Annotated in this window: 103 protein-coding genes, 25 tRNA genes, 2 rRNA genes and 2 other annotated features (1 of these 132 only partly in view); of the genes, 102 read left to right on the forward strand and 28 right to left on the reverse strand. The window is 38.0% G+C overall.

Going from position 1 to position 115,343, the window contains the following annotated elements:
- The 34 genes from IGK03_RS01020 to IGK03_RS01185 form a co-directional block, all read left to right on the forward strand.
- A 23S ribosomal RNA gene (locus IGK03_RS01020) occupies nt 1-80 on the forward strand (it extends 2,833 nt beyond the left edge of the window).
- A 96-nt stretch (nt 81-176) separates the two neighbouring features.
- A 5S ribosomal RNA gene (gene rrf / locus IGK03_RS01025) occupies nt 177-292 on the forward strand.
- Between the two features lie 14 nt (nt 293-306).
- A tRNA-Val gene (locus tag IGK03_RS01030) sits at nt 307-379 on the forward strand.
- A 6-nt stretch (nt 380-385) separates the two neighbouring features.
- Nucleotides 386-458, forward strand: a tRNA-Lys gene (locus tag IGK03_RS01035).
- A gap of 16 nt (nt 459-474) precedes the next feature.
- Nucleotides 475-556 (forward strand) — tRNA-Leu (locus IGK03_RS01040).
- A 6-nt stretch (nt 557-562) separates the two neighbouring features.
- Nucleotides 563-638 (forward strand) — tRNA-Thr (locus tag IGK03_RS01045).
- 4 nt (nt 639-642) lie between these two features.
- A tRNA-Gly gene (locus IGK03_RS01050) sits at nt 643-714 on the forward strand.
- A 15-nt stretch (nt 715-729) separates the two neighbouring features.
- Nucleotides 730-815, forward strand: a tRNA-Leu gene (locus IGK03_RS01055).
- A gap of 14 nt (nt 816-829) precedes the next feature.
- Nucleotides 830-903: transfer RNA gene (locus IGK03_RS01060), tRNA-Arg, on the forward strand.
- Nucleotides 904-914: 11 nt separating this feature from the next.
- Nucleotides 915-988, forward strand: a tRNA-Pro gene (locus IGK03_RS01065).
- 13 nt (nt 989-1,001) lie between these two features.
- Nucleotides 1,002-1,074 (forward strand) — tRNA-Ala (locus IGK03_RS01070).
- 23 nt (nt 1,075-1,097) lie between these two features.
- A tRNA-Met gene (locus IGK03_RS01075) sits at nt 1,098-1,171 on the forward strand.
- Between the two features lie 20 nt (nt 1,172-1,191).
- Nucleotides 1,192-1,265: transfer RNA gene (locus IGK03_RS01080), tRNA-Ile, on the forward strand.
- Between the two features lie 33 nt (nt 1,266-1,298).
- Nucleotides 1,299-1,388, forward strand: a tRNA-Ser gene (locus IGK03_RS01085).
- 33 nt (nt 1,389-1,421) lie between these two features.
- Nucleotides 1,422-1,495, forward strand: a tRNA-Met gene (locus IGK03_RS01090).
- 38 nt (nt 1,496-1,533) lie between these two features.
- Nucleotides 1,534-1,610, forward strand: a tRNA-Asp gene (locus IGK03_RS01095).
- Nucleotide 1,611: 1 nt separating this feature from the next.
- A tRNA-Gly gene (locus IGK03_RS01100) sits at nt 1,612-1,682 on the forward strand.
- A gap of 9 nt (nt 1,683-1,691) precedes the next feature.
- Nucleotides 1,692-1,765: transfer RNA gene (locus tag IGK03_RS01105), tRNA-Ile, on the forward strand.
- Between the two features lie 14 nt (nt 1,766-1,779).
- Nucleotides 1,780-1,851: transfer RNA gene (locus IGK03_RS01110), tRNA-Glu, on the forward strand.
- A gap of 12 nt (nt 1,852-1,863) precedes the next feature.
- Nucleotides 1,864-1,953: transfer RNA gene (locus IGK03_RS01115), tRNA-Ser, on the forward strand.
- 33 nt (nt 1,954-1,986) lie between these two features.
- A tRNA-Met gene (locus IGK03_RS01120) sits at nt 1,987-2,060 on the forward strand.
- Nucleotides 2,061-2,108: 48 nt separating this feature from the next.
- Nucleotides 2,109-2,182, forward strand: a tRNA-Asp gene (locus IGK03_RS01125).
- Between the two features lie 5 nt (nt 2,183-2,187).
- Nucleotides 2,188-2,260: transfer RNA gene (locus IGK03_RS01130), tRNA-Phe, on the forward strand.
- A gap of 14 nt (nt 2,261-2,274) precedes the next feature.
- A tRNA-Gly gene (locus IGK03_RS01135) sits at nt 2,275-2,345 on the forward strand.
- A 13-nt stretch (nt 2,346-2,358) separates the two neighbouring features.
- A tRNA-Ile gene (locus IGK03_RS01140) sits at nt 2,359-2,432 on the forward strand.
- Nucleotides 2,433-2,442: 10 nt separating this feature from the next.
- Nucleotides 2,443-2,530: transfer RNA gene (locus IGK03_RS01145), tRNA-Ser, on the forward strand.
- Nucleotides 2,531-2,545: 15 nt separating this feature from the next.
- Nucleotides 2,546-2,617 (forward strand) — tRNA-Glu (locus tag IGK03_RS01150).
- Nucleotides 2,618-2,859: 242 nt separating this feature from the next.
- A complete protein-coding gene (gene licT, locus IGK03_RS01155; RefSeq protein ID WP_002355181.1) occupies nt 2,860-3,702 on the forward strand; it encodes a BglG family transcription antiterminator LicT in 843 nt (280 codons plus the stop codon).
- Nucleotides 3,703-3,775: 73 nt separating this feature from the next.
- The gene (locus IGK03_RS01160; RefSeq protein WP_002358327.1) at nt 3,776-5,674 is read left to right on the forward strand and encodes a beta-glucoside-specific PTS transporter subunit IIABC; all 1,899 of its coding nucleotides are present in this window, start codon (nt 3,776-3,778) and stop codon (nt 5,672-5,674) included.
- A gap of 23 nt (nt 5,675-5,697) precedes the next feature.
- A complete protein-coding gene (locus tag IGK03_RS01165; RefSeq protein ID WP_002355183.1) occupies nt 5,698-7,128 on the forward strand; it encodes a 6-phospho-beta-glucosidase in 1,431 nt (476 codons plus the stop codon).
- Nucleotides 7,129-7,250: 122 nt separating this feature from the next.
- Nucleotides 7,251-8,717, forward strand: coding sequence for a glycoside hydrolase family 1 protein (locus tag IGK03_RS01170; RefSeq protein WP_202334736.1), 1,467 nt, complete (start codon nt 7,251-7,253; stop codon nt 8,715-8,717).
- A 20-nt stretch (nt 8,718-8,737) separates the two neighbouring features.
- The gene (locus tag IGK03_RS01175; RefSeq protein ID WP_049095574.1) at nt 8,738-9,556 is read left to right on the forward strand and encodes a histidine phosphatase family protein; all 819 of its coding nucleotides are present in this window, start codon (nt 8,738-8,740) and stop codon (nt 9,554-9,556) included.
- A 618-nt stretch (nt 9,557-10,174) separates the two neighbouring features.
- The gene (locus tag IGK03_RS01180) at nt 10,175-10,789 is read left to right on the forward strand and encodes a hypothetical protein (protein ID WP_002377892.1); all 615 of its coding nucleotides are present in this window, start codon (nt 10,175-10,177) and stop codon (nt 10,787-10,789) included.
- A 478-nt stretch (nt 10,790-11,267) separates the two neighbouring features.
- A complete protein-coding gene (locus IGK03_RS01185) occupies nt 11,268-12,011 on the forward strand; it encodes an alpha/beta hydrolase (RefSeq protein ID WP_033625559.1) in 744 nt (247 codons plus the stop codon).
- 17 nt (nt 12,012-12,028) lie between these two features.
- On the opposite strand, the gene IGK03_RS01190 is transcribed toward IGK03_RS01185, so the two are convergent.
- On the reverse strand, nt 12,029-12,622 hold the full coding sequence (locus IGK03_RS01190) for a bifunctional transcriptional activator/DNA repair enzyme AdaA (RefSeq protein ID WP_016617431.1): 594 nt from the start codon (nt 12,620-12,622) through the stop codon (nt 12,029-12,031).
- Nucleotides 12,623-12,733: 111 nt separating this feature from the next.
- On the opposite strand from IGK03_RS01190, the gene IGK03_RS01195 reads away from it, so the two are divergent.
- From IGK03_RS01195 to IGK03_RS01215, 5 genes are all read left to right on the forward strand, one after another.
- A complete protein-coding gene (locus tag IGK03_RS01195) occupies nt 12,734-13,225 on the forward strand; it encodes a methylated-DNA--[protein]-cysteine S-methyltransferase (RefSeq protein WP_002355188.1) in 492 nt (163 codons plus the stop codon).
- A 12-nt stretch (nt 13,226-13,237) separates the two neighbouring features.
- Entirely contained in the window at nt 13,238-13,750 is a 513-nt protein-coding gene (locus tag IGK03_RS01200) for a DNA-3-methyladenine glycosylase I (protein ID WP_002408650.1), read from the forward strand.
- 12 nt (nt 13,751-13,762) lie between these two features.
- Nucleotides 13,763-14,437: an HD domain-containing protein gene (locus IGK03_RS01205; RefSeq protein ID WP_010823391.1), complete on the forward strand. Its 675-nt coding sequence runs from the start codon at nt 13,763-13,765 to the stop codon at nt 14,435-14,437.
- 142 nt (nt 14,438-14,579) lie between these two features.
- Nucleotides 14,580-15,515 carry a cation diffusion facilitator family transporter gene (locus tag IGK03_RS01210; RefSeq protein WP_002358335.1) on the forward strand — a complete coding sequence of 312 codons (936 nt, stop codon included), beginning with the start codon at nt 14,580-14,582 and terminating at the stop codon, nt 15,513-15,515.
- A 29-nt stretch (nt 15,516-15,544) separates the two neighbouring features.
- Nucleotides 15,545-15,958 carry a DUF4809 family protein gene (locus IGK03_RS01215; RefSeq protein WP_002377895.1) on the forward strand — a complete coding sequence of 138 codons (414 nt, stop codon included), beginning with the start codon at nt 15,545-15,547 and terminating at the stop codon, nt 15,956-15,958.
- Between the two features lie 98 nt (nt 15,959-16,056).
- On the opposite strand, the gene fabI is transcribed toward IGK03_RS01215, so the two are convergent.
- Nucleotides 16,057-16,809: an enoyl-ACP reductase FabI gene (gene fabI / locus IGK03_RS01220; protein ID WP_002358338.1), complete on the reverse strand. Its 753-nt coding sequence runs from the start codon at nt 16,807-16,809 to the stop codon at nt 16,057-16,059.
- A gap of 297 nt (nt 16,810-17,106) precedes the next feature.
- Here fabI and fabF point away from each other — a divergent pair, with 297 nt between their 5' ends.
- From fabF to IGK03_RS01240, 4 genes are all read left to right on the forward strand, one after another.
- On the forward strand, nt 17,107-18,345 hold the full coding sequence (gene fabF / locus IGK03_RS01225) for a beta-ketoacyl-ACP synthase II (RefSeq protein WP_002358339.1): 1,239 nt from the start codon (nt 17,107-17,109) through the stop codon (nt 18,343-18,345).
- Nucleotide 18,346: 1 nt separating this feature from the next.
- Nucleotides 18,347-18,781: a 3-hydroxyacyl-ACP dehydratase FabZ gene (fabZ, locus tag IGK03_RS01230; RefSeq protein WP_002355197.1), complete on the forward strand. Its 435-nt coding sequence runs from the start codon at nt 18,347-18,349 to the stop codon at nt 18,779-18,781.
- 102 nt (nt 18,782-18,883) lie between these two features.
- A complete protein-coding gene (locus tag IGK03_RS01235) occupies nt 18,884-19,417 on the forward strand; it encodes a DUF6287 domain-containing protein (RefSeq protein ID WP_010713607.1) in 534 nt (177 codons plus the stop codon).
- A gap of 88 nt (nt 19,418-19,505) precedes the next feature.
- Complete coding sequence (locus tag IGK03_RS01240; RefSeq protein ID WP_002386045.1) at nt 19,506-20,474, forward strand: dihydroorotate oxidase; 969 nt, start codon at nt 19,506-19,508, stop codon at nt 20,472-20,474.
- A 184-nt stretch (nt 20,475-20,658) separates the two neighbouring features.
- Here IGK03_RS01240 and IGK03_RS01245 read toward each other — a convergent pair whose 3' ends face one another.
- Nucleotides 20,659-21,306 carry a FusB/FusC family EF-G-binding protein gene (locus IGK03_RS01245; RefSeq protein WP_002361142.1) on the reverse strand — a complete coding sequence of 216 codons (648 nt, stop codon included), beginning with the start codon at nt 21,304-21,306 and terminating at the stop codon, nt 20,659-20,661.
- Nucleotides 21,307-21,660: 354 nt separating this feature from the next.
- Between IGK03_RS01245 and efp the strand changes: the two genes are divergently transcribed.
- The 4 genes from efp to IGK03_RS01265 all read left to right on the forward strand — a co-directional run bounded on the left by efp (nt 21,661) and on the right by IGK03_RS01265 (nt 24,684).
- The gene (gene efp, locus IGK03_RS01250; RefSeq protein WP_002355202.1) at nt 21,661-22,221 is read left to right on the forward strand and encodes an elongation factor P; all 561 of its coding nucleotides are present in this window, start codon (nt 21,661-21,663) and stop codon (nt 22,219-22,221) included.
- Between the two features lie 168 nt (nt 22,222-22,389).
- A complete protein-coding gene (locus IGK03_RS01255; protein WP_002366057.1) occupies nt 22,390-22,527 on the forward strand; it encodes a hypothetical protein in 138 nt (45 codons plus the stop codon).
- An 89-nt stretch (nt 22,528-22,616) separates the two neighbouring features.
- A complete protein-coding gene (locus IGK03_RS01260; RefSeq protein ID WP_002361143.1) occupies nt 22,617-23,534 on the forward strand; it encodes a PLP-dependent cysteine synthase family protein in 918 nt (305 codons plus the stop codon).
- Between the two features lie 13 nt (nt 23,535-23,547).
- Nucleotides 23,548-24,684, forward strand: coding sequence for a cystathionine gamma-synthase (locus IGK03_RS01265; protein ID WP_049095507.1), 1,137 nt, complete (start codon nt 23,548-23,550; stop codon nt 24,682-24,684).
- A gap of 35 nt (nt 24,685-24,719) precedes the next feature.
- On the opposite strand, the gene genA is transcribed toward IGK03_RS01265, so the two are convergent.
- A complete protein-coding gene (gene genA, locus IGK03_RS01270; RefSeq protein ID WP_049095509.1) occupies nt 24,720-26,150 on the reverse strand; it encodes a 6-phospho-beta-glucosidase GenA in 1,431 nt (476 codons plus the stop codon).
- A 26-nt stretch (nt 26,151-26,176) separates the two neighbouring features.
- Nucleotides 26,177-27,511 carry a PTS sugar transporter subunit IIC gene (gene genB, locus IGK03_RS01275; RefSeq protein ID WP_202334738.1) on the reverse strand — a complete coding sequence of 445 codons (1,335 nt, stop codon included), beginning with the start codon at nt 27,509-27,511 and terminating at the stop codon, nt 26,177-26,179.
- A gap of 720 nt (nt 27,512-28,231) precedes the next feature.
- On the opposite strand from genB, the gene IGK03_RS01280 reads away from it, so the two are divergent.
- From IGK03_RS01280 to IGK03_RS01290, 3 genes are read left to right on the forward strand one after another with little or no spacing between them, the layout of a single operon-like run.
- Nucleotides 28,232-29,635 carry an ABC-three component system protein gene (locus tag IGK03_RS01280; protein ID WP_430602417.1) on the forward strand — a complete coding sequence of 468 codons (1,404 nt, stop codon included), beginning with the start codon at nt 28,232-28,234 and terminating at the stop codon, nt 29,633-29,635.
- Nucleotides 29,632-30,339, forward strand: coding sequence for an ABC-three component system middle component 1 (locus tag IGK03_RS01285; protein WP_002358350.1), 708 nt, complete (start codon nt 29,632-29,634; stop codon nt 30,337-30,339). Before IGK03_RS01280 ends, IGK03_RS01285 begins: the two co-directional genes overlap by 4 nt.
- The gene (locus IGK03_RS01290) at nt 30,332-32,686 is read left to right on the forward strand and encodes an AAA family ATPase (protein WP_430602419.1); all 2,355 of its coding nucleotides are present in this window, start codon (nt 30,332-30,334) and stop codon (nt 32,684-32,686) included. Before IGK03_RS01285 ends, IGK03_RS01290 begins: the two co-directional genes overlap by 8 nt.
- 174 nt (nt 32,687-32,860) lie before the next feature.
- On the opposite strand, the gene genR is transcribed toward IGK03_RS01290, so the two are convergent.
- Complete coding sequence (gene genR, locus IGK03_RS01295) at nt 32,861-33,622, reverse strand: MurR/RpiR family transcriptional regulator (protein WP_002355208.1); 762 nt, start codon at nt 33,620-33,622, stop codon at nt 32,861-32,863.
- A 246-nt stretch (nt 33,623-33,868) separates the two neighbouring features.
- Between genR and IGK03_RS01300 the strand changes: the two genes are divergently transcribed.
- The 6 genes from IGK03_RS01300 (at nt 33,869) to IGK03_RS01325 (ending at nt 40,393) form a co-directional block, all read left to right on the forward strand.
- Nucleotides 33,869-34,411: a dihydrofolate reductase family protein gene (locus IGK03_RS01300; protein WP_010713603.1), complete on the forward strand. Its 543-nt coding sequence runs from the start codon at nt 33,869-33,871 to the stop codon at nt 34,409-34,411.
- Between the two features lie 131 nt (nt 34,412-34,542).
- Nucleotides 34,543-35,910, forward strand: coding sequence for a TrkH family potassium uptake protein (locus IGK03_RS01305; RefSeq protein ID WP_010775517.1), 1,368 nt, complete (start codon nt 34,543-34,545; stop codon nt 35,908-35,910).
- Nucleotides 35,911-35,930: 20 nt separating this feature from the next.
- A complete protein-coding gene (locus tag IGK03_RS01310; RefSeq protein ID WP_002355211.1) occupies nt 35,931-37,094 on the forward strand; it encodes a cation:proton antiporter in 1,164 nt (387 codons plus the stop codon).
- Between the two features lie 128 nt (nt 37,095-37,222).
- Nucleotides 37,223-37,663, forward strand: coding sequence for a CopY/TcrY family copper transport repressor (locus IGK03_RS01315; RefSeq protein ID WP_002358353.1), 441 nt, complete (start codon nt 37,223-37,225; stop codon nt 37,661-37,663).
- Between the two features lie 15 nt (nt 37,664-37,678).
- Nucleotides 37,679-40,165, forward strand: a complete 2,487-nt coding sequence (locus IGK03_RS01320; RefSeq protein ID WP_071646532.1) for a heavy metal translocating P-type ATPase — start codon at nt 37,679-37,681, stop codon at nt 40,163-40,165.
- 21 nt (nt 40,166-40,186) lie between these two features.
- On the forward strand, nt 40,187-40,393 hold the full coding sequence (locus tag IGK03_RS01325; protein WP_002355215.1) for a heavy-metal-associated domain-containing protein: 207 nt from the start codon (nt 40,187-40,189) through the stop codon (nt 40,391-40,393).
- Nucleotides 40,394-40,436: 43 nt separating this feature from the next.
- Here IGK03_RS01325 and IGK03_RS01330 read toward each other — a convergent pair whose 3' ends face one another.
- Entirely contained in the window at nt 40,437-41,807 is a 1,371-nt protein-coding gene (locus tag IGK03_RS01330; protein ID WP_071646533.1) for a DUF5808 domain-containing protein, read from the reverse strand.
- Nucleotides 41,807-42,196, reverse strand: a complete 390-nt coding sequence (locus IGK03_RS01335; RefSeq protein ID WP_002358356.1) for a GntR family transcriptional regulator — start codon at nt 42,194-42,196, stop codon at nt 41,807-41,809. The genes IGK03_RS01330 and IGK03_RS01335 overlap by 1 nt, the downstream gene beginning before the upstream one ends.
- A gap of 149 nt (nt 42,197-42,345) precedes the next feature.
- Between IGK03_RS01335 and IGK03_RS01340 the strand changes: the two genes are divergently transcribed.
- The gene (locus tag IGK03_RS01340) at nt 42,346-43,674 is read left to right on the forward strand and encodes an aminopeptidase C (RefSeq protein WP_002358357.1); all 1,329 of its coding nucleotides are present in this window, start codon (nt 42,346-42,348) and stop codon (nt 43,672-43,674) included.
- Nucleotides 43,675-43,718: 44 nt separating this feature from the next.
- On the opposite strand, the gene IGK03_RS01345 is transcribed toward IGK03_RS01340, so the two are convergent.
- A complete protein-coding gene (locus IGK03_RS01345; protein WP_002361147.1) occupies nt 43,719-44,339 on the reverse strand; it encodes a flavin reductase family protein in 621 nt (206 codons plus the stop codon).
- A gap of 21 nt (nt 44,340-44,360) precedes the next feature.
- Nucleotides 44,361-45,335 carry a ring-cleaving dioxygenase gene (locus IGK03_RS01350; protein WP_002355221.1) on the reverse strand — a complete coding sequence of 325 codons (975 nt, stop codon included), beginning with the start codon at nt 45,333-45,335 and terminating at the stop codon, nt 44,361-44,363.
- A gap of 265 nt (nt 45,336-45,600) precedes the next feature.
- Between IGK03_RS01350 and IGK03_RS01355 the strand changes: the two genes are divergently transcribed.
- Together IGK03_RS01355 and IGK03_RS01360 are read left to right on the forward strand one after the other, a co-directional pair.
- Nucleotides 45,601-45,957, forward strand: a complete 357-nt coding sequence (locus IGK03_RS01355; protein WP_002386054.1) for a DMT family transporter — start codon at nt 45,601-45,603, stop codon at nt 45,955-45,957.
- Nucleotides 45,954-46,265 carry a DMT family transporter gene (locus tag IGK03_RS01360; protein WP_002355223.1) on the forward strand — a complete coding sequence of 104 codons (312 nt, stop codon included), beginning with the start codon at nt 45,954-45,956 and terminating at the stop codon, nt 46,263-46,265. Before IGK03_RS01355 ends, IGK03_RS01360 begins: the two co-directional genes overlap by 4 nt.
- Nucleotides 46,266-46,360: 95 nt before the next feature.
- On the opposite strand, the gene IGK03_RS01365 is transcribed toward IGK03_RS01360, so the two are convergent.
- The gene (locus tag IGK03_RS01365) at nt 46,361-47,407 is read right to left on the reverse strand and encodes a chitinase (protein WP_002364979.1); all 1,047 of its coding nucleotides are present in this window, start codon (nt 47,405-47,407) and stop codon (nt 46,361-46,363) included.
- A 42-nt stretch (nt 47,408-47,449) separates the two neighbouring features.
- A complete protein-coding gene (locus IGK03_RS01370; protein WP_002355225.1) occupies nt 47,450-48,034 on the reverse strand; it encodes a lytic polysaccharide monooxygenase in 585 nt (194 codons plus the stop codon).
- Nucleotides 48,035-48,308: 274 nt separating this feature from the next.
- Between IGK03_RS01370 and IGK03_RS01375 the strand changes: the two genes are divergently transcribed.
- The 3 genes from IGK03_RS01375 to IGK03_RS01385 are packed head-to-tail and all read left to right on the forward strand — an operon-like array spanning nt 48,309 to nt 50,479.
- The gene (locus IGK03_RS01375) at nt 48,309-49,043 is read left to right on the forward strand and encodes an acyl-ACP thioesterase domain-containing protein (RefSeq protein WP_002355227.1); all 735 of its coding nucleotides are present in this window, start codon (nt 48,309-48,311) and stop codon (nt 49,041-49,043) included.
- Between the two features lie 49 nt (nt 49,044-49,092).
- Nucleotides 49,093-49,926 (forward strand): DUF72 domain-containing protein, encoded by an 834-nt coding sequence (locus IGK03_RS01380; RefSeq protein ID WP_010775521.1) that lies wholly within the window; start codon nt 49,093-49,095, stop codon nt 49,924-49,926.
- A gap of 16 nt (nt 49,927-49,942) precedes the next feature.
- Entirely contained in the window at nt 49,943-50,479 is a 537-nt protein-coding gene (locus tag IGK03_RS01385; protein WP_002355230.1) for a haloacid dehalogenase, read from the forward strand.
- A gap of 22 nt (nt 50,480-50,501) precedes the next feature.
- On the opposite strand, the gene IGK03_RS01390 is transcribed toward IGK03_RS01385, so the two are convergent.
- Nucleotides 50,502-51,854 carry an aspartate kinase gene (locus IGK03_RS01390; RefSeq protein ID WP_002385384.1) on the reverse strand — a complete coding sequence of 451 codons (1,353 nt, stop codon included), beginning with the start codon at nt 51,852-51,854 and terminating at the stop codon, nt 50,502-50,504.
- Between the two features lie 186 nt (nt 51,855-52,040).
- Here IGK03_RS01390 and IGK03_RS01395 point away from each other — a divergent pair, with 186 nt between their 5' ends.
- The 3 genes from IGK03_RS01395 to IGK03_RS01405 all read left to right on the forward strand — a co-directional run bounded on the left by IGK03_RS01395 (nt 52,041) and on the right by IGK03_RS01405 (nt 55,920).
- A complete protein-coding gene (locus tag IGK03_RS01395) occupies nt 52,041-52,727 on the forward strand; it encodes an HAD family hydrolase (RefSeq protein WP_002355232.1) in 687 nt (228 codons plus the stop codon).
- A gap of 185 nt (nt 52,728-52,912) precedes the next feature.
- Complete coding sequence (gene ezrA, locus IGK03_RS01400; protein WP_002355233.1) at nt 52,913-54,649, forward strand: septation ring formation regulator EzrA; 1,737 nt, start codon at nt 52,913-52,915, stop codon at nt 54,647-54,649.
- Nucleotides 54,650-54,774: 125 nt separating this feature from the next.
- A complete protein-coding gene (locus IGK03_RS01405; RefSeq protein ID WP_002355234.1) occupies nt 54,775-55,920 on the forward strand; it encodes a cysteine desulfurase family protein in 1,146 nt (381 codons plus the stop codon).
- 51 nt (nt 55,921-55,971) lie between these two features.
- On the opposite strand, the gene IGK03_RS01410 is transcribed toward IGK03_RS01405, so the two are convergent.
- Nucleotides 55,972-56,664 carry a response regulator transcription factor gene (locus IGK03_RS01410; protein WP_002355236.1) on the reverse strand — a complete coding sequence of 231 codons (693 nt, stop codon included), beginning with the start codon at nt 56,662-56,664 and terminating at the stop codon, nt 55,972-55,974.
- Nucleotides 56,661-58,004: a sensor histidine kinase gene (locus IGK03_RS01415; protein WP_002385380.1), complete on the reverse strand. Its 1,344-nt coding sequence runs from the start codon at nt 58,002-58,004 to the stop codon at nt 56,661-56,663. Before IGK03_RS01415 ends, IGK03_RS01410 begins: the two co-directional genes overlap by 4 nt.
- 324 nt (nt 58,005-58,328) lie before the next feature.
- Between IGK03_RS01415 and IGK03_RS01420 the strand changes: the two genes are divergently transcribed.
- From IGK03_RS01420 to IGK03_RS01440, 5 genes are all read left to right on the forward strand, one after another.
- Nucleotides 58,329-59,306 carry a DUF4822 domain-containing protein gene (locus IGK03_RS01420; protein WP_202334740.1) on the forward strand — a complete coding sequence of 326 codons (978 nt, stop codon included), beginning with the start codon at nt 58,329-58,331 and terminating at the stop codon, nt 59,304-59,306.
- Nucleotides 59,307-59,490: 184 nt separating this feature from the next.
- Nucleotides 59,491-60,456 (forward strand): DUF4822 domain-containing protein, encoded by a 966-nt coding sequence (locus IGK03_RS01425; RefSeq protein WP_202334741.1) that lies wholly within the window; start codon nt 59,491-59,493, stop codon nt 60,454-60,456.
- A gap of 219 nt (nt 60,457-60,675) precedes the next feature.
- On the forward strand, nt 60,676-61,722 hold the full coding sequence (locus tag IGK03_RS01430; protein ID WP_202334742.1) for a DUF4822 domain-containing protein: 1,047 nt from the start codon (nt 60,676-60,678) through the stop codon (nt 61,720-61,722).
- A 173-nt stretch (nt 61,723-61,895) separates the two neighbouring features.
- On the forward strand, nt 61,896-62,699 hold the full coding sequence (locus tag IGK03_RS01435; RefSeq protein ID WP_002373191.1) for an ankyrin repeat domain-containing protein: 804 nt from the start codon (nt 61,896-61,898) through the stop codon (nt 62,697-62,699).
- A 51-nt stretch (nt 62,700-62,750) separates the two neighbouring features.
- Nucleotides 62,751-63,962 (forward strand): amidohydrolase family protein, encoded by a 1,212-nt coding sequence (locus IGK03_RS01440; RefSeq protein ID WP_202334743.1) that lies wholly within the window; start codon nt 62,751-62,753, stop codon nt 63,960-63,962.
- Between the two features lie 38 nt (nt 63,963-64,000).
- On the opposite strand, the gene IGK03_RS01445 is transcribed toward IGK03_RS01440, so the two are convergent.
- Both IGK03_RS01445 and IGK03_RS01450 read right to left on the reverse strand, forming a co-directional pair.
- Nucleotides 64,001-64,813 (reverse strand): alpha/beta hydrolase, encoded by an 813-nt coding sequence (locus tag IGK03_RS01445; RefSeq protein ID WP_202334744.1) that lies wholly within the window; start codon nt 64,811-64,813, stop codon nt 64,001-64,003.
- The gene (locus tag IGK03_RS01450; RefSeq protein WP_002355248.1) at nt 64,788-66,380 is read right to left on the reverse strand and encodes a PucR family transcriptional regulator; all 1,593 of its coding nucleotides are present in this window, start codon (nt 66,378-66,380) and stop codon (nt 64,788-64,790) included. The genes IGK03_RS01445 and IGK03_RS01450 overlap by 26 nt, the downstream gene beginning before the upstream one ends.
- 122 nt (nt 66,381-66,502) lie before the next feature.
- Here IGK03_RS01450 and fdrA point away from each other — a divergent pair, with 122 nt between their 5' ends.
- The 9 genes from fdrA (at nt 66,503) to IGK03_RS01495 (ending at nt 80,465) form a co-directional block, all read left to right on the forward strand.
- Nucleotides 66,503-69,514, forward strand: coding sequence for a DUF1116 domain-containing protein (gene fdrA / locus IGK03_RS01455; RefSeq protein ID WP_002355249.1), 3,012 nt, complete (start codon nt 66,503-66,505; stop codon nt 69,512-69,514).
- Nucleotides 69,507-70,340 carry a DUF2877 domain-containing protein gene (locus tag IGK03_RS01460; protein WP_002355250.1) on the forward strand — a complete coding sequence of 278 codons (834 nt, stop codon included), beginning with the start codon at nt 69,507-69,509 and terminating at the stop codon, nt 70,338-70,340. The genes fdrA and IGK03_RS01460 overlap by 8 nt, the downstream gene beginning before the upstream one ends.
- Nucleotides 70,341-70,349: 9 nt before the next feature.
- Entirely contained in the window at nt 70,350-71,603 is a 1,254-nt protein-coding gene (locus IGK03_RS01465) for an MFS transporter (protein ID WP_002355251.1), read from the forward strand.
- A 134-nt stretch (nt 71,604-71,737) separates the two neighbouring features.
- Nucleotides 71,738-72,676, forward strand: coding sequence for a carbamate kinase (arcC, locus tag IGK03_RS01470; protein WP_002355252.1), 939 nt, complete (start codon nt 71,738-71,740; stop codon nt 72,674-72,676).
- A 6-nt stretch (nt 72,677-72,682) separates the two neighbouring features.
- Nucleotides 72,683-73,903 carry a dicarboxylate/amino acid:cation symporter gene (locus IGK03_RS01475; protein WP_002361159.1) on the forward strand — a complete coding sequence of 407 codons (1,221 nt, stop codon included), beginning with the start codon at nt 72,683-72,685 and terminating at the stop codon, nt 73,901-73,903.
- 89 nt (nt 73,904-73,992) lie between these two features.
- A complete protein-coding gene (gene allD / locus IGK03_RS01480) occupies nt 73,993-75,054 on the forward strand; it encodes an ureidoglycolate dehydrogenase (protein ID WP_002413499.1) in 1,062 nt (353 codons plus the stop codon).
- Nucleotides 75,054-76,475, forward strand: coding sequence for a hypothetical protein (locus tag IGK03_RS01485; protein WP_002383665.1), 1,422 nt, complete (start codon nt 75,054-75,056; stop codon nt 76,473-76,475). Before allD ends, IGK03_RS01485 begins: the two co-directional genes overlap by 1 nt.
- A gap of 24 nt (nt 76,476-76,499) precedes the next feature.
- The gene (locus IGK03_RS01490; protein ID WP_002389547.1) at nt 76,500-77,723 is read left to right on the forward strand and encodes an amidohydrolase family protein; all 1,224 of its coding nucleotides are present in this window, start codon (nt 76,500-76,502) and stop codon (nt 77,721-77,723) included.
- Between the two features lie 447 nt (nt 77,724-78,170).
- Nucleotides 78,171-80,465, forward strand: a complete 2,295-nt coding sequence (locus IGK03_RS01495; protein ID WP_154052260.1) for a WxL domain-containing protein — start codon at nt 78,171-78,173, stop codon at nt 80,463-80,465.
- 91 nt (nt 80,466-80,556) lie between these two features.
- Here the strand turns inward: IGK03_RS01495 and IGK03_RS01500 are convergent, their stop codons facing one another.
- Nucleotides 80,557-80,736, reverse strand: coding sequence for a hypothetical protein (locus IGK03_RS01500; RefSeq protein WP_002367870.1), 180 nt, complete (start codon nt 80,734-80,736; stop codon nt 80,557-80,559).
- A gap of 185 nt (nt 80,737-80,921) precedes the next feature.
- Between IGK03_RS01500 and IGK03_RS01505 the strand changes: the two genes are divergently transcribed.
- Both IGK03_RS01505 and IGK03_RS01510 read left to right on the forward strand, forming a co-directional pair.
- Nucleotides 80,922-82,295 (forward strand): PcsB-like coiled-coil domain-containing protein, encoded by a 1,374-nt coding sequence (locus IGK03_RS01505; RefSeq protein WP_010713588.1) that lies wholly within the window; start codon nt 80,922-80,924, stop codon nt 82,293-82,295.
- Between the two features lie 117 nt (nt 82,296-82,412).
- Nucleotides 82,413-82,642: a binding site (T-box leader), on the forward strand.
- A gap of 60 nt (nt 82,643-82,702) precedes the next feature.
- Complete coding sequence (locus IGK03_RS01510) at nt 82,703-83,830, forward strand: 5-methyltetrahydropteroyltriglutamate--homocysteine S-methyltransferase (RefSeq protein WP_202334746.1); 1,128 nt, start codon at nt 82,703-82,705, stop codon at nt 83,828-83,830.
- 186 nt (nt 83,831-84,016) lie between these two features.
- On the opposite strand, the gene IGK03_RS01515 is transcribed toward IGK03_RS01510, so the two are convergent.
- Both IGK03_RS01515 and IGK03_RS01520 read right to left on the reverse strand, forming a co-directional pair.
- Entirely contained in the window at nt 84,017-85,201 is a 1,185-nt protein-coding gene (locus IGK03_RS01515) for an AI-2E family transporter (RefSeq protein ID WP_010713586.1), read from the reverse strand.
- A gap of 15 nt (nt 85,202-85,216) precedes the next feature.
- Complete coding sequence (locus IGK03_RS01520) at nt 85,217-85,732, reverse strand: HdeD family acid-resistance protein (RefSeq protein ID WP_002381189.1); 516 nt, start codon at nt 85,730-85,732, stop codon at nt 85,217-85,219.
- 192 nt (nt 85,733-85,924) lie between these two features.
- Here IGK03_RS01520 and IGK03_RS01525 point away from each other — a divergent pair, with 192 nt between their 5' ends.
- From IGK03_RS01525 to IGK03_RS01550, 6 genes are all read left to right on the forward strand, one after another.
- Nucleotides 85,925-86,611 (forward strand): DUF969 domain-containing protein, encoded by a 687-nt coding sequence (locus IGK03_RS01525; protein ID WP_002355265.1) that lies wholly within the window; start codon nt 85,925-85,927, stop codon nt 86,609-86,611.
- The gene (locus IGK03_RS01530; RefSeq protein WP_002355267.1) at nt 86,608-87,552 is read left to right on the forward strand and encodes a DUF979 domain-containing protein; all 945 of its coding nucleotides are present in this window, start codon (nt 86,608-86,610) and stop codon (nt 87,550-87,552) included. Before IGK03_RS01525 ends, IGK03_RS01530 begins: the two co-directional genes overlap by 4 nt.
- 15 nt (nt 87,553-87,567) lie before the next feature.
- Complete coding sequence (gene pcp, locus IGK03_RS01535) at nt 87,568-88,209, forward strand: pyroglutamyl-peptidase I (protein WP_002355269.1); 642 nt, start codon at nt 87,568-87,570, stop codon at nt 88,207-88,209.
- Between the two features lie 135 nt (nt 88,210-88,344).
- Nucleotides 88,345-88,520, forward strand: a binding site (T-box leader).
- Nucleotides 88,521-88,609: 89 nt separating this feature from the next.
- Nucleotides 88,610-90,055, forward strand: a complete 1,446-nt coding sequence (nhaC, locus tag IGK03_RS01540) for a Na+/H+ antiporter NhaC (protein ID WP_002383673.1) — start codon at nt 88,610-88,612, stop codon at nt 90,053-90,055.
- 151 nt (nt 90,056-90,206) lie between these two features.
- On the forward strand, nt 90,207-90,641 hold the full coding sequence (locus tag IGK03_RS01545; RefSeq protein ID WP_002362972.1) for a MarR family winged helix-turn-helix transcriptional regulator: 435 nt from the start codon (nt 90,207-90,209) through the stop codon (nt 90,639-90,641).
- A 4-nt stretch (nt 90,642-90,645) separates the two neighbouring features.
- On the forward strand, nt 90,646-91,281 hold the full coding sequence (locus IGK03_RS01550) for a nitroreductase family protein (RefSeq protein WP_010713585.1): 636 nt from the start codon (nt 90,646-90,648) through the stop codon (nt 91,279-91,281).
- 42 nt (nt 91,282-91,323) lie between these two features.
- Here IGK03_RS01550 and IGK03_RS01555 read toward each other — a convergent pair whose 3' ends face one another.
- On the reverse strand, nt 91,324-92,157 hold the full coding sequence (locus tag IGK03_RS01555; protein WP_202334747.1) for a Cof-type HAD-IIB family hydrolase: 834 nt from the start codon (nt 92,155-92,157) through the stop codon (nt 91,324-91,326).
- A 183-nt stretch (nt 92,158-92,340) separates the two neighbouring features.
- Here IGK03_RS01555 and IGK03_RS01560 point away from each other — a divergent pair, with 183 nt between their 5' ends.
- The 3 genes from IGK03_RS01560 to IGK03_RS01570 are packed head-to-tail and all read left to right on the forward strand — an operon-like array spanning nt 92,341 to nt 96,558.
- A complete protein-coding gene (locus IGK03_RS01560) occupies nt 92,341-94,089 on the forward strand; it encodes a PTS transporter subunit EIIC (RefSeq protein WP_202334748.1) in 1,749 nt (582 codons plus the stop codon).
- Nucleotides 94,080-96,113: a BglG family transcription antiterminator gene (locus tag IGK03_RS01565; protein WP_430602424.1), complete on the forward strand. Its 2,034-nt coding sequence runs from the start codon at nt 94,080-94,082 to the stop codon at nt 96,111-96,113. The genes IGK03_RS01560 and IGK03_RS01565 overlap by 10 nt, the downstream gene beginning before the upstream one ends.
- A gap of 10 nt (nt 96,114-96,123) precedes the next feature.
- Nucleotides 96,124-96,558, forward strand: coding sequence for a PTS sugar transporter subunit IIA (locus tag IGK03_RS01570; protein WP_002355276.1), 435 nt, complete (start codon nt 96,124-96,126; stop codon nt 96,556-96,558).
- 256 nt (nt 96,559-96,814) lie between these two features.
- On the opposite strand, the gene IGK03_RS01575 is transcribed toward IGK03_RS01570, so the two are convergent.
- Nucleotides 96,815-96,910, reverse strand: a complete 96-nt coding sequence (locus IGK03_RS01575) for a type I toxin-antitoxin system Fst family toxin (RefSeq protein ID WP_015543884.1) — start codon at nt 96,908-96,910, stop codon at nt 96,815-96,817.
- 245 nt (nt 96,911-97,155) lie between these two features.
- On the opposite strand from IGK03_RS01575, the gene IGK03_RS01580 reads away from it, so the two are divergent.
- The 3 genes from IGK03_RS01580 to IGK03_RS01590 are packed head-to-tail and all read left to right on the forward strand — an operon-like array spanning nt 97,156 to nt 100,549.
- A complete protein-coding gene (locus IGK03_RS01580) occupies nt 97,156-98,928 on the forward strand; it encodes a PTS mannitol-specific transporter subunit IIBC (RefSeq protein WP_002405272.1) in 1,773 nt (590 codons plus the stop codon).
- Nucleotides 98,929-98,942: 14 nt separating this feature from the next.
- Nucleotides 98,943-99,380 (forward strand): PTS sugar transporter subunit IIA, encoded by a 438-nt coding sequence (locus IGK03_RS01585; protein WP_002355279.1) that lies wholly within the window; start codon nt 98,943-98,945, stop codon nt 99,378-99,380.
- Between the two features lie 14 nt (nt 99,381-99,394).
- Nucleotides 99,395-100,549, forward strand: coding sequence for a mannitol-1-phosphate 5-dehydrogenase (locus tag IGK03_RS01590; RefSeq protein ID WP_002355280.1), 1,155 nt, complete (start codon nt 99,395-99,397; stop codon nt 100,547-100,549).
- Between the two features lie 66 nt (nt 100,550-100,615).
- On the opposite strand, the gene IGK03_RS01595 is transcribed toward IGK03_RS01590, so the two are convergent.
- Together IGK03_RS01595 and IGK03_RS01600 are read right to left on the reverse strand one after the other, a co-directional pair.
- Nucleotides 100,616-101,731, reverse strand: coding sequence for an NAD(P)/FAD-dependent oxidoreductase (locus IGK03_RS01595; RefSeq protein WP_010713581.1), 1,116 nt, complete (start codon nt 101,729-101,731; stop codon nt 100,616-100,618).
- A gap of 78 nt (nt 101,732-101,809) precedes the next feature.
- Nucleotides 101,810-102,448, reverse strand: coding sequence for an NAD(P)H-binding protein (locus tag IGK03_RS01600; protein ID WP_002373205.1), 639 nt, complete (start codon nt 102,446-102,448; stop codon nt 101,810-101,812).
- A gap of 320 nt (nt 102,449-102,768) precedes the next feature.
- Between IGK03_RS01600 and IGK03_RS01605 the strand changes: the two genes are divergently transcribed.
- The 3 genes from IGK03_RS01605 to IGK03_RS01615 are packed head-to-tail and all read left to right on the forward strand — an operon-like array spanning nt 102,769 to nt 105,893.
- Nucleotides 102,769-103,947, forward strand: coding sequence for an efflux RND transporter periplasmic adaptor subunit (locus tag IGK03_RS01605; RefSeq protein WP_002355284.1), 1,179 nt, complete (start codon nt 102,769-102,771; stop codon nt 103,945-103,947).
- A 9-nt stretch (nt 103,948-103,956) separates the two neighbouring features.
- Nucleotides 103,957-104,667 (forward strand): ABC transporter ATP-binding protein, encoded by a 711-nt coding sequence (locus tag IGK03_RS01610; RefSeq protein ID WP_002383683.1) that lies wholly within the window; start codon nt 103,957-103,959, stop codon nt 104,665-104,667.
- A complete protein-coding gene (locus IGK03_RS01615; RefSeq protein WP_202334750.1) occupies nt 104,664-105,893 on the forward strand; it encodes an ABC transporter permease in 1,230 nt (409 codons plus the stop codon). Before IGK03_RS01610 ends, IGK03_RS01615 begins: the two co-directional genes overlap by 4 nt.
- A 54-nt stretch (nt 105,894-105,947) precedes the next feature.
- Here the strand turns inward: IGK03_RS01615 and IGK03_RS01620 are convergent, their stop codons facing one another.
- Nucleotides 105,948-106,652, reverse strand: a complete 705-nt coding sequence (locus tag IGK03_RS01620) for a DUF4811 domain-containing protein (RefSeq protein ID WP_002364955.1) — start codon at nt 106,650-106,652, stop codon at nt 105,948-105,950.
- Nucleotides 106,652-108,169 (reverse strand): MDR family MFS transporter, encoded by a 1,518-nt coding sequence (locus tag IGK03_RS01625; protein ID WP_002389910.1) that lies wholly within the window; start codon nt 108,167-108,169, stop codon nt 106,652-106,654. The genes IGK03_RS01620 and IGK03_RS01625 overlap by 1 nt, the downstream gene beginning before the upstream one ends.
- A gap of 100 nt (nt 108,170-108,269) precedes the next feature.
- Here IGK03_RS01625 and IGK03_RS01630 point away from each other — a divergent pair, with 100 nt between their 5' ends.
- From IGK03_RS01630 to IGK03_RS01655, 6 genes are all read left to right on the forward strand, one after another.
- Nucleotides 108,270-108,737, forward strand: coding sequence for a MerR family transcriptional regulator (locus IGK03_RS01630; protein WP_002383688.1), 468 nt, complete (start codon nt 108,270-108,272; stop codon nt 108,735-108,737).
- A 130-nt stretch (nt 108,738-108,867) separates the two neighbouring features.
- Entirely contained in the window at nt 108,868-109,620 is a 753-nt protein-coding gene (locus IGK03_RS01635) for an IclR family transcriptional regulator (protein WP_002355294.1), read from the forward strand.
- A 160-nt stretch (nt 109,621-109,780) separates the two neighbouring features.
- Nucleotides 109,781-110,428, forward strand: coding sequence for a bifunctional 4-hydroxy-2-oxoglutarate aldolase/2-dehydro-3-deoxy-phosphogluconate aldolase (locus tag IGK03_RS01640; protein ID WP_002367887.1), 648 nt, complete (start codon nt 109,781-109,783; stop codon nt 110,426-110,428).
- Between the two features lie 4 nt (nt 110,429-110,432).
- The gene (locus IGK03_RS01645; protein WP_202334751.1) at nt 110,433-111,440 is read left to right on the forward strand and encodes a sugar kinase; all 1,008 of its coding nucleotides are present in this window, start codon (nt 110,433-110,435) and stop codon (nt 111,438-111,440) included.
- A gap of 12 nt (nt 111,441-111,452) precedes the next feature.
- The gene (gene kduI, locus IGK03_RS01650) at nt 111,453-112,292 is read left to right on the forward strand and encodes a 5-dehydro-4-deoxy-D-glucuronate isomerase (RefSeq protein ID WP_002355301.1); all 840 of its coding nucleotides are present in this window, start codon (nt 111,453-111,455) and stop codon (nt 112,290-112,292) included.
- Between the two features lie 21 nt (nt 112,293-112,313).
- Nucleotides 112,314-113,102 (forward strand): gluconate 5-dehydrogenase, encoded by a 789-nt coding sequence (locus IGK03_RS01655; RefSeq protein ID WP_430602426.1) that lies wholly within the window; start codon nt 112,314-112,316, stop codon nt 113,100-113,102.
- A 59-nt stretch (nt 113,103-113,161) separates the two neighbouring features.
- On the opposite strand, the gene IGK03_RS01660 is transcribed toward IGK03_RS01655, so the two are convergent.
- Nucleotides 113,162-113,362 (reverse strand): hypothetical protein, encoded by a 201-nt coding sequence (locus IGK03_RS01660; RefSeq protein WP_002355314.1) that lies wholly within the window; start codon nt 113,360-113,362, stop codon nt 113,162-113,164.
- Nucleotides 113,363-113,468: 106 nt separating this feature from the next.
- A complete protein-coding gene (locus IGK03_RS01665) occupies nt 113,469-114,950 on the reverse strand; it encodes a peptide MFS transporter (RefSeq protein ID WP_002355315.1) in 1,482 nt (493 codons plus the stop codon).
- Nucleotides 114,951-115,343 lie beyond the last annotated feature (393 nt).

Genomic DNA, 115,343 nt, shown 5'->3' on the forward strand with positions numbered 1-115,343 from the left:
TGATCAGGTAGATAGGTTGGAAGTGGAAGGCTAGTGATAGTTGGAGCGGACCAATACTAATCGGTCGAGGACTTAACCAAAGAATGGATAAGTAAAAGCAACTTGGTTATTTTGATTCAAACTTCAATCCAGTTTTGAGTGAATGACTATTCAACTCAATAAGAAACAACACCCAGTGTGGTGGCGATAGCGAGAAGGATACACCTGTTCCCATGCCGAACACAGAAGTTAAGCTTCTTAGCGCCGATTGTAGTGAAGGGTTTCCCTTTGTGAGAGTAGGACGTCGCCACGCGAATTGTTGTTTTTGGAGGTTTAGCTCAGCTGGGAGAGCACCTGCCTTACAAGCAGGGGGTCAGCGGTTCGATCCCGTTAACCTCCATTTTTTGAGCCGTTAGCTCAGTTGGTAGAGCATCTGACTTTTAATCAGAGGGTCACAGGTTCGAGCCCTGTACGGCTCATATTCATATTTCATTTGCGGGTGTGGCGGAATTGGCAGACGCACTAGATTTAGGATCTAGCGCCGCAAGGCGTGGGGGTTCAAGTCCCTTCACCCGCATATTTAGCCGGCTTAGCTCAGTTGGTAGAGCATCTGATTTGTAATCAGAGGGTCGAGGGTTCAAGTCCTTTAGCCGGCACCATTTTGCGGAAATAGCTCAGTGGTAGAGCACCACCTTGCCAAGGTGGGGGTCGCGGGTTCGAACCCCGTTTTCCGCTTAGCCAATTCATTACGCCGGGGTGGCGGAACTGGCAGACGCACAGGACTTAAAATCCTGCGGTGAGTGATCACCGTACCGGTTCGATTCCGGTCCTCGGCATTGTTTTATATTTAGCACCCATAGCTCAACTGGATAGAGTGTTTGACTACGAATCAAAAGGTTAGGGGTTCGACTCCCTTTGGGTGCATTAGTTATATACGGGAAGTAGCTCAGCTTGGTAGAGCACTTGGTTTGGGACCAAGGGGTCGCAGGTTCGAATCCTGTCTTCCCGATAATAATTTTCATGGGGCCTTAGCTCAGCTGGGAGAGCGCCTGCTTTGCACGCAGGAGGTCAGCGGTTCGATCCCGCTAGGCTCCATTCTTATTTTAATATAAGAGTTTCGCGGTGTAGCTCAGCTGGCTAGAGCGTCCGGTTCATACCCGGGAGGTCGGGGGTTCGATCCCCTCCGCCGCGATTATACATTTGGAAGAGCCTGGACCTTTAGCTCAGTTGGTTAGAGCAGACGGCTCATAACCGTCCGGTCGTAGGTTCGAGTCCTACAAGGTCCATTGTGACGTTGTTTATAGTTTTATTTTTATCATGGAGGATTACCCAAGTCCGGCTGAAGGGAACGGTCTTGAAAACCGTCAGGCGGGTAAAACCGTGCAAGGGTTCGAATCCCTTATCCTCCTTTCTTAGGAATTAAATTTCCTTAGTCTAATTATCGCGGGGTGGAGCAGTCAGGTAGCTCGTCGGGCTCATAACCCGAAGGTCGTAGGTTCAAATCCTGCCCCCGCAATTGCTTTTGATTTCAAAAGCACATAAAAAGAAAAGTATGGTTTGGTAGTTCAGCTGGTTAGAATGCCTGCCTGTCACGCAGGAGGTCGCGGGTTCGAGTCCCGTCCAGACCGCCATGCGGGTGTAGTTTAGTGGTAAAACCACAGCCTTCCAAGCTGTTGTCGCGAGTTCGATTCTCGTCACCCGCTTTTCTTTTTGGGCCTATAGCTCAGCTGGTTAGAGCGCACGCCTGATAAGCGTGAGGTCGATGGTTCGAGTCCATTTAGGCCCATAATTTTATAAAATGGCCCGTTGGTCAAGCGGTTAAGACACCGCCCTTTCACGGCGGTAACACGGGTTCGAGTCCCGTACGGGTCATAGTTTTGTTACGGAGGATTACCCAAGTCCGGCTGAAGGGAACGGTCTTGAAAACCGTCAGGCGGGTAAAACCGTGCAAGGGTTCGAATCCCTTATCCTCCTTTCTTAGGAATTAAGTTTCCTTAGTCTAATTATCGCGGGGTGGAGCAGTCAGGTAGCTCGTCGGGCTCATAACCCGAAGGTCGTAGGTTCAAATCCTGCCCCCGCAATTGCTTTTATTTTTTAAAGCATACATTTGCATAAAGCAAAAACGAATTGGTTTGGTAGTTCAGCTGGTTAGAATGCCTGCCTGTCACGCAGGAGGTCGCGGGTTCGAGTCCCGTCCAGACCGTTTTTGGCTCGGTAGCTCAGTTGGTAGAGCAATGGATTGAAGCTCCATGTGTCGGCAGTTCGATTCTGTCCCGCGCCATCCAAGAAAAATTTGCGGGTGTAGTTTAGTGGTAAAACCACAGCCTTCCAAGCTGTTGTCGCGAGTTCGATTCTCGTCACCCGCTTTTTTCTTATTTGGGGCCTATAGCTCAGCTGGTTAGAGCGCACGCCTGATAAGCGTGAGGTCGATGGTTCGAGTCCATTTAGGCCCATTTATTTCTTGGGGAAGTACTCAAGTGGCTGAAGAGGCGCCCCTGCTAAGGGTGTAGGTCGGGAAACCGGCGCGAGGGTTCAAATCCCTCCTTCTCCGTTTTTTCTTTTTAATGGCCCGTTGGTCAAGCGGTTAAGACACCGCCCTTTCACGGCGGTAACACGGGTTCGAGTCCCGTACGGGTCATAGTGAAGCATACAAACATTGTTTGTATGCTTTTTTTATTTTTATTACAAAAAAATGTCGTTGAAAGCGTTGACATTTGTTGTAAATATGTTATTCTTTGGATGTAGGGATAAGTAAATAGATGGATAGTGATTGTTTAAAGACAAGCTAAACCTAATTTTTTCATGAAGCGACATATGTGTCGTTCTTTTTGAAGAAATTGGGTTTTTCTTTTTTCAACGAAACACAAAGGAGGTGGGGCATTGATTATTCACAAAATTTTAAACAATAATGTGGTTATTACATTAGATGATGATAAACGAGAGCAAATTGTTATGGGCAAAGGAATTGCTTTTAAGAAACGCATTGGGGATTGGGTTCCTGATGAAAGTATTGATCAAGTTTTTTATTTAGCCAATCAAGAAACATCACTTAAGTTTCAAGAATTGTTAGGAAATATTCCTTTAGAGATGATGAAACTCTCGGATGACATTATTGTTTATGCAAAATCAACGTTGAAAAAGAGTTTGAATGATACCATTTATATTTCTCTGACGGATCATTTGTACACAGCTTTAGAAAGAAAAAAACAAGGAATTGCAATTAAGAATTTATTATTATGGGATATTAAACGTTTTTTTCCTGAAGAGTACGAAGTAGGAGTAAATGCTTTAAAAATGGTACAAAAGCGCGTAGGAATGGAATTGTCAACGGATGAGGCAGGTTTTATCGCATTGCACTTGGTGAATGCGGAGATGGAGGAAGAAGTCGGTAATATTTACGAATTGACAAAGTTGATGCAAGAGATTACAAATATCGTCAAATACTATTTTAAGGTAAGTTTTGATGAAGACTCTGTCTACTTTTATCGATTTAGCACACATTTAAAATTTTTCTGTTATCGCTTATTACACCAACGTGAAGTTGTCGAAAATGATGATGAAGAACTGTATGCGGTAATTAAAAAGAAATATCTCAACGCCTATCGTTGCGTGGAAAAGATCAGCTTGTATTTAAATGAGAACTATGACTATCAAGTTTCAAATGAAGAACGCTTGTACCTAACGATTCACATTGCACGAATTGTACAAACAACGGAACAATAAACGCACCACTTTGGATAGTGACATTCAGTTGGCTAAACCTTCAAATGAAAATAAATTTTTGGAGGAAAAAAAGATGGGAAAATATCATGAACTAGCAGAAAAAATTGTAAAAAATGTCGGTGGGCAAGAGAATATTAATAGTTTGACACATTGTATCACACGTCTTCGCTTCAAATTAAAAGATGAGAGTCAAGCGAATGATGATGTCTTAAAAAATATGGACGGTGTGGTAACTGTTATGAAAAGCGGTGGACAATACCAAGTCGTTATTGGGAACCATGTTCCAGCCGTTTACGAAGAAGTAGTTAGTATTGCAGGCTTGTCAGGAGAACGTGAAGAAGAAGCTTCCAGTGGGAATTTATTTGATCGCTTAATAGATATTTTAAGTGGTTGTTTCCAACCCTTTTTAGGGGCGTTAGCAGCGGCTGGGATGGTCAAAGGGTTAAATGCCTTATTGGTTTTCTTAAAGCTCTATACGGCTACGTCAGGGACTTATACCATGTTAAATGGGATTGGCGATGCAATTTTCTACTTTATGCCAGTTATTTTAGGTTATACAGCAGCTAAAAAATTCCGGTTGCATCCGATGGTAGGGATCGTGATTGGCGCAGCTTTATGTTACCCAACGATTCAAGGAAGTGCATTACAAACGGCCTTTGAAACAACAGCGGGAGCCGGAGCCGCAGCACCGTATAATTTATTCGGCTTACCTGCCTATAATACATTTATGGGGATTCCTTGGGTCGGTGCGAACTATACAAGTAGTGTCGTACCAATCATCTTCATTATTGCTTTTGCGGCACAAGTTCAAAAAGTGTTTAAACGGATTATTCCAGAAGTTGTTCAAACGTTCTTAGTACCGTTTTTCGTCTTGTTGATTGCCTTACCAATTGGTTTCTTAGTAATTGGGCCAATCGTTAGCATGCTAACAGATTTATTAAGCGCTGGCTTTACAGCATTAATGAGTTTCTCACCAGCTTTGTATGGTTTGATTCTTGGCTTCTTCTGGCAAGTCTTAGTTATTTTTGGTTTACATTGGAGCGTTGTGCCATTAGCCATTATGCAAGTGACACAAGAAGGTTCAAGCCAAGTATTAACGGGATCATTTGCAGCTAGTTTTGCGCAAACAGCGGTTGTTTTAGCGATGTTCTTCAAATTGAAAGATAAAAAGTTAAAAGCTTTGTGTCCGCCAGCAATTATCTCTGGTATTTTTGGTGTAACAGAGCCAGCAATTTATGGAATCACTTTACCGAAAAAATGGCCATTTATTTATTCAATGATTGGTGGCGCTGTCGGTGGTTTATATTTGATGATCAATAATGTGACAGCATATACAATGGGTGGTTTAGGAATTTTCGGTGTGCTAAACTTTATCAATGGTGATGATGCAAGTGGGATGATCCAGTCCTTTATTGCAATTGCCATTGCAGCGGTCGTTGGTTTTGGTCTAACATTCTTCTTCTGGAAAGACAATACAGTTGAGGAAGAAGAAGTGATTATTGATAAAACAACGATTAAAAAAGAAAATATTACAAGTCCAGTCAAAGGACGAGTGTTATCTTTAAAAAATGCAGAGGATCCTGCTTTTGCAAATGGAGCTTTAGGAAATGGGGTCGTGATTGAACCAACGGAAGGTAAAGTGGTTGCACCCTTTGATGGAACGATTGTCACACTATTCCCAACAAAACATGCATTAGGTTTGATTTCAGATAACGGCACAGAATTATTGATTCATATTGGGATTGATACAGTTCAATTAGAAGGCGAAGGCTTTGAAGCTTTTGTAAAACAAGGTGACCGCGTGAAAAAAGGTCAAACATTAGTAACCTTTGATTTAGAAGGAATAAAAAAAGCTGGGTTTAGTACACAAATTCCAATCGTTGTGACGAATACAGCGGATTATTTAGATATTTTGGAAGTCGGCAGTAATGAAGTTTCAACAAGTGATGATTTGCTGACCGCTTTAATATAAAAAGATGTGGAGGAAGAGAATTTATGGCATTTAGAAAAGACTTTTTATGGGGTGGCGCAACAGCAGCCAATCAATGTGAAGGTGGCTATAACGAAGGTGGACGCGGTTTGGCAAACGTCGATTTAGCGCCAACTGGTCCAGATCGTTTTCCAGTAATCACTGGTGAAAAGAAAATGTTTAACTTTGATGAAGAACATTTCTATCCTGCACAAGAGGCGATTGATATGTATCATCGCTATAAAGAAGACATCGCCTTGTTTGGTGAAATGGGTTTTAAAACATACCGTTTATCCATTGCTTGGAGTCGAATTTTTCCAATGGGAGATGAAACAGAGCCAAATGAAGAAGGCTTGAAGTTCTATGAAGACTTATTCAAAGAATGTCATAAATATGGGATTGAGCCACTAGTAACGATTACACACTTTGACTGCCCAATGCACTTAGTGGAAGAATATGGCGCTTGGCGTAGTCGTAAGTTAGTAGGTTTCTATGAAAATCTTTGCCGTGTAATTTTCAACCGATATAAAGGATTAGTCAAATATTGGTTAACATTTAACGAAATTAATATGATTTTACATGCACCATTTATGGGAGCAGGTCTATACTTTGAAGAAGGCGAAAACAAAGAACAAGTGAAATACCAAGCGGCTCATCATGAACTACTAGCAAGTGCAATTGCGACAAAAATTGCTCATGAGGTAGATCCTGAAAACCAAGTAGGTTGTATGTTAGCGGCTGGTTCCAACTACGCTTATACTTGTAAACCAGAAGATGTTTTCGCTGCTCGACAAGCAGATCGTGAAAATTATTTCTTTATTGATGTCCAATCACGTGGGGAATACCCTGCGTATGCTTTAAAAGAAATGGCCCGTAAAGGTATTCAAATTGAAATGGAAGAAGGCGACGAAGAACTTTTAAAAGAACATACGGTGGACTTCATTTCGTTCTCTTATTATTCTTCTCGTGTCACATCAACAGATCCAGAAATTAATGAACAAACAGCTGGTAACATCTTTGCCTCTGTGAAAAATCCTTATTTAAAAGCCAGTGAATGGGGTTGGCAAATTGATCCGCTTGGTTTGAGAATTACGATGAATGACTTATATGATCGTTATCAAAAACCACTATTTATTGTTGAAAATGGCTTAGGAGCGGTAGACACACCAGACGAAAATGGTTATGTAGTCGATGATTATCGTATCGATTATTTGGCGGCGCATATTCAAGCGATGAAAGATGCCGTTGAACAAGATGGTGTCGACTTGTTAGGCTATACGACTTGGGGCTGTATTGATTTAGTATCAGCTGGAACTGGTGAAATGAAAAAACGCTATGGCTTTATCTATGTGGATCGCGATAACGAAGGAAATGGTACGTTAAAACGAAGCAAGAAAAAATCGTTTGATTGGTACAAAAAAGTAATCGCAACAAATGGTGAAGATTTAAGTAATTAATAAAATTAGCAACTATTAAAGGGCGTTTGACGTTGGCAGAAAAAACAAGGACTCTTCTGCCAGCCTCAATTCCCTTGATGGTTTCTTTGTTATGCCTAAAAACAGAGGGAAAGAGGGATTTTATGGGATTTCCAGAAAATTTTTTATGGGGCGGCGCAACAGCTGCTAACCAATATGAAGGTGGCTACCTTTCAGGAGGCAAAGGTCTGAGTACATTAGATGCAATTACTGGTGGTAGTCAAACAGAACCGCGACGGATTACGTATTTAACTAAAGAGGGCCAAAAAGCTTCGTGTACGCGCGATCAAGCATTACCCGAAGGAGCGATTGGCTATATCGATGAAGAGTTATACTATCCTAGTCATGTAGCGACGGACTTTTACCATCATTACGAAGAAGATATCGCCTTATTTGCAGAAATGGGTTTCAAATGTTTTCGGCTGTCTATCGCCTGGAGCCGGATTTGCCCAAATGGAACAAAAGAGATTAATGAAGAAGGCTTAGCCTTTTATGATAAAGTTTTTGATACTTTGCTGCGCCATGGAATTGAGCCTGTTGTGACGATTAACCATTTTGATATTCCGATGTATTTGGCCGATGAATATGATGGTTGGAAAAATCGTGAAGTGATTGATTTCTTTGTTTTCTTTTGCGAAACCATTTTTACACGTTATCAGAATAAAGTGAAGTATTGGATGACTTTTAATGAAATTAATTTTTTAAGAAGTTGGACGCAAATTGGGATTCACAATAATGATAAACAAAGTAAATATCAAGCAGCGCATCATCTATTTGTAGCAAGTGCGAAAGCCGTTGAATTAGGACATTCCATCAATCCAGATTTCCAAATTGGTATGATGGTGGCTTATATTCCAAGTTATCCTTTGTCCTGCAAACCTGAGGACGTGATGGCAACTGTTCAATTTAACCGAGAGCAAGAATTTTATATGGATGTCCAGGCTAAGGGCTATTATCCAGCGCATAAGCTCAAAGAATTTGAGCGTGAAGGAATGACAATTCAAATGGAGTCAGAGGATTTAGCGATTATTCAAAAAGGAACAGTTGATTATATCGGGTTTAGTTATTATATGTCGACCGTTTCGACTGCTTATCCCGAAGAAGTAAAATATGTCGGAGGCAACCAAATGCCTGCGGTTAAAAATCCTTATTTGCAAGAATCTGAATGGGGCTGGGCTGTCGATCCTTTAGGGTTAAGAATTTCATTGTGTCAGTTGTCAGATCGTTACAATATGCCATTGTTTGTGGTTGAAAACGGGTTTGGCGCGGTAGACACATTGCAAGAGGATGGCTCGATTGTCGACGATTACCGCATTGATTATTTTAAACAACATATTGACGCCATGAGAACCGCAATAGAAGAAGACGGGGTTAACTTAATTGGTTATACGCCATGGGGTTGTATTGACTTAGTTTCAGCAGGGACTGGCGAAATGAAAAAACGTTACGGCTTTATCTATGTAGACATGGATGACGAAGGTCAGGGAACCTTGAAACGAACTAAGAAAAAATCATTTAATTGGTACAAACAAGTTATCGCTAGTAATGGTGAAAACTTAACAACTGAGTAGAAAATGAGGGGAAATAAAAAATGAAAAAACGATTGACGATTGTGGGGATGCTTTTTCTGGCCATTTTAGTAATGGTTGGTTGTGGTAAAAATCAGCAAGCAACGACAAAAGAAAAAGAGACAAAACCTGAAGAACTAACTCTTTACATTGTGCGCCATGGAAAAACCATGTTAAATACGACGGACCGCGTACAAGGATGGTCAGATGCGGTCTTAACACCAGAAGGTGAAAAAGTTGTGACAGCAACTGGGATTGGTTTGAAAGATGTTGCTTTTCAAAATGCATATAGTAGTGATAGTGGCCGCGCCTTGCAAACTGCTCAACTTATTTTAGATCAAAATAAAGCAGGCAAAGATCTTGAAGTCGTGCGTGACCCAGATTTACGTGAATTTAATTTTGGTAGCTATGAAGGGGATTTAAATAAGACAATGTGGCAGGATATTGCTGATGATCAAGGTGTTCCCTTAGAAGAATTTATGAAAAACATGACCCCTGAATCCTTTGCCAACAGTGTAGCTAAACTGGATCAACAGCGCGAGGAAAGCAAGAATAACTGGCCTGCAGAAGACTATGCTACAATTACCAAACGTTTGAAAAAAGGCTTAGATAAAATTGTTGCCACAGAATCAGCCAATCCTGGGAATGGCAATGTTTTAGTGGTCTCTCATGGCTTGAGTATTTCAGCGTTGTTAGCAACTTTATTTGATGATTTTAAAGTCCCAGAAGGCGGTTTGAAGAATGCTAGTGTTACAACGATTCATTACAAAAATGGCGAGTATACTTTGGATAAAGTCAATGATGTCAGCTACTTAGAAGCAGGCAAAAAAGAATCAAAATAATCTAAGGCGTCGAGAAACAGTTTATTTAGGAGTTGGTGGAGCAAGAAAAGGGTTGCTCCACCAACTCCTATTGTTTTTTTATTAAAAGTGAAGGCTTACCTCATCACATTTTTAAATAGAAGTGGTTCGAGCTCAAAAATGATTTATCGCATAACTATGCTGACTAGATTTTGGACCGTTTTTATACTAACTGAATAAAAGCATGTTCTGATGGGGTATTTTTACATTTATATTAAGTAAAAATTAGAAATTATTTTTTTAATTAGTGAATCAACTATTAAATAAATAGCATGAAAACATTGTGACATGTATCTGTTAAAAACCAGTCCTTTTTATGACTATTGTTGTTTTAGTTAATGAAATAGGTTGTTATTTATTATCTAAATTGTATAAGGCTGTTACTATGCTTGCTTATATTAGTAATGTGTTCCTATAAAATAGAATAATAGCTATGTCTATTTAAAATAGTGTATGCTACTATTTTTTACAACAGACAAATTTATGAAAGGGAGGGAATTGATGAAGAAAGTACCATAGTATGTTTGTTGATCAGCAAAAATTAACAGTTGTTAGGTATTAAAAAATCGGATATCAAAGTAAAAGGAGGAGCTTTAAATTATGAAAAATAAATTTTTAATTTCTGTAGCTGTCTTAGGCATTTTAGGAATGACTATAATTCCTATGAGAGCTTTAGCAACCGACTCAACAAGTATTTTGGATTTTGGAGTTGTTTCAGTAGATAAAATTAATGAAACAATTACGGATATTGAAAATGAATATGGAACTTTAGATAAGGAAATGTTGCAGGCTAGTGAAAAATTAGAAGGCTATTTCGATACTGTTAATGGTGTTCTTGTAATTAACACAGATGTTGAGACTTTAGCTTCGGATTTAAATATTTCAGTTTCGGATGCGCAATTGATGATTGATGCTACAAATGAAATTGATTTAAATACACCACAATTATCCAGATTTGTAGGTGTATATATTAATTTAGGACCAAAAGTAAGAAAAATGAATGCATGGGCAGCTGGCGCATTTGTAGGTGGATATGTGGGCTGGTATGCCAAGCAATTTGCAGCAGCAGGACCAGTCGGTGCAGGTGTAGCAGCAGTTATAACAGCTGGAGCAGCTGCAACAGCAAAATGGGCAGTAGAAAACGGAATTAGAAGAATAAGTTTAGGGAAATATATCGGTGGCTGGAATTGGAACTATACAATTAATATTCCTTAGAGAGAAGTGTTAGAATGGCGAGGAAGCAATGGTTTATTGTTAAGTCAATGTTACTATCATTCCTTATTTTAGGAGTCCTTTCCTTCATTTTCAAAGAATATATTTTTGAAAATGTTGGTTTATTGAGGGCTTCGTTAGCTCTGATAGTATTTTTCATTGGCGAGTATATCTATTTAGACTATACTTTATCAAATAACAGGGCTTTATTGATCTGTTCGGTGTTGATATTTCTGCTTTCAGCTTCATTGTTATTTTAATAAGGGAAGTGTAGGAAAAATAAATGATGATTTGAAACGGTTATTATCAGCTACTTAGAAGCAGGCGAAAAAGAGACAAAATAATCCCTGGATTAGAGAAACAGTCTATTTAGGAGTTGGTGAAGCAACAGAAGTATTGCTTCACCAACTCCTATTGTTGTGTTCTTTTTTTATTAAGGGTAGAATCAGAAAGAAGAATTTTTTCATTGGGAGGAAATGAGATGAAAAATAGAACAAAATCACGTTGGAAAAAAATTGTCCTAGGAATCGGGCTTTTTTTAGCGGTATTAGTCATCGGTTTGACTATTTTTATTAAAAATAGTACGTATCAAGCAACCGATTCGGCCTTAAAAATAAGTCAAAGTGCCACGCAAGAAAAAAATTATGATTATTACACAAACGGGCAAAAAAATGATACAGCACTGATTTTTTATCCAGGTGCATTGGTTGCGCCCGCTAGTTATAGTGAATGGGCGCAAGAAGTTGCTACGAAAGGTTATGATGTCTATATTGTTCATTTTCCTTTGAATTTAGCGGTGCTTGCACCAAATGCTGCAGAACAAATTATAAAGGATCATCCACAACAAAACTTCGTTTTGGCTGGGCATTCTCTGGGTGGTGTGATGGCTAGTCGTTTTGTAGCGGAAAATGAGCAACGAATCAAAGGCGTGATTTATTTAGCCAGCTATCCTGACGAAAAAGGTGCACTAAACAAGCAAGATCTGCCGGTTCTGTCAATAACAGCCACAAACGATGGTGTTTTAAATTGGACTAGCTACCAAAAAGCCAAACAGTTTTTGCCAAAAGATACGCAGTATGCATCTATCAAAGGTGGTAACCATGCAGGGTTTGGTAATTACGGTGTCCAAAAAGGAGACAACAAAGCGACAATTTCTAACGAGCAACAGCAAACAGAAATCAGTCAATTGATTGTAGCATGGCTACAATCACGCTCCAATAAATAATCCGATGAGCCGAAATGTTATTTTTTCGGCTCATTTTTACTGCGATAAACAGAGGGGGTTACGCCTGTTTCTTTTTTAAAAGTGGTGGCAAAATATGCTGCGGTTTGGAAGCCAACTTTTTTCGCGATTTGTTGAATCGTAAGGGGTGAATGGAGAAGCAATTCTTGGGCTTGCCTAATTCGGACGCTTGTTAAATAAGCTGACGGGGTTTGTTTTGTCTGTTCCTTAAAGGTTCGCTGCAAATGAAAGGGACTACCGTGGCAGGCTTGCGCTAAATAGTCTAAACTTAATGGTTCCGCTGAATGCCGATCAATAAATTGCTTAATTTGAGCAACCCATTCCTCGTTAGGAACGACTTGCCCGGTTGGTTGACATCTTTTACATGGACGAAAACCAAGTGTTAAAGCTTCCTGAGCCGTTTTGAAGATCAGAACGTGGTTCTTGTTGGGCACACGGGAAGGGCACGAAGGACGACAAAAAATTTTCGTTGTGGTCACACCATAAAAAAAATCACCATCAAATTGCGTATTATTATTTTGAATGGCTTCCCAACGTTTCTGAGTAAGTCGATACGTTGTTTTCATTGTAAACACACCTCCCGTTTTCTTCATTGTAAAAGAATCCCTAATAAAAACAAGTAAAAAGTGATAGGAGCGCAAGATTTTGAAAGCCAAAAGAATTATAATGAAGATAAGAAAAACACGAGAAAGAAGTGTAGAAATATGGCAAAAAAAATTTATTATGCGCAACAAGAATGGCAGAACGATCACTATTATCTTGGTGTGACAGACGCTGGACTAGCTTTTGTAGGTTCAGCCAATCAATCGATAGAAGAGCTGAAAAACTGGTACCCTCAAGCACAATTAGAAGCTTCTGAAAAGAAAACTGCGCCTTATAAAGAAGCATTAATAAGTTATCTTAACCAACATTCGACAACGTTTGCTTGCCCCATAGACATCGAAGGAACGCCCTTTCAAAAAGAAGTTTGGCAGGCGTTGCAAGAAATACCTTATGGTGAGACAATGACCTATCAAGAAATTTCAGAAAAAATTGGGCGTCCACGTGCGGTTCGAGCAGTTGGCACAGCGATTGGGAAAAATCCTTTATTAATGGTCATTCCTTGCCATCGAGTCATCGGCAGCAAGGGACAATTAACCGGTTACCGTGGTGGTTTAGCAATGAAACAAGCATTATTAACATTTGAACAGTCTTAAAAGGAGGCGGCGATGAACAACTATCAATGGTATACAGAACAATGGGGAAAACCTACAAGAGAGGATGATTTGCTGTTTTTATTGTTGACGGTGGGTGTTTTTCAAGTTGGTTTAAGTTGGAAAGCAGCAGCAGGGAAAAAAGTAGCATTCATGAAAAATTTTTGCCAAATGAAGCCGGAAAAAGTTGCCGCGCTGTTGCCTGACGAAGTCGATCAAATAGTAGCTGATCCAGATATGATTCGCAATCGGCGCAAAATTGAAGCAACCATTAAAAATGCGCAAGCAATTTTAAAAGTACAAGAAGAATTTGGCAGTTTTGCCAATTATCTATGGCAATTTGTAAAAAACGTCCCCGTTTTATCTATTTATGAAGAAGCATACCAAGTCCCACGCACACAGCTTTTGTCAGATAACGTAGCAAAAGACTTAAAAAAAAGAGGATTTTCTTTTGTAGGTCCGATTGTCACCAATATGTTTCTGAAAGCTAGCGGGATTATCCAGGTGGAAATTTTAAATCCAGAATAAAGGAGTGTTAGGATGTTTGAAAATGAATCTCTTAGTTTTGAAGAAAAAATAATTATTCAAGCAGCAGAGCGTTATGTTCAACAAGAATTAGCCAACGAAGCAAGTGGCCATGACTGGTGGCATATTTATCGAGTGACACAATTAGCAAAAACAATTGCAGAGAAAGAACAAGCAAATTTATTTTTATGTATATTAACAGCATTGTTACATGATATTGGCGATGAAAAATTTAACGAAAGTGAAGAGGCTGGCTTGCTAAAGGTGCAACAATGGTTGGAAGCAAATAACGTATCAACAGGGCAAACGAATCACATCCTTTCTATTATTGCTAATATGTCCTTTAAAGGAGGAAATACTGGGAAAACAGTTACTACATTAGAAGGAAAAGTGGTCCAGGATGCGGATCGATTAGATGCCATCGGTGCGATTGGAATTGCACGGGTGATGGCTTATTCGGGAAATAAAGGCCGTTTAATTCACGATCCTCACAAACAACCTCGTGAACAGTTAACCCAAGAAGAATACCGGAATGGGGAAGATACTGCTATTATGCATTTTTACGAGAAACTTTTAAAGTTAAAGGAACAAATGAATACAAATTATGGTCGCTTATTGGCGGAAAAGCGTCATCAATTTATGGAACTTTATCTGGAGGAATTTTATCAAGAGTGGGATGGACACCGATAAATGAGGGCCAACTAAAACAGTCAGTACATTTCTTTTTGAATTTTAAGAGAACTCTTTTTTACAAATACCTCAGAAGTGGTAAAATGATGGATGAATAAACGGGTGGTTTATCTTAGTTTTACGTTACATATAGGAGGTAATTATGGAGACAAAAAAATCGAGTGGCATGTTTGCAGTTATTGCCGCACTGATTGCGAATATTTTAGTAGCGATTAGTAAATTTGTTGGTTTTGCTTTAAGTGGTAGTACCGCTATGATGAATGAAAGTATCCACAGTGTCGTGGACTGTAGTAATCAGGTGTTATTACTTTTTGGGAATAAGCGCGCTTCTCGTGGACAAAGTGCGTTACATCAATTTGGAGAAGGCCGTGCAAAATACTTTTTTAGTACAATTGTTGCAACGATGCTCTTTTTTGGTGGGGGCGCGTTAGGCGTAATGGAGGCTATTCAGAAGTTACTGCATCCCTCTCATGAAGTAGAAAATGTGGCTATTGTCATTGGTATTTTAATTTTTGGTTTGCTTGTGGAAGGTAGCTCTTTGCGTGTAGCGATGAAAGAAATCAAAGAATTGAATACAGAGAAGTTATCGCTCTTAAAATTTTTGCGAGAAAGTCGTCACAGTGAAATTTTAATTATTTTTACGGAAGACTTTTGTGCGGTTATTGGTTTGTGTTTAGCTTTGGTGGGAACCCTTTTAACAATGGTAACTGGGATTGCTGCATTTGATGCTATCAGTGGTTTACTGATTGGTTTACTATTAATGTGTGCAGCCATTTTCTTAGCGAAAGAATTTTATAGTTTGATTATTGGCGAAAGTGTGACCGCTAAAGATTTAGCAAAAATTAAAACCGCATTTGATCGGGCGGATGTTGAAAAACTAATTGATGTAAAGACCGTTCATTTAGGCCCAACTGAAATTTTAGTAGCGGCAAAAATTGATGTGGTAGAACCAATGGAAGAAGATGCACCTGATGTTGTGAATGCGATTGAACGAGACATTCGCAGTAAAATGCCTGATAAAAAAATCTATATCTATATTGAAGTTGACGATTATGATGTGAATTACGTTCGTAAATAACAAATGAAAGAATAACTTTAAAAAACAATATGGGGGAAGAAACGATGCAAGAGGCAATTATAACAAGTACAGTAGATTTAACCAGTGGTGGTTGCAACGCCTGTGGTTTAGTGGAAGATACCGTCTACACATTAGCAATGAATGGAGTGGACATTCCGTTAGATGGCTTGACTGTTGCTCATCTAGTTTCTGCTGTTGTTGCCAGAAATGGATTTAAACAGGAGCTACAAATGGATATGCTAGATGACGAATATATCCTTTATCGAAAAGAAGACACAGCAGTAACCTTTAAAGAAACGTACAATCATTTAAGCTACGATAACGGTTCTGAAAAAATCCAATCTAAAAATAAACTGGAAGATTTACCAAAACTTTTTGAACAAGTCAATCAAATCCTAACAACTGTTTTTGGAATTGGAACTGTCAATTTTATTATAGAATAAAGTACAAAATAGAACAGAAATTGGACAATCAATGAGTGAAAGAGATTGTCCAATCTCTGTTTTTTAATGTATAAATAGAAAATAAAGACAAAAAATGATTAAGTTAAGTGAACGCCTTTATCGACATAAATGATGTCACCGACCACACCACTAGCTAGTTCACTGACTAAAAAGGCACAAGTGTTTCCGACTTCTTCAATGGTTACGCCTGTTTTATCTGGTGTCCGCTCATTAGAAATACTAATCAATTGATCGTAGTCTTTTACACCAGTCACAGCCAATGTTTTAATCGCTCCTGCGGAGATTCCGTTGACACGAATTTTATCTGCAGCTAATTCAAAAGCTAAATATTTCACGGCAGTTTCTAAAGATGCTTTAGCAATCCCCATCATATTGTAGTTAGGAATCGCACGTTCGGAACCTAAATACGTCAATGTGACAATTCCTGAACCAGGATTTAACAAAGGTTTCGCATAATGAGTGACTGCTAAAAGAGAGTAGCTACTAATATCTTGTGCTAATAGGAAACCATCACGAGTGATGTCACTAACGTTTCCAGACAATTCTTCTTTTTTGGCAAAAGCAATCGCATGGACTAGTCCATCGATCGTGCCCACTTCATTTTTAATTGTTTCAAAGGCTGCTTGAATGGACGCATCAGAAGCAACATCGCACTCCACCAACAAATCATTTTCATCTGCTAATTTAACCACTTGCTTTTTCATGCGTTCGTTTTGATACGTATAAATAACATTGGCCCCTTGATCTTTTAATGCTTTTGCACAGCCCCAAGCAATACTTTTTTTGTTGGCAACACCCATTACGACGACATTCTTATTTTGTAAAAACATATAAAATCTCCTTTAATAAAAAATTTTTGTTGATAGAATAGGCTTTTCTTCATCAAAATGTAAAAGTTACATTTATTGAGTTGACGAATAAAATTTCAACTGGTATTATCTGTGTGAGAATGATAACAAAATCTTCTCAATTTTCTAATCTTGAAAAAAACAGACATTTTTCCTGATGTCTGAATTATTAACCAAAATACTTTGAAAGTCAAACTATTTTTCTTATTTTTTAAGAAAAAGTGCTGGAAACCGTATGAAATAATAGTTTGATAATCAAAATAAACTCGGAGGTACAGTATGAAAAGAGTGGTCATAACCGGCATGGGAGCCGTAACACCATTAGGCAATACCGTAAAAGAATTTTGGCATAATCTAGTGGATGGCAAGCTAGGAATTGGCAAAATTACTAAATTTGATTCTGAAGATACTGGGGTAGCTTTGGCTGGCGAAGTGAAAGAGTTTGACCCAAGTGCTGTTTTAGAACGCAAAGAGCAAAAAAGAATGGACTTATTTTCTCAATATGGCTTGGTGGCTGCTTTAGAAGCGTGGGAAATGAGTGGTTTAACAGAAGCAACGATTGACCCGACTCGTTTAGGTGTGATTGTCGGTAGTGGAATCGGCGGGATGACTACCTTACAAGACCAAGTACGGGTAATGGATAAAAAAGGCGCAAAACGCGTAACACCATTTTTCGTGCCTATGGTAATTGCTAATATGGCAGCGGGAAATATTTCGATTCGTCTAGGTGCAAAAGGACCTTCTCAAACTATCGTGACTGCTTGTGCTTCTGCGACGAATGCGATTGGTGAAGCTTTTCGCACGATTAAATATGGTTTAGCGGACATGATGGTAACTGGGGGGACAGAAGCCACAGTATGTGAAATTGGGATTGCAGGCTTTGCAGCATTGAATGCTTTAAATACAACAGAAGATGCGACTCGGGCTTCGATTCCTTTTGATAAAGAACGAAAAGGTTTTGTGATGGGTGAAGGCGCAGGAATGCTGGTTTTAGAAGAACTCGAGCATGCACAGAAACGTGGCGCAACTATCTACGGCGAAATTGTTGGTTATGGCAGCAACTGTGATGCTAGCCACATGACCGCTCCTTTAAAAGACGGTAGTGGCGCGGCTGCTGCGATGGAAATGGCGATTGCGGAAGCAGGGATTACGCCGGAACAAATTGGGTATATCAATGCTCATGGTACGTCAACCCCAGCGAATGATGCTGCGGAAACAACGGCCATCAAGCGTGTCTTTGGTGAGCGAGCATCGCAAATTCCAATTTCAAGTACAAAGAGTATGACTGGACATTTATTGGGCGCGGCTGGCGGTATCGAAGCGATCGCTTGTGTGCAAACATTGCAAGAAGGAAAAGCTCATCCGACAGTAGGCTACCAAGTAGCTGATCCAGATTGTGATTTAGATTATGTCACAGAAGGTGCACGTGACATTACAGCGGACTATACAATTAGTAATTCGTTTGGCTTTGGAGGCCATAATGGTGTAATTTGCTTGAAGAAATGGGAGGAAAACTAGTATGAAAAAAGTAATGACTGCAACAGAAATTATGGAAATGATTCCTAATCGCTATCCGATTTGTTATATTGATTATGTGGATGAAATTATTCCAAATGAAAAGATTATTGCAACAAAAAATGTGACAATTAACGAAGAGTTTTTCCAAGGACATTTCCCTGGAAATCCAACAATGCCAGGCGTTTTGATTATTGAAGCATTGGCACAAGTAGGTTCGATTTTAATCTTAAAAATGGATCAATTTGAAGGTGAAACAGCCTATATTGGCGGTATCAACAAAGCCAAATTCCGTCAAAAAGTGGTCCCTGGTGATGTCTTGAAATTACATTTTGAAATCGTCAAATTACGTGACTTTGTCGGCATCGGCAAAGCGACTGCTTACGTGGAAGATAAAAAGGTCTGCGAATGTGAATTGACGTTTATTGTGGGACGATAAAAAGATAATTAGAAAGAGCAAGCGGTGAAGGCTTGCTCTTTTTTTGTTCTGGTATGATAAAATAAATTTATGGTAGAAAAAAATTCAAGACGGAGGCGTAAGATGAAAAAGAAGTTATTTTTTAATGGAATACTTATCATTTTTTTAACAGGTTGTGCACCGAAAGTAGAAGATGCGGGAATAACTCATACACAGATAACATCAACTATTTCTAGTGTATCTAGTAATATAAATAGTACAGAATCAAGTGATAACTTAACTGACAATGGGCAAGATATTTCTTCAGATGAAGTGAATTCAGCAAATGAAGACTTAAATATCGAAGCAATCAACAATGGTGATTTTACAACTTTGGCGGGGATTTGGCAAAATGGAAATGGTCAAGTATTAGTGATTAACCAAGATGGCACGACAGAAGATGGTCAAATAATTACAGGTGTTCCTCAATCTGATGTAACTAGCAAGATCCCCTATGCAAATATTAGAAGTGGACAGACTGGAGCGGCACTTGGACTTTATAAAATTGGATTTAGCAATCCTGATGGTGATCAGTCAGATACTACTAAACCACGGATATTGATAGCTCAAAATGCTGGAAATTACTCTGCCGAATTCTATTATTATCGTCAGCAATAGTGTATAAATAACACTAACACAAAAAAACATGCTGAAAGTCAAAGAACATGCTATAATCATAAAAAGCTTATGTGAAGGTGGTAAGCTTATGAGTAAAACAATTTACAGGAGGGTTTTTCTTTTGGATATTTCAGTAGAGTTTTCGGGACATAAATTGGCGAATGTGTTAATGAACGCATCAGGCATTCATTGTATGACAATTAAGGAAATGGACGAGTTAGCGGCTTCTCAAGCAGGTGCTTTTGTCGCTAAGACGGCAACACCTAATCCTCGTCAGGGCAATGAGGAACCACGGTATTTTGATACACCATTAGGAAGTATTAACTCAATGGGCTTACCTAATTTAGGGATTGATTATTATTTAGATTATCAGATTGCACGTCAAAAGGAATTTCCTGAGGAGTTACGCTTTTTATCTGTATCTGGTATGAATTATGAGGAAAATATCGCTATTTTAAAAAAAGTGCAAGAAAGTGAATACACAGGAGTGACAGAATTTAATTTGTCTTGTCCCAATTTGCCTGGTAAACCGCAAATTGCTTATGATTTTGAATTAACAGAAAAGCTTTTAACAGAAGTTTTCCAATTTTTTACTAAACCATTAGGTGTAAAATTACCCCCATTTTTTGATATTGCACATTTTGACGCAATGGCTGAAATTTTAAATAAATTCCCTTTAGTTTACGTGAATAGTATTAATAGCATCGGTAATGGTTTATATATTGACAGTGACAAGGAAGAAGTGGTCATTAAACCAAAAGGAGGCTTCGGTGGACTGGGCGGCGAATATGTCAAACCAACAGCGTTAGCCAATGTTCGTGCGTTTGCGCAACGTTTGAAACCAGAAATCAAAATTATTGGAACGGGCGGTATTACATGCGGAAAAGATGTTTTTGAGCATCTTTTATGTGGTGCGACATTAGTACAAGTCGGCACACAATTGCATCAAGAAGGTCCACAAGTTTTTGAGCGTCTAGCCAAAGAATTACAAGAAATCATGGCAGCAAAAGGTTATGAAAGTATTGAAGAATTTCGTGGGAAATTGAAAGAGATGTAACAAAAAAGAGGTCGGGACAGAACCGTTTAGCTCCGAGAAATAAGAAGAAATTTCCGAAAATTGCTCTTTAATTTTTGGAGAATTTCGGCTTATTTCCGAAGGAGTTGGTTCTGTTCCCGCCGTTTATCAGTTTTTGAGCGTGGAGCAAAAATCCAAAGTGATTTTTGTCCCACGCTCTTTTTTGTTATTTCACAGCCTTAACATTTTCCATAAAGGCTTCCAAATATTCAGGTTGTGTTAATTGTTGGTTACAGGTGTCGCTATCATGGCAAATGTAATTGCCTTTTTTCGTGTAGGTTCCGTCGCCGCCTGATTTGGTGGTAGCTAGGAACATAGACACATTCGTGATTGTTTGACAGATGGAGCAAACACCTTTAACAATGGTGGGTGAAAGGGTGCCGTGGACGCCGATTAATTTATTTTCTCGATAAGCTAAGATAAATTTTTTCTGAGTCCCAGCGTCGTTCCAACCGACATAGGTATTGTTCCGTAAATCCATGTTTTCCCACTCAGGAATCTTTAACTTTTTCACTTTGCGAAAGACTTTCGTGACTTGTGGTGTTGAAGGTTCTTTAAAGGGCAACACGGTTTCTTTTAATTCGTCTAAATATTTTTCAGCACGTGCGCGTGTTAAACGACGATCCATCACTTTGTCCAACAAAATCGTAACAGCAGGGTGTTCTTCTGGAAATAACCCATTGATTTTTTCGACACATAGGGCCTGGACAGTTTTGACAGTCGTAGCATCGTTAACAGACGTATAGGTATTTAGTAACACAGCGACTTGTTCTTTAATTATGTTAAATTGGTAAGGTTGAATAGTTGGGTTCATGATTTTAAATTCCTTTCAAATAGACCGAGTACATACGCTGAAAGGCAATTTGTCTCACCAACGTATGTTTAGTGACAGACAACCCCATGTGTTTTTGATAAAGATAGCGTTTGACGTATCATATCATCACCCCCTTTAATGATTGATTTTTTCTATGTAAAAAGTGAAAATAATTGATGAAAGCTTGGTAATTCTAACGTAATTCAAGAAAAAAGGCAAGTTAAACTCGTTTTATTTCCCAATTCAATGTCTGGGGAGTGATAAACTTCTAAAAAAGATACGTGATTTCCTAGATTAATCCTAGGTTATTTGCTACAATAATGAAGAATTAACCAGAGAAAAGGAGAAATTACAATGATTGCAGCAAGCGATTTAAAAGCCGGTATGACTTTTGAGCAAGACGGCAAATTAATTAAAGTAATGGAAGCTAGCCACCACAAACCAGGTAAAGGTAACACGGTTATGCGTATGAAATTAAAAGATGTTCGTACGGGTTCAACAACAGATACAACAATGCGCCCAGATGAAAAAGTGAAAAAAGCGCACATCGATACAAAACCGGTTCAATATTTATACAGCCAAGATGATATGGCTATTTTCATGGATTTAGAAACATATGAACAATATGAAGTACCAACTGCTTTAATTGAAGAAGAATTAAAATATTTACTAGAAAATATGGAAGTAAAAATTCAATTTTATGGTGAAGAAGTCATTGGTTTAACTTTACCAACAACGGTAATCTTACGTGTTGCTGAAACACAACCTTCAATCAAAGGCGCAACAGTAACTGGTTCTGGTAAACCCGCTACAATGGAAACAGGATTAGTTGTTAACGTTCCAGATTTTGTTGAAGCAGACGAATTATTAGAAATCAATACTGCGGAAGGTACGTATTTAAAACGTGCTAAATAAGTAGCAGAAAAACAGAAGGCTAGCCTTCTGTTTTTTTTGGTCTATTAATTCTTTTACCTATAAGAAAACCATTGGTGTGATAGGAAATAGCAATCGTTAGAATCGTTGACACTAGAAAATGGGAAATGGTATAGTTTGGTCAACACATGACGAAGGAGGAAATCAACCATGACGAAAAAACAAGCTAGCCTTTTTTTAGAAACGGAAAGCTGTTGTTGTATGGTGCAAAATAGTGCAGCATACTCTTTTGTGATGGGGAAAACCTCCGTTATTTCTGAAAAATTGCCTAACACGATTCCTCTCTGAATCTAGACAACCAGAAATAAACAAAAAAGGTGCTGATGCGATCAGCACCTTTTTGTTTTATGTACATGTATTAGAAGGAGGAATTCGCTATGATTGTTCAGTCAATTTTAGACACAATCGGAGCAACACCATTATTTGAATTTACAAGTGAACAATATCCTATGCCAGAAGGCACTAAAATTTATGCGAAGCTAGAATATTTGAATCCAGGTGGCAGTGTCAAAGATCGGCTTGGTGTGCATCTTCTCAAAGAAGCAATGAAAACGGGAAAGATAAATCAAGCCACAACAATTATTGAACCGACAGCGGGGAATACAGGGATTGGCCTGGCATTAGCAGCCAGTCAACTGGGCCTCAAGACAATCTTTGTTGTGCCAGAAAAATTTAGTCAGGAAAAACAACAGCTGATGCAAGCGTTAGGTGCTAAAATTGTCCCTTCGCCAACAGAGCAAGGGATTGTCGGAGCGATAACTAGTGCCCAAGACTTAGCCAAGGAAATTCCTAATAGTTACGTGCCGTTACAATTTGAAAATCCGGATAATCCTGCTGCTTACTACGAAGGATTAGGACCTGAAATTGTTCAAGACCTAGGCGGGAAGATTACTAGCTTTGTCGCAGGTTTAGGCAGTGGTGGAACGTTTGCAGGTGTTGGCAGATATCTCAAAGAACAAAATAGTAAGACGCAACTATGGGGCGTGGAGCCAGAAGGTTCGATTTTAAATGGCGGACCTGCACACGGACATGAAATCGAAGGTATTGGCGTGGAGTTCGTGCCGCCTTTTCTTAAACAGATTCCTGTGGACGGCTTTTATACCATTTCAGACGAGGATGGTTTTTTCTGGGTCAAACAATTAGCCAAGAAAAGCGCTTTGCTGGTGGGAAGCTCCAGCGGCGCAGCGTTTGCGGCGGCATTAAGAGAGGCGCGCCGCTTACCAGCAGGCAGCACAATTGTAACTATTTTTCCTGACGGTAGTGACCGTTATTTATCAAAAAATATTTATTCTTAGGAGGAAAACTTTTATGAAATTCAATACCAAATTAATTCATGGCGGCATTAGCAAAGACGCAACAACAGGTGCAGTGAGTGTTCCTATTTATCAAACGTCAACCTTTGAACAAAATGGCGTGGGCCAGCCAAAAGAATATGAATATTCTCGTTCAGGTAATCCCACACGTCACGCGTTAGAAACCTTAATCGCTGAGTTAGAAGGTGGGAGCCATGGCTTTGCGTTTAGCTCAGGCTTAGCTGGTATCCATGCAATCATTTCTATGTTTGGACCCGAAGATCATATTTTATTAGGTGATGATGTCTATGGGGGGAGTTTCCGTTTATTGGATAAAGTATTTGTAGCAAATGGGTTAAGCTACACGATTGTAAACGCCAGCGACTTATCAACAATTGAAGCCGCAATTCAGCCAAATACAAAAGCCTTGTTTTTGGAAACACCAAGTAATCCACTGTTAAAAATTACAGATATTGAAGCGGCGGCTAAGCTTGCTAAAAAACATCAGTTGTTAACCATTGTCGATAATACGTTTGCGACGCCTTATTTTCAACGGCCGTTAGCGTTAGGTGCTGATATTGTGGTTCACAGCGGGACAAAATATTTAGGGGGCCATAGTGATGTAGTTTCTGGTTTAGTCGTAACGAATCATCCAGAAAGCGCAGAAAAGATTGCCTTTTTACAAAATGCGATTGGCGCTGTTTTAGGACCACATGATAGTTGGCTGGTCCAACGTAGTTTAAAAACATTAGGCGTCCGGATGGCAGCGCATGCCCAAAATGCTCAAAAAATCGCAGAATTTTTAGAAGCGCATCCAGCGGTAGCAACGGTGTATTATCCAGGACTAGCGAGTCATCCTGGTCACGAAATTGCGCAAAAACAGATGTCGGGATTTAGTGGCATGATTTCTTTTGAATTAGCCAAGGATGAGCAAGTCGTTCCTTTCGTAGAAGCGTTGGAAATTTTTACTTTAGCGGAAAGTTTAGGTGGCGTAGAAAGTTTAATTGAAGTACCTGCCATTATGACTCACGCATCTATCCCCAAAGAAAATCGTGAAGCCGTGGGAATTAAAGATGGACTCATTCGTTTATCTGTAGGAATTGAAGCAGTCGAAGATTTGTTGACTGATTTAGAAAAGGGATTACAAGCATAAACAAAAGGCCTCGTCTTTAGACGAAGGCCTTTTGTTTATAATTCTTCTCCATTCGTAGCAATCACTTGTTGATACCAAGCAAACGATTTTTTCTTTCGCCGCTCCAACGTTCCGTGACCATCGTTGTCTTTATCTACATAAATGAAGCCATACCGTTTCTTCATTTCGCCTGTACTAGCGCTCACTAAATCGATGAATCCCCAAGGTGTATAGCCCATCAAATCAATGCCGTCATACGCAACGGCTTCTTTCATCATCTCAATATGTTCACGTAAATAAGCGATTCGGTAAGTGTCGTTAATCGTTCCGTCTGGTTCTAGCTCATCAATAGCACCAAAGCCATTTTCGACAATAAAAAGTGGTAATTCATACCGATCATTGAACCAATTCATTGCATAGCGTAAGCCCATAGGATCGATTTGCCAACCCCAATCAGATGTTGCTACATAAGGATTTCGCACCAAGTCTTTTGCTTCATTGTAGTCAAAAGTAGGGGCCTTTTCTGCACCTTTTACAGCAAACGACATGTAATAGCTAAAGCCAATATAATCAACACAGCCATTAGCTAAATCAGTTAAATCTTCTTCTGTGACATCTAATGAAATGTTTTTTCGTTTCAAATAGCATTGAATTGCACTTGGATAATGACCGCGGACATGAACATCGGTAAACCAATAACGTTTTTGCATTGCGCTAACACTCATCATCATATCCTCAGGATTACAAGAATAAGGATAAATAGGCACCATCGCAATCATACAGCCAATTTGGAAGTCGGGATTGATAGCGTGGCCAATTTTCACTGCACGTGCGCTAGCGACTAGTTCATAATGAGCAGCCTGATACATAATTGCTTCGCGGTCTTCTCCTTCCTGGTAAGCAATACCAGAGTTAGTAAAAGGTGCAAAATCTTCTTCATAATTGGCTTGGTTGTTAATTTCGTTAAAGGTCATCCAATATTTGACTTTTTTCTGGTAACGAGTGAAACAGACTTCAGCAAATTTGACAAAAAAATCAATGACCTGGCGATTGCGAAAGCCGCCATATTTTGTGACTAAATGATAAGGCATTTCAAAGTGAGACAGTGTCACGACTGGCTCAATGCCATTTTTTAAACACTCGTCAAAAAGTGCATCATAAAAACGAAGGCCTTCTTCATTAGGCGTTTCTTCATCTCCGTTAGGAAAAATTCGTGTCCAAGCAATAGAGGTTCGGAAACAATTTAAACCAAGTTCTTTGAATAGTTGAATATCATCTTGATAGCGATGGTAAAAATCAATCGCTTCATGGTTAGGATAGTGTTCATCTGGTAAAACGCCTGAGGTAATTTTACGAGGAACGCCATGTGCACCAGCAGTCATTACATCCGCCACGCTCACCCCTTTACCGCCTTGGTCCCAGCCTCCTTCTAATTGATGAGCAGCGACAGCGCCGCCCCAAAGAAAATCATTTTTCAAAATTGACATATCGTTTCAGTCCTTTGTTCAAATTTTTATACGTTTTGTGCTTCGACTTTTTCAAGGGTTTCTTCAGTAATTGGTTGATTGGTTTCTTCTGCGTAATTAAGTGCATCCATTTTTTTAGCAAACGGTAAATAGATAAAGAAACTCATCGTTAGTACCACTACTTGAAGCAACGCTGCTTGCCAACCACCAATTAAAAGTCCAGAAATGATTGGAGGAGTAGTCCAGGGAACTTGTACCGCAGTAAAGAGAGGAACCAGTCCTGTGTACAAGGCAAAATATGTCACAACAGAAGAAACAATCGGTGTGATAATGAATGGCACAGCCATGATTGGGTTCATCACGATAGGTGTAGCAAAGACAATTGGCTCATTAATATTGAAAACAGCTGGCCCAATTGAAAGCCGACCTAATTGCTTAAACTGAGCTGATTTGGCAAAGAAAACCATGAACACGACTAACCCGATTGTCATGCCCGCACCAGTGACCGTTAAAAATTGATCTAAAAATTGTTGTGTAACAATATGGCCACCATTAGCCAGTGTTAAGTCTTTTCCAGATTTCAAAATTTCGGTGTTTTCTAAAGAGTTTGCTTGTAAAATAGGACCCATGATACCGCCAACGATTGTTGACCCGTGAACACCGAAAAACCAAAAGAGGGGAATGACAAAACCTAATAGTAATGCGCCACCTAGTGAATCTGTGACTCCTTGAAGTGGTGATTGTAGCACTTCGTAAATAAAGTCAAAGAATGTCGTATTGAAGACTTTATCTAGAAGAATGAAAATTAGCATTGCACCAGTTACAATGACGCTGGCAGGAATTAACGCAGTAAAGGAATTGGCCACATTTTCTGGTACAGCTTCTGGTAATTTGATACGAATATCATGACGTAAAAACCAACTATATACAACGCCGACTAACAAACCAACAATAATAGCTGTAATCATCCCTTTGCCAGCTGTCCAATCTTTGTTGATGACATTGCCAACTACTGCGCCAGAAACCGCATCTTTGACTTCAGATGACATAAACAAAATGAAAACCACCATGGCAATCATGCCCGCTGGGAGGCCTTCAAATCCCTCGCTTTTTACATATGAGTAGGCAATACCGATGACCGCAAATAACGACATAATCGCAAAAGATGCACCATATGCTTGATTGAAATAAACAGCCAGGCCACTTGCGTTAACCCATTCAGAAATAGCTGTAACTGGGAAATTCGCTAATAGAAGAAACACGGAACCAACAATGGTAAAAGGCATCGTGTAAAGCATCCCGTTCCGTAAGGCAGTAATTGCTTTGGTATTGACGAATTTTAGTACTGGAGGTAATAATTTCTCGTTAATCCATTCGTTCATAAAAATCTCTCCTTTGAAGAATAATATAAATGCAAATGTATCCGTTTACATATTTACTATATAAGGTTATTTGAAGAAAAAATAGACTTTTGCTTGAATGAGAAACATGTACCAAGAAAAAAAACAAAAACATAATAAGTTGCCTTTTTCTTTACGTTCTGCTTTGTCGTGTAGCGAGTTATTGACTTGATCATTGTCAATAACTCGCTACACATGTTAAGAAGCCAGAAAAGATGTTAATTTTTATTTGCTCTTTTTAACCCGATGGCTTTTTTTGCGAATAAATTGAGCTTTCTAAAACAATTCTTCTAAAATAATAGGTTCATGGGTGTTTTTGACAGTAATCCATTCGGCGTCTAGAATGGATTCGTTAGTATGCCTTATTAAGAGGTCTCGCCGTTTACTCGCATTTCCACACCTGTAGTAAGTGAGATATTGTTTACATTTACGAACTACAAGCTTAGGGCATTGTGTCGACTAATCTATTTCGTAAAAAATGAAATCTTCCTTTTCATCATCTATGGCGAAAAGGAAGATTATTTATTGCTGTGTATCGATTGTTCTTTTTAGAATTCAAAATCCATGATAAGATTAAAGATGAAAAAACACTTTGCTTATTATAAAATACAGCACTGGTTTTAATTGAACACTAGAAGGATAAGATAACTAGGAAATTAGTTTTAATAATTCAATGATAAAGAATAAAGAGGAGGAACTTTCATGGCGGAGGAAATTGATGTTACTTTGTATTCTACTGATGCTAGTTTTAGTTGGAATGGGTACAACTATCAGGGAAAAGTAGCTTTATTTATGGCTTTAAATAAAATCGAAGTACTTAACGACACAAATGAAGACTTAAATGAGTATTTTTTAGAATTAGAGTGGCTTGAGGATTTTTCAATTAAAAAGAACAGTGAATATATTACTATTCATCAAGTCAAAACTTACAACACATCAGCAATGTCTAGTTACAAGGAGGCCATATGGAGTCTATTATTGAAAATATTAGAGTTCACCACACTTGAGAAAGCTTATTTGCATACCACGAATGGCTTGAATATACCAGAAGATTTCTTAGAAAAACATGGTATCAAAGAACCTGTTAATCCTGTAAAAAATCCTAGAATTAAATCACCATATGAAAGTTATAAAGCAGTCGTTGATTCGGGACAATATGATAGTCTTGTTGAAAAGCTTGAACTGTATAATTATGGAGATCAAGATAATGAAATGCGCTTTTGCTCATTTGATGATATTGAGACAAAAATAAAAGAGAAGATTCTAGCCTTTACAGGGAATAATGCTAGTGCAGAACGAATTGATAGGGCGTATCTTTGCCTACTGGGTCTAGTGGATTCGAATATCAAAGAACGACATAAGGATATTCAAGAAGGGATAGAGAAAGAGAAGGTTACTATAAAATTTGTTGACATCAAAAAAGTTGTTGAACAGAATCATGATCTGCCCAGTAGAGAATATACAATATATTACATGAAGGATGAGTTTCAACGAATGGCTTCACAGTATGTAGTCGAAGTTCTTGAAAGCGAATACAATATGGGGTATATATCTAGACATAATTATGATTTGTTTAAGATGACACTTGATGAAGTATACGCCTTAGATGACAATGAATTCTACGAATTTTGTTTAAAAATTTCACCTGACAACGAAGTAACCGATGAAGACGCAAATAATGCGATGAAATTTTTGACTAGCTGTCTTCCTAAGCAAGGATTGGAGAATTGTTTTTTTGAGATAATAAAACAGATACAAGAGAAAGTTCATAGAAAAAAATGGGTTTTCCACAAAAGGATGAGTGATTATAAAAATGTTGTGTATTTACCTTCTACTATTCTTGATGATGATTCTCCCATTAGAAATGATTTATTGATAAAAAGGATACATAATAACGATAATCCAGATTTGTTAAGAGAAGTAGAAAAAATAATCACTAAGAATATTACAATAAGCTCTATAGACGAAAATAGAATATATAAAAATATTCCTGAGCCGGACAATAGTAATAACACAGGACAAAATGAAGAATATCATAATCGGATTACAATAATGAAAAAAATTGGTTTAATTAAGCTTGATGAAGCTAAGGAGGAATTAGAGTGAACGAAGTCATTGATAAAATTTTTTCTAATAATGGTTTTGAAAACATACCAATACCCAACCCTTTTAGCGATGAGATATCTTTTTGGGGAAATTATTCTAAAACAGCAACGAATTTCTATTTAATTGTGTATATGAATGAAATTACGGAAGACTTTATAACAAAACAAGTTTCAGAATATTTTAATATCATTAAGACAATTGAGAGAGGTTACGATGAGAGGATAGATAAGAATTTATCCATGTTAATTTGTCTAAAGAATAATCATATTGAAAGTTTGTCTAAGTATAAAAAAATTTTTGAAATTGAAGAAGATCCTTATTTTTTTAAAAAATATTTACTTAGCTATAATGAGGATTTTGAAAAAACAAAAAAATATATTCTGAACGGAGAAAATATCAACATTACAATCAATAATATTATTAATGATGTAGAAAAATTTAATCAGTATAAGCTAGGGACGGATACTGATGATGCGAAATTATATGAGATTTGTACAAAGTTAATGACTAAAATTCCTTTTATTAGTTTGAATCACAAACAAAGTGATTTAGTTGACCTGTCTAAAACAATTGGGCTATGTTTGGAAAAGGATAATCTCATGGAAAGTAGAGATAAAATTTTGCAATACTTCGAGTTAGAGGATGAAGAATTTATTGACAAAATAGTTGAAAGTATTGACTTGGAGAATGTTGACTATGAATAAACTAAGAATTAATAAAATATATTTGAAGAATTTTAAACATGTTAATGAAGCTGAAATCAACTTTAATAACAATGACTTGATTGTTCTTGATGGTCCAAATGGATTCGGGAAAACTACTATTTTTGATGCAATAGAGCTAGTAATGACTGGAAAAATCAGTCGAATAACAAATACTATCGACCGTAGGCTGGGATATGAATATAACTTATTCTCAAATAAGAGTGAGATCGATACAGAAGTACGAATAGAATTTGAAAATAATGAAAATAGAATTGTAATAGCTAAAAGGATAGACTCAGAAAGGCGATTTACTCAAAGTGATAAGAAACCTGATAATTGGAATGTTTTTCAAACTTATCTATTACCAGAATTTATGTCTATTTTCGAAGATGAGCAGCAAATCCCTGCTAAAGAAGTAGAAAACATCTTGGATATTCCTGATTTAGAAAGATTTTTCACTTTATTTTATTATGTACAACAAGAGGAAAATACGCTATTTTTGAAAAAAAATGGAAGAGAACGTATGGAAGCTATATCTTCATTGTTTGATACTAAAGAAGAGAGAGAGTTATCAAACATCAAAAATGCAAAAAAAAGGATATCTAATAAAAAAAGAGCTGTTAGCGAACAGATTAAAATCACTAGACCTCGTTTAGAGGATTTAGCGAATGAGTTAGGTAAAATCAAGAGAGACGACAATGGAAATACATCGTATTTCAAACTTTTGGATAGAACTCCAGTGTTAGAATGGGATAGAGAAAATATAACTGTCGACATAACAACAAGAGAGAAGTATCTGAATGAGCTCAGATCAATATATAAATTAAGAAAGGATGTTGAAGATTTTCTTGGTACTCAATTCAATAATCAAATAGATGATTACCTCAAAAAAAACGAGCTACTTCTAAATACAATCAATTACTCTAATTTTCTTGAAAAATATGATGAATATACTGCTTTAAAAATAAAAGAAAGATCATTAAAACGTTTAGAAAAGGCATTCTCAAAATCAGAAATTGAAAAAAATATAAATATATCCACTTTTAAGGATATAGATAAAATTTTACACTTATCTCTAAACATTCCAGAGATACAAAGTTATATAGAGGATTTAAAGTTAACAAAATCAAAAATGAGTAATTTTTCAAAAACAGTCCAGGAATTTAAGAACACTAGAGAAGATTTATTGAAGAGTTTTGATAAGATTAAGCGATCAGAAGATACCGATTGTCCTTTGTGCGGTGAGCCGTTTGATTCATATAGTGATTTATTAGAGTCAATTCGAGAAAAAGAAAATAAATTTGAGGAGTTGACTGATAAAGAAGGTAAGCTATACGAACAGAAACTAGACAATATAAATTTAAAATATATTGTAAGTATCAAACAAGAAATTGAAAATTATTTTTCTGAGAGTAAGAATATCGTATCTGAAGGATTTTATGATTCATTAACATCAGCAGTAAAAATGAAAGCTCAGATATTGGAATTTATTAAATGGTGTAAAAAGAATAATTTACAGCTCGATAAGTTTCTAAATATTGACAACATTGAAATTACTAACAGTGAAACTCAATTTCAAGAATTGACCCAATATATATTGTCGAAAAAGAAAACTATTAGTACTAACTACAAAGAACATGGAAACAAAAAGTTTATGTTTGAGAATATTTTTAATTCTAATGAGGCGGAGTTAAGAAGTGTTGAGCTAGAAAATATTCGAAAGAAAGCAGAATATATTAATCTTCTCTTTTACAGTAGTGGATCAAAAAAAGTAAAAGAATTAAGCGAAGGTTTAAAGAAAGATGAAGAACAAGAAAGAAAGTTGATTATATCTGAAAAAAAAATAAGCAAGATTATTGGTATTTACGAAAATAAGATTGCTAGTCATTGGAGAAAAATTATTAGAGATATTGAGATTCCGTTCTATATATACAGTGGAAAAATTATCCAAAACTATCAATTAGGATGTGGGTTATTCATACGTGAAAAAGATAATTATGAAAAAAGTATCATGTTTGTGTCTGGTTTGGAAAATGATCATGATGTAATTAATTATTTATCATCTGGTCAGCTTTCTGGATTAGTGATAGCTTTCACGCTAGCATTGAATAAAGTATACGAGCAGAAAGCATTAAGTGTTCTATTAATAGATGACCCTGTTCAAACTATGGATGAAATAAATATTGCATCGTTTGTAGAGCTGCTAAGAAATGATTTTAGGCATAAACAAATAATTTTATCTACTCATGAAGAAGAGATTTCTAAATACATTCGTTATAAGTTTTCAAAATATAATTTGAGCACAAAGAGAATCAATGTAAAGAATGAATTAAATGATATAGAATAGAGAGAATGTGTCAACTTTACTTATGATATTAGAGCGAGAGCCCACAATCTTAGTGATTGTGGGTTCTCTTTAGATATGGGTGAGTCCATCTAATTAATATTTTTTATTTGTCTTTAAGAAAGTTAACGCTTCTGTCCCAACCTCTGAAAATACATGGCCGTTCTTGAAAAACAACTAGAAAGGTGTTTCATCTAGTTCCTTTAAAAGTTGACTTGCTTGATGAGCTAGGAGTTCAATTAAAGCAATGACAGGGATTTGAGTGGTTGTATTGACTGATTTATCTGCAAATGGAGAACGTTCGTCGGGCATATAATAGGAGATGTTGTAGTCAGCCAAGCGGGCAATAGTTGAATGTTGATTGTTGGTAATGCTTAGCACTTTGGCGCCAGCTGTTTTAAAATCGGTCATTTGTTTAATCATTTCATTGGTTTCCCCAGATACAGACAGAATCAAGGCTAATGTATTTTCAAATCCGCGCTTGGGGATAGGCGTAAAGGGATCAGCAATACTGTAAGAATTGATATTTAAGTTGGCAAAATAACGACTGCCATAACTACCTAAAATTCCGCTAGTACCAATGCCAGTAAAGGCAACGTGACGTGCTTGAACAATCATTTGGATTGCTGGACGAAGCATTTCGTAATAGGTTTCTTGGTTTAATTTTTTCAAAAAAGCATCGACGTGAACCGTGGCATCATAAAAATTTTCAAACGTTTGTGTTTGTTTGGCTTCTTCTTTCACTGCATATTTTAATTCGGAAAAACCAGCATAGCCCATTTTGTTACAAAATCGTAGAATCGTTGAGGTGGAGACATGACAGGAAGTAGCCAGTTGGCGAATGGTCTGTTGAGGGATTTGGTGCAGGTGTTCCAATACATAATGGTAAACGAGCATTTCTAATTCATTCAAGGTCTGAACCTTCTCTAAATCAAACAAAGTAATCCTCCTTTATATAAAAACTGAATATGTTATTTTTTTGTGTAAATCAAATAAACCAATTCTTATTTTTCTTGAAAAAAATGTAAAATAACTCAATAAAAAGTTTCTTATTTCCTATTTTACAAAAAGTAGCCCAATTATCCTAGTTTTTCTCTTTTTTCTTTTAAAAATAACAATGCGCACCCCTAGAGTTTTTTGTGAAAACAAGCTAAAATAGATAAGAAGAGAAAAGGAGGCGTTGATGTGGCACGGGAAGTAATTTTATTTATTGCAGCGAGTATTGATGGTTTCATTGCGGACAAAGCGGGCGGTGTTGCTTGGTTAGAAGAGAATATTCGTGGCGATGAAGAAGATCGTAGTTACGATGAAATGTATGAAAAAATAGACACTGTGGTAATGGGGCGGACTACTTATGATCAAGTGACACAAGAATTGTCCCCAGATGTGTATTTTTATGAAGACAAGCATTCTTATATCATTACCTCTCATCCAGAAACATCAACTGCTTCAAGAACTTTTACCAAGGAAGATCCCGTCACATTAATTCGTCGTCTCAAAGAAGAAGACGGCGCGGGAATTTGGATTGTTGGAGGCCCAAAAGTGGTTCAACCGCTTTTGGCAGCTGATTTAATTGATACCTTCATTTTGACGACAATACCACTGTTTCTGGGTGAGGGCATTGCTCTATACGAGACAATGGCTCAATCAATCCCAGTTCGTTTAAAACAGGTTTATCAAAAAAATGAGTTGGTTTATTCGATTTATCAACGTGAAAACAAAAATTAAAAAATAATTATTCGGTTGGGCAAGTTGCTTTCAAGGTTTTGAGTTTCTCATAGGGCGAGAGGAACAAAGCAACAGTTGTCTAGCCGTTTGTGTTGTTTTTGATTGACAAAGAAATGGTAGAGGAGAAAAAAATGAAACATCAGATCAAAAAAAGGTTGTATATTTCACCGGTTCAAACAATTGTCTTAGGCTTTTTTTTATTAATTGTTGTAGGCACAATCTTATTAATGATGCCTTTTTCTGCACAAGCTGGACAAAAAACGCAATGGATTGATGCTTTTTTCGTGGCAACTTCCGCCGTCTGTGTTACAGGGCTTTCGCCTTTGAATACGGCGGAGCATTGGAGTCCTATCGGGCAAGTTATTATTATGATTTTGATTGAATTAGGCGGCTTAGGCTTTTTAACCGTTGCCACGATTTTCTTTAGTTTGCTGCGGAAAAAAGCGTCACTAAGTGTACGGATGTTGTATCAAGAAGCTTTAAATGTTAGTGAAGTTTCCGGAGTTTTTCGTTTAATGAAATATATTATGAAGTTTGCGGCCATTATTCAATTACTTGGAGCCTTCTTGTTGTCCTTTCAATTTGTGCCAACATTTGGGTGGAAAAAAGGGTTGTTTTTTAGTTTCTTCCATGCCGTTTCGGCATTTTGTAATGCTGGCTTTGATTTGCTAGGGGATAGTATGGTTCCTTATCAAAATTCGCCTTATCTTTTACTAGTTATTAGCTTTTTAATTATAGCTGGTGGCTTAGGATTTATTGTGTGGCGCGATATTTTTGCAATGATTAAAGGCTATAAAAATAAAATTAAGCACCGTGTTAGTATTCATACTCGCCTTGCTTTAACGGTGACCGCCACCTTTTTAGTCTTAGGGACCGTTATTTTTTACATTTCAGAATATCGCCATTTTCCAGCTGACATGTCTTTTTGGCAGCGTCTTGTCAACAGTTGGTTCTTGTCGGTTACACCAAGAACGGCTGGCTTTTATTCGGTTGATTATTTGAAAATGAGTAATCCAGGCCTGATTGTCACGATTTTGTGGATGTTTATTGGTGGCACTTCAGGATCAACCGCTGGCGGCTTGAAAACCACTACGTTTGGTGTGTTATTTTTACAATTTCGTGCAATTTTTAAAGGGAAACAGCGAGTGGAATTCCATGAACGCACAATTCCTGAGCGAGTAGTGCTCCAAGCATTTACTTTGTTCTTCTTGGCAACTTTTTTATGTGTAACTGCTTCAGTTATTCTCTCGTTTACAGAAACATTACCTTTAAAAAACGGGATTGAGTATATCGTTTTTGAAGTGATTTCTGCATTTGGAACGGTCGGTTTAACAATGGGGTTAACACCAGATTTAACTGTTTTTGGTAAACTGGTGATTATTTTTCTAATGTTCATCGGTCGTGTGGGTGTGTACACGGTGTTATTGTCATTAATTAAGAAAGGCTTGGAAAGTCAGTCGAAAGTTCAATATCCAAAAGAATCAGTGATGATTGGTTAATAGAGAAAGAGGGAAATAGAATGGAATTTTTAGGTATTTTATGTTTGATTTTAATTACAACGACTTTAGCAGGTGTTGCTTGTAAAAGAGTAGGAATTCCTGCGGTAATTGGGCAATTGCTAGTAGGGATTGTGTTAGGTCCAGCGATGTTAAATATTGTGCATCAAGATGTGTTTGTGCATGACTTTTCAGAAATTGGTGTCATTATGTTGATGTTTATTGCTGGAATGGAATGTGAATTGGAATTATTGAAAAAATATGCGAAACCTAGTGTCATGGTCGCTATTTTGGGCATCGTTTTACCGGTTGGTTTTACTATGTTGATTGGTCAGCTGTTTGCTTTTTCTTGGAAAGAAGCTTTTTTCCTTGGGTTAGTTTTAGCAGCAACGTCGGTCAGCATTTCAGTAGAAGTATTAAGAGAGTTGAATGTTTTAAGTAGTAAAGAAGGTGCAACGATTCTTGGGGCTTCCGTCGTTGACGATATCGTGGTCGTGATTATTTTAAGTGTCGCTGTCGGCATGATTGGTGCAAGTACAGGCGGCAATACAGAAGTCAGCTTTATTGTTAAGTTAATTGAACAAGGCTTATTCTTTATTGGGATTTTCTTTTTGGTCCGCTTTATTGCTCCCTATTTACTACGTTTAAGTCAAAAAATGAACATTGGGTCGTCTGTTATTATCATGTCATTGATTATCTGTTTGGGCATGGCTTATTTGGCTGATTTAGTTGGTTTAAGTTCTGTCGTAGGTGCCTTTTTTGCAGGGATTGCTGTGGGACAAACGGATGCAAAAACAGAAATTGATTTCAATATTGAAGCTATTGGCTATGCCGTGTTTATTCCCGTCTTCTTTGCCAGCATTGGCTTATCAGTGACATTTAACACGTTAGGAAAAGATTTACCTTTTATTTTGGTAATGACGATTATGGCGATTTTAACGAAATTACTGGGCGGCGCCTGGGGAGCGAAAATGGTTGGTTTCTCCAATACAAGTTCTTTAATGGTCGGTGCTGGGATGGTTTCGCGTGGGGAAATGGCATTAATCATTGCGCAAATTGGTTACCAATCTAAATTACTTTCAGAAGCGTATTATACGAGCATGATTGTGGTAATTATCTTAACGACCTTAGTTGCACCGTTCTTATTGAAATACTTTGTTAAAAAACAAGAATCTGCGTTGCAATAAAAAAAGATGAGCAGAAGTTGTTGACAAAAAAATAAAATAGCTATATGATGAGTTCAAGATAAACGACTACGTTTGTAGTCAAAAACCTTGAACTCTTTTTTTATTGATGAAGGAGGAATTTAACGAGTATGGCAAAAGATAAATTAGCGACAATTACAGATGCAGAGTGGGAAGTCATGCGGGTTATTTGGACCCAAGGCAAGACCACGAGTCGTGAAGTGCATACACTTTTAAATGAGAAGAAAGAATGGAAATCAACGACCGTCAAGACGTTACTAAGTCGTTTAACAGATAAAGGGTTAGTTGGAACGGAGAAAGCAGGCAATAAATATATTTATTATCCGCTAGTAGAAGAACGTCGGAGCGTTGAAACGGTGGCAGACGAACTTTTAGCCAAGGTGTGCAGCCGTAAAGTTGGTTCCGTGGTAGAAACAATTTTAACAGAGAGTCAGTTGAGTTATGACGATTTGGATCGATTAGAGGAACTCTTGAAAGAGAAGCGCAAGACGGCGGTTGAATCCGTCCCTTGCAACTGTATTCCTGGTCAATGCCAATGTCATTTAATTTAAAAAGGAGTGAAAAAAATGGAAAGTAAAACGTTTGATATTGAAGGGATGAGCTGTGCTTCCTGTGCCCAAACGATTGAAAAGGCTACGGCGAAGTTACCTGGGATGGCAAAGGCAAGTGTCAATTTAGCTACGGAAAAATTAAGTGTCACGTATGATCAGACGGAAGTCACAGAAGAAGAAATTAAGGAAGCTGTGTCAGATGCTGGCTACAAGGCGATTAGCCCAGCCCAGCAACGAACGTTTGCGATTGAAGGAATGAGTTGTGCTTCCTGTGCCCAAACGATTGAAAAAGCTGTGAACCAATTATCTGGTGTTCAACAAGCGATTGTTAATTTAGCCACGGAAAAACTGGTGGTTAGTTATGACGACCATCAAGTAACGAGTGCTGAAATTATCAAAGCAGTTACGGATGCAGGTTATCAGGCGACAGAAGAAGTCGCTGCAGGTGCAACAGCGGACCAAGATCGTGAAAAGAAACAAAAACATATTGCTGAGATGTGGCAACGTTTTTGGATCTCAGCGGTGTTTACAGTGCCACTTCTTTATATTGCGATGGGACACATGGTAGGCTTACCATTGCCGGATTTGTTGAATCCAATGACACATGCGACGACCTTTGCAATGGTTCAATTGATTTTGACGTTACCCGTCCTATATGTCGGCAGAGAATTTTTCACAGTTGGTTTTAAAGCGTTATTTAAAGGGCATCCAAATATGTTTTCTTTGGTAGCTTTAGGAACCAGTGCTGCTTTTGTGTATAGTTTATATGGCACAGTCATGATATTCTTAGGAGACACAAGTTTTACAATGGCTCTTTATTATGAATCAGCGGGTGTTATTTTAACTTTAATTACATTAGGAAAATATTTCGAAGCTGTTTCAAAAGGGAAAACCTCAGATGCGATAAAAAAATTAATGGGTTTAGCACCGAAAACTGCCCATATTTTACGTGATGGCGCAGAAATTGAAGTGCCAGTTGATGCCGTTCAGTTGGATGACATTGTGATTGTTCGCCCAGGAGATAAAATCCCTGTTGATGGAGTGATTGTTTCAGGCAGTAGTTCTGTGGATGAAGCCATGTTAACGGGCGAAAGTTTGCCTGTTGAAAAGAAAGTCGGTGATGCAGTAATTGGTGCTAGCATCAATAAAAATGGCAGCTTTCAATTCAAGGCAACAAAAGTGGGAAAAGAGACGGCCCTTGCCCAAATCATTCAATTAGTGGAAGATGCGCAAGGCTCAAAAGCACCGATTGCACAATTAGCTGATAAAATTTCGGGTGTTTTTGTCCCAATCGTTATTGGTTTGGCTGTTCTTTCTGGCTTGGCTTGGTTCTTTTTAGGACAAGAGTCATGGATTTTCGCTTTGACAATTACCATTTCTGTGTTAGTGATTGCTTGTCCTTGTGCGCTCGGCTTGGCAACGCCGACTGCGATTATGGTGGGGACAGGTAAGGGCGCTGAAAATGGCGTTTTAATTAAAAGTGGGGATGCTTTAGAAACCACTCACAAAATTCAAACAATCGTGTTTGATAAAACAGGAACTATTACAGAAGGCAAACCGGTGGTTACAGATATTTTAGTTGCTGATTCAGCACTTTCAGAAGCTGAGTTACTAACATTAGCAGCTTCTGCAGAACAAGGATCAGAACATCCTCTAGGTGAAGCAATTGTGGGAGCGGCTAAAGAACGTCAATTGCCATTAGTAGAAGGAAGCGATTTTTCAGCGATTCCAGGTCACGGCATCCGTGTGACAATCAACGAACGAGTCCTACTTTTGGGCAATATAAAATTAATGAAAGAAGAAGCCATTGAGCTATCAACGTTTGTTCAACAAGCGGATCGTTTGGCAGAAGAAGGGAAAACCCCAATGTTTGTGGCAAAAGATGGTTCGTTTGCGGGTATCATTGCGGTAGCAGATACTGTGAAGGATAGCAGTCAAACAGCCATTGCACGTTTGCATAAAATGGGGATCGAAGCCGTGATGATTACGGGAGACAACAAACGTACTGCCGAGGCGATTGCAAAACAAGTAGGTATCGATCGTGTCTTAAGTGAAGTTTTACCAGAAGATAAAGCGTTAGAAGTGAAAAAACTACAAGCAGAAGGCAAAAAAGTAGCGATGGTGGGTGACGGTATTAATGATGCACCAGCACTTGCCCAAGCAGATGTGGGGATTGCTATTGGTTCAGGCACAGATGTTGCAATGGAATCGGCCGACATTGTGCTAATGCGTAGTGATTTAATGGATGTGCCTACAGCAGTTGAATTAAGTAAAGCGACCATCAAAAACATCAAAGAAAATCTTTTCTGGGCATTTGCCTATAATACATTAGGTATTCCAGTGGCTATGGGTGTGTTACACTTATTTGGTGGACCTTTGTTAAGTCCGATGATTGCAGCAGCAGCTATGAGTTTTAGTTCAGTCTCTGTCTTACTAAACGCTTTACGCTTAAAAGGATTTAAACCTTCGACGGTGAAAAAAACTAGTGGAAGTCAAAAATAAAATTGAAAAGGATGAAGTGAAATGGAAAAAACAGTAAAAATTGATGGGATGAAATGTGATGGCTGTGTTCAAGCGGTCACTGAAAAATTTAGTGGAATTGACGGCGTAACGAATGTTGCGGTTCACTTGGCAGATCAAACAGCCGTTGTGACAGCAGATCGTGAAGTAAGCCAGGATGAACTGAATACCACGTTGGCAGATACAAAATTCAAGGTTGTCAGCGAATAACAAAAAACAGGGCCTACCATCATGAGTAGGCCCTGTTTTTTTGTTATGGAAGTTTTGCTTTGATTTCCTGATAAATCTTAGTCGTTTCTTGACCATCACGCGCAGTATAATAATAAACTTTCTCCCGCGTTTCTATTTTCAGAATCGGATGACTTTTTGTATAAATTAGTAAATAAGCAGGTTTTCCAGCGACTTTAAATTCTCCTGTTAAGTAACTATCTGTCGCAGCACCCATTGTGCGGATGCGTTCTTGAGGTAAGTCATCAATCAAAGAAACAGCAGTGATTTGGTTAAAAGGAATTGACCTTGTTTTTGCTAATGGGGCAGATAACTCAATTTGTTTATTTTCAATAGTTGCTTGAAAGGCATGACTAGAAAAATCATTTATAAACATCGGCACTGTGGCAAAGAACAGCACCGCAATCGTTAAAATACCAGTAGCGGCTAGAATAATTTTCCCAGCAGGCCGTCCTAGGTTAATAGATAAATTCATACCAATGCGATCAGGAACCATGATTTTGGGGTCCTTTGGATTGATATAAATCCCATACCGCCAATATTGATCATCATCCCCATAGCGATAATCGCCAGCCTGTAAAACGAATTGATCTTGTTTTTTGCGCATTGAAAATAGGTAGTAGAAGAGAAAGCCTACATAAACAAACAAAAGAATAAAATAACAAAAAGTAAGGGCCATCGCAACCGTATAATCAATGACAATTGTGAAAGTTGGCAAAATGGTTAGCGGTGCAAAAACTAAGGCTGATAAAACCATTAAAACAGACCAATGATGCCGAAATAAATCATTGATTTGCTGATTAATTTTTGAGTCACTAGTTAGCGGTTTGACAGGTAAGCGCGCAATAAAATAATAGCCACCAATGAACAAACTTAACATCAAAACAGTAATTAAGAAAAGAATCCAGGAACCAATCGCCGTTTGCAAGGAATAAAAGCCCCCAGCAAAAGTAAGAATAATTGCAGGTAAAAACCACCAAAATGAAATAAGTTTCTGGTTTTTATTTAAAACTAATTGCGTATCGATTAAGAGAGGACGCTTAGGTAGCAACCAGCCGTTTTGCATTTTTAAAGCGGCCATTTTGCGAATATAAACGATTTGCAGATAGTAGGCACTGCCAATAAAACTAAATAAAAGTAACAGAAAAAGGAACAATAAAATCGAATCATAAGGAATAAATAACAAAGGCAAACTAAGAACACTAAAAACGGCTGCTAGTTGAACCAAGCGTTTTTTATAACGTTTTCGGATTGCTTGAACGCTGGGATCTTGTAGTTTATCTTCTGGTAAAGTGTTTTCCAAAATAATATTTTTGTGAGGATTTGCATAAATCCCCATAGTAAATGCCATAAAAAAAGCGACAGAAACTAGGATGAAATAAAAGAATACCGCCATTATAATGCACGCCCTTTCGAATCAAAATTTTGATAAATTTTCTGAATAAGTGCTTGGATTTCTGCTTCGGATTGCTGATGTAAAAAACTTTCAGCCAACAGAAGTTCTAAACGCTCATGCAATTGCTGTTGCCAAACAGCGGTAGCAGGTAACTTTGCGGCAATTTTGGTGCCGTTACGACGGTCAGTCACAATATAACCTGATTGCTTTAACTTATTATAAGCTTTTGAAACAGTCATCATATTGACCCCGATTTCGTCCGCCAATTGTCGGATAGAAGGCAAACTTTCATTGGGAACCAGTTCACCTTTGGCAATGCCTACAATGATTTGATCAATGAGTTGTTGATAGATGGGCTGTTCGCTTTGTTCATCTATTTCTAAAAGCATCGAATCACTCCTGTCTTATTTGTGCTATCTGTATTATATATACTAATACAAAAAGAGTTGGAAAGCAAGGAATTTAGAGTAAATGGTTGTTTCTGTTTAAAGAGAAGCATATAATGAAGAAGAACGTAAAATGAAAGGACGATGAAAATATGACAGCAATTGAACCAAAATTAACAGAGAAATTCCATCAAGATTTCTTGAACAATAATAAACAAAATGCCTTACAACGTAGTGTAGTAAAAAATGGTATCAGCGCTTCAGGTGAATCTGTACAAGGAGCCGTGAATAACGTACCCGTCTTTTCAGTCGACTTAGCTACTGGAAAAGTGGCCAATCAAAAACAAAGCGGTCGCTGCTGGATGTTTGCGGCATTAAATACATTTAGACATAGAATGTTAAATGCGTTTCAATTAAAAGATTTTGAATTATCACAAAACTATACATTTTTCTGGGATAAATATGAAAAATCAAACTATTTCTATGAAAATATTATTGCAACAGCCGATCAACCGTTGACTAGTCGTAAAGTGGCCTTTTTATTAGCTACACCACAACAAGATGGTGGGCAATGGGATATGATCGTTTCAATTTTTGATAAATATGGCGTAGTGCCTAAAACGGCAATGCCTGAAAGCAGCAACAGCTCCAATTCACGTGATTTAAACAACTATTTAAATAAAAAATTACGCAAAGATGCAACAATTTTACGTAGTTTAATTGAAAAAGGCGCTTCTGCTGAAGAAGTCCAAAAAAACAAAGAAGCAATGTTACAAGAAATTTATAATTTCTTAGCAATCTCTTTAGGAACACCGCCAGAAACCTTTGATTTTGAATACCGTGACGAAGAAAAAAATTATCATTTGGATCAAAATCTAACACCGCAAACATTCTTTGAAAAATACGTTGGCGTTAATTTACATGATTATGTAAGTATTATTAATGCTCCTACAGAAGATAAACCCTTCAACAAAACATACACTGTTGAAATGTTAGGGAATGTTGTCGGCGGCAAAGAAGTTAAATATTTAAATGTAGAAATGGCTGCTTTCAAAAAATTAGCTGCTGCACAATTGGAACAAGGCGAATCTGTTTGGTTTGGTTGTGATGTCGGACAATCTTCAACACGTGACACAGGAATTATGGCATTAGACGTTTACGATATGAACGATCTTTTTGATATTGATTTTACGATGACTAAAGCAGAACGTTTAGACTTTGGTGAAAGCTTAATGACACACGCCATGGTTTTAACAGGTGTTGATATCGTTGATGGTCAAACAACAAAATGGAAAGTGGAAAATAGCTGGGGCGAAAAAGTCGGTGAAAATGGCTTCTTCGTTATGAGCGATGCGTGGATGGACGAATACACTTATCAAATCGTTGTGCACAAAGATTTATTAACTGATGAACAGAAAAAAGCTTGGGAACAAGCGCCAACTGTTTTGGCACCTTGGGATCCAATGGGCGCATTAGCATAAAACAGAAAAAGAAGGCCCCCGCCGTCAGGGCGGGGGCCTTCTTTTTACGTTGGGCGGCGAACTTCACGGATTTCGCCCAATGTTGTATAATCATTGCCTGCTAAACGAGCAATCGGTTGGAGTTTTTCAGGTAAAATGTACTGATGTTCTTCATCGAAAACGGCTGAATCAAAATAGAAATCGGTAATTTCTACAATGAATAAATCCGTAATAATTTGACCTTCATGGTTAGCAATAGGTACATATTGATGTAAGCGAGCTTCCATCCGAATCGGCGCGGCTTTGATTGCTGGAACAGCAACAGTCTGGCTGGCAATGGTTTCAATACCAAATGTGTCAATTTCACTGATCTCTGCTGCTAAAGGTGCCGAAGTCTGATTCATTTGAGTAAGAACGTCTTCGTTAACGAAATGGATGACAAGTTCTTTAGTAGCCAAGATATTTCGTGCCGTATCTTTAGGCGCTTTGTCTGGTCGTAAAATGGACAACGTTGCTAAAGGAATTTCAGCTGCCGCCGCATTAAAGAAACTAAAGGGAGCAGCGTTGACGACACCTGTAGCTGTATCTTGTGTTGTAACCCAAGCGATTGGCCGAGGAATAATACTTCCTGATAAAAATTTATACGCTGTTTTTGCAGATAACTCGTTACTATTGTAATGAATCATAGGAGCCTCCTAGAAAAAATACTAATTTCTTTGAACATTCGCATCTGAAGTATCGAAAGGACGCACAAATTCTTCAATCCCTGCCCGTTTTGGTTCTAAAAATGGCGGTAATGATAATTTTTCGCCAGCGTGTTCATAGGTTTCATCCTCTAAAAATCCAGGACCATCGGTTGCCAGTTCAAATAAAACATGTGTTGCTGCCAAGAAATATTCAGATTTAAAGTAAAAACGTTCCACAAAGCCAGAATTAGGAAATTCCAAACGATTAATTTTTTCAATCCAGAAACGTAGTGCTTCCTCATCGGCAACGCGCAAGGCTAAGTGATGGACATTGCCGTAGCCTTCTTGGGCCGCTGGCAAATCTTCTCGATGCTCTACGATAATGCTGGCACCATTCCCACCTTCGCCAACTTCAAATAAATGGAAACTACCTTCAGCATCAATCAATTTGAACCCTAAAACTTCAGTTAAAACTAGTTGCAGATGTTCGTAATTTTCGACAGTTACAAAGGCTGGACCTAAGCCGATTAAAGCATGTTCACTAGGAACGTTAGATTTTTTCCAAGGCGTGCCAGCTGCAACACCTTGGTTCTTTTCATCAGAAATAAGTTGGTAACGTTGATTGTCAAAATCTTCAAATTCTAAATACTTTTTGCCAAAACGTTCTTGAATTTCTCCATGATCAATTGCATATTCATTAAAGCGTGATACCCAGTAATCCAAAGCAGCATCATCTTTTACACGGAAGGAAGTACGAGAAATTGTATTGGTTCCTTTGGTTCCTTTAGGTAAGCCTGGAAAGTCAAAGAAAGTCATATCTGTTCCGGGAGAGCCGGCATCATCAGCAAAAAATAAATGATATGTTTCAATATCGTCTTGGTTGACAGTCTTCTTAATTAAACGTAGACCTAAAATATCGGTGAAAAAGTGATAAATTTTTTCAGCACTTGAAGTCATGGCAGTGACGTGGTGTAAACCTAAAATTTGTGTATTCATAATAAAAATCCTCCTAAAAGAAAAATAATTTTTTGATTAATTAACTTACTAAAAGTAAGTTTAAATGATTAGTCCTAAAAATGCAAAAGAAATGTCTCGAATTCGAACTATTATTTTTTAGTTGATTTTTTAAAAAAATAAGAATATAATAGCCTGAGATATTTTAATACATAAACTTTCGTAAACATCGCCGGATGCTTGCGACTAAAGTGTTAATGAACAGTTCTTAGGCCATAGCTGAACTGTTTGTTGGCACTTTTTTTGTTTGGAAGGGAAGGAAAACAAGATGAGTAAAGCTTGGTTAAAAGTTATTTTTGGCGCTTTTTGTGAAGTGATTTGGGTCATTGGCATGAAGCATAGTACAACATGGTGGGAGATTTTAGGGACAGTAATCGCAATCTTTATCAGTTTTTATGCGCTGATTAAAGCAGGAGAGGAATTGCCAGTCGGCACAGCCTATGCTGTATTTGTCGGCTTAGGTAGTGCTGGAACTATTGTAACAGATCATTTTTTATTCCACACACCATTGGGCATAGGAAAAGTTCTTTTTCTGTTGCTGTTATTAATAGGTGTGATTGGCTTAAAAATGGTAACTGGAAATAAAGAGGAGGAAACAAGATGAGTTGGTTATACTTAGTTATTGCAGGCTGTTTTGAAATCTTTGGCGTAGGTTCAATTAAATTATTTACAACAAAAAAAGACTTACGTTCATTGTTAATTTTAATTCTAGCGTTTAGTGGTAGTTTCTTATTTTTATATTTAGGGATGAGACAATTACCGATGGGCGTTTCTTATGCAGTTTGGACAGGAATTGGTACAGCAGGAGGCGCTATTTTAGGAATGCTCTTAGGTGAATCAAAAGACCTACGACGGATATTTTTTATTTTTTTAATCATTGTTTCTGTGATTGGTTTAAAATTAATTGGTTAGAAAGCAAGAGAACATTGTTTGGATTATTGAAAGACAGGTGAGTAAAATTTAAAAAGAGACAGAACCAAATGCGGTGTTCTGTCTCAAAATAGCTTTTATTTTACGAGGTTACTATAACGTGTCGCAAATTCATTGTTGTAGGACTTGCCGTTGACATCTTGACCAACGTCCCAATTTGCAGACCAAGTCATTAAGCCACGGATAGGATTACCGTCTTTTGCTAACTGATCAAAAGTTTTGGCTACAGGGGTAGCCTCAACGACATAGCCGCTACCAGCAGCATCCCGATTTGCTGGTAAACCAAGGACTAATTTATCGTTTGGTATCTGTAGATAGCCGCGCGTGCCATGGATTAATGAATCAGACATATAATAGAGGAACTCGTATTTTAGAGCATCGTTGCTTTGAGCAACCCAAGTCATAATTTCATCAACCCAGACACCGTCGCCGCCTTGGTTATATAATTGTGGGGCAATGTAATCATAATAACCATTTAGGGAAGTAATGTATGTTTCATAAGCGGCACCAGGTTTTAAATAAGGGAATTCTGGCGCCATCGTAATGATGAAATTTTTTCCTTGTGCTCGATAATGGTCTTTGACTATTTTCAATGCAGCAGGAATGACGGTTTGGTTGTCGCCAGCAGTAATCGCCAATTGCTCTAAGTCGATGTCTAAACCATCAAAGCCGTATGTTTCCACTTGACGAATGATTTCATTCGCAAAGGCTTGTTCATCGCCTTTGACTAATTGAATATGTGCATCTGCTCCACCAAGTGCCAATAAAACTGCGCGACCTTGACTATTTAATTGTGCGACTTCTTGTCGGAAGGCAGTGTCCGTTTGGTTATAAGGCTTGAACGTAGGAATCCGTGTCGTGCCATCGCTTTTCATGAAGGAAACCGGGACGACATTGTAGGCTTGATTTACTTCTGAAAGGTTTAGTGATGCTGATGTTCCTTGTTTGTAACCATCGCGTCCTTTTGAGGCCCAGTTATGCCAATATCCAACCAACACTTTTTTGCCAGAGATATCTACCATCGTATCCGCAGCATCTGCAGAAGCTTGAGTAGGCGTTAACCACAAGCCAACTGCAACGGTTGAAAGAAGGAGAAAAGCAGGAATTATTTTTTTTAGCTTCATTTTTTGAGAACTCCTTTAATTTAGTTTAAGATGTGAGTATTTTTACTGAATGTTCACATCAATCGCTTGGTAAAAGGCGTTCACCGTATCACCAATGCCCCAGACAGCGTAAATGACATGATAACCTTTGCGGTCTGTCGGAATATTAATTGTTTGTTTAACAACTTTATTAGGAACTTCTTGTTTGCCGTCGATTGAAGCAATTTTGTCGAAGTTTTTAATGTCTAATGGTTGATTGGGATTCCAGCCATTTTTAGTAATATAGTAATCCCAAGAAGCAGTTCTATGTTGGGCAGTTAAGTTCCAAGTGATGTCAAGGGGACCTGTTGTAATGTTTGTTTTGTGCCAACGAGTAGCTGTTTGTTCATCCAAAGGTTCAAAACCTGAGACACCTGCACTGGCTAATTTACCAGTAATAAACGTATTTTTGGGCGCTTCGATACTTTGAGGTTCCCATTGTGCACGACCAACATTTGTATTTAAGTTACCACCAGCAGAACTACCAAAGAAAGCACGACTTCCAGGACTTGCTACGTAACCATGAGCCTCCGAAACAGTAGGGGCCAATGCAGCGCCACCTAAAACAAAACTAAAAGCCAGGACGATTGTTAATAAACTCTTTTTCACGAAAAAAACCTCCTAAAAAATTATTTTGTATGCGCTTACAGATAGGAATATAACATAATAATCTTTCGGATACAAATAATAAGAAATGTTATTTTTAAAAATAAAACAATATTTTTTAAGTAATATTAAGAATGTTTTTAAATAATATAAATAATAGTGTTTTTCAAAGTTTTGTTAATTTTTCATTCGGAATCGCAATTGAAGAAATCACGTGGTATACTTTTAAGAAGAAACAATGACACGAAAGTAGCCATTGGAAAAAGGAGATTATTTCGTGGGAAAAAAACATACATCCTCTTATGAAGTTGCCTACTATGACGGCGATTTTACTGGTGCAATGAAGATACCGGCTTTGTTAGCGGTTGTCATTAAAGTATCCGAAGAACAAACAGAATTACTAGGAAGAGATGCGGCTTATGTCGCTCAATTTGGTCTAGGCTGGGTCATCACCAATTATGAAATAGAGATTCACCGCTTACCAAAAGTTGGTGAAAAAGTAGCAATTACAACGCAAGCTATGAGTTATAACAAATATTTTTGTTATCGTAACTTTTGGGTTCATGATGAAGAAGGCAATGAATGTGTCTTTGTGAAATCAACCTTTGTCTTAATGGATCAAAAAAATCGGAAAATCAGTAGTGTGTTACCAGAAATTATTGCACCTTTTGATTCTGAAAAAATCACTAAAATTTATCGCCATGAAAAAATTGAAAAAGTCACAGAGGGGAACTTTTTACCTTATCGTGTGCGTTTTTTTGATATTGATGGCAATCAACACGTTAATAATGCGATTTACTTTAATTGGTTATTGGATGTGTTAGGGTATGACTTTTTAACAACGCATCAACCGAAAAAAATTCTTGTGAAATTTGATAAAGAAGTAGAATATGGCCAAGAAGTCGAAAGTCATTACGAAATTGTCGAACAAGAAAATCAGTTGAAAACACGCCATGAGATTCGGATTGATGGTCAAACCTATTGTGAAGCGAATATCGATTGGACAAATTAAGTTAAGATGACGATTTAGAAAATAAAAAGGTACGCAGAGGAGGGAGGACATGATTCGCTTAGGATTAACATCTTTTAGTGAACACGACTATTTAACTGGAAAAAAACGGGCCACGCTTTATGAATATGCCAGTCATTTACCGCTAGTTGAAATGGACACGGCGTATTACGGGATTCCTCCCAAAGAACGAGTAACTGAATGGGTCAAAGCAGTTCCCGAAAACTTTCGCTTTGTCATGAAAGTTTATAGTGGAATCAGTTGTCAAGGTGAGTGGCAGACCTATTATGCAAGTGAAGAAGAAATGATCACCTCCTTTTTAGAAAGTATGGCCCCATTAATTGAAAGTAAAAAATTATTTGCCTTTCTGGTACAATTTTCAGGAACATTTGGTTGTACGAAAGAAAATGTCGCTTACTTGCAAAAAATTCGTCACTGGTTTAAAGACCTACCCATCGCCATTGAATTACGAAATAATTCATGGTATCAACCAAACTTTGTAAAACAAATGTTGCAATTTATGAAAGAAAATCAATTTTCACTTGTGATTGTAGATGAACCGCAGATTCCTACGAATCCAGTGCCCTTTTATCCGTATGTAACGAATCCTAATCTCGTGCTCTTCCGGTTTCACGGACGTAATGCGGCTGGCTGGTTAGCCAATGATGCAGAGTGGCGAAAAAAAAGAACCCTTTATCATTATAATACGCAGGAAATCGCTGATTTAAGCGAAGCTGTTTTAAAAATGTCGCAAGAAGCTAAAGAAGTGGGCGTAATTTTTAATAATAATTCTGGCGGCGATGCCGCAGAAAACGCTCTACAGATGCAAAAAGTCTTGAATTTGAGTTACGATGATTTGAATCCAAAACAATTAGATTTATTTTGAGAAAGAAGGTAGCTGAATGTCTGAAAAGCAATCCCCTTATGAAATGGCTTGTGCCTTCCACGAGGTTTTTAATCCACAACAACCAGAGCAACCAACTGCTTTTTCGCCAGAGTTAGCCAGTCGACGAGCAGAGTTTAAAGTCGAAGAACTTGTGGAATTTTTATATAGTGCTGCTGATAATGACCAAGTACTTTTTCAACAATTGGTCAACGGATTAAAAAAATCTGTCGATAAAGCAGAGCAGAAAGTCTTGGCGAAAGGCAAACCAGTATCTGATCCTTTAGTGGAGGAAGTGGATGCACTAGTTGATTTATTGTATTTTACTTATGGTTCGTTTTGCTTAATGGGCGTCAATCCAACAAAAATTATTGAAATCGTTCATCAAGCCAATATGGGGAAATTATTTCCAGATGGGCAGCCACATTATGATCCGGAAACAAATAAAGTATTAAAACCTGAAAATTGGGAACAAGATTTTGCGCCAGAAGCTAAAATTAAAGCGGAAATTCAACGCCAATTGAAAATTACTGAGACCAATGAAAAAGACGAATGAGAAAACTCATTCGTCTTTTTTATTAATCATGGAAGAACGTCCGATATAAGGCTTTGATGGCTTTTTCCTCTTGTTCTTTTTTGATACCAAACATAATGCTTACTTCCGAAGATCCTTGGTTAATCATTTCTAAGTTGATTTTTTCTTTGGCTAACGCCATTGTACTTTCAGCAGTAACCCCAATTCGTTGGCGCATGCCTTCGCCAACAATCATAATCATGGAAAGGTGATGCGTGATGCGTAACTCATCAGGCGCTAAAACTTCTTGGAGTTGGGCCATCAGTCGATTTTCAATTTCAGTTGTTAACTGGTCTTCTCTTAAAACAATCGTGATGTCATCAATTCCTGAGGGCATATGCTCATAGCTTAAGGCTAATTTTTCTAGTACTTCTAAAAGCCGTCGCCCAAAACCTAACTCTCTATTCATTAAATACTTACTAATGTAAATACTTGCGAACCCTTGATCACTAGCAATTCCTACAACAGGGGCATGCTTCACTTTGCGAGAAGTGGTAATTAGGGTGCCAGGATGATGTGGGTTGTTAGTATTTTTGATAACGACTGGAATATTTGCGCGATAGGCAGGCATTAAAGCTTCGTCGTGGAGGACGGCAAATCCTGCATAAGCTAACTCCCGCATTTCTCTGTAGGTCAATTCTTGAATCGTTTGAGGCTGTTCAATAATTCCAGGATGGGCGACATAAATTCCGTCCACATCGGTAAAGTTTTCATACAAATCTGCTTGAACACCTGCGGCAACAATGGACCCTGTGATATCGGAACCGCCACGAGAAAAAGTACAAATTTCGCCGGCTTCTGTATAACCAAAGAAACCTGGAATAACCAAGATTTGTTGAGTCTCACGATAGGCACTAATTTTCTCTAAAGCTTTTGGTAAAATGCGGGCATTGCCTGGCTCAGGTGTCACTAGGAGACCTAATTCTTTTGGACTAATGTAGCGAGCATCTAAGCCATTCTGATTGAAAAAACTGGCAACAACTTTTGCATTATTGTCCTCGCCGCTAGCTAAAAAATAGTCAAATAAAAAAGCATTGTTTTCTTTTGGTAAAGTGGCTAATTGGCGAATCGAAATAGCAATATCAGCTAAAACTGCTTTATCCAAGTGTAATTCATCAAAAAGATCTTCATAACGACGAATGATGGCAGAGATTGTCGATTCAATTTCCTCATTATTTAAGTAGCGCTGATAGTATTGAATCAATAAATCAGTCACTTTAATATCTTGCGGGGTTCGCTTTCCAGGAGCGGATACAACGACAAACGTTCGGCGCGGCTCTTCCTTGACGATTTGTAAGACTTTCTGTAACTGTGGTGCTGATGCTAGCGAGCTACCGCCGAATTTAACTACGTTCACGTTTATCACTCCTGTTTTTAATTATTTTCTCATTTGTAGATTAGTAAAAGGATACCGAAAAACATTTAGAAAAGCAACCACTTATTTTCAGAAAGTTAGGAAATCATGAAAATATTTGTTCTTCATTTTTCCTTAAAATTTTGTTAAACTGTAAAGATATGAGTCGTAACGAAGGAGTTAAATAGTATGACAGAATCCAAAACTGCCATTATTTTTGATATGGACGGTGTCCTAGTAGATAGCGAAGCTTATTATTATGAGCGACGTAAAGCATTTTTAGCGGAATTTGATTTGACCATTGAGGGCCTAACCTTGCCAGAATTAGTCGGTGCGGATATGCGTTCATTATGGCAAAAGATTGAACAAGTCAACAAAAAAGAGCTAGATATTGCTTTTTTAAATGAACAATACATAGCCTATAAAAAAGCGCATCCGATAGATTATTTAGCTGTGCTTGATGAAAATGCGAAACGTGTTTTACAATTTTTAAAAAGACAAGGCTATAAAATCGGATTAGCTTCTTCTTCCACAAAAGACGCAATTGAAGAGGTTTTGACAGTGGGGCAATTAAGTAGTTATTTTGATGCGGTCGTGAGTGGGGAAGATTTCGAAGAAAGTAAACCGGCGCCGGATATTTATCTGCACACGTTACAAGAATTAGCTGTTGCGCCACAGGAATGTATAGCCATTGAAGATTCAGAAAAAGGCATTGCCTCTGCCAAAGAAGCTGGGCTAGAAGTTTGGGCGATGCGCGATGAACACTTTGGGATGGATCAAAGTCAAGCGGATGCCTTCTTAACACAACTAAGTGATATTTGTAAAAAAATTAGTGAAAATCGGATCGATGAAAGCAGTGAATCAACCCCTTCGTAAGAAGATCGCGGGTTTTCTTAAAAAAGTTTGTTATAACTAGTGAATGAATATACAGTTTGTGCTATAATTTTCTATAGGTATTTCTGCAAGAATGCCCTTTTTCAAGGGTCAGGAACAATAGATAACCGTGTGAAGAGAACAAACAACCTTTCTTTTATTATAGAAAAATTATCGGAGGAGCCAAAATGAAGAATAATTGGATTATCATTTTAGTACTAGTAATCGTTATTATTGCTGCGGTGCTATACTTAATTGGTTATTTTATGCGCAAAAAAAATCAAGAACAATTAGATGAATTAGAAGTTCGTAAAGAAGCCCTGTTTGACTTGCCAGTCTTTGAAGAAATCGATGACATTAAAAAAATGCATCTAGTTGGACAGAGTCAAAATAGTTTCCGTGAATGGAATCAACGCTGGGTAGAACTATCGACGCGTTCTTTCGCCGAACTAGAGAGTCAAATTTATGAAGTCGAAAATCAAAATGAAATTTTCCGTTTCATGAAAGCGAAGAAAGCAGTCGTGGAAGCGAATGAAACGATGACCGAAATGGAAGCCGAAGTGGAAGTCATTCGTAATGGCTTGAAAGAATTACGTGAAAGTGAAGAGCGCAATTCATTGGAAGTTCAAAAAGCTTTGGATGTCTATGAAGAATTAAGTAAATCACTAAAAGATGATAAAGCTAGCTTTGGTCCAGCTTACTCCGAAATCCAAAAACAATTAAGAAACGTCGAAATTGAATTCACACAATTTGTCACACTAAATACATCGGGGGACCCAATCGAGGCTCGAGAAGTCCTAGAAGATGCAGAACGTCATACGTATGAATTGGAAGACTTAATGAAACGGATTCCACCAATGTATGAAGAATTAAATGAAACTTTCCCAGATCAATTAAAAGAAATCGAAGAAGGCTACAACCAATTATTAGCTGACGATTATGTGTTCCCTGAACAAAACTTTGCTGAAGAAATTCAACATGCGAAAAAACGTGTCGAGAATTCAATGGCTGATTTAGAGAAAACAGAGATTGCCGCAGTAGAGGTTGCGAACCGTGACACAGCAACGGCGATTGATGCATTATATGAAGTGATGGAACGTGAGATTGAAGCGAAGAAATATGTCGTGACCAATCAAAAAATTATTGACGATTATATTTCTCATTCCTTAAAAAATAACCGTCAATTAATGATTGAATTGGACCATGTATCACAAAGCTACACCTTAAATAACAACGAGCTAGGACGTAGTCGTGGTTTTCAAACGGAAATTGAAGAAATTATCCGCCGTCAAAAAGACTTGGAACCTCGAATGAAAGAACATACCGTTCCTTACTCTGAAATTCAAGCGTTCTATAAAGAATGCTATAAGATTTTAGATGATATTGAAAATCAACAATTAGAAATCGATGCTTCATTGAAAGAACTAAGAAAAGGCGAAAAAGTCGCCCAAGAAAAAGTTGACGAATACGAATTCCGTTTACGGAGTATCAAACGGTATGTTGAAAAGCAACGATTGCCAGGTTTGTCTGCTGATTACTTAGAATTTTTCTATGTGGCAACGGATCGAATTGAAGATTTAAGCCGAGCCTTAAATAAAATGCGCATTAACATGGATGAAATCAATCGTTTGTGTGACTTATGCGAAGATGATTTAGAGTTATTAGATAAGAAAACAAAAGATTTAGTCAATGCAGCAGCTCTGACAGAACAAATGATGCAATATGCAAACCGCTATCGTCATACTCACGAGAACATCCGAGCGGCTTTAGATAAAAGCATGTATTTATTCTCGACAGAATTCCGTTATCAAGATGCATTAGATGAAATTGGAACGGCATTGGAAGCTGTTGAGCCAGGGGCGTTCAAACGAATCGAAGATTTTTATTTTAAAAATATCAATAACCCTAATTTAACAGCAATTTAATTAAACAATCACTAAACAGAGGTTTGTCGACAGACAAGCCTCTGTTTTTATGGCGTGGGGGTGACTTGAAGTGATACTTTAGAAAGTATATAATGGGAAAGAATTTTAAAAAAGAAGGGTGACAAATGATTTATTTTGATAATAGTGCAACTACACCGATTTACCCCCAGGCTTTAGATACATATGTAAAAACCAGTCAGCGGATTATTGGCAATCCGTCTAGTCTGCATGACTTAGGCAACCAAGCCAATCGGCTCTTACAACAAGCACGGAAGCAGATTGCGGAGCTAATCAATGTTTCAGCAAATGAAATCTATTTTACAAGTGGCGGAACTGAAGGAGATAACTGGGTTTTAAAAGGAACGGCAATCGAAAAACGAGAATTTGGTAATCATATTATTATTTCTGCAGTGGAACATCCAGCAGTTACAGAAACAGCGGAACAATTAGTCGAACTAGGTTTTGAACTTTCTTATGCGCCAGTGGATAAAGAAGGTCGTGTGAAAGTCGAGGAATTACAGAAATTAATTAGAAAAGAAACGATTTTGGTTTCTGTTATGGCAGTCAACAATGAAGTGGGAACGATTCAACCAATTAAAGAAATCAGCGAGGTTTTAGCGGAGTTTCCTAAAATTCATTTTCATGTAGACGCGGTTCAAGCAATTGGGAAAGTTAATTACTCAGAGTGGTTAACGGATCGGGTGGATTTTGCAACGTTTTCTGCACATAAATTTCATGGACCACGAGGCATTGGTTTTATGTATTGGAAACAAGGAAAACGTTTAGCGCCGCTTTTAACAGGAGGCGGGCAAGAAAACAACCAACGCAGTGGGACAGAAAACGTACCAGCAATTGTGGCAATGGCCAAAGCGTTACGTTTGCATTTAGAGAACGAACAACAACGGCCGCAACATGTGGCGACATTACGGAGTTATTTATTAAAGGCGCTAGAAGAATTTCAAAATGTGACTGTTTTTTCACAAGATAATGAACATTTTGCGCCACACATTTTATGTTTTGCTTTGAAAGGGATTCGTGGCGAAGTGCTGGTCCATGCATTGGAAGAAAAACAGATTTATATTTCGACTACGAGTGCTTGTTCTAGCCGAAAAAAAATGGCTAGCAGCACCTTGTATGCCATGCATGTGCCAGGGGAATTAGCGACTTCCGCTGTGCGCATTAGTTTAGATGAAAGCAATACAATGGCAGAAATTGAACAATTTATGATTGTTTTCAACCAACTTTATCAAAAATTTTCTCGTGTAAATTAATAAAAAATAAGTCGGAGCCTAGAAATAGGCTCCGACTTATTTTTGCTCTCTTTATCGATTGAAGCGGTAGCCACTTCCCCAGAGTGTTTCAATTGGAGAGTCAGAAAGATTGGCTTTTTTTAATTTTTCCCGAATCCGTTTAATGTGAACAACGACAGTCGAAACCTCAGTATCTAAGGCATCAAACCCCCAGACACTTTCAAAAAGTTCTTCTTTATTCCACACACGGTTAGGATGTTCCATCAAGAAAACCAACAATTTGTATTCTTTGCTTGTAAAAATAACTTCATTTTCTAAAACAAACACTTTGTGGGCGGCAGTGTCGACAGCGATTTCATTGATTTTTAGTAATTGTGGTGGTTGTTCTGCTTTGCTTAACAATTGATAACGGTTCATATGGGCTTTTGCTCGAGCGACTAATTCATTGGGACTAAACGGCTTGATTATATAATCATCCGCACCTAAGCCAAGCCCACGAATTTTATCAATATCTTCTTTTTTAGCCGAAACAATCATGATCGGCGTTTGCTTTTTTTTCCGAATTGCACGACAGATTTCAAAACCATCCATAGTTGGCAGCATCACATCTAAAATAATTAAATCAAAGGGCTCATTTAAAGCTGCTTCCAATCCTTTTTTTCCATCATGTTCAATTGTGACAGTCATATCGTTAATTTCTAAATAATCTTTTTGCAAATCAGCAATGCTTGGATCATCTTCAATAATTAATACATGTGGTTTCATTTTTCATCCTCCAACAACGGCAGCGTAATTATCACGTTGGTACCGTCTCCTTTTTTACTTGTGACAGTGATTGTTCCCTGATGATAGTCAATAATTTGTTTGACAATACTTAATCCCAAGCCGCTTCCTTTAACTGTTGGGGTTCGAGATTTGTCTACACGATAGAAGCGTTCGAATAAATAAGGTAATTCTTTTTTATCGATACCAATGCCGTTATCTGTAATGGTTAAAACTAAGTCTGTTTGATTATGCGTTAAAGAAATCGTAAAGGCTAGTTGTTCTTTAGTGGGATCCGCAAATTTAATGCTATTTTGAATTAGATTGGTAATCACGCGATTCATCTGCGTGGGATCCATTTGAACGTATAAAGCTTCGGTGGGAAGTACAGAAGTAATCACGAGTTCTTGTTCCAAACGGTATTCTTCAAGAATATGTGCAATAAAACGAGTGAAATTGGTCTTTTCCATTGTAAAGACAGCACGGTCTAGGTCTAATTTAGAATACAAAAATAATTCTTCAATTAAATCATTGAGGCCTAAACTTTTTTCATGAATGACCGTTAAATAGCGCTGTTTTTTTTCTTCAGTATTGGCAACGCCATCCATCAAACCTTCAACGTAACCAATAATAGAAGTAATTGGTGTTTTTAAGTCATGAGAAATATTTGCAATTAATTCTTTCCGATTAGCTTCATATTTTTCGCGTTCCGCATTGGCTTCTTCTAAATCTTGCCACATTTGTTCAAAACTAAGTTGGAGCTGTTTGACTTCTGTTGAGACGGTTTGGTGGCTAGTTGGTGTAAATGGATTTTCTTTTTGGGCATCCTTACCCAATGTTTTAGTCGCTTTTTCTAATGCTTCTAATGGCTCGATAGTGGTTTTGGTTAAGCGCTTATTAATGAGCCAAGCTGCCGCAATTGCTACAAGGATAATTAACAAAATCATCCAGATAATCCAGCGTGTGAAGAATTCAAAAAGGCTGCTTTCGCGTTTCAAGACAATAAAGCTCCCGTTAGAACCATCTAAATAATGAAAATCGGATTTGACATAATGATATAGACGCCCTGCATTATCCAGTGTGCCAGTTGGCATAATATTATTCATTTCGTAGTTTGGAATATGTACAGACAAAGATTTTTCTACTAAATTATCCGAATAATAAGGAAACCGTGCATTCTTTCGAATAATCACACTTAATCCTTTTGCCTCAATTGTTTGAATCGTTTCCTTTAATTCTTTACTTAAAGGCGTATCTAGTAATTTCGGTGACTTTTTTAACAATTGATCTAAGGCTAAATAACTTTCTTCTTCGTTAGCGGTCAATGGTCGTTGCTTATTCATCATTCGGTAAGCTTGGGGCAAACTGGGGACAGTTCCTAATGTGATGTAAGAAGCTAAGGATAAAACAGCTAAAACAGAGGCTAAAGTAATAATGATGGCACTAATATAAGAAATAAAAAAGCGGCGTTTAATGGTCAAAAGCGTCCCTCCTAGTGGTTTTAATCTATTTCTTACTTATAGTGTATTACAAGTAAACAAAAAAAAGCTAGTATTGTTATTAACTTTTTTTCATTTGTTTATAATTTGTTCATTTTTCGGCAAGTAGGAGTTTATAAGGCTTTGCTATTCTAGGTATATCAAAAAGAAAAAAGGGGATTACCAACTATGAAAAAGAAAAAAGTTTTTAGTACGATTACCTTATTAACCCTTAGTACGTTGTTGATCGCAGGCTGTGCTGGCGGAGCCAACTCTGCAACAGATAAATCAAGTGCAGCTAGCTCAAGCACTGCAGTCTCTAGTTCAGCAGAAGCAGCTAAAGAGCAATCAAAAGGACAAGAATTAACAGAAATTTTATCCAGTACTGATTGGCAAGGCACAAAAGTTTACGACAAAAATAATAATGATTTAACAGCAGAAAATGCTAATTTTATTGGTTTAGCAAAATATGATGGTGAAACAGGTTTTTATGAATTTTTCGACAAAGAAACAGGTGAAACCCGTGGCGATGAAGGCACATTCTTTGTGACAGATGATGGCGAAAAGCGTATCTTAATTTCGGATACACAAAACTATCAAGCAGTGGTTGATTTAACGGAAGTAACGAAAGATAAATTTACCTATAAGCGAATGGGGAAAGATAAAGATGGGAAAGATGTAGAAGTCTTTGTAGAGCATGTCCCTTATTCTGATAAAAAGTTAACCTTTACGAACGGTCGTAAAGATTTAGAAACAGAAACTGGCAAAATTGTTACCAATGAACCTGGGGATGACATTTTAGGGGCCACATTATGGAATGGCACGAAAGTTTTAGATGAAGACGGTAACGATGTTACTGAAGCAAATAAAATGTTTATTAGTTTAGCGAAATTTGATAATAAAACAAGTAAATATGAATTCTTTGATTTAGAAACGGGTAAAACACGTGGAGATTTTGGTTACTTCCAAGTAATTGATAATAACAAAATCCGTGCTCACGTTTCAATTGGTGACAATAAATATGGAGCTGCATTAGAATTAACAGAATTAAATGATAAACGTTTTACGTATACACGAATGGGTAAAGACAATAACGGCAAAGAAATTAAAGTTTTTGTGGAACATGAACCGTATGAAGGCGACTTTACGCCAGACTTCACGTTCTAATTAGTCAATCACGAGTGGATGAAGCGGTCAAAAGGAAGTAAAGGATTCTTTTGACCGCTTCATTTTTAACAAAAAAATAGTTTATAGTTGTTTTTAATCGTTTATAAATTGTTCATTTTTCTGACAGTGGTAGTTTAGAATCGTTTGTTAAGATTGGTTTATCAAAGAAAAGGAGCGATGCTTTATGAAAAAGAAAGTATTAAGTTCGATTACTTTAGTAACATTAAGTACGTTACTTATAGCAGGTTATGCAAGTCCAGTATTTGCAGGTCATGCAGCCAATCCAAATAGTGCTACAGCAAATTTAGGCAAACATCAAAACAATGGCCAAACAAGAGGTGACAAGGCGACTAAGATTTTATCTGGCACGGACTGGCAAGGAACCCGAGTTTATGATGCTGCAGGTAATGATTTAACGGCAGAAAATGCTAATTTTATTGGTTTAGCAAAATATGATGGTGAAACCGGTTTTTATGAGTTTTTCGACAAAAACACTGGGGAAACCCGTGGTGACGAAGGAACATTTTTTGTGACGGGTGATGGCACAAAACGAATTTTAATTTCGCGGACACAAAATTATCAAGCCGTAGTGGATTTAACCGAAGTGAGTAAAGACAAATTTACTTACAAGCGTTTAGGGAAAGATAAACTGGGGAATGATGTTGAAGTTTACGTGGAACACATCCCTTATCATGGGAAAAAATTAGCTTTTACAAATGGACGTGAAGCATTAACCAATCAAACTGGCAAAATTGTGACAAATAAATCAGGGGATAAAATTTTAGGAACAACCTTGTGGAATGGCACAAAAGTCGTAGATAAAAACGGTAATGATGTGACAGCGGCCAATCAAAATTTCATTAGTTTAGCGAAATTTGATCCAAACACAAGTAAATATGAATTTTTCAATTTACAAACAGGTGAAACCCGCGGCGATTTTGGGTACTTCCAAGTGGTGGACAATAACAAGATTCGGGCCCATGTATCTATTGGGACGAATCGTTACGGTGCGGCGCTAGAATTAACGGAACTAAACAATGATCGATTTACGTATACTCGAATGGGTAAAGATAATGCTGGTAATGATATTCAAGTGTTTGTAGAACATGAACCTTACCAAGGCACATATCATCCAGCCTTTACTTTCTAAAAGTCTCTTGTCTTCTCGCTCATTTAACAAAAGAACGTCCCCCAACGTTCTTTTGTTTTCTCTTCTTCTATAAATAAATTGTTATTAGTTACAATTAATTATTATTATTAAGATAATTATAATAATTATTATTTAATAATTTGTTCATATTATGGACAGGTGGAGTTAATAACTACTTGCTATCCTTAAATTATCAAGAGGGAAAGGGAGTAGTAGCTTATGAAGAAAAAAATCGTTGGTACAATTACATTGTTGGCTTTAAGTACGTTATTAGTTGGTGGAGCAGGAGGGGCTTTGACGGCAGAAGCATACGTTCCTCAAAGCGTAGACAATCCCAATAATTTAGGGAATTTACCTGAGTATTTACGCTCGATTGGTATTCGGCAAGATGAAATGTTATCGGAAAAAGATTGGGCAGGTCAACGTGTCTATGATAAAAATGGGACCGATTTAACCGCTGAAAATCAGGATTTATTACATGCAATTAAGTTTGATGCAACCACTAGTTTTTATGAGTTTTTTGACAAAGAAACTGGGAAATCCACAGGTGATGAAGGGACCTTCTTTATGACCGCTGGCTTATCTGATAAGAGCTACTTAGTAATTATTTCTGAAACAAAGAATTATCAAGGTGTTTACCGGTCAAGAATGTTGTACCAAGATACTTTTACGTATACACAAACAGGGAAAGACAAAGCAGGAAATGATGTGGAAGTTTTTGTAGAAAATAAAGCAACCTCTGGTCCTGTCTATGGATATCCGCAACCTTTCCCAAATAATCGTCCGAGAACACTGGAATTTACGAATGGCCGACGTGCGATGACAGAGCAAACAGGGGCAATCGATATTAATCGACCTGGTGATGAGATTCTTGGAAAAACATCTTGGTTGTATGGTACGCCTGAGCTCTTATGGAACGGCACGAAAGTAGTGGATAAAGATGGCACTGATGTAACATCGGCTAATCAAAACTTCATTAGCTTAGCGAAATTTGACCAAGACAGCAGCAAATATGAATTTTTCAATTTACAAACGGGTGAAACCCGTGGCGACTATGGCTACTTTAAAGTAGGAAATCAAAATAAATTCCGTGCCCATGTGTCCATTGGAACCAATCGCTATGGCGCTGTCTTAGAATTAACAGAATTGAATGATAATCGTTTTACGTACACACGAATGGGTAAAGATAACGAAGGAAACGATATCCAAGTCTATGTGGAACATGAACCATACCAAGGAACTTTTGATCCTGAATTTACCTTTTAAGAACAAAACATACGAATGGAAACCAAAAAAAGTTTCGACTTCTTTTGGTTTCTCTCTTTTTAAAATAGAAAAACAGAGAAAGCGTTTTAATCGACAAATAAAAAAAGATTCGTTAGATTAGAACCACTGGAGACAAATCTCATATTTCTCTCGAGGAAAGGAAGTTGAGCACAATGAACAAAAAAATTTTAATGGGGCTATTAAGTGTCGTGACCATTCCATTACTTGCTGCGTGTCAAGGAGGAGAAACACCTTCTGCAGCATCAAAAAATAGTCAAACGGTGACTACTCAAAGTAGTGCAAAAACTGAAAGCACCAGTACAACCCGTTCGGTAGCTCAAACAACATCAAAAGAGGAAGTGAAAGAACCGATGAAGACCTATGAAGTGGGTGCGCTTTTAGAAGCAGCCAATCAACGAGATACGAAGAAGGTCAAGGAAATTTTACAAGATACTACTTATCAAGTGGATGAAGTCGACACAGAAGGCAACACACCGCTCAATATCGCTGTGCACAATAATGACATTGAGATTGCAAAAGCGTTGATTGATCGGGGTGCCGATATTAATCTGCAAAATAGCATTAGTGATAGTCCCTATCTTTATGCGGGAGCGCAAGGACGTACGGAGATTTTAGCATATATGTTAAAAAATGCGACACCAGATTTAAATAAGCATAACCGTTACGGTGGCAATGCGTTAATTCCGGCAGCTGAAAAAGGACATATTGACAATGTGAAGCTCTTGTTAGAAGATGGACGAGAAGACATAGATTTCCAAAATGACTTTGGCTATACCGCGTTGATTGAGGCAGTGGGGTTACGTGAAGGGAACCAACTATACCAAGATATTGTAAAATTGTTAATGGAAAATGGTGCGGATCAATCCATTAAAGACAATTCTGGTCGAACAGCAATGGACTATGCCAATCAAAAAGGTTATACGGAAATTAGTAAAATTTTAGCACAGTACAACTAAGTATTGTGTCCTTTCGGGAAGAAATAAATACAGGTAGGAGTGAAGGAAAGCATGAATTATTGGTTAAAAAATGTTCGAATTGAAACAGGGTATCAAAAAGAAGGTGACTGGTTATCTGGGACAGTAACCAAAGAAGTGGCAATTGAAATAACAGATGGAGTATTTACGAAAATCATCCCCAATGAAGAATTGGTAGAAGAACCTGGGTTGACAATTATTGATGGTCACCATCAATTGATTTTACCAGGTTTGATTGAAAAACATTGTCACTTTGATAAAAGTAAACTAGGCGTTCCGTGGTATCCGGTGACGCCAGCGAAGTCAATTGTGGAACGTGTCGAAGCAGAAATTCCTTATTTAGATAGTTTAGAACTTTCTTTAACAGAACGCGCCAATCATTTAATTGACTTAGAATTACCACATGGCGCGACAGCTTTCAGAACACATGTCGACGTGGAACCGATGACAGACTTACGTTATTTTGATGAAGTCCAAGCGTTGGCCCAAACGAAACCATTTGCGGTAGAAATTGTCGTCTTTCCACAGCACGGCTTACTACGTTCAGATTCCGTTGAATTAGTTGATCAAGCATTGACAAAAGGTGCCGATTTTATTGGTGGCGTGGATCCTTATTCACTAGATGGTGATTACAAAAAATCATTGGCTGAAACATTCCGCTTAGCAGATAAACATGGTGTCGGTGTGGATATTCATTTACATGACCGTCACGAAGCTGGGACAACAACGATTAAAGAAATTATCCGTTTAACGAAAGAATATGGCCTACAAGACAAAGTATTTATCAGCCATGCCTTCGGGTTAAATGATTTCATTGGTGAAGAACGTGACGAAGTTTATGATGCTTTAGCAGCAGAAAAAATTCATATTAATTCCAGCGTGCCAATCACACCTAACACGATTCCGCCAATTATGGAATTGTTACGTCATGGAGTCAATGTCCATCTTGGTTGTGACAATATCTACGATTGCTGGTCTCCCTATGGTGATGGTTCATTACAAGAAAAATTGGCTCGTTTAGGTGAACTTTTTAATGTGAAAGATCAAGATGCTTTAACCCAATTATTGGGCTTAGTGACAGATGGTGTCACAACTTTAGACGAACAAGGGCAAGCAAATTGGCCGCAAGTTGGTGCTGAAGCAACTTACTTACTCACTGAAGCAGAATGTGCGGCGGCTTTTGTCGCTCGTCAGACACCGGTGGAAATCAGTGTGGTAAAAGGAACCACACTTTATCAAAAATAACAAAAAGAAGCGAGATTTCTCGCTTCTTTTTGTTATGCTTATCGCTTCTTCAACCAGCTATCCAATTGCTCAAATAAAGTGATGACCGAAGGATCCTTGGTTTGTTTTAAAAAATCATGTTCTAAATAGTAAACCGCTTTAAAGGTACTCTCAGGAATGGTCCGTCCGATTTTTTTGCTATAGCGGAACGGCACTTCTTCGTCTGAGCTACTAGCTGTACTGAAACAAGGGGGAAACGTTTTTAATGTTTCGTCTGACAGTGCGTAAGCAGACCAGTCCCCATTTTCTGGTAATCCGTAAAAGTGCGGCAATAGCGCTTGCTGAATACTGTAATGATACAGCAGATAGCGAGAAAGAAAAGGATCATCCCAAACAGGCTTTGTTTGGTCGATGGTAGCTATTTCTTTAGCGGAAATGGCTTGCTTTAATAATTTTCGTGGCTCTTTAATAAATTCTAAATCTGTATAGCCGTAAAAATTGACTAAAAATTGTGGCGTCAAATTTAGTGTTTGTAATTGTTTGGTTAACTGTAACATTAAATAACCGCCAGCGGAACGTCCGCACAAACCAAAGGGCTGATTTTGAATAATCTCTTCGTTTAACAATTGGAAGGTTTCTGTTAGCGTCCCTAAGATGTGATCGATTTTTGTATTTGGAGCCAACAAATAGTCCAGCGCTAAAACGGTATAGCCATTGCTTGTAAACAGCTCCTTCAGTTCTTCTGGTAAATCACTTTTGGTTCCATAAATCATCCCGCCACCGTGTAAATAGACGACATAGTTCGTTGGTTCAGTCGTAGTGGGGTAGATAGTAACTGTTGCGCCATTAGCGAGTGTTTGATTGTTTTTCAAGTGCACGTCTCCTCATCTTTATAATGTATGTGGCAATTTCATAATTTAACAATTGCAAGGGATTGGCTAAGTCAATATCAAGAAGTTGTTCCACTTTATTTAAACGATAACGAATCGTTTTTGAATGAAGAAACATCGCTTCAGAGGTCTGTTTATAGTTGCGATTATTTTGGAAAAAACTGTACAAAGTTTCAAATAAATCGTAGTTGTTTTCGGCTAATTGATAAAGTGCGCGAGGAATTAATTCGTCTAAATTTTCCAATTGGTCTTCGCGGATAAAATTTTTAAATACCCCAATATCGGCTAAGGTGACAATTGGTCCGTTATAAAAAGTTTCATTAAAGCGCAGAATGTCCAGACATTCAATCAGTAGCTCTTTAATCCCTTCTCGTGATTTTAAACTGCTGACGGCAACGGTAAGCGTGTCGTTTTCTTCTAAAAGTTCAGCTAATAAACGACTTAATTGCAGCTTTGTAATTTTTCCATCACTTTCATTGAAGTTAAAAAGGACCGCCGAATAATTTAGCTGATCAAAGAAGATGGATTTCACACGCAGGGTACGAAGTAAGGCAATAATTCGTTCTTTCATGAGTTGTGTATTGGTGTCTTTGGTAGAAAAAGCAATCGCTTGGTAAGAATCTAGTTCTTGCATTTGCACTTCACGAAGCAAACTGTTTAGCTCGTCAGGATTTTGCGGTGTATTTTGTAAAATAGCATCCGCTAAGTTGTTCAAACGAGTATACCGTTCTTTTTTTAACAAATTTTCGGTATTGAATTTTTCTTGCAAGACATCAATCGCATTTTCGATAATCACTAAATCCGTTTCTTTAACCTTTTCATCTTGTAAATAAACCAGAAGTAAACAATTAGTGGAATAACTATTGAAAATAGAAACTTCTAGTGCCAACTGTTTTTTGGGGTTGGCATGAGAATAAAGTGTTAAAAGAGAGTAATCATTTTTAGTGAACTCACTGTTTTTTAGTTTTTCTCTTGAGAGCACAATCGCATCATGGGGTAAGTCGCCATCGCTAATTTCCAGATGTTTATCCAACATTTTTAAAGCGAAGGGTAATTTAATGATGTCATAAAATTCTTGCATAATCGTCTCAACCGTTGGGTAGTGGCGCTCTAATTTGGTGAAACGTTGGCGCACATCGTAATACGTACGTAAGACATGCGACTGATAATTCAACAAAGGCTCGTAAATCGTAAATAGAATTTTTTCATAGCTAATGTCTTGTGTGATTTTAATTAAAGGAATTTCATAATTGAAACATAATTCGATAAACCACTCTGGAATCATTTTAATGAATCGATCTGTTTTCAAAATTAAGCCGCTGATGCCAATTCGGCGCATCTTTACGAAAAAATTTTCCAACTCTTTTTCGGGTAGATCATGCAATGCGTAGAAAGAAGTCAAAATTAACTGATTCTTTCTACTCCAGTTCTCGATATCAATCGCTTCTAAGACCATTGCCGAGTCAACTTCATTGTCTAAACCAATCTCTTTCGTCAAAATTTTACCTTTTTTTAAGTCACCTATCGATAATAACTCTCTTAATTTCATCGTTTTCTCCTTTTTTCCTCTTATGGATAAAAATTATACCATTTTTTTAGAATTATGTCCGATGAAAACACTTTCTCGTTTCGATACAATAGCATTGTAAGGAATAGATAGGAGGATGAACAATGTTACACACAGTAATTTTGAAAAACAATTACCAAGACTCCATCAACTTAATGTTATTGACCAATAAAATCAATGCATTAGATGGTGTAACCATGAGTCAAATCATGATGGGAACAGATGCCAACAAAGACATCCTTAACAACACGAACTTGTTAACGGATGAGGCCAATAGTGCATCTGCAAACGACATGATGATTGTGGTTGACAGTGAAAAAGAAAACATCATGGAAGAAGTTATGCCAGCGATTGATGAATTCTTAGATGATTTATCAGCAAAGGGAACTAGTGAAGAAGCACAAGCAGCGACTTCTTGGTCAGAAGCGTTTGATCTTTTACCAGAGGCGAATGTAGCGCTATTCAGTATTCCTGGTGAATATGGTGCGCCAGAAATGGAACGTGCCTTAAAAAATGATTTACACGTGTTCTCTTTCACGGATAATGTGTCAATTGAAGATGAAGTACGTTTGAAAAAATTAGCGCATGAAAAAGGCTTACTAATGATGGGTCCTGACTGTGGAACTGGTATTATCTCAAGTATTCCAATCGCCTTTACAAATGTTGTTTCTCCAGGAAACATTGGCGTTGTTGGTGCTTCAGGAACAGGGATTCAAGAAGTTACAACGATTATTGACCGCTTAGGTGGCGGAGTTGTTCACGCCATTGGAACTGGTGGTCGTGACTTAAGCGACAAAGTAGGCGCTATCACAGTGAAAGATGCTATTGTGGCCTTAGAAAATCACGAACCAACCGATGTGATTACAGTCATCTCTAAACCACCTGCAAAAGAAGTTCGTGATGAAGTGGTTGAATTATTACAAAGCATTTCAAAACCAGTCGTTGCGATTTTCTTAGGAGAAAAACCAACAAGTCACGAAGGCAAAGTTTATCTAGCTCATACATTAGAAGAAACAGCTAAAATTGCTGTTGATTTAGCAAATGATGTGGCCGTGAAGAAAAATTACTTTGAAGCATTAGCAAAACCAGCTGTACCAACATTACCAGAAGATAAAGTTGTAAAAGGCTTATATTCAGGTGGTACATTAGCTTCTGAAGCAGGTATGTTAATTTCTGAAGCTTTAGACCTTGGCGGTTTAGTGAAAGCAGAAGGTTATGTCTTGAAATCTCACGGTTATGAAGTCATTGACTTAGGCGATGATATGTATACACAAGGTCGTCCGCACCCAATGATTGACCCAGATGTTCGTATCGAAAAAATTCGTGAATACGCACAAGATGAAAAAACGGGGATTATCTTATTCGATGTGGTGTTAGGCTACGGTGCTCATGAAGACATGGTTGGTGCGTTATTACCAGCAATTGAAGAAGCGCGTGCCACAGCCAAAGAAGCAGGACGCGATCTTTACTTTGTTGCAACTGTTTGTGGGACGACGAAAGATCCGCAAAATTACCAATCGTCGGTTGATCGTTTGAAAGAAGGCGGCGTTTTAGTTGCAGAAAGCAATGCTAAAGCTGTTCAATTAGCTTTATTACTAAAAGGAATCGAAATTTCAGAAGACGATAAAGAAGTGGTTGCTTACAACGGACCAACTGTCGATGTACCAAAACCAGGCGAAAAAGTAATGGAACTATTAACAACCAAACCAAGAATCATTAACGTTGGGTTGCAAAGCTTTACAGAATCAATCGTTGATTACGGTGGCGAAACTGTTCAATTTAACTGGCGTCCGCGTGCCAACGGCAATAAAAAAATGATTAAAATTTTGGATGCTTTGGAAGATTACAGTGAACAAATCGAAGCTGAAAATCACAAAGTAACAGACAAAATTAAAAATGCACAACCATTCTTAGTAGATGTGGTACCTGCAAAATCAGTGATTCCAGAATTAAATGATGATGCACAAAAAACATTACTTCATGCTGGACCACCAATCCAATGGTCTGAAATGACTGGACCAATGAAAGGTGCTTGTATCGGAGCTGCATTATTCGAACGTTGGGCAGACAATGAAGAAGATGCTTTGAAGATTTTTGAAGCTGGCGAAGTACGTTTCATTCCTTGTCACCATGTAAAAGCAGTAGGACCAATGGGCGGTATTACTTCTGGTAATATGCCAGTCTTTGTTGTAGAAAATCGCTTAGAAGGTAACGAAGCATACTGTATCTTGAATGAAGGTATCGGTAAAGTATTGCGTTTTGGTGCTTATTCACAAGAAGTAGTTGATCGTTTAGATTGGATTAAAGATGTTTTAGGACCAACTATTGCGAAAGCCTTGAAACTTTCTGAAGAAGGCTTGAACTTAAACGTATTGATTGCGCGCTCTATTACAATGGGTGACGAGTTCCACCAAAGAAATATTGCCGCATCTTTGAACTTCTTAAAAGAATTGTCTCCATTAATTATCAAAACAGATATTCCAGAAGATCAAAAATACGAAGTAATCAAATTCTTAGCTGACACAGATCAATTCTTCTTAAATGTCATGATGGCAACTGGAAAAGCAATTGTTGATGGTGCCCGTAAAGATACCAACGGAACGATTGTCACAACGATGACTCGTAACGGCGTGAACTTTGGGGTCCGGATTGCAGAAACAGGCGATCAATGGCATACCGCACCAGTAAATACACCAAAAGGTCTTTACTTCACTGGTTTCAGCGAAGAAGACGGAAATCCTGATGTCGGGGATAGTGCAATTACTGAAACAGTAGGCGTTGGAGCAATGGCTATGGTAGCTGCACCTGGCGTAACACGGTTTGTTGGTGCAGGTGGCTTTGAAGATGCGTTAGCAACCTCAAATGAAATGGCAAAAATCTGTGAAGGACACAACCCAACATTCTCAATTCCAACTTGGGATTTCCAAGGAACTTGTTTAGGAATTGATATCCGTAAAGTGGTGGAATTAGGAATTACACCAATCATCAATACAGGGATTGCACACAAAAATGCCGGTGTTGGTCAAATTGGTGCAGGGACAGTTAGAGCACCTCTAGGCTGTTTTGAAAAAGCCCTAGAAGCGTATGCTGAGAAACTAGGCATTACGGTTGAATAACCAACTAGTCATTAGTGACTACATTTTTCCTATCCACCAATATGGCAAGATGGGAACCATTCACAGTGTTTTTGAACGTTCATTTAATCTGAAAGTCCAGGATCAATTAATCAATGTTGCAAACTTCCATAATTATTTATCAAGCTTTGGTATGTTTTTGCCAGATCAATTGTTTCAAGAAATCTTTCCGTATGTACAACAAGGTAATAAAGTCAAAATCACAGAAAATCAGTTGACCTTTTACAGTACAGTCGGCGTGAAAACGATCCAACTCACACCTGCCGAGGTCGTTTCTTTAAACATTACTCATTTCAAGTTAGAAAAAGACCAATTACGCTTGTTGCGAGACCGCTTATTAGCGAGAAACTTAGAACGTAGAATTGGCCTGCCTTTAGACGAACGAGCAAAGCATATTTTCAAAAAAATGAGCCAAAAACAAAAAGTTTGGACACTATCGGAATGGCAAGAAGTAACGAATTATCTGATTGGTCGGGGCAAAGGGTTAACCCCGAGTGGTGATGACATTTTAGTGGCGTATCAAACAATTCTGTTCATACTTGCTGATGAAAGAGCTGCGGCGTTAGCCGCTACTCTTTCGGCAGCAAATTTATCCACAACAGATGTTAGTAAAGGCTATATTGCAAGCTCGGCTAAAGGATATGTAAATTCATTGTTGTATCAGTTACTCTTGGATTTGGAGAACCATCGGGATAATAGAGTTGACGAAAATATTGACAGAATTATACAAATCGGACATTCCTCTGGTAAAGATATGTCATTTGGAATGTTACTAGCTTTACAATCTGTAGAGTTAGATGAGAAGTGAGGAGAAGACATGGAGAATAGTAAAAAAAATCAAGCAGTGCAAGTGAGCAATAGTTACTGGATTAAAGTCGTAGCCATTTTCTTCGTAGGCTGGATTTTAATGTACGCAACACGAACTATTTTTAATCCAGTGATGGGGGTCATTGGAGAACAATTTGGTCTAAGTAACACACAACTTGGTTTAGCCAATAGTATCTTCTTTCTAACCTATGCTGTTGCACAGATTCCTTTTGGGATGATTGGCGATAAAATTGGGCGGAAATTAGTCATTGCTGTTGGGTTTATCGTTCTTGCTATTTCTACTTATTTTAGTGGATTAGCGACAACCTTTGTTATGTTTTTAGTCATTCGTGCAATTGCTGGTATTGGTCAAGGAGCTTACTATGGCCCGCAATATGCGCTATCGACAGAAGCGATTCCAGCAAGTAAACGGACCATCGGTAATGCCATCATCAATAGTGGGATGGCCTTCGGTACATCAGGTGGGTACCTACTTTCAAGTAAGTTGGTTTTAGAAAATGGTGAACATTGGAGCAAACCATTCTTTATCATGGCGATTCCAACGTTTATCGTAGGAATTCTTTTCTATACAATTTTGAAAGAAAAAGTGATTCGTCCTGGTGAAGAAGCTGCACGAGCAGCTGCTGAAGAAGGACCGCAAGAAAAGATCTCATTAAAAGAAATTTTCTCAAATCGTAATTTATTAGCCGCATTTATTTTATGTTTCACAAGTATTTATGCAAACTTTGTCATTATTACTTGGTTGCCACAATTTTTAATTGCTGAACGTGGCTTTACAGGAGCGAGCGTTGGTTTCATTTCATCACTTGTACCATGGGCCTCTATTCCAGGCGCCTTAATCTTCGCTCGTTTGAATGATAAAACAGGTGCGACGAAAAAATTAGTCTTTACATTAGTACCTTTAGCAATCCTATCTGTCTTTGCGATTGCTTTTGTAACAAATCGGACATTGTTAATTTCTGTTTTAATTCTTTATGGGTTAACAGGGAAATTAGCGTTAGATCCAATTATGGTGACTTTTGTTACCAAACATGCACCAAAAGCGGCCTTAGGAACAACGTTAAGTGCCTATAATTTTATCGGGATGTCAGGGTCAATCCTAGCACCGTATGTCACAGGATATTTAGCAGATACAGCAGGCTCAATGCAAGTTGGCTTCTATCTTTCTTGTGTACTATTAGTTATTGGTTTACTAGCTTTTGCTTTCTTAGCTAAAGATGAAAGTAAACCGAAATTAGGTTAATTATCCCTTCGATAATGACTGAAACAATCAAAATGAGCAAGACAAAATCTTTCATTTCGTAAACAAATTATTTCTTATCCGTCGATACTGAAAAGATTTTGTCTTTGCTTTACTAAAAAGGAGCGAATCAATCAATGAGTTTAAACGTAATTGCCCTAGGTGGGAATGCTATTTTAGATACGGATCCAACAGATGAAGGCCAAAAAGCCGTCGTTAATCACGCGGCCAAATATATTGCAGAATTTGTTGCCAAAGGGGAACAAGTCATTGTCTGTCACGGAAACGGACCACAAGTAGGGAATTTGCTTTTACAACAAAAAGCAGGCGAAAGTGAAAAAAATCCAGCGTTGAAATTGGATACTTGTGTTGCGATGACACAAGGAAGCATCGGTTACTGGTTACAAAATGCTTTAACTAATGAGTTTGAAAAACGTAACATTGCTAAACCAGTTATCTCTGTAGTTACGCAAGTGCGTGTGGACAAAGAAGATCCTTCGTTTAAAAAACCATCCAAACCAATTGGTCCATTCTATACAAAAGAAGAAGCTGACGCGGAAGCAGCCAAAGATGGCTCTACGTATGTGGAAGATGCTGGCCGTGGCTACCGAAAAGTTGTTCCATCACCAATGCCTAAAGAAATTGTTGAAAAAGAGGCGGTTCGTGCTTTAGTAGAGGCGGACGTTTTAACTATCTGTTCTGGTGGCGGGGGCATTCCGGTCGTAGCAGAAGACGGACAATACGTAGGTGTGGAAGCGGTTAACGACAAAGATTTCTCTGCACGTGTTTTAGCTGAAAACGTTGATGCAGACCGTTTGATTATTTTGACAGGCGTTGATAACATCTACATTAATTACAATCAACCAGATCAAAAAGCATTAGAACAAATCAGTGTAGCCGAAGCAGAAGAATACATTAAAGAAGGTCACTTTGCTGCTGGTAGTATGCTACCAAAAATCGAAGCTGCCTTAGACTTCGTAAAAGGTGATGACAAACGGAAAGCAATCATTACTTCTATCGAAAACTTAGAAAACATCGATAAAGAAGCAGGAACTGTGATCAGTCAAAAGGGGTAGTTTACCATGAAAAAACCGTCCATGATCACCCAAATTGCAATTGCTGTTGTCGTAGGAATCCTCGTAGGACTCTTGATTCCTGCTAGCGGCAATTACTTGAAAATAGTTGGAGATGTCTTTTTGCGACTGATGCAAATGGCTATTCCTATCTTGATCTTAGGACAAATTGTCCAAGCAGTTGGCAGTATTAATCCAAAAGAATTAACGAGCCTTGGGGGTAGAACAATCGCTGTTTTCGGGATTTCCTCCTTAGCTGCCGCTTTATGGGGCGTCCTAATGGCAGTCATTTTTAATCCAGGATACGGTGTTAAAATGACTGGCTTCCAAGATGCTTCTATTAAAGCGCAAGAAATCTCAATCACTGATACGATTTTAAATTTCGTTCCGAAAAATATTTTTGATTCACTGACTCAAGGATCGATTATTCAAATTATTGTCTTTGCATTATTTTTTGGTTTAGCACTGAATAAATACTTACAAAGCCATCCAGAGACACAACTCTTCCAAATAATTGTGGACTTTAATGAAGTTATCATTACAGTCATTCGATACGTCATGTATCTAGCACCTCTGGGGATTTTTGCTTTAATTGCTTCAACAATTAGTCACTTAGGCCTTCAAATTATTTTACCGTTAGTGAAGTATCTATTGGTCTATGGATTAGGAACTATTTTATTTTTGGGCATCTGGATTTTGGTTATCACATTGTACTGTAAAGTAAGTCCACTACGTTTAATTACAAACATGAAAAATATGTCTGTGATGGCCTTGGCGACAACTTCTTCAGCAATTACTTTACCAGTAGCTTTGGAAGAAACAGAAACAAAATTAGGTTTAAGTAAGCGAATTACTAACTTAGTGTTGCCGTTAGGTATGTCGTTAAACAGTAACGGTTCAGCGATGCATATGGCTTTTACTGTAATGACTATCGCTCAGATGTATCAGCTAGAGTTTGATATTACGAAAATGATTTACTTAGCAATTACAGCAACGTTTGTCTCACTAGCAAACGCAGTTGTTCCCGGTGCGGGCTTAGTCTCACTGGCAGTGATTGTTCCGCAAATGGGTTTACCCATTGAGAGTATTGCAATTTTTGCAGGCGTCGAATGGTTTGTTGGCATGTTACGAACAATTTTAAATGTCAATTCAGATGTTTACTCTGCTATTCTAGTTGCAAAATCAGTGGATGAAATTGACTATACTGTCTTTAACAGTAGCAATAAGTAGTGAAAAAAGGGGAGGAAATGCAAGGACGAAGAAGAAAATCACTTGTTTTCTTTCCCTTTTTTAAGATTAATGATAAAGGAGCAAGCGCAATGGAAGAAATGGTTGTCGTTACACCGGAGAAATTAGAAAAGCTGATGAAACAAAAATTAGAAGCTGCTGGTTTACATTCTGAACATGCCGAAGAAGTTGCTCGACATTTAACTTTTGCAGATGCTAGCGGTATTCATTCACATGGTGCGGTTCGTATGGATTATTATGCGGAACGGATTGCAAAAGGCGGGATCACGATTGATCCCGAATTATCATTTGAAAAAACTGGACCGTCCACTGCCATTTTTCATGGCGATAATGGCGTGGGTCAATTTGTTTGTAACGAAGCATTAGCTGCTGCAGTTGACCTAGCCAAAGAATCAGGGTTAGCATATGTTGGCGTTTCTCAAACGAGTCATAGCGGGACGTTATCGTATTATGTTAAAAAAGCAGCGGAACAAGGCATGGTTGCTCTTTCGATGTGTCAATCTGATCCAATGGTGGTACCGTTTGGTGGTACAAGCAATTATTTTGGAACAAATCCAATCGCTTTTGCAGCACCTAGAGCAGGTCATGAACCAGTCGTGTTTGATATGGCTACGACAGTACAGGCTTGGGGGAAAATTTTAGATGCACGTTCAAGAGATGTTGAAATTCCCGACACATGGGCAGTAGACGAAAAAGGCCAGCCAACGACTGATCCTTATGAAGTACGAGGTTTATTGCCGATTTCAGGACCAAAAGGATATGGACTAATGATGATGGTCGATGTCTTAGCTGGTTCGTTGTTAGGCTTACCTTTTGGCAAACATGTCAGCTCCATGTATGCGGATTTAACGGAGAAACGGAATCTGGGTCAGATGTTTTTAGTCATTGATCCAAGCCGCTTTACAGATTCTGAACGATTTAAAGAAAATATTAATCAAATGGTGGAAGAACTTCATAGTGTGCCTACAGCAGAAGGGTTTCAACAAGTTTACTATCCAGGAGAAATTGGTCAGCTAAACTATCAAAAAGCCATGTCAGAAGGCATTGAAATTCCACAAAGTATTTATGATTATTTAGTTAGTGAGATTGTACATTACGATAAATATGGCGGGCAAGGTGCCTTTGCCAAATAATGAGGAGCGCAGAGAGTATTCGCTGCTGCGTTGCTCTCGCCTTCTTTCTATTGGAGGAAAGTAAAATGAAAAAATCGTCAAAAGTAGCACTTATTTTTGCATTCTTAGTTAGTATTTTTGTGCCAGTTGCGGCCTTTGCTGATGAGATTGGGGATGTAGTTGCCCCGACAGGAATCATGGCATTAGTTGTGATTATTCCATTGATTGTTGTTTTGGTTCTATTGTTTATGAAAGTCGATATGATTATCGCTGGTTTAATTGGTGGCGTCTTAGCGATGCTGATTGGTGGCATTGGACTAGAAGAAGCGAATAAACAGATGTTGGAAGCTATCCCAATGATGTTAGGAATTACCGTTCCCATCATTAATTCAGCTGTTGCGATGGCGGTCTTTAAAGCAGGTAGTTATTCAGCTGCATTAACTTTAGCCAAACGAGGCACAAAAGGAAAAGTCGAGTATGTTTCAGCTTTTATTGTTATCTTATTAGCCGCAGCCACATATATGTCAGGAATTGGTGGCGGAAGTGCGATGGTTATTGCGCCATTGGCCTTTGCTGCAGTTGGCGTTGTTCCTGAATTAATTGCAGCAATGTCTTTAGCTGCTGCGGTATCATTTACAACATCACCCGCTTCATTAGAATCAAGTATTGTTTCAAAATTAGGCGATATCAGTGTCGGTTCATATGTTTCAACCATGCGACCTTACTGGTTATTCTTCGTAGCATTAGCGATTGTGTTAGCCTTTTGGGGAACGAAACATAGAAATGTTGGCTTTAAAGAGTCGGCAGATGATGAATTTGATAAAAAGAGCAATGGTGAATTATTTAAAATTACCTTGCCAGCCATTTTCTTATTGTTTGCTGTAATTTTCGGACCAATTGTGAATGATTTAATTGGTTTTGCCTTCTTTACGCCACTTGTATACATGATTTTAACATTAGTTTTAATTTTCTTATGTACAGATTTCTCAATGAACAAATCTGTCGAAGCGATGGTAGATGGGTCTACATATATTTTGACTCGTTTATTCCAAGTAGGGATTTTCTTAGCCTTTATTAATGTTATTGCACAAACAGGAACGTTTGCTGTCATCGCAGGTGTTGCTGAAAATGCACCAGCCTTTATTGTCGTGCCAGTTGCCATTTTAACAGGGATTTTAATTGGGATTCCAGCTGGGGCCTACGTGGGTTCTGTTTTAACTTTAGTGCTACCAGTTGCTGTATCGTTGAACTTCCCGCCGTTAGCATTAGGTTTTGTAGCAATGGGTGTTGGTTTAGGTAGTCAAATGAGTTTCGTTAATATTACTATGCAAGCTTTATCTTCAGGCTTCCAAATTCCAATTTTGGATGTTGTTAAAGGAAACGTGAAATGGTTAAGTATTGCCTCTGTACTATTATTAGTTATCGGTTTAATCTTTGGATAAAAAACAATTTAGGGAGTGGAAAACATGGATTTATTAATTAAACAAGTTCGTCTTCAAGACGGTGAAGCATTACAAGATGTAGCTATTAAAGAAGGAAAAATCATTGAAATCGCCCCAGTTATTACTGGCGATGCCAAAGAAGTCATCGAAGCAGATGGTCGTGTTTTAATCCCAGGTTTTGTAGAAAGCCATTTACATTTGGACAAGGCATTAATCGCTGATCGTAAACCAAATAAATCAGGTACGTTGAAAGAAGCAATTGAAGTAACCGCAGAATTAAAACCAACATTTACCGAAGAAGACATTTACGACCGTGCCAAACGTGCCTTAGAAATGTTAATCGTTCATGGAACCACGGCGTTAAGAACGCATGCAGAATTTGACCCAGCGCAAGGTTTTACTGGCTTCAAAACAATTATGCGTTTGAAAGAAGAATACAAAGAGTTAATTGACATGCAAGTAGTTGCGTTTCCGCAAGAAGGAATTTTTAAAGCCCCTGGAACAGAACAAATGATGTATGAAGCAATGGATATGGGCGCAGACGTTGTCGGCGGTATTCCTTATAATGATGCACCAGCGAAAGAACATATTGATTTAGTGTTTGAAATTGCTAAAAAATATGATAAAGATGTAGATTTACACCAAGATTTTGCCGATGAAGCTGATGATATGAGTATTGAATATTTATGTGAAAAAACCATCGCTGAAGGCTACCAAGGCCGTGTTTCAGTGGGCCACTTAACGGCATTGCATGCCTTACCTGAAGCAGAATTGGCGCCTATTATTGCAAAAATGGCGGAAGCGAATATTAGCGTGATGGCTTTACCAGCAACGGATTTACATTTAGGGGCTCGTGGTGATCAGTACAATGTTCGACGTGCGGTTACGCCAATCCGTAAATTACGCGATGGTGGCGTGAATGTCTGTATTGCTACAAATAATATTCGCAATGCTTTTACACCATATGGCACAGGGGATATTGTTCAAACAGCGATGTTAGCCATTCCTGTTGGACACCTAGGTGGAGCGGATGACTTAAAAACAGTGCTACCAATGGTAACAACAAGTCCTGCTCGTGCGATGGGACTAGAAGGATACGGTGTCGCAGTTGGGAATAAAGCAGATTTAGTCTTATTAGACACAAAAGTGGTTGAACATGCGATTATTGATATTCCAGAACGGTTATATGTTATTAAAAACGGCCGTGTTACAGTCAAGACAGACAAAAAAGTCGAAATCATTCGTTAAGAAAAAAAACAAAAAGCTCAAAATGTTAGTTGTCAAAACTAACATTTTGAGCTTTTTTTGATAAAGGTAAAGCTAGGAAGGTGAAAATATGATTAATTTATCCTGTTTTAGCTATGATTCTCTATTGAAAAGTTTATTTTTAGTTTATTTTTGGTCGATTTTCCTTGATATATATAGAATCTTCAGGAAATGCTCCTGTCTGTTTAAAATTCGGAATTTCAGAAATTATTCTTTTTTGCTAAACTAGTTATAACTGGTTAGTAAAAAGAAGTATTGGACGAATAGCGCTGAAACAAGTGAATGATCCAAAGTATAAAGAAAAATGAAACCGATACCACAAGACAAGACTGTTGCTGAAAATGGTAAGTGATCATTCTGCTAAGTTTAGTGTCTTAATGTTTAGTTAACTAAGAATTGTTGGATTGTTCTTTAGAAAGAAGGGACAATATGAAGCGAAGTAAATGGAAAGAATTGATAGTAACGGGCATCTGCCATATATTAGTATTCCCCATACTAATACAGACAACTGTTTTTGCAGAAACATTACCAAGTACAAAACAAGTAAGAGAAGGAACCAATCATTCATTAACAGCAGAAAAAGCCGAAAGTGAACAACCACAGACAAAGGATAAACTACATGATGAAGAACCACTAGCATTGCCAAAAAGTGAGTTAATCGATAATGAGGCTAATGTTACAAGTCAAACGATTAGAGAAAGAATTGAGACGCCTAACCTAACTTATCGTTATGGATTTATTAATGAAGAGGGGCAGCCAGTAAACGCCAATGAGATCCTTCTACAGTATCATAGTTGGCAAGGCAATTCCCCAAATGGCATAAATGTGTGGGAAGGTGAAAGTCAACCAGCGACAGCATCTACAGTGGCTAATTTAAAAGAAGTGGTAATTCCAAGTGAGAAAGTAGCCGTCTATTCCGACATGTCAACGGTGCTTGCAGCGAGTAATCAAACATTTTTTTTACCAAGATATTATACTTCTTTAAGCTTATACAATAAGAAAGGGGAAATTGATCCCAATTATCCGCTGCCAACTATTTCCGACGCATCAGGAAACCAATATCCAACAACAATTTCGCAATTTGAATTGGAAAAAATATCTGCACAACAATATAGTCAGAAAACAGGAGTAACATTTAACATTAGCGAGAGTCAAAAACTAATCGTTCCTGTGTACAACCAAGTGAAGGTTGATTCATCGAATCAATCTGGGCTATTGAATTACTTTAAATTTTCAGGGCCGGTTTATTATCATGTTACCAATCGCAAAGTGACAGAACATTTTGTGGATACTCAAGGGAAACCAATCCCTCCGCCACCGGGGTTTAGACAAGGAAAGCAAACGCTTATTGAACGTGCCCCTTACACCTTTAAACAGAACGGCCTTTTGCCAAGTAGCTATGAAATCGACTCAAAAACATATCAATTTCAAGGATGGTATAAAGGGAAAACGAGACCTGAAAATTTAGAAAAAAGCGTAACGCCCAGTTATGATATTACCTATGACGACAATGATGATTTAACTGTTGTCTATAAGGAGGTACCTCAAAAAAATTATACATTTGAGGATGTCAATGGTGTTGAAATTGCACCACCATCTGATTTTATTCAGGATCACCAACGACCAATAACTACGGATGGCTTTCGCTATTTAGCTGGAAAAAAACTGCCACAACAATACAGCGTTAACGGTAAAACTTATTTATATCAAGGTTGGTATCAAAATAAAACAAAACAAGAGAACTTAGAAAAAACAAAACGACCAATAAACTCCCCTGTTTTTAATGAAATGAACGCTATTACAGCAGTGTATAAGGAAATAACTGCAAAAGCTGAAATGCAAATAGAAGGACTAGTCAAAGTCATGCCAAGTGGTTATATACAAATTTGGCAGATTATGCTTACAAATGTGGGAGAAGTACCGTTTAAAAAAATAAACTTAAAGCCAGCAATTGGTTGGTCACCAGGTCTAGCTCGGCCAATCCAAGTCACGATTCGTGTTGGATCTGAACCAAACAAAATTGTTCCTATTACTGATGAAAATTGGCGAGTGGGCATTGCTTTAAATACGGAAGTGCCTATTGGTCAGACAGCAACTATTATGATGACAACAATTGCTACAGGTGAACCAGATCAAGTGTTACAAGCGGCTGTTGAAATGAATGGAAATTTTTCTGCTGTTCACGCAGCTGATACTGTCAGAATCCAACCTAAAAATCAAGAAATTGTGGCACCAGATGAGGAAGGTTTTATCAGCACACCAACTTTTGATTTTGGTAAAGTCGCCATTTCTAGCAACACGCAGCAACATGGTTTAAAGCAGGCAGCAGATTATTATGAAAATGGTCAGGAAAATCCATATTTACGTTTGAAAAAATCACAACCCAATTGGGCACTAACTGCAGAACTATCCCCCTTTGAAGGAAGAGTGGATCAACTATCATCAATGACAAAGTTATTGTTAGGAACAACCAATGTTTCAGGTTTTATTCAGTACAATCAACCAACGGAAACTAAAGTTGCTCTTGGCAAAACAACCGCTATTCAATTAGTTGCCAACGGTGTAGCTAGCCATATTGTTGCCAATGGTCAGTTTGACGAAAGTGATGTTTATCAATTTGATTTTTCTTTTGATCAAATCAAATTAGAAATTCCAGCAAATCAAGGTAGAAAAGATCAAACTTATCAAGCAATGGTGACTTGGAATTTAGTGACAGGCCCATAAGTCCATAAAAAATAAGTTGAATAGTTTGATCAAAAACATTGCATAGAAATAATAAAAGGCGGCTCAACGAAGCGGCCTTTTTCTTGATTCATTACCAAAATATAACGAATTTTGTAACAAAAACGTTTGCTAAAAAGAAGGAAAAATGATTAATTTTACGAAAAAAAGCATATATCGACAAAAAAGAAGCAAAATTTGAATAAAAAAAGAAAAAATATGAAAAAAAATCGAAGAATTGTTTAACAATTGAAAACACGTGAAAACCAGTCATGACAAGGCGTAAAAGCCTTACAAAAGGTAAGTTTACCTATTATGGAGAAAGAACGAGTGATCTGAAATGTTTTTGTAACATTTCTATTGCTTAATTGAAATATGGGTGTGGTAGAATGTTTTTGTCGTAAGAAAAGATTAAGATATTTTAAATAAACTTTAGAAATTAATTCGGAGGAATGACAAGTGAAGAAACGTCTATTTGCATCAGTATTACTATGTTCATTAACGCTATCAGCAATTGCTACCCCAAGCATCGCTTTGGCGGACAATGTTGATAAAAAAATTGAAGAAAAAAATCAAGAAATTTCATCATTAAAAGCAAAACAAGGGGATTTAGCTTCACAAGTATCTTCTTTAGAAGCAGAAGTATCTTCAGTATTTGATGAAAGCATGGCTTTACGTGAACAAAAGCAAACACTAAAAGCAAAATCAGAACAATTACAACAAGAAATTACAAACTTGAATCAACGTATTGAAAAACGTAACGAAGCAATCAAAAATCAAGCACGTGATGTTCAAGTTAATGGACAAAGCACAACAATGCTAGATGCAGTTTTAGATGCGGACTCAGTTGCAGATGCAATCAGCCGTGTTCAAGCTGTTTCAACAATCGTAAGTGCCAACAACGACTTAATGCAACAACAAAAAGAAGATAAACAAGCCGTTGTTGATAAAAAAGCTGAAAACGAGAAAAAAGTGAAACAACTTGAAGCAACAGAAGCTGAATTAGAAACAAAACGTCAAGATTTACTTTCTAAACAATCTGAATTAAACGTAATGAAAGCTTCATTAGCATTAGAACAATCATCTGCTGAAAGTTCTAAAGCTGGCTTAGAAAAACAAAAAGCAGCTGCTGAAGCAGAGCAAGCACGTTTAGCTGCTGAACAAAAAGCTGCAGCTGAAAAAGCCAAACAAGCTGCTGCAAAACCAGCTAAAGCTGAAGTGAAAGCAGAAGCACCAGTTGCCTCTTCATCAACAACAGAAGCACAAGCACCAGCAAGCTCAAGCTCAGCAACTGAATCAAGCACGCAACAAACAACTGAAACAACTACACCAAGTACAGATAATAGTGCAACAGAAAATACTGGCTCTTCTTCATCAGAACAACCAGTACAACCTACAACACCAAGTGATAATGGAAATAATGGTGGCCAAACTGGTGGTGGAACAGTTACACCAACACCTACACCAGAACCAGAGAAACCAACACCACCAACACCAACACCTTCTGCTGATCCAACAATCAATGCATTGAACGTTCTACGTCAATCATTAGGTTTACGTCCAGTAGTATGGGATGCAGGTTTAGCAGCTTCTGCAACTGCTCGTGCAGCACAAGTTGAAGCAGGTGGTATCCCAAATGATCACTGGTCTCGCGGAGATGAAGTTATCGCAATTATGTGGGCTCCAGGTAACTCAGTAATCATGGCGTGGTACAATGAAACAAACATGGTAACAGCTTCAGGTAGCGGTCACCGTGATTGGGAAATTAACCCAGGTATTACACGTGTCGGTTTTGGTTACTCAGGTAGCACAATTGTAGGACACTCTGCCTAATCAGCAATGATAAAAATAGACGTAAGCAGCTTCTGAAAAGAAGCTGCTTTTTTCGTTACTATTTCATCCGTCTCCGTTGACAAATTTGCTAAACGTGGTATTCTAATTATAATCTAATAATTTCCGTTGAATAGGAAAGTAAATGCAAGACAGCTGGTAGAGAGACTTTGGTTGGTGAAAAAAGTTAGATGTCTGTATCGAAAAATGGCCTAGGAGGAATTTTTGTCGAAACGTAGGCAAAAACGTAATGTCTTTCGTTAACAAGACCGCTGATTATGATTGTCAGTTGAAGGGAAAGAGTCATCTTTCCGAAAAAAGGTGGTACCGCGATAATAATCGCCCTTTTACTAGTTACGGCTAGTAAAAGGGCGTTTTTTTATAAATAAAAATAGGAAAGAGTGAGGCAAATGAGTAGTCAGATTCCTTTTACAGTTGATCATGTGGGAAGTTTTTTACGTCCAGAAACAATTAAGAAAGCACGGAAAAAGGTCCAAGCAGGTGCTTTATCTCAAGCAGAGCTACGTCTTATTGAAGATGAAGAAATCAAAGCATTAGTAGCAAAACAAAAAGCTGGCGGCTTACGGGGAATCACAGATGGTGAATTTCGTCGCGGTTTTTGGCATATTGATTTCTTAGAAGGATTAAATGGCGTGACAGGCTATATTCCAGAAACGGGGTATAACCAAACCTTTCATGGAAAAGCAGCTCCGGCCTATAATATCCGCGTAGTGGATAAAATATCTTTTCCTACGCAACATCCATTTTTAGAGGACTTTTCATTTTTAAAAGAGGTGGTGGAAGTTGGTGATGGCACGGTAGCCAAAGCAACGATCCCTAGTCCGACCATGATTTTACGTCAAGAAATTTTATCCAACGACGGCACCTCGCGCATTCAAACAATTTATCCAGAGATTGGTGATTTTTATAAGGATTTAGCACAAACATATAAAGACGCAATTGCGGCCTTTTACGAGAGAGGTTGCCGTTATTTGCAATTTGATGATACAAATTGGGCGTTTCTAGCGGATCAGACAAAACAAGAAGAATTACGAGCAAAAGGAATACAGCCAGAAGAAATTGCACAAGTGTGTACCATGATTATTAATGAAGCCTTAGCTGGCAAGCCAGAAGATTTAACTGTAACCACACACATTTGCCGTGGGAACCATGCTTCGTCTTGGTTATTTTCAGGTGGTTATGAACCGATAGCAAAAGAATTATTTGCTACGAATTATGATGGTTTCTTCTTGGAATATGACTCAGATCGTGCAGGGGACTTTTCACCATTAAGACATTGGCAAAATAATGGCAGCAAAGTCGTTTTAGGTTTAGTTACTTCTAAGTTTCCTGAATTAGAAGAGACTGAACAAGTGAAAGCGCGAATTCAAGAAGCCCAACAGTTTGTTCCTTTAGAAAACTTAAGTATTAGTCCGCAATGTGGTTTTGCTTCGACGGAAGAAGGAAATCGTTTGACGGAGGAAGAACAATGGCGCAAAGTTCAATTACTTCAAGAAATTGCTAGAGAAGTATGGTAAAAAAGAGGTCGGGACAGAAGTGTTTAACTCCGAGAAATAAGAAGGAATTTCCGAAAATTGTTCTATAATTTTTGGAGAATTTCGGCTTATTTCCGAAGGAGTTGCTTCTGTTCCCGCCGTTTATCAGTTTTTGAGCGTGGAACAAAAATCCAAAGTGATTTTTGTCCCACGCTCTTTTTCATTATATTATTTTAAATATTGATCTTTAGTAAAATTCGTGTGTTCATACTCGCCGTTGTCACCATAAAAGCGGTTATAGCGTTGTTTGAATTTGCGGAATAAATAAATGACTGTCACTTTAACTAGGCAATACATTGGAATCCCAAAAATAACGCCCATTAAACCAAACAGTTCGCCCATAACTAACAAGACAAGTAAAATAGTAATCGGATGGACTTTTAATTTATCGCCCATCACACGAGGAATAACAAAATCACCATGAATCAATTGGATGGCAAACCAGACGATAACAAATTTAACTACCATAAATGTGGAATCCTGAAAGGCAATAATCAATCCAGGAATAAAGGCAATAAATGGCCCGATATAAGGAATAATACATAAAATACCCGCAGCTAAAGCTAAAATGCTACCAAATTGTAAACCAATTAATAGAAAAGCTGGCCAATACATAATCCCTAAAACCAACGAAGCAATGACTTGACCTTTTAGATAATCGCCAATTTGAATGTTGGCAATTTGGCTATATTCGTCAAAATCAGGACGAAAAGCTGGGGGAATGATGCCTTTTACAAAGCGATAAAACTTTTCTTTGTCTTTTAAAAGGAAAAAGGCGATGATAGGTCCTGTAAACAAGGTTAGGAAAGTAGAAGAAACTGCAGAAAAGACGCTTCCCAGACCTTGTGCGCCTGTTTGTAGGTAATCCCCTGCAAAGTCTTTAAAGGAGTTTGTAAGTTTGCCCCAGAGCTGATTAATCGACTCATTAGCAGATTCTAAATCTTTTGCAAAAGGTGTTTTAGCCATAAATTCTTGTACTGTTTGGAGCGTGCTTTTCCAAAAACTTGGGAATTGTTTGATTAATTCTTCCGTTTGGTCTTGGATAATTGGGAAAAGTTGCAGTCCAGCTAACACTAGTAATGCAATAATTAAGACATAGAGAATCGCAATCGCCCAAACACGGGGAATTTTTTTCTCAAGGCGTTTCACCATTGGATTAAGCAAATAAAATAGAATAATACCAAAAAGTACCGGGCCTAAGACGGCACTAAAAATAACAAAAATTGGTTTAAAGATAAATGAAACAGTGTTGAATAAAAAGATAGTTACAGCAATTAGACAAAGGATAGTTAATGTGTAAAGTAAATTTTTCCCACCTAAAAAGCGGATCCACTTGGTACTTTCTTTATCCATAAGTTGCTCCTTTCGTTAAGCTTTATTTCTAAAATGACCAATAATTTCAATGACACCCATGAAAATCAGGATAAATCCAAAGACTTGCATCAAAACTAAGAGACTTTTGAAGGGGTTGAAAACTAAAACAGCTCCAGCGATTAAAACCAGAATACTGTAGATAAGCGCGCCTGTTTGACGAGTATTTAAAGCAAAAGTCAATTGAACGAGGCCGTTTATAACAATGCTAATCCCTAATAAAAACGGCAGAATCGAAACGATCACTGGTGCAAAAAATAAAAAGGCTACTGCTAAGACGACAAAGATTAAACCTGTTACGAAACCAAGTCCCCAGCTACCCGTTTGTTTTTTTATTTTGTAGTCATCATAAATATTAATTAACCCTAAAAGCATCAAATAACCAGCAATTAAATAACCGACGAACTGGAAGAAAGCACCGGGATTAAAGACAATGGCACTTCCGATAACGATAAAGACGGCGTCGCGCAATAGGGTATGGCGCCGAAAATTTTCTCTAAAAGTTTGGAACATAAAAATCCTCCTCAATGTTATTGTTTCTTTTATTCTAGCGGAAAAAAGAAAAAAGTGCGAGTGGTAGCTCTAAAAAGTGTTGGAAACTGTGTCTTTAGAAAAAATAACATTAAAAATTAAAAAAGTCTTACAAATGAGCGAAAATTGGCATATAATGGAAAGTGAAATTTTATTTTAAGAAGGAGAGATTTGATGGATTTATTACCTTTATTAGGCGTATTGATCGTCATTGTCGGCTTCGCATTGAAATTTGATGCTATCTTGATTGTGATGGTTGCTTTAATAGTGACGGCTTTTACTGGCGGGCTTGGTTTGACATCAATGCTAGAAACACTAGGAACAACCTTTGTGAATAATCGAGGCATGGCTATCTTTATTATTATTATGTTAGCAACAGGAACGTTAGAGAGAAATGGCTTGAAAGAGTCAGCGGCTACGTTGATTAAACGATTCAAAAAGGTATCTGCTGGTGTGATTATTGACATTTATGGTGTCTTTCGGATTATCTTCGCCGCTTTTAACGTAAGTTTCGGTGGGGTAGCAGGTTTTGTGCGTCCGATTATTTTGCCAATGGCGTTAGGAACAATTGAATCAAAAAATTTACCAATGGTGCCAGAGTATGAAGAAGAACTAAAAGGGATGGCTTCAGCCATGGAAAATATCTGTTGGTTCTTTGGTCAAGTTCTGTTTGTTGGTGGGGCTGGGGCATTGCTTGTTCAATCAACATTGAAAGATTTAGGCTATGAAGTGACATTAGGTAAATTGGCTTTAGTGGAAGTACCAGTCGCCTTAGTTGCCTTAATTTCGGCAAGTATTTACTTTACTTTAAAAGAAAAAAGATTACGTAAAAAATATTATGGACAGGAGGGACTGAAATGAGTTTTTTCACAGATCCAAGTATTGATTTGAGTGCAAAGTTATTGGAAGTCCTTTATATTTTTATGGGTATTATCTTGTTATATACAAGTTTTCGTAGTTTTCGTGATAAAACCAATCAACATGCGTATGGGACTAGTTTATTCTGGGGGATTTTAGGGATCTTAATCGGTTTTGGTCGGTTTATTCCACCAGTTGCCTGTGGCGTACTTATTTTTGTGATGACAATTCCGGCAATTCTTCAAAAAGTGACAAAAGGAGAAAGTCGCTTACCTTCGAAAGAATACATGGAAAAAATGTCTCAAAAATTAGGAATGAAGATTTTTATTCCCGCACTAAGTATCGGGGTTTTTGCAATTCTTTTTGCCACATTGACTACTTTAGGAGCTTTAGTCGGTGTCGGTGTTGGTGTCTTTGTAGCGATTTTCATCATGATGTTCTTTTCTAAAAATAATACGCCGAAAGTATTTTTTGATGATGCGGCGGAAATGTTAGAAACAGTCGGTCCTCTTAGTACGTTGCCAATGCTATTAGCTTGTTTAGGTGCTGTTTTTACTAGCGCTGGTGTTGGTGAGATTATTTCAAAAGGGGTTAGTGCCGTAGTACCAGCAGGAAATGTCAATGTAGGGATTATTATTTATGCTGTGGGAATGGTTATTTTTACGGCTATCATGGGCAATGCCTTTGCAGCAATAACCGTGATGACAGTCGGAATTGGTGTGCCGTTTGTCTTTTCTTTAGGTGCAGATCCCGCATTAGTTGGGATGGTTGCCTTAACATGTGGTTTTTGTGGTACACTGTTAACACCGATGGCTGCGAACTTTAATATCGTACCTGTAGCCATGTTGGAAATGAAAGATAAGTACGGCGTCATTAAAAATCAATTGCCGATTGCACTTTTCATGTTAATTTTCCAAATTGTTTATATGATTCTATTCAAATAAGAAAGGATGATCGAAATGAAAGTTGTCGTTACTGGCTTTGATCCATTTGGAGGAGAAGCAATCAATCCTGCCTTTGAAGCAGTCAAAAAATTACCTGCTGAAATTGCAGGAGCTGAAATTATTAAAGTTGAGGTGCCAACTGTTTTTGGCACTAGTGGTGAAAAAGTGGCTGAAGCAATTGAAACCCATCAACCAGATATGGTGATTTGTGTTGGACAAGCAGGCGGCCGCCAAACAGTCACTGTTGAAAAAGTGGCGATTAATTTAGCGGAAGCGCGTATCCCGGATAATGCAGGACAACAACCAAGCGATGTGCCGTTGGTTGAAGATGGAGCAACAGCCTATTTTACAAATTTACCGATTAAAGCGATGGTAAAAAATTGTCATGACCATCAATTACCTGCAGCGATTTCTTATACAGCAGGAACCTTTGTATGTAATGATATTATGTATCACTTACTACACTTAATTAACACTAAATATCCAACTATTCGTGGCGGATTTATTCATGTTCCGTTCCTACCAGAACAAACAATTGATAAACCAACGTTTGCTTCTATGTCATTAGAAGCAATCACAGATTCTTTGTTCTATATGATTGAAGCAGCGGTAAAAACGCAAGAAGATATTCAACTACAAGGTGGCACAACCCACTAATTAACAGGCGCTTTCGTGAGAACGGAGGCGCTTTTCTATTTTTACAAAAAGAAAAAGTAATTTTTGTTGGCGTGTGAAAAAATTTTTATGCTATTTTCGTTGACAAGTCGGTTTCTTCTTGGTATATTGAGATTCATAAATTATTAGCCCAGTAGGAAATAGATGTTTTGTTCAGAAAGTCGATGGTTGCTGCGAATCGATCAAGTCTATTTGTGAATTACACTAATAAGTAGTAACAATTACATAATACATAAGCGAGAAGCAAGTAAGCTTCTAATTAAGGTGGTACCGCGGAGAGATTCGTCCTTATTCTTTAAGGATGAATCTCTCTTTTTATGTAGCTTTAGGAGGCGTTTTCAATGAGTTGTGGAGGGGTTATTCGTTATCATAAGATCCTTTAATGTCAGAGTATTCAGAAAAAAGATTAGAGGAGAGTAACGAAATGAAAGAAAAACAGAAAAAGAAGACCGTGAGTGTTCGAGAAGCAAGTATCGTGTTATTAATTATTGTGGCAGCTATTGCAACAGGAGTAATTGGCTTAAAGATATCGCCAAATATTACTATTTTGTTTGTGATTGCATTGATTTTAGGCTACGCAATGTTTCGTAAAGTACCATTTGATCAAATGCATAAAGGGATTGTTGATGGCTTGAAGCCAGGGATTATTCCAATTTTTATTTTCATTTTAGTGGGTGCATTGATTGCCGTTTGGATTCAAGCTGGAATTATTCCAACGATTATGGTTTTTGGTTTTAAAATGATTAGTGTTAAATGGTTTGTGCCGTCAGTTTTTATTGTCTGTGCGATTGTCGGCAGTGCAGTAGGTAGTGCTTTTACAGTGATGTCAACAATTGGAATTGCCTTTTTCGGTATTGGCAGTACCTTAGGGTTAAATCCTGCTTTAGTTGTGGGGGCGATTGTTTCTGGTTCAGTTTTTGGTGATAAAATGTCACCTTTATCAGAATCAACAAACTTAGCCGCAGCGATTGTTGAAGCGGATTTGTTTAAACACATAAAAAACTTGATGTGGTCGACTGTACCAGCATTTATCGTCTCTTTAATCTTGTTTATGATTTTAGGACAAACGTACGCGAATACAAGTCTGACAGAAGTAGTTCAAGTTATTCAAGTATTGGAAGACCACTTTACCATTTCCATTTGGTCATTGTTACCATTAGCCTTAATGTTAATCTGTGCCTGGCGCAAAATTCCAGCGATTATCACGATTTTGTTGAACATTATTGTGGCAGTAATTATGATTATTATTCAAAATCCGAAAGTATCGTTGCAGGCATTAGGAAACACGTTGGAAAATGGGTTTGTTTCTCAAACGGGGAACGCACAAATTGATCAATTATTAAGTCGTGGCGGAATTATGAGCATGATGCCGACTGTGGCACTTATTATTCTAACGTTGTCTCTAGGTGGCTTATTAATGGAATTAGGATTGATCTCTGCGGTCATGGAAGTTGTTTCGCAGAAAATGAGCAGTACACCGAAATTGATTTTATCAACGTTATTAACAGGAATTGGCGTAAATATTTTTATTGGTGAACAATTCCTATCGGTTATTTTACCAGGGAATGCCTTTAAAGAAGTTTACAAAAAAGAAGGCTTGGATCCGACTGTTTTAGGCAGAACCTTGGAGGATGGTGGGACGGTTATTAACTACCTCATTCCTTGGGGGATTGCAGGTAGCTTCGTAGCGGGGACCTTTGGCGTACCAACGTTGACTTACTTACCATTTGTTTTCTTTAGCTTATTATCGCCTGTCTTCTCAATGGTCAGTGCATTTACTGGTTTAGGGATTAAGCGGTTATCAGCAGAACCTGTTACCGAAAAATAGATTGATTAAAATAGAACAGTTGATGGGGAATACTGTAGTTTCTCTCTGTCAATTGTTCTATTTTTCTTGTAAAAAAGGTTGCATTTTTAGAAAGAAACAGTTATAGTTGACTAGTCAATTGTTGACGAGTCATCTTTTTAAGGAGGAAACTATGTCGTTATCATTACGGGAAGTCAGCCAATTATTATGTCAGTTAAAGGTATTAGATCAAAAAATTACCAAAGTTTTTGAAGAGCAAGTTGGCTTGAGTTTGACTCGTTATGAGTTGCTGATGATTTTAAAAGAACGTCAGCCGTGTCTTCAAACGGAGATTCAAGAACACTTAAAAATCGATAGTGGTGCGGTCACTCGCCATTTGAAAATTTTAGAAGAGAAACAGTATGTGACACGACAGCGAAATCCAGAAAATAATCGGGAAGTGCTAGTGCATTTAACAGAAAAAGCACAACAAGAACTACAGCAATGTACAGCCAAGCAACAAACGGTAACAGAAATTATTCCCAGTACATTTACAAAGGACGACTGTCGCCAGTTAAAAGAACTTTTGACAAAACTAGATCAAAGCATTACAACGAAAGAGGTATGATAGAATGACAACATATACAACGAATGATTTTTCAGAGATTGTTTTTGGCCGCAAATCGGTTCGGGTGTACGATGAAACCCATAAAATTTCTCATGAAGAAATGTTAACAATGATTCAAGAAGCGACCACCGCCCCTTCTTCTGTTAACATGCAGCCATGGCGTTTTGTCGTAGTAGAAAGTGAAGTAGGCAAAGAAAAATTAAAACCCTTAATTCGCTTTAATACGCGTCAAAATGAAACATCTTCTGCAATGCTCTTAATTTTTGGTGATCTAAACTGCCATGAGCGAGGAGAGGAAATTTACAATCAAGCCTATGCTAGTGGTAAAATGCCTAAGGAAGTGCGGGACCAACAATTAGCAGCCATTATTCCCCATTATGAAAGTTTAAGCAGAGAACAAATGAATGACATCGTAAAAATTGATGCGAGTTTAGCAGCTATGCAATTTATGTTAGTGGCCCGAGCTCACGGATATGAAACAAATCCAATCGGTGGTTTTGAAGCGGAAAAATTAGCCGAAACATTTGGTTTAGATCAAGAGCGCTATGTCCCAGTAATGATTTTATCTGTGGGTAAGGGCATGGAAACTGGTTATGAATCTGTTCGTTTAGCACCAGAAAAAATCACGACATTTGAATAGGCAATAAAAAATGACGGCGTACGCTTGCATCAACCAACGATCTTAAAGAAAGTTGGCTAATGCAACAGCGATGCCGTCATTGTCGTTGGATAAAGTGACTTCCGTTGCGATGCTTTTAAGCTCGTCAACGGCGTTTTCCATAGCAATCCCCGTGCCAGCCCATTCCAACATTGTATAATCGTTGTGACCATCACCAAAAGCAATTACTTCTTCAGCAGTTATGCCTAACTGTAGGGTTAGTTTTTCTAAAGAACGCGCTTTATCAATATTTTTAGCGGTAAATTCAAAATAGAAAGGAGCGGAAAAAGCAGCGGTGACGGTTTCTTTGAAAGGCGCGTAGATGGCCTCATGATATTTTTGTAAATAGGCGGGTTCACCAGCAATTAAAATTTTGTTCAAGGGAAAGTTTAGTCTGGCGGCTAAATCATGCCACTCACATAATTGAAAGTTGCCACCCCGTGATTCATATTCAATAATATTAAAATCACCAGTCTCTAAATGTAAGGTGTTATGAAAAACATCATTGACATACATAAATGTTTCATCATTAATCATTGGAATTACGTCAAATTGTTTCAAATGCTCTAAAATTTGTTGACTCAATGACTTTGAAATTGTCTGATTAAATAGTTGTTGCTGACTGCCATGATGGGTGACACAAGCGCCGTTATAGGAAAGTAAGTGTCCATTATAATGAGCCATCTCCAATTCATCTGCTAAGGTCCGCATACCGTTAGTCGGGCGGCCAGAAGCCAAAATTAGTGAGAGGCCTTGTTTTTGTGCAGCTGCTAGTGCTTGTCGCGTTTTTGGTGAAATCTTTTTTTCTGAAGTTAACAAGGTACCATCAATATCCATTACAATTGCTTTGATTGCCATAATTGGCCTCCAATCCGAAGAGTTTCTTTCTTTTAGTATAAAAGTTTTTTCTATTAATGTAAACGGATTCTCTTGTGAGGTGTATAAAAGAATTATTTTACAAAAATCTATACTATTTTTTTGTGAAATTTCATATAATAGAAGTATTCTAATTATCTACATAGAGAGCGAGGGACAAGGAATATGAAGGAAAAAGAAATGCATTCGCTCTTTTTTAAACATAAGTTTGTGAAAGTAACTCCCTATTTACGTCGTTTTGGTCATCGTTTGAGTGGGATGATTATGCCAAATTTGAGTATTTTTATTGCGTGGAGCTTATTGTCTTTGGTGGCTGGCTATACGACAGGGAATCTACGGCTAGCTCTTTCTGAAGTCGAAACGATAATGATTCGAGTTGTTTTACCGATTTTAATTGGTTTTACAGGCGGAAAAATGTTCGAGGAACAACGTGGCGGCGTCGTTGCTGCTATTGCGACAGTGGGCGTGATTGTTTCCACAGATGTTCCACAGTTGTTTGGTGCTATGTTTATTGGCCCTTTAGCAGGATATACTTTCGCCAAAATTGAACAAATTCTCTTACCGAAAGTTAAAGAAGGCTATGAGATGCTGACTAAAAACTTTTTAGCAGGAATTGTGGGAGGACTGCTGTGCTGTTTTGGTATTCTGGTTGTAGCTCCGGCTGTTGAAAGCGCTAGTTTTTGGCTGTATCAATTTTCTTCTTGGTTAATTGAAGCCAATCTTTTGCCATTGGTTCACGTTTTCTTAGAACCCTTAAAAGTGTTATTTTTTAATAATGCGATTAACCATGGCTTATTAACGCCTCTAGGTTTAGAAGGTGCTAGTCAAACAGGTCAGTCCATTTTATTTCTATTGGAAACAAATCCTGGACCAGGCGTGGGCGTTTTGGTTGCTTTTCTGCTGTTTGGGTCTGTAGGACAACGAAAAACAGCAGGAGGTGCCACCATGATTCAACTGATTGGGGGCATTCATGAAATTTATTTTCCGTTTGTTTTAATGGATCCGCGCTTATTTTTAGCAGTAATTGCTGGAGGAATGAGTGGTACGCTTGTTTTTCAAATATTTAATGTGGGGCTAAGTGCTCCAGCTTCGCCAGGTTCATTGGTTGCGATTTTAGCCAATGCCCCGACTGATGCGAGGCTGGCGGTTTTTAGCGGAATTTTTGTTAGCTTTCTGTGCTCTTTTGCAATAGCAAGCTTGTTATTAAAACGTCAACGAGGAATTGAATCAGTTTCAATGATAAAGATGAAGGAGAAGGAGGAAGACCAAGTGGAAACAGTCACACCTAACTATCAGCAAATTTTATTTGTTTGTGATGCAGGAATGGGCTCAAGTGCCATGGGGGCTAGTTTGCTAAGCCGACAATTAAAAGCTGTGGACTTGGAGATACCTGTGACTTACCAGTCCGTTCATCAGATGAAGTGGCAGCCTAAGACATTAGTGGTCATTCAAGCAGAATTGAAACAGTTAGCACAAAAGTACGTCCCAGAAAAGGATATGGTGAGTGTTCAAAATTTTTTAGAAATTAAATCCTATTACCCGCAAGTTTTAGCCAAACTGACTGCTTCTTCTCAAGAGCAATCTTCACTTGGTTCAGAGTCTACTGAAACGAACTCGACCAAACAAAGACAGAAGCTTGTTTTTTTATATGCCGAGAATGTTCGAGGATCGCAAACAATGGGAATGGAATTATTGCGGCAACAAGCAGCGAAACAAGGAGTCGCGATTGAAGTATCTAAAGAATCACTGGAAACAGTCTTTTTTACCAAGGAGACAACCTACGTAGTGACTCGTGAACTGGCGCAAGCCTATCATTTAGATCTAACGCAACAAAATTTATACGTAGTTACTAGTTTTTTGAATAAGAAAGAGTATCAAGAATGGCTGGAAGGAGGAGCTGATAGATGTTTTTAACGACAAGAGAAACTGTTCTATTAACGGAATTAGTGAATAGTCCCACCCCCGTTTCAGTAAACCGCATGATGAATTTGTTAAAGGTTAGCCGCCGGACGGTATATCGTGAATTAGAAAATTTAGAAACCTCGCTAGCATCGATGGGCGCGACGTTGGAAAAAGTAGCTCGTGGGAGCTTTTCGATTCAAGCAGATGAAGCAGCGATGACGGAAATTCAGGCTGCTATTTTAGGAGAAGAGACACAGGAACTTTCTACTTTGGCGCGGCAACATGTGATTTTATTGACATTACTTCAAACAAAAGAGCCAGTCTCTATGCATTATTTTCTGGAAACGTATTGTATTAGTAATACGACTTTTTATGCCGATATTAAACAATTAGAAACACGGATTGCTCGGATTCCGTTGACGATTTCTCGGAATCAAGGCTATGAAGTGACTGGTTCTGAAAAATATCGCCGTCTTCTAATGGCGAATATTCTAAGTATGGAAATTAATGAGTACCAATTTTTTCATTTTACCGAATTAACAACAAACGACCATTTTTTCTTTCAGTTTATTCATGCAGAACATTTAGCATTTGCACAAAAAATTGTTCAGCCAGAAGTAGAAACTTTATTTCCAGCATTAAGTGATCGCAAATTACAACATTTGATTTTAATGTTAACAATTGCGATGGATCGGGTCACTGCAGGTTTTTATTTAGCTGATGAGACCTATACTGGGCAGATGAATAAGGCCTTTCTAAATTGTTCTAAACGACTTTTTTCAAAAGTCGCTGCTGAAACAAAACAACTATACGCTGTCAGTGAGATTGTTTTTTTTGCTAGCTTATTAAGTGATTTTTCTAATTCTTTTGATGAAGATTTTTTTGATGAACATTTTGACACTCAGCTGGCTTATGCAGTGAAACAACTGATTGAAGCAGTAAGTCAAGAAACGGAAGTTAATTTTTTCGAAGATACCAATTTGTATAAAATGTTGTTGACACATTTATCAGGTGTTTTTTCTCGGGCGGTTTTACAAGAAGAAGATTTAACGAATCCCATTTTAGAACGGATTATGAATCAATATCAAGAAATAGCTGCGGCTTTACGCCAAGCGTTGCCGCAAATTTTTCCGCAAAAGAATTTATCGGAAGAGGAAATTGCCTACATGGTACTTCATTTTGCCAATTCTTTAGAGCGGAGTCCCAAAATTATGGAAGTTGATATTGCTGGTTTTTCTCCTAGCGGTTTGGCTTCGACAAGTATGCTGGAAATGCGATTACGGCGCTACTTTCCTTTTATCAACCAGATTCATTTTTTTCGGATTGCGGATTTAGGTAAGGTGAATGTTGAGGAAAACTATGACTTAGTGATTTCCACTTCGTTATTACCAGGATACAATGGTAAATATAAATTGATCTCACCGTTACTTTTAGACGATGAAATCCGCCAATTGAAAGAAGAGTTTAAGCGGATTAGTCACGAAAAACGCTCGCTTAGGAAAGCGCCTGTGAAAAAAATAGGTGGCGAAGAAAGCTACGAAACAGTGGTCGCTTTCATGGAAGAAATTAGTAAACTATTAGAAACATTTTTCATAGCAGATTTAAATAATCAAGCGGATTTAGCAGAAACCGTTCAACAAGCTCTCGCGCAACTTTCCGCAGATTTAATCACCGATAGTGCAATCGTCTGTCAGCAATTGATGAAACGTTACGAGCAAGCGCCTATTGGGATTCCTCAGACGGAAATGGCCTTATTCCATACCTCAAGTACAGCAGTGACACAGCCTGTTTTTTGTATTTTTAATCTGGCCCAGCCACTTATGATTGAAGGGATGGATAAAAAGCCGATGCAGTTACAACGTATGTTACTCATGCTAGCGCCGATGCCGATTGATGAAACAATCGGAAAAATTTTAGGAAAAATCAGTGGTGCGATTATTATGAATGATTTAAATACAGAAATTTTTCATTCAGGAAATGAAGCCATTGTTTATCAGTTGCTTTCGTCATTATTAATTGAAGAAATGAAAGGCTAGGTGTTGAGAGATGTTTGAAATTACAGCGGAGCAAATAATGTTGAATCAATCGTATGCTAGTTGGGAGGAAGCACTTGCAGCTTCTGGTGAATTACTGCTAAAAAATCAGTTGGTCACGCCTGACTATGTCAAAGCAATGTATCAACGTCAACAAAAAGTCAGTGTGTATATCGGTAACTTCGTGGCATTACCTCATGCGGAAGGACAAGATGAACAAGTTTTAAAAGAAGGGATTTGCTTTATTCAAGTGCCTGATGGGGTCAACTTTGGTACGGAAGCAGATCGAAAAATAGCTACTTTGTTATTTGTCGTTGCTCTAAAAAGTCAACGGCAATTAAGCATGCTTCAAGAATTAGCTTTTTTCTGTTCAGATCTCGAAAACATTCAGCGGCTCAGTGATTGTCAAACAATAGATGAAGCACAAAAAATTCTGGCTCAAGCCTAAAGTTACGTCTGGAAAAAATCAATTCATTCTGAAATGTTCAATAATTATTGAAATAATTTTATATTAAAAAAATAAAATATTTTAATTTAAGAGGTTAAACAAAAAAGATAAGAAGATTCCTTGACAAAAAATAGGACCTATGATAAATTTAAGGTAACTTGTGACAAAGTCGTGCATGGATGCACTAAAAAGACACCCTATTGTGGTAGGGTGTCTTTTTTTGCTGTTTAGACAGCAGCGGTTGGAAGCAACTTGTTTATTCCTCGTTCTGTTTTTCCAACCAAATGGTTACAAGTTTCAGGACAATCCCGACAAAAATCGGCACAAGAATTTTTGTGACAATCTCGTACATGTGATGCACCTCCTTTCGAGGCAAGTCGCCAATTTGAGTATAGCATAAAAAGTTGTTCGTTTATTATTGGAATTATTAGAAATGGAATAAGCACGTGTTTTCTGGTTTTCGTAACGAGAGAACACGTGCTTTTTTCTTTCAACTTTTGGCACAATGGTTTGTGCCAAAGTACGACTTTTTTCAGCTTTGGAAAGCGGATACAATTTAGTCAACAAGAAAAGTTACTTGAGAGAAGGGGAATAAAAATGGAACAAGTACCAGAAAAAAATAAAGTATCAATTAAAGCAAAAGTCCAAAGACTTGGCAGTACCTTATCTAGCATGGTGATGCCCAATATCGGGGCGTTGATTGCGTGGGGCGTTTTGACAGCGCTATTTATCCCAGATGGATATCTGCCAAATAAAGCCTTTGCCACGATGGTTGGCCCAATGTTGACCTATTTAATTCCATTATTAATTGGCTACACTGGTGGGAAAGTAATTGCAGGTGATCGCGGTGCCGTAGTTGGCGCAATTGCGACAATGGGCGTGATTGTGGGAACCGATATTCCGATGATGCTAGGTGCCATGATTATGGGTCCACTTGGTGGCTTTACAATTAAGAAATTTGATCAGTATTTCCAACATCGGATTAAAGCTGGTTTTGAAATGTTAGTAAACAATTTTTCAGCTGGATTGATTGGTTTTGCATTAGCTTTACTTGGTTTTTCAGCGATTGGCCCAATTGTCGATGCGCTGACTGCTGCAATGGCACGTGGTGTGGAAATCATTTTAAATGCTCATTTGATTCCATTAACGAGTATTTTTATTGAACCGGCAAAAGTGCTCTTTTTAAACAATGCGATTAATCATGGCATTTTAACACCCTTAGGGACAGAACAAGTCTTATCGGCTGGTAAATCAATTCTTTTCCTATTAGAAGCAAACCCTGGTCCTGGGTTAGGTGTCTTATTAGCATTTATGTTTTTTGGAAAAGGTGCGGCAAAATCTTCTGCGCCGGGAGCAATAATTATTCATTTCCTTGGTGGTATCCACGAAATTTACTTCCCATATGTAATGATGAAACCGTTATTATTCTTATCGGTTATTGCAGGTGGCGCGACAGGTAGTTTGGTTTTCCAAACGTTAGATGCTGGTTTACGTGCGCCCGCTTCACCAGGCTCCATTATAGCTATTTTAGCGATGACACCAATGGGTTCTTACTTACCAGTTATTTTAGGTGTTTTGGCAGCAACTGCTGTTTCCTTTGCAGTATCCGCAGTCATTTTAAAAGCAGATGCGAAAGAAGAAAGTGATGAATTTGCCCAAAAAGTGAAAGAAACCCAAGCTGCTAAAGCAGCATCAAAAGGATTAACTGTCACAAATGGTAGTGCTTCATTGTCAGGAATTCAACAAATTATTTTTGCTTGTGATGCTGGGATGGGCTCTAGTGCAATGGGGGCGTCTATCTTACGGAAAAAGGTCCAAGAGGCTGGTTTAGTACAAACTGTGACGAATCGGGCCATTAATAATTTGACCGATGAGGGAAATACATTGATTGTCACACAAGCGGAATTGCAAGAGCGGGCCAAACAGAAAGCACCTAATGCAACCTTTGTAGCAGTTGAAAACTTCTTGAACTCACCACGTTATGATGAAATTGTGGCTGAACTATCAGGTACCAAAGAAAAAAACGACGCACAACCAACAGCCTCCAAAGCAACACCTGCTTCTGAAATTGAGGGAGATTTAGCAAATGTCAATGAGATTCTTTTGGTTCACGATGACCGTGTCGGGTCAGCAACGATGGGAATGAAAGTCTTAGAAGAAATTTTAGATAAAGAGAAAATTTCAATGCCGATTCGAAAAATTAATATTAATGAATTAACTCAACAAACACAGGCTTTAATTGTCACTAAAGCTGAACTAACGGAACAAGCCCGTAAAAAAGCACCGAAAGCGACACACTTATCAGTAAAAAGTATGGTTAATCCCCAAAAATATGAAACAGTGGTTTCGCTCTTAAAAGAAAGTGCCTAGAGAGGAAGAAAACAATGGAAAATCTTACGAATATTTCAATTGAATTAAATCAACAGTTTAATACAAAAGAAGAAGCTATTCGCTTTTGCGGCGAAAAACTAGTCGAGGCAGGCTGTGTTGAGCCCGCTTATATCGAAGCAATGATTGAAAGAGACCAATTGCTATCTGTTTATATGGGGAATTTTATTGCCATTCCTCATGGAACAGAAGAAGCCAAAAAATTAGTGAAAAAATCAGGAATCTGTGTAGTGCAAGTCCCAGAGGGTGTTAATTTTGGCACCGAAGAAGATGAAAAAATTGCTACCGTATTATTTGGGATTGCCGGAGTCGGTGAAGAACATTTGCAATTAGTCCAACAAATTGCACTTTATTGTAGTGATATGGATAACGTGGTGCAACTTGCCGACGCATTAAGTAAAGAAGAAATAACAGAAAATTTAGCCATTGCTTAAAGGAGAGAATAAGAATGAACGCAGTACATTTTGGAGCAGGAAATATTGGACGCGGCTTTATCGGCGAAATTTTAGCTAAAAACGGGTTTCATATTACGTTTGTGGATGTTAATGAAACCATCATTCAAGCGTTAAAAGAACGTAAAAGTTATACAATTGAATTGGCCGATGCCTCACATCAACAAATTAACGTTGAAAATGTGACCGGGTTAAATAACATGACAGAACCAGAAAAAGTAGTAGAAGCAATTGCGGAAGCCGATTTAGTCACGACGGCGATTGGTCCCAATATTTTACCAAGAATTGCTGAATTAATTGCCCAAGGAATTGATGCACGTGCCGAAGCAAATTGCCAAAAGCCGCTGGATATTATCGCTTGTGAAAATATGATTGGTGGTTCAACCTTTTTAGCAGAAGAAGTGGCCAAATATTTGAAAAACCCAGCTTATGCTGAACAATGGATTGGTTTTCCTGATGCGGCGGTTGATCGGATTGTTCCATTACAAAAACATGAAGATCCACTTTTTGTTCAAGTTGAGCCTTTTTGTGAATGGGTCATTGATGATACCAACCGAAAAGCCAAAGAGATTCAGTTAGAAGGCGTTCATTACGTTGCTGATTTAGAGCCGTATATTGAACGAAAATTATTTAGTGTAAACACTGGCCATGCTACAGTTGCCTATACAGGGGCGTTGTTAGGCTATCAAACCATTGACGAAGCGATGCAGGACGCCTTAGTGGTAGCACAACTCAAATCAGTTTTGCAGGAAACCGGTAAACTTTTAGTGGCTAAATGGAATTTTGATGAACAAGAACATGCAGCCTATATTGAAAAAATTATTCAACGTTTCCAAAATAAATATATTTCAGATGCTATTACACGTGTAGCACGGACACCAATCAGAAAATTAGGTGCGCAAGAACGGTTTATTCGACCAATCCGTGAATTACAGGAACGCAATCTAGTGTCGCCGCATTTATTAGCAATGATTGGTATTGTCTTTAATTATCATGATCCAGAAGATGAACAAAGCCGTCAATTACAGGAAATGCTTGACCAAGAAAGCGTTGATACAGTGATCGCTGAAGTAACGGGCATTGAAGATCCAGAAACGGTTAAAAATATTAAACAAAACGTAGAACGCTATGCGCGACCACAAGTAGCATAATAACAAAATCCTTCTACCAAGATACTTCACATTTCTTAATTAAAGAAAAAAACAACCGCTCACTGATTAAAGTGAGGGGTTGTTTTTTACATATTGACTAAGTGGTTTTTGATAAAGCTCTCCTTTGAAGGCACCTGTATTGAAGTATTCAGCTAATTGGTAACCAATGAATGGGCCAGTAGTGAGTCCTGATGAACCAAGTCCGCTAGCAACCACAAGGTGGGGCAGCTCTGGCAAAGGACCAAAAAACGGAGCGAAATCAGATGTATAAGCACGTGTACCAACGCGGTAATGCATGGGTTGCTTAAAAAGCTGATCTGCTTCTTTTAGAAATGGCGCAGTCCCAGAAGTTAGTTGTTGAAAAGCGCTAACAGTCTCTTCTAAATCCCAGGCTTGTTCATTTTCGTGGGTGGCACCTAATAAAATTTTTCCTTGATTAAAAGGAATTAAATCGGCTTCGCCATCTAACATAGCGACAGGCCATTGCTGACTATTTGTAAAAGGGGTCTCGAAAACTAACAATTGTCCTTTTTGGGGATGAATGTCCACAGATAAATTTAAAGTAGCGAGTAATTCCTTTAAATGAGGACCAGGTGTTAAAGCGAGAAAATCAACGCTCTTTTTTTCTGAATTTGTGACAATTTCCCACCCTTGATTCAGTTGTCGAAAGTGCGCCCGTTGTGAACAAAAAGTGACCCCTTTGGCTTCGGCGCGTTTCTGAAGATGGTTTAGATAAGCTGGTCCATCTAGGCGACCGCCGCCAGAAATAAAAAGTGAGGGAGTTTCCTTAAGTAGCGGTAAGAACTTCGCTGTTTGAACCGCTGACAACATCGTGATTTCTCCAATTTCAGGTGCAGTTTGCTTACGCTCTTCTGCCAAATGGGCTAAGTCTGCCAAAGCAGCTGCCGGACGCAAAATGACTGTCCCTGATTGACGATAAATATCCTCCGTCAGCTGAAAATCTTTGACTAGCTTTGGAAATAGGGCAGCGCCCTCTCGCGCTAATTGGTACCATTTCTTATTTCGACGTTTGGATAGCCAAGGGGAAATAATCCCAGCGCTCGCTTTAGTCGCTTGGCCGATCCCTTCATCATAAACGGTAATGTCAAATTTTTGTGGATCTAAATAATTAGCTAACGTCATTCCGATAATGCCGCCGCCAATAATGGCAATTTTTTTCATGCTTCTTCTCTCCTTCGAACAGTTGTATTGTAACACAAAAAAACCGCCTCTAGACAGAGACGATTGAGAGATAAATTGTTAGCGGGTCCTTCTGTGTGTGTAAATAGAATTGCCGCCTTCTAAAACGTGAACAATTTCTTGTGCCATTTCTGCCACAGGCACGGGATCATAGCCAATAAATAAGTTCTTTAAAAAGGGGATTTTCTTAAAAAAATAAATACATTTACTAAAAAGTATGGTGCCGGTACGTTCTTGACCTACAAGTAAACTAGGATAAAAAATTACTGCTTCGGCGACTTCTTGGTGGATTAGTTCCTCCGCTGCCAATTTGGCATCCATATATTTTCTCAAAGGGAAAGGAACAGTATTGGCTGAAATAAATAAAAACTTAGCTGGCTTTTTTTGTTGTGCTAAAAAAGAGCTGATTTTTTTCACGGGCGTCAGAATTAGCCGTTGATAGGTTTTCTTTTTTCGTGGATTTTCAAATAAAATACCTACCGTATCAATGACCCAGTCAGCACGCTGGACTTGTTCTTGCCAATTCGTGTCACGAGTAACATCGGAGCATACCCACTGCACTTGGTGGCTCCAAGATGCGGAGAGCGTGGCAGGCTTTCCATGACGTGAAACACTGATGACTTGATGTTGGCGTTGGACTAAAATTTTTGCGATTTGTTGACCTAAAAAACCGCTACCGCCAAAAATAATAATTTTCATGGCAAGCCCTCACTTTCAATTGTTTCTTCTAGTGTACCTTAAATAAAAAAAGAAGCAAAAAATCTCGATTGCGCATAGTTTAGTTATAAATAACATAAAAATAACCTTTTTAGATTGTTGAAACACAAAGACCCAACAATGGTTATTTATTGTCGTGAAATAAATAAAAAAATGAACAAAAATGAAATAAATCAGACTAAAGGCCTAGAGAAATGCCCTTGTTTCTTGAATTCAAGCATGGTTAAATAGTTATAAGTGAACGACCGAGCAATTTAGTTTGTTGGGGAAAATAGACAGAATGAGGAGATGAAACGAAGAAAATGAAGAAGAAAACGATAATTATATTGGGGGCAGTTGCGGTAATTGCGGTTGGGGGCATCGTAACTGTGAATGCGTTAAATAAAAATGCACAACAAGTAGCTGTCAAGCAAGCGCCTAAAGATGACTGGGGAATTGACTATTTTGACGTTCCCGACTTGCAACAAATTTATATTAACGGTGTCATCCAACCGGAACAAATGGAAGCCTTTGCGCGTGATCAAAAAATAACAAAGGATCCAGAGATTAAGGTGAAAAACGGCGATGTCGTAGATGCAGGCACAGAATTATTTACTTATGAAGATGAGGCGGTCACAAAAGAAATTGAGGCACAACAAAATAGCTTAGCCAAATTAGAAACGAAGCGGGCGAATATCTATAATAAGTGGAATCGGGCCATTGATAAATTTAATAAAACTAAAGAAGAAGACCGCACAATGTCTGGTGATGATTTAAATGAACAATATCAAACAGAAGTCGATGCGGTAGATGAAGAGATTACCTTCACCAATGAAACCTTAGCGGATTTAGGAGCGAAGCAATATATTTCCACAAAGGCTAATTTCAAAGGTCGCGTATCAATTCCAGAAGTAAAAGATGCCAATTCACCGATTTTACGGTTAACTTCAGAAGATCTTTATTTAGCTGGAAAAGTGAATGAAAAGGACTTGACTAAAATTAGTGTTGGGCAAAAAGCTAAACTAACTTCTGTTTCCAACAATGTGGTTGTGGATGGCTCAATTTCTTACATCGATGATAATCCTCCTGAAGGCAACAGCGATGCCGCGAGTGGCAATCCAGAGGGTGGCACGACGATGTCTAGTTATAGCGTCAAAATTGCGTTGGCCAATTTAGACAAAGTCAAAAATGGCTACCATATGCAAGCAACCATTGATTTAGGCGATTTAGGGGCGATTGAGTTACCGAAAAAAGCGATTCAAAAAGAGGGTGAACAGGCCTACGTTTTAGTGAATGATTTTGGAACCATCATTCGTCGTGATGTCCAAGTCGGGCAAGAAAATGGCGACAAAATGGCGATTGAATCTGGCTTAGAATCAGCCGACCGAGTGGTTATTTCTTCAAAAAAACCAGTAAAAGTCGGTGATATTGTTGAATCAGATGCAGCGATTGCTTCTGATGAATCAGCAACCAACGAATCAATGACAGATGCGTCGAAATAGGAGGGCTTGATGGTGGAAGCAAACAATACAAATCAACCCCTCATTGAATTGCGGGACATTAACAAGTTCTATCCAGTAGGTAAGGAAAAACTACATGTTTTAAAAGAATTGAACTTGACCATCCATCAAGGAGAGTTCATTTTAATCATGGGGAAGTCCGGTAGCGGTAAGACAACGCTGATGAACATTATTGGTTTCTTGGATCGCTTAACAGACGGAAGCTATCATTTTTCAGGAACAGATGTTTCAAAATTGTCTGAAAATAAAAAATCAGCCTTTCGCAATGAATATCTAGGATTTATTTTTCAACAATTTTTCTTGATTAATTCTTTAAATGTTAGTCAAAATGTTCAATTGCCCTGTGTTTATGAAGGGAAAAAAAGCCGCGCTGAGAAAAAAGCGATTGCTGAAAAATACCTAAAAATTGTCGGTTTGGAAACAAAAGCCAAATCAAAAGTTACTGAACTTTCTGGAGGACAGCAACAAAGAGTAGCCATTGCTCGTTCCTTGGTGAATGATCCATTATTGATTATGGCTGATGAACCGACTGGGGCATTGGATAGTGAAACGGGTACAGAAATTATGGAATTATTGAAAGAATTGAATGAACAGGGCAAAACAATTGTCATGGTGACACATGATGAAGATATGAAAAAATATGCCTCACGAGTGATTCATATGAAAGATGGTCGCTTTTTGGAAGAAGAGGTGATTAGATGATTGCTAATTTATTTGTTAGTACTTTTTTAAGCTTAAAGGCGCATAAGTTGCGGGTATTTTTAACGATGGTCGGGATTATTATTGGGATTACATCAGTCGTAACGATTTCTGCGCTAGGTGAAGGGATGAAGCGTCAAGTTGTGAAGGCATCCAGTGCAGTGAACGCGGATGTTTTGAAGATTCATTATACAATGTCGGATGGTAGCAGTGACAATTTTATGTCCTATGAAGAGCCAGATTATACGTTTAGCCGAGTGGACTTGAAGAAATTACAAGACATTCAAGGAATTGAAAGTATTTATCCTCAATATGGTGAATCAATGATGGGGGGCGGAGACAATTTGTTTGTACCAATGGATTATTTTGGGGCGCAGGCGAATTTATCCATTACGTCGACTAAAGGGCAGAATGATATTTTATATGGTCGTGATTTTCAACCGAGCGATGCAAATACAGATGCGATTGTCTTAAATCATGATATCTTTGAAGCGCAAATTCGGCTTGAGGATCCTAGCCAACTCATTGGAAAAGCTGTTTCAATTGGTGGTTATATGTACAAGGTGATTGGTATTTTAGCACCAAAAGATTTAGATAGTTTGGGCATGAACGATGATTGGGCAACTGCTATGAGTAGTTTTGTTTCTCGAGAATCATATAATAAATTAGCGAAAACAAAAGCAATTAGCGGCATCAATATTAAAGTTCGTGAGGGAGCGGACCGTGAAGCAATTTTAGGACAGGCAATCACTATTTTAAGTGAAAATCATCCTGAAGTGAAAGGAACGTTTAAAGAAAATGACCAAGACCAACAACTCCAACAACAAATGGAAGAAATGGTCACGGGTATGACGATGTTTCTGATGGCAATTACTGCAATCTCCCTATTAGTCGGGGGAATTGGCGTCATGAACATCATGTATGTGTCTGTCACGGAACGGAAACGAGAAATCGGGATTCGTCGGGCCATTGGTGCTAAACCACGAGTCATTTTATTCCAATTTTTAATGGAAGCAGCGTTTATCACATTGATTGGGGGTTTGATTGGTGTCGGCTGCGGCTACTTATTGGCAACTGTGGTCGGTGGGTATATTTCGATTACGCCAATTATTACGCCGTCCATCTTTGCTATTTCAACATTGGTTTCGGTCTTCACAGGTATCTTTTTCGGGATTATTCCAGCAATTGGTGCCTCGAGGATGGATCCGATTAAAGCGATTTATAATTAAAAAGAAGAGCTTGGTAGTCACATCTTTTTTGATGATCCTATCAAGCTCGCTTTTTTATTTCATGTCACTAAGAATTTTCTGAATCAATTCTTGTTGAAACTCTTTGGTATATTGTTCGGTGAGTTTCGCTTGTTCTTCTTGGGACATTGATGGATTCGCCATCATAGCGGCCATCATTTTTTTGCCAACTGTTTCAGTCCCTTCTTTTTTGATATCAGCGGCATGTTGTTCCATATATTCGCCTAATTTTTTTGCTTGATCAGCACTTAAAACTAGCCAGTCACTAGCAACATTAAAGGTGTTTTCTTGTTTTGCAAATTGGTTATCGTTGTCAGCAAGGCCAAATAGTGTTTTGGCCCAAGACTCTTGATAGGACCATTTCGTCGTTTTTTGGACTAATGTGGCTTTTTGAGCATCTTTTTGAACTGTGTTTGTGACGTTTTCCGTTCCTGTTTTTTGTAGTTTCTTTTTATCTGGTGTGTTATATAAATAAACTTTTTCGGAACCATCGCCCAACGGCTGGTACAATAACATGTTGGGGCCATCTTTACTTGAACTACTGCTTTTTAGTTCAAACGTTTTGTCCTGAGTAACTTCGGTCATACCAAAATGATCTTTATCGTTTAAAACGATAAGACTTAACGAAGCTAAGAAGCCTAAACCAAAAATAACCATACAGCATTTATGCCAAACTTTTCGGCCAAATACATTTGTGTAGGCAAAGCCTAACACGCAAAGGATTAAAAGGAAAATAATCATTATTTCATTGCACCTACTTCCTTAACAGGCATCGCTTCTTTTTTATTTAAGAAGAAAGTAATCGCCAAGCCGAGAACGCCAAAGATTGTTGCCACGAAGAAGGCTGCGTGATAACCGTTTAATGTTGCGTTTGTTGCTTGGTCGCGATAAGCGAGTGGGGCTGTTTTTAATAAGTCTGATGCAGGTAAGCCGTCTTTGGTAACATTTGTTAAAACACTAATCAAAACAGCTGTTCCAATTGAGCTGGCTACTTGTCGGAAGGTGTTGTTTACAGCAGTTCCGTGACTTAATAAATTCATTGGTAAAGCATTCATGCCAGAAGTTGTCACAGGCATCATGACCATCGAAATACCAAACATCCGAATCGCATATAGGACAATGATATAAATAATAGGTGTTGCTTTTGTTAAGAAAGCAAACGGTAACGTTGCAGCTGTTAAAATAAACATCCCGGTAATCGCAAGACGACGGGCACCAATTTTATCAAAAATGCGACCCGTTACTGGCATCATAAGTCCCATAACTAACGCTCCTGGTAAAAGCATTAACCCTGAATGGAAGGCAGATTCGCCACGAATATTTTGGATATACAAAGGTAAAACCATTTCGGCACCAATCATTGCCATGTTGGTTACGCCAGATAAAATGGCTGCAACAGTAAAGACTTTTGATTTAAAAACGCGTAGTTCTAAGAAAGGTTGTTCTAAATGCAATTGTCGATATGTAAAAAGACATAAAACAATCGCACCAACAATTAAGAATCCATAGACTTGCGGGCTACCCCAACCTTTATCACCAACGCTTGAGAAACCGTAAAGTAAGCTACCAAAGCCGAGAGTAGAAAGAATGACCGATAAGACATCGATACTTGGATTAGATAATTGGATGACATTTTTCATTAAAAATGAAGCTAAAATTAGGACTAAAACGACAATTGGAATGACCATCCCAAAAAGGTCACGCCATGTATAAGAATCAATAATCCAACCAGATAATGTTGGACCTAAAGCGGGTGCTAATCCGATAACAATTCCCGTTGTGCCCATGGCAGCGCCACGTTTTTCAGGCGGGAAAATTGAAAGCATAATTGTTTGTAAAAGAGGCATAGATACGCCGACCCCTGCGGCTTGAACAAGACGTCCAGTCAATAACATGCCGAAGTCTTGAGCTACAAAACAGATGATGGTTCCGATTAAGAACGTTGACATCGCTGTTATGTATAATTTTTTTGAACTAAATTTGTTAATCAACCAAGCACTGATGGGAATCATAATGCCGTTCACAAGTAGGAATCCAGTGGTTAGCCACTGTACACTTGAAGCTGAAATATCAAATTCTTTCATTAATGTAGGTAAGGCCGTCGTTAAAAGTGTTTGGTTTAAAATCGTACAAAATGTTCCGATTAGTAAAACGCCGACTAGTAACGACCGGTTATAAGGTTTTCCGTGAATATCCACAGGTTGTTGTGAAGTCACATATATCGCTCCTTTTTCTGTAAGTTTCAAATTAAATTGCATTAACTACTTTACAACTAATTAGAATCTTTGTCAACTTACTTGACAAAGGTGTAAAAAAAACTACAATTAAGGAAAGGATAAGGGAAAGGAAGTTAAACTAATGTGGTCAAAAATGATTCAGCGTTTGTTAAATGAAGAAAATTTGTTGATAGGAATTAGTGAACTAAGTGAAATTGCTGAAGTTTCGCCACGTCAACTTCGTTATTGGGAAGAAAAAGGGTATATTTCTTCCATTGCGAAAGACGCAAACGGTCCACGGAAATATCGGTTACATACAGTCGTCAAAGTGCATTGGATCAAGCGTTTTTTAGATGAAGGATATACATTACAAAGTGCGGTGGAAAAAGCAGAAGAGCAGCATCGTAATGTGGGGATGACGAAAAAAATCTTTAGTCAAATGTTTCATGGTATCTCAGAAGTTTGTCCCAATTACGTAGCGATTGATTTGGGCGATTTCGATGAAGAACAAAAATTATATGTTGTATTTAATGAAACCACAGAAGTCAGTGAGTATCTTTTAATTCCTAAGGATGCAGATGTTTCTGATGAGTTAAAGAAAAGAAAATAAGAATGAAATAGGACTGGGAGAAAGACCTGAAGTGAAAGTAAAACGTTACTGAATGAATCTTCGAGTTCTTTTTTTCTTGCAATTTCTTTATTTTTCTATATAATTTCTTATATGGAAAAGGAGGGTTTCGATGAAAGAAACAAAACCTTACGGAACAGTCTTGTTAAAAGCGGCTAAAATCATGGACTGTCTAAGTTTACAACCCGATCAAACCTTACAGGAAATTGCAAAGAATACCGAAATGACGGCATCAACGGCAATCAAAATTTTAGAAACCTTAACATTAATTGGCTATGTTCAAAAAGACACGAACAAGACGTACCGCTTAGGAACAAAATTGATTCGCTATGCGAATCAAAGTGTGGAGCAAATCGATTTAGCTGAAATTGCGGTACCTTATTTAGAAAACCTTCAAAATACGGTCGATGAAACCATTCATTTAGGGATTTTAAATAATAATGAAATTCTGTATATCAATAAATTAGAACCGAAAAATCAAACGATTCGCATGTCCTCGAAAGTGGGAATTACTCGACCTTTGTATAATTCGGCCATGGGTAAAGCCGTTTTAGCAGAATTTTCGGAAGAACAAGTGCAACAATATTTAGACACGCAGACATTAATTCCCTATACCGAAAATACGATTACCAATCCCTTGCGTTTGAAAAAAGAATTAAAACAAGTGCAACAAACGGGGGTTGCTTACGATGATGAAGAAATTGAACAAGATATTTTCTGTAGCGGAGTATCTTTAATGAAAGATGGCGAAATTGCGGGTGCTTTTAGTGTAAGCATGCCGAAATATCGTTTGACAGAGGAAAATAAAACGACGATTAATCAAGCCCTTTTAGCAACAAAAGCAGCGATTGAAGCGAAATTATAGTAGAAAAAGAAAGACAAACAAAAGTCGATTGGGATTTTTGTTTGTCTTTCTTTTTTTATTTTTGTAAAAACGTTTGCATTTTCTTTTTTTATCTGTATAATGAAGTTGTGAATTTCTTTATAATAAATATATATTTCTAAATAAGAAATGAGGGAGTCTGTTGAAGCGAGTATCAATTTTACAAAAATTAGAAAATGCTGGCGTGATTGCTGTGGTTCGCGGAAAGACAAAAGAGGAAGCGCTAAAAGCTAGTCAAGCCATTGTAGCAGGCGGTATGCGGGGGATTGAGTTAACCTTTACTGTTCCTCAAGCAACAGAAGTGATTCAGGAATTAGTTGCGTTATACCAAGAGAATCCTGACGTAGTCATTGGTGCGGGGACAGTTTTGGATGCTACGACTGCTCGTTTAGCTATTGTAGCAGGGGCTGAATATATTGTGAGTCCAAGCTTCGATGAAGAAACCGCTAAAATTTGCAATTTATATCAAGTTCCCTACTTGCCAGGCTGTATGACCATCACAGAAATGAAAGAAGCACTGAAAAGCGGAGCAGATATTATTAAACTATTTCCGGGAAGTGTTTATGGACCGAGTGTTATTTCGGCATTTAAAGCGCCATTGCCTCAGTTAAATATTATGCCAACGGGTGGTGTCAGTTTGGAAAATATGGCCGAGTGGTTTGCTGCAGGTGTGACGGCTGTCGGTGTTGGTGGCAATCTGTTAGCGCCAGCAGCAACTGGGGATTTTGAAAAAGTTCGTGAGGTTGCCCAAGCCTATATGGAAAAATTCCAAGCAATCAAAGGGGTGTAGGCACATGGGGAAAGTCGTAACATTGGGAGAAATCATGTTGCGTTTGTCCACGCCTGTCGGAATACGCGTAGCACAAACAGAAAATTTCGCTGTACATTACGGCGGTGGTGAAGCGAATGTAGCGATTTCGTTAGCGAACTATGGCCACCAAGTGACTTTTGCTAGTAAAGTGCCCGATAATTCGTTAGGAGAAGCCGCCAAAAAGCATTTAAGTCGTTATGGGGTTTCAACGGAATTTGTACGAACTGGCGGAACACGCCTAGGAACGTATTACTTGGAAACTGGTACAGGAGAACGAGCAGCCAGTGTTGTCTATGATCGCGCCTATTCAAGCTTTGCTCAAATCGAAGAAATGGAATGGGACTTACATGAGCTGTTTTCAGGAGTAGAGATCTTTCATATTTCAGGGATTACAGCGGCGTTATCAAAAAATTGGCAAAGTATGACGGTTGCGCTAGTTAAAGCAGCGAAGCAAGCAGGGTGCCAAGTAAGTTTTGACATTAATTATCGAGGGAAACTTTGGTCCCAGAAAGAAGCGAGCGTGGCATTGAAGGCCATTCTTCCATTTGTTGATATTTGTTCAGCTGGGGTATTAGATGCTCGTTATTTACTGGAGATTCCAGAACCAGAGGAAGAACTTGAAGACGCATTAACGTGGTACTACCGAAAAATGCAAGAACGTTATCCCAACATTCAAGTATTTTATTCAACCAAACGTCAAGTTCATTCAGCGACAGATAATGAATTAATCGGAACGCTATGGTACAAAGGTGCGTATTATACGTCCAAATGTCATCGATTACAACCGATTGTTGACCGTGTCGGTGCCGGTGATGCGTTTGCTGGTGGGGTTTTACATGGCATATTAGCTGCCTATGATCCACAAACCTGCATTGATTTTGCGACAGCGGCTAGTGCGTTAAAACATACTGTCCATGGTGATTGTAATCAATTTAGTCAAAAAGAAGTCCTTGCTTTTTTGGTAACGGGCTCAGGAAAAATAAATAGATAGGAGATTTTAGTTATGCAAAATATGGAAACACGTTATACACATAGTCCGGCGGATATTCGTCACTATTCAACAGAACAATTGAGAGATGAATTTTTAGTAGAGAAAGTTTTTATTCCAGGTGCAATCAGCTTAACCTACACACATAATGATCGGATGATTTTTGGTGGTGTGACACCGACCACAGAAGAATTAGAAATTATTTTGGACAAAGAATTAGGGGTTGACTATTTCTTAGAACGCCGTGAACTAGGGGTTATTAATATTGGGGGACCAGGCTTTATTGAAATTGATGGCGCCAAAGAAACAATGAAAAAACAAGATGGCTATTATATTGGGAAAGAAACAAAACATGTTCGTTTTTCTTCAGAAAACCCTGATAATCCAGCGAAATTTTACATTAGTTGTGTGCCAGCACATCATAAATATCCCAACGTAAAAATTAGTATTGATGAAATTACCCCAATGGAAACGGGTGATCCTTTAACATTGAACCAACGTAAAATTTACCAATACATTCATCCGAACGTTTGTGAAAGTTGCCAGTTACAAATGGGTTACACCATTTTAGAACCAGGTAGCGCTTGGAATACAATGCCTTGTCATACACATGAACGTCGTATGGAAGCGTATGTTTATTTTGATATGGAAGAAGATACGCGGATTTTCCACATGATGGGTAAACCAGACGAAACGAAACATTTAGTAATGAGTAATGAACAAGCAGCTATTTCACCAAGCTGGTCAATTCATTCTGGGGTTGGTACAAGTAATTATTCCTTTATTTGGGCCATGTGCGGAGAAAATATTACGTACACAGACATGGATATGGTTGCAATGGATCAATTAAAATAAACCAAAGAAAGAGGAGAAAACATGGAATTTAAAATGAATGATTTTCAATTAGATGGAAAAGTAGCGTTAATTACAGGTGCTGTTTATGGGATTGGCTTTGAGATTGCGAAATCCCTAGCTGAAGCAGGAGCAACAATTGTTTTTAATAACTTATCTCCTGAATCAGTTGAACAAGGCTTGGAAAATTATCGGGCTGCAGGGATTGAAGCACGTGGTTATGTGTGTGATGTCACTGATGAAGAGCAAGTTCAAGCGATGGTTGCTCAGATTAACGAAGAAGTCGGCTCTATTGATATTTTAGTCAATAATGCGGGAATTATTAAACGAATTCCAATGGTGGATATGTCAGCAGAAGAGTTCCGTCAAGTGATTGATGTTGACTTGAATGCGCCATTTATTATGGCAAAAGCGGTTATTCCAGATATGATTGAAAAGGGTCATGGCAAAATTATCAATATCTGTTCAATGATGAGTGAACTAGGTCGTGAAACAGTTAGTGCGTACGCGGCAGCAAAAGGCGGACTAAAAATGTTAACGAAAAATATTGCTTCTGAATATGGACAATATAATATTCAATGTAATGGGATTGGACCTGGCTACATTGAAACGCCACAGACGGCGCCATTAAGAGAACCAGGGCATCCATTTAACGAATTCATCTTGGGACGAACACCTGCTAATCGTTGGGGCACACCAGCAGACTTAGCTGGCCCAGCAGTTTTCTTAGCATCTAACGCTTCTGACTTTGTTAATGGACATATCTTATATGTCGATGGTGGAATTTTAGCTTATATTGGAAAACAACCATAATAAATAAGTAAAGGAGCGAGATTAGCAATCTCGCTCCTTTACTTATGGCTAGCCTTCTACTAAAAACTCACATAAAAGAAAGAAGCAATCGCCACAGCAAATGAAATAATAGCAAACACTAAGCTACTCCATAGTCCTAACAGAATAAATGGTGAGGTTCTTTTGCCGCCCTCTTTCTTTAAGTAGGAAAATGTCCGTCCAGTAACAATGAATTGCCAGATACTAATCAATAAAAAAATACCGCCAATTAAGTAACGCATGTCCTCGTCCTCCTTCTATTTAGTATACCACTTGATGAAAACGTTATCAAAACGCTGTATAAAAAAGTTGCCTTTCAAAAAAGAGAAAGGCAACTTTTTTGACGGTTTAACGGACGTCACCCATTAAGTTTTGGATTGGTTTTTTCACAATGAATAAGAGAATCCCGGCAACGACAGCTACAAGTCCGACAATCCCAAAATATGCTGACTCTGTTCCAGGTGTATAGAAACGAGCAATTTGAGCGTTAATGGCTTGTGAAGCGGCATCTGCTAATAACCAAATAGCAACGGTTTGAGCTTCGAAAGCTTTCGGTGCTAATTTTGTAGTAATCGATAAGCCAACGGGAGATAAACACATTTCTCCGACAATCATAATGAAGAAACTAAAGAATAACCAAAGTGGACTCACCCGTCCTTCGGTACCATAAAGTAGACCTGGCAACATTAATAAGACGAAGGAAAGACCAGCAAAGACTAGTCCTAGTGAAAACTTCACAACTGTTGATGGTTGACGTTTACCTAGTTTTGTCCATAATGTAACAAAAATAGGGGTCAAAATAACTACGAATACAGGATTTAATGATTGGAACCAGCTAGCGGCAATCGGGAAGCCAAACAAACTCGTTTGCGTCCGTTCATTTGCAAATAGAGCAAGAATAGACGAACCTTGTTCTTCCAATGACCAGAAAACAATTGCTGCTAAGAATAATGGCAAGTAAGCCAGAACTTTTGGTTTTTCTTCAGCAGTGACATCTTTAGACGTTAACATTTTGCTGAAATAATAAACAGGTAACAGGATTCCTAACACGCTGATGGTATTAATAAAGAAATCAATTGTTAAATGTCCTGTGACATAGGCGCCACCAAAAATAAGTAAAGCAACGACAATTGCCAACATAAATGCTTTAGCAAATTTCTTTTGCTCTTCTTTAGACATTGGATTAGTTGGGGCTTGACCAATCCCAGCAAGAGATTTACGTCCTTGGAAATAATATTGTAGTAGCCCGAAGAACATCCCTACTGCAGCAACGGAAAAGCCTAAATGATAATTATATTCTTGTCCTAAAGTTCCGACAACAAGGGGAGCGATTAAGGCTCCGATATTAATCCCCATGTAAAAAATGGAGAAGCCTGCATCTCTACGTAAGTCAGTTTTTGAATAAAGATGGCCAACCATCCCTGAAACGTTTGGTTTTAACATCCCAGTCCCAAATACAATTAACATAATAGAAACGAATAAGGCGGGGACACCAAATGGGGTAGCGAGAACAATATGTCCAGCAATGATTAACAAACCACCAATAAAAACAGTTTTCCTTGAACCTAAGACACGGTCAGAGACCCAACCGCCAATGATACTGGACATGAAAACCATTGATCCATAAATGGACATGATGGCTAAGGCAGTTGCTTTGGGGAGACCTAAACCGCCATTGGCTACGGTATCGTAAATGTAATACATTAGAATAGCACGCATGCCGTAGTAACTGAAACGTTCCCACATTTCTGTGAAGAACAGTGTTGCTAGTCCTTTCGGTTGTCCCAGAAAGGATTTGTCTAATTTCTCAAGTTGTTCTTTGTCACTCATAGATAAAACTCCAATTCTTATAATATTCAGAATATTTGATAATAAAATGACTTAAATGTAGATTCATATATTTTATTACTCATAGATTGGAAAATAGAAAGAGAAAAAACTGATTACGTTTTTAAATAACAAGCGTTCGAGTGATTATTTGTTTTTTATTCGTGAATTACAATAAAAATGAATATTTATTCTGCTTTATTTTCAATACTTTGTTTTCATAGTTGCTTTAGCTGTTCCTTTTTTGAATAAGATTAAAATGAATAAATAACAAGCAAAATATAAGATTTTTTTGTTTAACTCTTTTTGTTTCAATAGGAAGTGCTTAGTGTTTTTTCAGAATCGAAAAATGAATACGACAAAAAATTTATCTATATAATAGAAGGAAAAATAAAA

Source organism: Enterococcus sp. DIV2453a (assembly GCF_050533535.1).
Classification (GTDB): Bacteria; Bacillota; Bacilli; order Lactobacillales; family Enterococcaceae; genus Enterococcus; species Enterococcus faecalis.

What these genes read in the sequence shown, in the direction of transcription:
- IGK03_RS01635 (WP_002355294.1), top strand. Translation starts at nt 108,868, where the DNA reads ATGAAAGAAACAAAACCTTACGGAACAGTCTTGTTAAAAGCGGCTAAA.
- IGK03_RS01550 (WP_010713585.1), top strand. Translation starts at nt 90,646, where the DNA reads ATGACAACATATACAACGAATGATTTTTCAGAGATTGTTTTTGGCCGC.
- fabI (WP_002358338.1), bottom strand. Translation starts at nt 16,809, where the DNA reads ATGTTTTTACAAAATAAGAATGTCGTCGTAATGGGTGTTGCCAACAAA.
- IGK03_RS01365 (WP_002364979.1), bottom strand. Translation starts at nt 47,407, where the DNA reads ATGAAGCTAAAAAAAATAATTCCTGCTTTTCTCCTTCTTTCAACCGTT.
- IGK03_RS01620 (WP_002364955.1), bottom strand. Translation starts at nt 106,652, where the DNA reads ATGATTATTTTCCTTTTAATCCTTTGCGTGTTAGGCTTTGCCTACACA.
- IGK03_RS01265 (WP_049095507.1), top strand. Translation starts at nt 23,548, where the DNA reads ATGAAATTCAATACCAAATTAATTCATGGCGGCATTAGCAAAGACGCA.
- IGK03_RS01610 (WP_002383683.1), top strand. Translation starts at nt 103,957, where the DNA reads ATGGTGGAAGCAAACAATACAAATCAACCCCTCATTGAATTGCGGGAC.
- IGK03_RS01420 (WP_202334740.1), top strand. Translation starts at nt 58,329, where the DNA reads ATGAAAAAGAAAAAAGTTTTTAGTACGATTACCTTATTAACCCTTAGT.
- efp (WP_002355202.1), top strand. Translation starts at nt 21,661, where the DNA reads ATGATTGCAGCAAGCGATTTAAAAGCCGGTATGACTTTTGAGCAAGAC.
- IGK03_RS01345 (WP_002361147.1), bottom strand. Translation starts at nt 44,339, where the DNA reads ATGATTCATTACAATAGTAACGAGTTATCTGCAAAAACAGCGTATAAA.
- IGK03_RS01660 (WP_002355314.1), bottom strand. Translation starts at nt 113,362, where the DNA reads ATGCGTTACTTAATTGGCGGTATTTTTTTATTGATTAGTATCTGGCAA.
- IGK03_RS01330 (WP_071646533.1), bottom strand. Translation starts at nt 41,807, where the DNA reads ATGGCGGTATTCTTTTATTTCATCCTAGTTTCTGTCGCTTTTTTTATG.
- IGK03_RS01440 (WP_202334743.1), top strand. Translation starts at nt 62,751, where the DNA reads ATGAATTATTGGTTAAAAAATGTTCGAATTGAAACAGGGTATCAAAAA.
- IGK03_RS01360 (WP_002355223.1), top strand. Translation starts at nt 45,954, where the DNA reads ATGAGTTGGTTATACTTAGTTATTGCAGGCTGTTTTGAAATCTTTGGC.
- fabF (WP_002358339.1), top strand. Translation starts at nt 17,107, where the DNA reads ATGAAAAGAGTGGTCATAACCGGCATGGGAGCCGTAACACCATTAGGC.
- IGK03_RS01310 (WP_002355211.1), top strand. Translation starts at nt 35,931, where the DNA reads ATGGAATTTTTAGGTATTTTATGTTTGATTTTAATTACAACGACTTTA.
- IGK03_RS01430 (WP_202334742.1), top strand. Translation starts at nt 60,676, where the DNA reads ATGAAGAAAAAAATCGTTGGTACAATTACATTGTTGGCTTTAAGTACG.
- IGK03_RS01530 (WP_002355267.1), top strand. Translation starts at nt 86,608, where the DNA reads ATGAGTTTTTTCACAGATCCAAGTATTGATTTGAGTGCAAAGTTATTG.
- IGK03_RS01510 (WP_202334746.1), top strand. Translation starts at nt 82,703, where the DNA reads ATGAGTAGTCAGATTCCTTTTACAGTTGATCATGTGGGAAGTTTTTTA.
- allD (WP_002413499.1), top strand. Translation starts at nt 73,993, where the DNA reads ATGGAAGAAATGGTTGTCGTTACACCGGAGAAATTAGAAAAGCTGATG.
- IGK03_RS01475 (WP_002361159.1), top strand. Translation starts at nt 72,683, where the DNA reads ATGAAAAAACCGTCCATGATCACCCAAATTGCAATTGCTGTTGTCGTA.
- IGK03_RS01515 (WP_010713586.1), bottom strand. Translation starts at nt 85,201, where the DNA reads ATGGATAAAGAAAGTACCAAGTGGATCCGCTTTTTAGGTGGGAAAAAT.
- arcC (WP_002355252.1), top strand. Translation starts at nt 71,738, where the DNA reads ATGAGTTTAAACGTAATTGCCCTAGGTGGGAATGCTATTTTAGATACG.
- IGK03_RS01645 (WP_202334751.1), top strand. Translation starts at nt 110,433, where the DNA reads ATGGGGAAAGTCGTAACATTGGGAGAAATCATGTTGCGTTTGTCCACG.
- IGK03_RS01485 (WP_002383665.1), top strand. Translation starts at nt 75,054, where the DNA reads ATGAGGAGCGCAGAGAGTATTCGCTGCTGCGTTGCTCTCGCCTTCTTT.
- IGK03_RS01175 (WP_049095574.1), top strand. Translation starts at nt 8,738, where the DNA reads ATGAAAAAACGATTGACGATTGTGGGGATGCTTTTTCTGGCCATTTTA.
- IGK03_RS01565 (WP_430602424.1), top strand. Translation starts at nt 94,080, where the DNA reads ATGTTTTTAACGACAAGAGAAACTGTTCTATTAACGGAATTAGTGAAT.
- IGK03_RS01615 (WP_202334750.1), top strand. Translation starts at nt 104,664, where the DNA reads ATGATTGCTAATTTATTTGTTAGTACTTTTTTAAGCTTAAAGGCGCAT.
- IGK03_RS01555 (WP_202334747.1), bottom strand. Translation starts at nt 92,157, where the DNA reads ATGGCAATCAAAGCAATTGTAATGGATATTGATGGTACCTTGTTAACT.
- IGK03_RS01585 (WP_002355279.1), top strand. Translation starts at nt 98,943, where the DNA reads ATGGAAAATCTTACGAATATTTCAATTGAATTAAATCAACAGTTTAAT.
- IGK03_RS01235 (WP_010713607.1), top strand. Translation starts at nt 18,884, where the DNA reads ATGAAAAAGAAGTTATTTTTTAATGGAATACTTATCATTTTTTTAACA.
- IGK03_RS01450 (WP_002355248.1), bottom strand. Translation starts at nt 66,380, where the DNA reads ATGAAATTAAGAGAGTTATTATCGATAGGTGACTTAAAAAAAGGTAAA.
- IGK03_RS01575 (WP_015543884.1), bottom strand. Translation starts at nt 96,910, where the DNA reads ATGTACGAGATTGTCACAAAAATTCTTGTGCCGATTTTTGTCGGGATT.
- IGK03_RS01570 (WP_002355276.1), top strand. Translation starts at nt 96,124, where the DNA reads ATGTTTGAAATTACAGCGGAGCAAATAATGTTGAATCAATCGTATGCT.
- IGK03_RS01325 (WP_002355215.1), top strand. Translation starts at nt 40,187, where the DNA reads ATGGAAAAAACAGTAAAAATTGATGGGATGAAATGTGATGGCTGTGTT.
- IGK03_RS01160 (WP_002358327.1), top strand. Translation starts at nt 3,776, where the DNA reads ATGGGAAAATATCATGAACTAGCAGAAAAAATTGTAAAAAATGTCGGT.
- IGK03_RS01280 (WP_430602417.1), top strand. Translation starts at nt 28,232, where the DNA reads ATGGCGGAGGAAATTGATGTTACTTTGTATTCTACTGATGCTAGTTTT.
- IGK03_RS01195 (WP_002355188.1), top strand. Translation starts at nt 12,734, where the DNA reads ATGGCAAAAAAAATTTATTATGCGCAACAAGAATGGCAGAACGATCAC.
- IGK03_RS01665 (WP_002355315.1), bottom strand. Translation starts at nt 114,950, where the DNA reads ATGAGTGACAAAGAACAACTTGAGAAATTAGACAAATCCTTTCTGGGA.
- nhaC (WP_002383673.1), top strand. Translation starts at nt 88,610, where the DNA reads ATGTCAGAGTATTCAGAAAAAAGATTAGAGGAGAGTAACGAAATGAAA.
- fabZ (WP_002355197.1), top strand. Translation starts at nt 18,347, where the DNA reads ATGAAAAAAGTAATGACTGCAACAGAAATTATGGAAATGATTCCTAAT.
- IGK03_RS01260 (WP_002361143.1), top strand. Translation starts at nt 22,617, where the DNA reads ATGATTGTTCAGTCAATTTTAGACACAATCGGAGCAACACCATTATTT.
- IGK03_RS01495 (WP_154052260.1), top strand. Translation starts at nt 78,171, where the DNA reads ATGAAGCGAAGTAAATGGAAAGAATTGATAGTAACGGGCATCTGCCAT.
- IGK03_RS01525 (WP_002355265.1), top strand. Translation starts at nt 85,925, where the DNA reads ATGGATTTATTACCTTTATTAGGCGTATTGATCGTCATTGTCGGCTTC.
- IGK03_RS01315 (WP_002358353.1), top strand. Translation starts at nt 37,223, where the DNA reads ATGGCAAAAGATAAATTAGCGACAATTACAGATGCAGAGTGGGAAGTC.
- IGK03_RS01200 (WP_002408650.1), top strand. Translation starts at nt 13,238, where the DNA reads ATGAACAACTATCAATGGTATACAGAACAATGGGGAAAACCTACAAGA.
- IGK03_RS01425 (WP_202334741.1), top strand. Translation starts at nt 59,491, where the DNA reads ATGAAAAAGAAAGTATTAAGTTCGATTACTTTAGTAACATTAAGTACG.
- IGK03_RS01385 (WP_002355230.1), top strand. Translation starts at nt 49,943, where the DNA reads ATGTCTGAAAAGCAATCCCCTTATGAAATGGCTTGTGCCTTCCACGAG.
- IGK03_RS01305 (WP_010775517.1), top strand. Translation starts at nt 34,543, where the DNA reads ATGAAACATCAGATCAAAAAAAGGTTGTATATTTCACCGGTTCAAACA.
- IGK03_RS01545 (WP_002362972.1), top strand. Translation starts at nt 90,207, where the DNA reads ATGTCGTTATCATTACGGGAAGTCAGCCAATTATTATGTCAGTTAAAG.
- IGK03_RS01490 (WP_002389547.1), top strand. Translation starts at nt 76,500, where the DNA reads ATGGATTTATTAATTAAACAAGTTCGTCTTCAAGACGGTGAAGCATTA.
- IGK03_RS01185 (WP_033625559.1), top strand. Translation starts at nt 11,268, where the DNA reads ATGAAAAATAGAACAAAATCACGTTGGAAAAAAATTGTCCTAGGAATC.
- IGK03_RS01395 (WP_002355232.1), top strand. Translation starts at nt 52,041, where the DNA reads ATGACAGAATCCAAAACTGCCATTATTTTTGATATGGACGGTGTCCTA.
- IGK03_RS01465 (WP_002355251.1), top strand. Translation starts at nt 70,350, where the DNA reads ATGGAGAATAGTAAAAAAAATCAAGCAGTGCAAGTGAGCAATAGTTAC.
- IGK03_RS01600 (WP_002373205.1), bottom strand. Translation starts at nt 102,448, where the DNA reads ATGAAAATTATTATTTTTGGCGGTAGCGGTTTTTTAGGTCAACAAATC.
- IGK03_RS01180 (WP_002377892.1), top strand. Translation starts at nt 10,175, where the DNA reads ATGAAAAATAAATTTTTAATTTCTGTAGCTGTCTTAGGCATTTTAGGA.
- kduI (WP_002355301.1), top strand. Translation starts at nt 111,453, where the DNA reads ATGCAAAATATGGAAACACGTTATACACATAGTCCGGCGGATATTCGT.
- IGK03_RS01335 (WP_002358356.1), bottom strand. Translation starts at nt 42,196, where the DNA reads ATGCTTTTAGAAATAGATGAACAAAGCGAACAGCCCATCTATCAACAA.
- IGK03_RS01630 (WP_002383688.1), top strand. Translation starts at nt 108,270, where the DNA reads ATGTGGTCAAAAATGATTCAGCGTTTGTTAAATGAAGAAAATTTGTTG.
- IGK03_RS01210 (WP_002358335.1), top strand. Translation starts at nt 14,580, where the DNA reads ATGGAGACAAAAAAATCGAGTGGCATGTTTGCAGTTATTGCCGCACTG.
- IGK03_RS01560 (WP_202334748.1), top strand. Translation starts at nt 92,341, where the DNA reads ATGAAGGAAAAAGAAATGCATTCGCTCTTTTTTAAACATAAGTTTGTG.
- IGK03_RS01410 (WP_002355236.1), bottom strand. Translation starts at nt 56,664, where the DNA reads ATGAAACCACATGTATTAATTATTGAAGATGATCCAAGCATTGCTGAT.
- IGK03_RS01340 (WP_002358357.1), top strand. Translation starts at nt 42,346, where the DNA reads ATGACAGCAATTGAACCAAAATTAACAGAGAAATTCCATCAAGATTTC.
- pcp (WP_002355269.1), top strand. Translation starts at nt 87,568, where the DNA reads ATGAAAGTTGTCGTTACTGGCTTTGATCCATTTGGAGGAGAAGCAATC.
- IGK03_RS01190 (WP_016617431.1), bottom strand. Translation starts at nt 12,622, where the DNA reads ATGAAGAAAACGGGAGGTGTGTTTACAATGAAAACAACGTATCGACTT.
- IGK03_RS01170 (WP_202334736.1), top strand. Translation starts at nt 7,251, where the DNA reads ATGGGATTTCCAGAAAATTTTTTATGGGGCGGCGCAACAGCTGCTAAC.
- IGK03_RS01520 (WP_002381189.1), bottom strand. Translation starts at nt 85,732, where the DNA reads ATGTTCCAAACTTTTAGAGAAAATTTTCGGCGCCATACCCTATTGCGC.
- IGK03_RS01290 (WP_430602419.1), top strand. Translation starts at nt 30,332, where the DNA reads ATGAATAAACTAAGAATTAATAAAATATATTTGAAGAATTTTAAACAT.
- IGK03_RS01415 (WP_002385380.1), bottom strand. Translation starts at nt 58,004, where the DNA reads ATGAATAAGCAACGACCATTGACCGCTAACGAAGAAGAAAGTTATTTA.
- genA (WP_049095509.1), bottom strand. Translation starts at nt 26,150, where the DNA reads ATGTCAATTTTGAAAAATGATTTTCTTTGGGGCGGCGCTGTCGCTGCT.
- IGK03_RS01205 (WP_010823391.1), top strand. Translation starts at nt 13,763, where the DNA reads ATGTTTGAAAATGAATCTCTTAGTTTTGAAGAAAAAATAATTATTCAA.
- IGK03_RS01380 (WP_010775521.1), top strand. Translation starts at nt 49,093, where the DNA reads ATGATTCGCTTAGGATTAACATCTTTTAGTGAACACGACTATTTAACT.
- ezrA (WP_002355233.1), top strand. Translation starts at nt 52,913, where the DNA reads ATGAAGAATAATTGGATTATCATTTTAGTACTAGTAATCGTTATTATT.
- IGK03_RS01625 (WP_002389910.1), bottom strand. Translation starts at nt 108,169, where the DNA reads ATGCAATTTAATTTGAAACTTACAGAAAAAGGAGCGATATATGTGACT.
- IGK03_RS01320 (WP_071646532.1), top strand. Translation starts at nt 37,679, where the DNA reads ATGGAAAGTAAAACGTTTGATATTGAAGGGATGAGCTGTGCTTCCTGT.
- IGK03_RS01255 (WP_002366057.1), top strand. Translation starts at nt 22,390, where the DNA reads ATGACGAAAAAACAAGCTAGCCTTTTTTTAGAAACGGAAAGCTGTTGT.
- genB (WP_202334738.1), bottom strand. Translation starts at nt 27,511, where the DNA reads ATGAACGAATGGATTAACGAGAAATTATTACCTCCAGTACTAAAATTC.
- IGK03_RS01350 (WP_002355221.1), bottom strand. Translation starts at nt 45,335, where the DNA reads ATGAATACACAAATTTTAGGTTTACACCACGTCACTGCCATGACTTCA.
- fdrA (WP_002355249.1), top strand. Translation starts at nt 66,503, where the DNA reads ATGTTACACACAGTAATTTTGAAAAACAATTACCAAGACTCCATCAAC.
- IGK03_RS01405 (WP_002355234.1), top strand. Translation starts at nt 54,775, where the DNA reads ATGATTTATTTTGATAATAGTGCAACTACACCGATTTACCCCCAGGCT.
- IGK03_RS01595 (WP_010713581.1), bottom strand. Translation starts at nt 101,731, where the DNA reads ATGAAAAAAATTGCCATTATTGGCGGCGGCATTATCGGAATGACGTTA.
- IGK03_RS01590 (WP_002355280.1), top strand. Translation starts at nt 99,395, where the DNA reads ATGAACGCAGTACATTTTGGAGCAGGAAATATTGGACGCGGCTTTATC.
- IGK03_RS01240 (WP_002386045.1), top strand. Translation starts at nt 19,506, where the DNA reads ATGAGTAAAACAATTTACAGGAGGGTTTTTCTTTTGGATATTTCAGTA.
- IGK03_RS01580 (WP_002405272.1), top strand. Translation starts at nt 97,156, where the DNA reads ATGGAACAAGTACCAGAAAAAAATAAAGTATCAATTAAAGCAAAAGTC.
- IGK03_RS01655 (WP_430602426.1), top strand. Translation starts at nt 112,314, where the DNA reads ATGGAATTTAAAATGAATGATTTTCAATTAGATGGAAAAGTAGCGTTA.
- IGK03_RS01215 (WP_002377895.1), top strand. Translation starts at nt 15,545, where the DNA reads ATGGGGGAAGAAACGATGCAAGAGGCAATTATAACAAGTACAGTAGAT.
- IGK03_RS01605 (WP_002355284.1), top strand. Translation starts at nt 102,769, where the DNA reads ATGAAGAAGAAAACGATAATTATATTGGGGGCAGTTGCGGTAATTGCG.
- IGK03_RS01165 (WP_002355183.1), top strand. Translation starts at nt 5,698, where the DNA reads ATGGCATTTAGAAAAGACTTTTTATGGGGTGGCGCAACAGCAGCCAAT.
- IGK03_RS01245 (WP_002361142.1), bottom strand. Translation starts at nt 21,306, where the DNA reads ATGAACCCAACTATTCAACCTTACCAATTTAACATAATTAAAGAACAA.
- IGK03_RS01435 (WP_002373191.1), top strand. Translation starts at nt 61,896, where the DNA reads ATGAACAAAAAAATTTTAATGGGGCTATTAAGTGTCGTGACCATTCCA.
- IGK03_RS01500 (WP_002367870.1), bottom strand. Translation starts at nt 80,736, where the DNA reads ATGACTGGTTTTCACGTGTTTTCAATTGTTAAACAATTCTTCGATTTT.